The organism is Actinoplanes sp. CA-252034, assembly GCF_050956125.1.
Classification (GTDB): Bacteria; Actinomycetota; Actinomycetes; order Mycobacteriales; family Micromonosporaceae; genus Actinoplanes.
On record NZ_CP191846.1, the window covers coordinates 10,116,925 to 10,228,592 of the forward strand.

Sequence of the window (111,668 nt, forward strand, 5' to 3'; positions counted from 1 at the left end):
CGGGGGATCAACGTATTTGACGAAGACGATCCGTTCGGTCAGGAGTCCTCGCCGCCGAGGCGGGCCAGCTCCTCGTCCACAACGGACGGATCGAGCTTGCGGAAGACCGGCTTGGGGGCGGCCAGCGGGGTGCCGGCGACCAGCGGCACCGACTCCCAGCGGGCGCCGACGGTGTAGTCACCGGTCAGGATCGGATAGGACGGACCGCCGTCGAGGTCCTCGACCTCCTCGATCCGCGGCATCGGCGCGTGCACGCCCACACCGCCGAGCAGCTCGAACACCTTCTGTGCGGAGTGCGGCAGGAACGGGGTCAACAGTGTGTTCGCGTCGCTGACCACCTGAAGCGCCACGTGCAGGACGGTGGCCTGGCGTGGCTTGTCCTCATCGGACTTGAGCTTCCACGGGGCCTGCTCGGAGAGGTACTTGTTGGCCTCGGCGACGACCCGCATCGCCTCGCCGATCGCCGCCTTCTGCCGGTGCTTGCCGATCAGGTCGCCGACCGCGGTGAAGCCGGCCTCGGCCACCGCCAGCACCGCGCGGTCCTCCTCGGTCAGCTCGCCGGCGGCCGGGATCTCGCCGAAGTTCTTCGCGGCCATCGAGACCGACCGGTTGACCAGGTTGCCCCAGCCGGCGACCAGCTCGTCGTTGTTGCGCCGGACGAACTCGGCCCAGGTGAAGTCGGTGTCGTTGGACTCGGGGCCGGCAGCCGCGATGAAGTAGCGCAGGGCGTCGGCGTCATACCGCTCGAGGAAGTCGCGCACGTAGATGACGACCCGGCGGGAGGAGGAGAACTTCTTGCCCTCCATCGTCAGGTACTCACTGGACACGACCTCGGTGGGCAGGTTGAGCCTGCCCAGGTCACCGGGGACGCCGGCCTTGTCGCCCGCACCGGAGTAGCCGAGCAGCAGGGCCGGCCAGATCACCGAGTGGAAGACGATGTTGTCCTTGCCCATGAAGTAGTAGCCGAGCGCGTCCTTGCCCTGCGCGTCGGCCGACCACCACTGCCGCCAGGCCTCCGGGTCACCGGTGCGCCGTGCCCACTCGATGGACGCCGACAGGTAGCCGATGACCGCGTCGAACCAGACGTAGATGCGCTTGTCGTTGCGGTCACGCCAGCCGTCGAGCGGGATCGGGACACCCCACTCCAGGTCACGGGTGATGGCCCGGGGCTGGAGGTCGTCGAGCAGGTTGCGGGAGAACTTCAGCACGTTGGGCCGCCAGTTCTCCCGGTGGTCCAGCCAGCTCCCGATCGCCTCGGCGAACGCCGGCAGGTCGAGGAAGAAGTGCTCGGTCTCGACGAACTGCGGGGTCTCGCCGTTGATCCGGGAGCGCGGGTCGACCAGCTGCTCGGGGTCGAGCTGGTTGCCGCAGTTGTCGCACTGGTCGCCGCGGGCGCCGTCGTAGCCGCAGATCGGGCAGGTGCCCTCGATGTAGCGGTCGGGCAGGGTGCGGCCGGTGGACGGGGAGATCGCGCCGAGCGTGGTGCGCGCGACGATGTAGCCGTTGCGGTGCAGCCCCTCGAACAGCTCCTGGACGACCGCGTAGTGGTTGCGCGTGGTCGTGCGGGTGAACAGGTCGTAGGAGAGGCCCAGCCCGTGCAGGTCCTCCACGATCACCCGGTTGTAGCGGTCGGCGAGCTGCCGCGGGGTCACCCCGTCGGCGTCGGCCTGGACCTGGATCGGGGTGCCGTGCTCGTCGGTGCCGGAGACCATGAGCACGTCGTGGCCGGCCATCCGCATGTACCGGCTGAAAACGTCGGAGGGCACCCCGAAGCCGGAGACATGACCGATGTGGCGCGGGCCGTTGGCGTAGGGCCAGGCGACCGCGGCGAGAACGTGACTCATGACGTACAAGCGTAGTGACCGCCCGCGGCGGCCCGCGAACGGATAACCACCTCCCGCGCTGAGCTGCCGATTTGTCCCGACACGCCCGATCAGTGACGTGCTCCGCGCACGACCGCGGCGTTAGATGGGCAGGTGACCGGAAACCCACCGCAGCCAGGGGAAACACCTCACGGACAGGGCGGCCCGTGGGCGCTGCCGGGCACCGGGGAGGCCTGGTGGCGTGAACCGGGCGCCGAACCGGCTCAGGCCACCGCCGAGCTCCCGTCGCCGTGGCCGGCCGACCGGCCCGCCACGACCGGCGAGCTGATGATCATCGAGCCGGCCGCCCGCCCCGTCGGAGGCCCGCACGCGGAGGTACGGGCCGCGCCCGAGGTGGAGGAGCGGCTGGCCAACTCGCCGTTCTGGATGAGCGAGGAGGAGCGGGCCGCCGCCGAGGTGGACGACCCGGCGGACGAGCCGGTCGTGCGACCGCGCCGGCCGGCCGGCAACCCGATCTCCGCGCTTCTCTGGCTGGTCGTGCTGAGCCTGGTGGCGGCGTTCTTCGGCTGGGTCAGCGCGGAGCCGTTCTGGCTCGCGGTCGGGCACGGCGACCGGGGGTACGCGATCACCACGAGCTGTCACGGGAGCGGGCTGACCCAGCGATGTGTCGGGCAGTTCGCCGCCGAGGAGTTCGCCGTCGCCCCGGTCACGCTGCTCGGCGTCGCCGGGGACGGCCGGCGGCCGGGAGCGATCTCCCCGGCCCGGATGGTCAGCTCCGGGAGCGACCAGGCATACGCCGCCTCGACCGGGGCGCTCGTGCATCTGCGGTGGGCGCTCGGGTTCCTGCTGGTGCTCGCCTGCGGCTACGGCATCGCCGAGGCGACCGGGGTACGGCGGCTGCCGTCGCGCCCGGCCCGGCGCGGAGCGATGATCGCCAGCTTCCTCGGGCCGGTGCTGATGCTGGGTGGGTTCCTGATCGCCGCCTATTGAGCGCGGACGGGCGCGCGTGGCCCGTACGTCCTCAGCGGTTTTCGTGGACCAGGGCATAGACCGCGCGTTTGCGCAGGCCGTGAGCGTCGGCCACCTGTTGGATCGCGTCGCGGCGCGAAGCGCCCGCCGCCTCCCGCTCGGCCACCTCGGCCCGCAACTCGTCGTCGTCCGGTGCGGCCGCCGGCCCGGCCGGCGCGCCCGCCACCACCAGGGTGATCTCGCCGCGCGGCGGATCCGCGGCGGCGCCGGCCGCCAGCGCGCCGAGGGTGTCGCGGCGGATCTCCTCGTAGGTCTTGGTCAGCTCGCGGCAGATCGCGGCCTGACGGTCGGCGCCGAAGATCGCCACGAGATCCTCACACGCGCCGACGATCCGGTGCGTGGCCTCGAAGAAGACCAGGGTGCGCGGCTCGGCGGCCAGTTCGCGCAGCCGGGCGCGGCGCCCGGAGCCGGAACGCGGCAGGAAGCCCTCGAAGACGAACCGGTCGCTGGGCAGGCCGGAGAGCGCCAGGGCGGTGGTCACCGCACTCGGCCCGGGCGCGGCGGTGACCGGGAATCCCGCGTCGAGCGCGGCGCGGACCAGCCGGTATCCGGGATCGGAGACACTCGGCATGCCACCGTCGGTCACCACGGCGACGACGGCGCCGGACCGCAGGGCGTCGACCAGATCGGGGGTACGCCGTTCCTCGTTGCCCTCGAAGTAGGAGACGATCCGCCCGCCGACGGTGATGCCGAGGTCACGGGCGAGCCTCGCCAGCCGCCGGGTGTCTTCCGCCGCGACGACGTCCGCCGAGGCCAGGACGTCGCGCAGGCGTGCCGAGGCGTCGCCGGTGTTACCCAGCGGGGCGCCGACGAGCACGACCCGTCCGCCGGCTTCTTCTCCATGTGGCATGGCGAAAAGTCCATCACATGACAGGACGCGCCGACGGCGGGCCTACGTTCTCAGCGACGGGGCCTACGATCGCGGGGTGACGACGGCGGCCACAGCTGAGACAGAACTCACCACCGCGGACTCCGGAGTTGAGACGGAGCCGTACCGGGGTGGGCGAGCCATCCCAGAGATCGTCCGGCGGCGCCTGTCGACGCTGGACCGGAGCTTCGACCCGTATTCGTGGCTGGTCACCGTGGTGATCACGGTGATCGCCGGGATCCTGCGTTTCGCCGGGGTCGACAAGCCCAAGGGTTACATCTTCGACGAGGTGTACTACCCGACCGACGCGGCCGACATGCTCCAGCACGGCATCGAGTGGGACGAGAAGAACAACACCGCCGCGTACGTGGTGCATCCCCCGCTCGGGAAGTGGCTGATCGCGCTCGGTGAGATCCCCTTCGGCACCGATACCGAGCTGGGCTGGCGGTTCTCCACTGCGGTCGCCGGCACCCTGATGGTGCTGATCTTCATCCGGGTCGCCTACCGGCTGTTCCACTCGATCGTGCTGGCCGGGATCGCCGGCCTGCTGATGGCGCTGGACGGCTTCCAGATGGTGCTGTCACGCACCTCCCTGCTGGACATCTTCATCGGCCTGTTCATCCTGATGACGTTCGCCGCCCTGGTGCTCGACCGCGACCACTACCGGCGCAGCTGGCAGCGGGCCCTGGAGAACGGGTACGACCCGTCGGCGACGCCGCACCTCCCGCGATTCATCCCGTGGTGGCTGCTCGCCTCCGGGGTCGCCTTCGGCATGGCCTGCAGTGTCAAGTGGAGCGCGCTGTTCTTCGCCCCGTTCTTCGCCGCGCTGGTGTTCGTCTGGCGGGCTCAGGCGCGGCGCTCAGCCGGCGTGCGCGGCCCGATCATCGCCGGGATCCTCGGTGACATCGGTTGGCTGGCGCTCACCTTCGGGCTGGTCTTCGCGGTGTATCTGGCCAGCTGGACCGGTTGGTTCGTGACCGACAACGGCTACTTCCGGCACTACCGGGCCGACAACGGGTGGAGCGAGCCGCCGATCATCGGGGCGCTGCAGAACCTGGCCCACTACCACGACGAAGCGTTCCGCTTCCACACCGGACTGACGCAGAAGCACACCTACCAGTCGTGGCCGTGGCAGTGGCTGCTGCTGGGCCGCCCGGTGGCGTTTTACTGGAGCTCGGCCGGCGGCTGTGGCGCGGCCAGTTGCGCCGCCGAGATCCTGCTGGTCGGCACGCCGATCCTGTGGTGGTCGTTCCTGCCGGCGCTCGGCGTGATGGCGTGGTTCGGGGTGGCCCGGCGCGACTGGCGGGCCTACGCGATCATGACCGGCGTGGTGGCCGGGCTGCTGCCGTGGTTCTACTTCGCGGTCAAGGACGGCCGGACCATGTTCGCCTTCTACGCCATGCCGGCGCTGCCGTTCCTGATCCTGGCGGTGGTCTACGTCCTCGGGGCGATCATGACGCCGACGAGCGGGATGACATCAGGCGCTGCGCGGACCGACCGGCAACTGGTGGGGACCGTCGTGGTGAGCACCTACGTCATCCTGGTGGCGCTCTGTTTCGCCTACTTCCACCCGATCTTCGTGGGCACGGTCATGCCGTACGACGACTGGTCGGTGCGGATGTGGTTGGGCGGTCGCTGGATCTAGCGGAGCCTCGCCCTCGAGCCCGGTCTCTCGGAGGCCGGGCTCGTTTTCTCGTGCCGGCTCGTTTTCTCGGCACCGGGACGACAGGGCCTGCCACGAAAGGGCGCGCCCCGATCGCCTGCCACGGGGGAAGCGGGCGATTGGGGCGCGCAAGGAGAGCTTAACGAGCGGAGATGTCCCGCACAACGGGTGGTCCAGCGTGATTGTCGCGTCGATCCCATCATCGCAGGGATTCGGACATTAAGCCTTTATGCTGACGTAAGTATTATTTCATTTTGCGAGAAATGCTCGATAAATGAGTCAGGAATACGACAGTAATTGCCGGGCGTGGTGACGTAACCTCCTTTCCCCGCGCGCCGCGCCACAGCTCAGGGAATGGTCGCGCTGCGCGGACGCACCGGTCCCCACCGGGCCAAAGACCATTCGTCCCATTTCATGTGATCAGTCGGCGGTCCCCCTTAGGGGTGATTCGTGCCAAGATCGCAATAAATGTTCTTAGGCTTCGCCGGGTGACATCGCAGGAAGCCCACACCCCGCCCGACACCGACATCGCCGCGGCCGAGACGGAAGTCATCGCCGTCCCGGAACCCGCGCCGGTGTTCGTGGACTCCACGGGCCGGCGCAGCCGTCTCCTCCGGCGGGTCGCGCTGGCCTTCGGTGTCCTTCTCGTCGCCTACGGCGGGCTGGTCGGCATCAGCCTCGCCGGCGGGCCGCTGAGCTCCAGTGCCGTGCTGCCACTGCCCGGGCTCGACGACGACGAGGACGTGGACACGGCGGAGCCACAGCCGCGTCCCACGCAGGCCCCGGCACCGACGCCGTCGGTCTCACCAGCACGCCGGACCGAGTCGGCGGTCCGCGACGGCGGGGAGCAGCGCCGGCCGGTCACCTCCGCATCGGCCACGGCGTCGGCCCGGTCGGCCCGGTCGGCGAAGCCCAGCCCCACGCCGTCGGCCAGCTCGGGCAGCCCGACCCCCCGACCGATCGAGTCCACGTCCGCGACCCAGCAGCCCACCGTCGAGCCGAACCCGACCACGACCGGGCCGGTCACCCCCGTCACGCCGCCGAACAAGCCGCTGCCGTGAGCGGCCGGCGACCCCGCGGCCGGATCCTGCCCCGCCCACGGGTGCTGCTCGGCTCGATGCTGGCCGGGTTCTTCGTGGCGGTGCTGATCGTGCAGGCCTACGTCAACGCCGAGTTCACCGGCGACCACATCCAGGACGAGGTCGGCGACCAGGCCGGGGTGCCGTCGGCGATCCTGCGCGGCGGCCCGATCATCAACACCACCGGCGGCCAGGAGAGCACCACCCGGCTGCCCGAGCGCACCATCGCGCTCACCTTCGACGACGGCCCCGATCCGGTGTGGACGCCGAAGGTCCTGGAGGTGCTGCGCCGGCACGACGCGCACGCCACCTTCTTCGTGGTCGGCTCGCAGGTGGCCCGTAACCCCGAGCTGACCAAGCGGATCGTGGACGACGGCAACGAGCTGGGCCTGCACACCTTCACCCACCCCAACATGCAGCGGCTGGCGCCGTGGCGGCGCGAGCTCGAGCTGTCCCAGACCCGGATGGCGATCGCCCGGGCCACCGGGGTGCGCACCCATCTGGCCCGGTTCCCCTACTCGTCGAAGAACGCCGCGATCGACGAGGTGAACTGGAAGCTGATCAAGGAGGCGGGCGCGCTCGGCTACCTGGTCGTGGTCAACGACACCGACAGCAACGACTGGCAGCGTCCCGGCCCCGACCGGATCGTGGCCGACGCCACCCCGGCCGGCGACCAGTCGGCGGTCATCCTGTTCCACGACGCCGGCGGCGACCGCTCACAGACCGTCGCGGCCCTCGACCGGTTCATCCCGCTGATGAAGGCTCGCGGCTACCGGTTCACCACCGTCACCGAAGGCCTCAACCTGGGCATCACCGCGCAGGCCGGCTCGCTCCCGGCACTGCCGCTCAACCCGGAGGCGCAGTCCGGCGACACCTGGCGGGGCGCCGCGGTGGTGTGGACCGTGGCGATCGCCGACGGCCTGGTCACGGCGATCGCCGTGCTGTTCGTGGTGGTCGGGGTGCTGACCATCGGGCGTACCCTGCTGCTTCTCCTGCTCGCCACCCGGCATGCCCGGCAGCGCCGCAGACCCGGGTGGCGGTGGGGTCCACCGGTCACCGAGCCGGTGTCGGTGATCGTGCCCGCCTACAACGAGAAGGAGGGCATCGAGGCCGCGGTCCGGTCACTGGCGTGCGGCGACCACCCGGACATCGAGGTGGTCGTGGTCGACGACGGCTCCACCGACGGCACCGCCGACCTGGTCGACCGGATGGGCCTGCCGAACGTGCGGGTGGTCCGGGTGCCCAACGGCGGCAAGCCGAACGCCCTCAACACCGGCGTCGCGATGGCCCGGCACGACCTGATCGTCATGGTCGACGGCGACACGGTCTTCGAGCCCGAGTCGCTGCGGCTGCTGGTCCAGCCGTTCGCCGACCCGTCGGTGGGTGCGGTCGCCGGCAACGTCAAGGTCGGCAACCGGGAGACCACCGTCGCCCTCTGGCAGCACATCGAGTACGTGATCGGCTTCAACCTGGACCGCCGCCTCTACGAGGTGATGAACTGCATGCCGACCGTGCCCGGCGCGATCGGCGCGTTCCGCCGGCAGGCCCTGGCGCAGGTCGGCGGCGTGAGTGACGAGACCCTGGCCGAGGACACCGACGTGACCATGGCGCTGTGCCGGGCCGGGTGGCGGGTCGTCTACGAGGAGAACGCCCGCGCCTGGACCGAGGCGCCGACCACGATGGAGCAGCTCTACCGGCAGCGGTACCGGTGGAGCTACGGGACCATGCAGGCGATGTGGAAGCACCGGAAGGCGCTGTCCGACTCCGGGACGTCCGGGCGGTTCGGCCGGGTCGGCCTGCCGTTCCTCGCCCTCTTCGGGCTGGCGCTGCCGATGCTCGCCCCGGTCGTCGACGTCATGCTCGTCTACGGCCTGGTCTTCTGGGAGCTCAGGGAGACCGCGATCGCCTGGCTCGGCATGCTGGCGTTGCAACTGCTCACGGCGGCGGTCGCGTTCCGGATGGACCGGGAGTCCTGGAGACCGCTGGTCAAGCTTCCCCTTCAGCAGTTCGCCTACCGGCAACTGATGTACCTCGTGCTGCTCCAGTCGGCGACCACCGCGCTGACCGGCGGGCGCCTGCGCTGGCACAAACTCGACCGCTCCGGGCTGGCGTCACCACCGGCCGCGGTCGCCGTGCGGGTGCCGGCCCAGAAGCGACCCGTGAGCCCGTCCCCGGTCGAACTGCAGCCGATCGGGGACGGGCGGGCGCCGGGCTCAGGCGATCGCCAGGTCCCGGATCAGATCGGCCGGATCCATCGACGCGTACGGGAACACGACGTGCAGTGAGGTGCCGTCCCCCGGCCGGTCGGAGAGGGCCACCGTGGCGTGGTGGGCGTCCAGGATCCGCTTCGCCACGGCCAGTCCCCGATCCGGGCCGGGCACGTCCGCGGCGTTGGCGATCGCGCCGTAGTACAGGTGCGGGAACAGGTCGGGTCGCAACCCGTCGGGCAGGTCCATGTCGTCCAGCCGTACCGTCGGGCCGGACTCCATCTCCGTGCCCACCCGGACCCGGCCGCCCTCCGGCGTGTATTTGACCGCCGCGAAGAGAAGGTGCGTCAGCACCTGCTCCAGACGGACCGGGTCGGCGATGATCGGCAGCGACGGGCCGCCCGCCTGGTTGAGGATCCAGATGTGCTTGCTGGCCGCGATCGGCCGGATCGCCTCCACCGCCCGCTGGGTGACCCGGGTCAGGTCGCACTGCCGCATGTGCAGGCTCTCCCCGCCGAGCCCGGCATCGGCCATCGTGGTCAGGTGGTCGATCAGCTCCCGGAAGCCGCGGCAGTGCGCCGCCGTGGCCCGCGCGACCAGATCGCCCATCTCGGCGTCGTGGTATCCGGTGTCGCCGAGCCGTTCCAGGTACGCCGACATGAGCCGCAGCGACGACCGCAGCTCCCCGCCGACCAGTCCGGCCAGGTCGTCCTTGCGGCGCTCCAGCTCCTGCAGCCGCGCCGTCGTGTTGGCCAGCGCGAACGCGTACCGCCGCAGCTCCAGCTGGGCGGTGACCTGGCGGGCCAGCGCGCGCAGAGCCTGCTGCTGCTCCACGTCCAGCCGCCGGGGCTTGGTGTCCATCACGCAGAGCGTGCCGAGCGCGAACCCGTCGGTGGTCAGCAGCGGCGCGCCGGCGTAGAAGCGGATCCCGTCCTCGGCCGTCACCAGCGGGTTGCCGGCGAACCGGTCGTCCTCGCGGGCGTCCGGCACCAGCATCAGGTCGCGGCCCAGGATGGCGTGGGCGCAGAACGATACGTCCCGCGAAGTCTCCGCGACCTCGATGCCGGTCTGTGCCTTCGCCCACTGCCGGTCCGCGTCGACCAGGCTGACCGCTGCCATCGGGGCCTCACACACTCCTGCGGCGAGCGCGACGATGTCGTCGAAGTCCTTCTCCGGTGGGCTGTCGAGTATGTCGAGCGAGTAGAGGGCGGCCAACCGCTCGATCTCGTTGTCGGGCAGTGGTGCTTTCATGGGGCGTCACCTCCGAGACTTGTCTCAGAGGTACCACTCAAAAGTAGCAATTTACGCATTTCTCCCGGAACTGGCGCTGCCCGCAGGCTCCTGACAAGCGGATATGCTTCGCGGCCATGAGCACCGAGCAGTTCGCCTGCGGCACGTGCGGCGCCTTGCACGACGGCCCGCCGCTCGACTTCTCCGCCCCTGCGCCGGAGTACTGGCAGCCGGAGATGGCCGGCCAGGAGGGCTGCCTGCTGGACTCCGACATCTGCGTCATCAGCGGCGAGCAGTTCTTCGTCCGCGGCTTGATCGAGCTGCCCGTGTGGGACACCGGCGACGTCTTCACGTACAGCATGTGGGTGTCCCTGAGCCGCCCGAGCTTCACCCGCGCCGTCGACGTCTGGGAGCAGCCGGGCCGCGAGACGGAGCCGCCCTACTTCGGCTGGCTTTCCAACATCATCGCGGGGTACGAGCCGTCGACGCTCAACCTGCGGACCAACGTGCACACCCGGGCCGTGGGCCAGCTGCCGTACATCGAGCTCGAGCCCACCGGGCACCCGCTCGCCGTCGAACAGCTCGCCGGCATCACCCGCTCCCGGGTGGAGGAGATCGCCTCCTTCCACCTGCACCGCTAGCCTGCCCGTCCGCCCCGCTAGCCTGCCCTGATGGAACTGCGGTCGATCGACCCCCGCAACTACGAGGCGGCCCTCAAGATCGAGGTGCGCCCCGACCAGGCCGACCTCGTCGCGCCCGTCGTCAAGTCCCTGGCCGAGGCGTACGTCTTCGGCGCGGAAGCCTGGCCGCGCCTCGTCTACGACGGTGACGAGCTGGTCGGCTTCGTGATGGCGTTCCTCGACATCCCCTGGAGCGACCCGGACGACACGGACCGCCGCTCCGGCCTGTGGCGCCTCAACATCGCCGCCGGCCACCAGGGCAAGGGCTACGGCTCGTTCGCCGTCGAGGCCGTCTGCGCCGAGATCCGCGCCCGCGGCGGCACGCGGGCCTACGTCACCTATCACGCCCGCGAGGGCGGCCCGGCCCCGTTCTACGCCCGCCTCGGCTTCCGCACCACCGGCGAGCTGGTCGACGGGGAGACCGTGGCCGTCCGCGACCTGTCACAGCCCTAGCAGGGCGGCCATCGCCTCGTTCTCGGCAGACTGCTCGTTGATCACGTGCTTGGCCATGCCGCGGATGTACGCGTTACCGCCACCGGCGTCGAGCAGTGACCGGGACATGGTGATGGCGCCGCGGTGGTGCTCGATCATCAGCCGCAGATAGACGGACGGCGCCGCCTCCGCGTCGGCCCGGTCCAGCTCGGCCAGCTGGGCGGCGGTCAGCATGCCGTGCTCCGCGCCGGCCTCGGTCGGGCCGGTCGCCGGGCGGCCCCACGCCGTCAGCCACTCGTCGGTCACGTCGATCTCACGCTGCTGGTCCCGCTCGATGAACTCGGCGATCAGGCGGACCCGCTCCGGGACGTCGCCCTTGGCGATCAGCGTGCGGCTCATCGCGACCGCCTGCTCGTGATGCGCGACCATCATCCGCGCGAAATGCTCGTCGACGGCGCGGGGCGTCTCCTGCGACACCGGTTGGCGCACCGGCTCGACGGCGCCGGCGTCACGCAGCAGGAAAACGGTCAGACCGGTGGCCGCGATGCTGAGCACCGCGGCGAAACGGCGGATCATCGAAGACTCCCTCCGGACGGCGCGGCCGGCCCGGCCGTCGGGGCCGGGCCGGCCGCGGTTCAGCCGCCCACGCCCGACGGCGAGGGCCGCGGGGACGAGGACTGCGGTGACGAGGGCTGCGGGCCCGAGGGCTCAGGCTCGGGCTCGGGCTCGGGCTGCGGGTCGCCGTTCTGGCCCGTACGCTCGTCCGGCGTCAGCTGGTTCATCGCGGTGAAGTCGCGCGGCACCAGGTCGAAACCCTGCCAGTGCATCGGCATCGGGCTCTGGTCCTCGTCACGCGGCACGTGGTGGAAACCCACCCGCACCCACATCACCGGGTCGGTCAGCTTCTGCTTGTCCTTGACGAAATCCAGGACGGTACGCAGATCCGGCGGGCACTCCGGGTCGGAGGCGTTACCGCTCGCGTACTTCTCGCACGGGCTCTTCTGGCTGAAGGTGACATCCGGTTTCGTCTCCGGGTGCCCCTCGTAACGGTCGTCGCCGCCGGTGACCAGCTCGTACGAGCGCAGGTGCCCGTCGGTGTTCTTGCTGGACTGGCTGGTCATCCGCCACCACCGCTGGTTCACCTTGGAGAGCGTGCCCTCCTTGGCGATCGCGGTGCGCGTGGTCTTCAACTTGGCGGTCACCTCACCACGGCCGTCGAGCGCCGTGTCGTACTGGTCGACCCGCTCGCCGCCCTTGCCCCCGATGTTGAAGTCCACCCGCCAGAACGCGTTGTGGTAGTGCATCGTCGCCTTGTAATCGCCGCCCTTGCCGATCGGCCAGCCACGGGCGGCGTCCGCCTCCGTGCTCGGAGCCAGGTCACCGGTGGCGCCGAGACGAGCCGAGATCTGACCGTCGTCGTGCAGGCGGTACTCGGTCACGTACTCGTACCAGGACAGCTTGCTGATCGTGCGCAGCACCAGGTCGTGACCCTGCCGGGAGGAGAGTACGTTCGTCTCCCCGTCCCAGGACTCCTCACGCCCGCGGTAGGCCAGGCCGGAGGGCTCGGCGCTGACGCAGAGCACCTTGCGCTGCTTCGGCGCCCCGGAGCCGTCCGACCCGAGCCGGGCCGAACCGCCCTTGCAGTCGTCGCCGTCGAGCGTCTCCAGGTAGTACCCACCCATGCCCAGATCGGTCAGATCGTCGAACTCCATGTCGCCGGTGTCGTACGGCACGTGCAACTGGGCGAGCCGGATCGAGTCGAGCACCTGCACCGGCTCCGGGTTGCGCTTCGTGGAGACGAAGACCTTCTCCAGGATCAGCCCCGCCTTGTCGTGGATCCGCCAGCACATCTGCCAGGTGGTGCCGTTCGGCAGCGTCTCCTTGACCGTCGAGGCCGTGCTGCACGGCAACACCGGCGCGGCGGCCTGCGCGGCGGACGGTACGGCGGCGCCCAGCAGGGCCACGGTCAGAAGCGCCGACGCGCCCACGAACTTGCGGTACGACATGCTGGCCCTCACTTGAGGCGGGCGACCGTGCGCCCGGAGAGGTCGACGACGAACTCGCTGACGCTGAGGAACTGCCCGTCCTCGGTCTGCACGATGAGCTGCACACAACGGCTCCGGCCGCACTGGCTCGCCCCCTGGTCGGCGGGCTTCGCCGTGTAGATGTGGGCGGTGGGCACGAGGCCGTCCGTACCGTTGAGCGCCTTTCCGGTCGCCTTCCGGTACTCCTCCTTGAAACCGCTGCCGAGCGGGTCGGCGACCAGCAGCTCCAACGCGGTCCTGGTCTCCTGCGCGGACGCGGGCGGCTGCATCCCGCCGGCCGAGAAGGACCTCGCAAGCTTGCCCGTGGTCAGGTCGACGACCTGCTTGAACAGCTTCTCCGTCCGGTAGTCGTAGTAGTACAGCTCGGCCTGCCGTCCGCCGGCCTCGGCGTCCACCTCGGCCGACAGGTACTCCGGCCCGGCCTTGCCGGTGACGTCCTCGGCACCGGAGGCGAGCTGCGGCGTGAGCGCCACGGCCCGGGCCTTCTCGACCTCGCCGCTGGTCAGCGCATCACTTCCGCTGCCGGTGGCGGCCTCGGGAAGCGGGCTGGGATCGGAGACGTGCGGCTGCTCGGCGGCCACCGTCGGGGTGGGCGGGGTCGGCGCGGCGTTCGCCTGCCATGCGGCGACCCCGAAGGCCGTCACGGCCGAGGCCGTCGCGATGCTCAGCCCCCAGGCCCACTGTCTGAATCGAACCACTCTTCTGTTCCCTCCCGTCGCGTCCGCATGGACATTTACGGAAGGAGAGTGAGATTCACGTGAAGCAAAATGCGAAGTTCATCTAATCAACAATGTGCGGATCAACGATCGCCCTGCTCATCGAGCCATTTGCGTACGCGCAGCTCAGCTCGGTTAATTTATTGGTAACGGTATTTGTCTACCACATTCGTGCCATCTCCTCCGGCGGTGGCATTCACGACGCCGCCCGCCCGGCAGCCTGCCGGCGGCGGGCCCGGATCTCGACCCCCGCCGTCCTGCCGTCACCCTTTCCGGCGCACCGCGTACGCGACGGCACCGCTCGCGTCGTCGATCGCGGTCACCTCCACCGAATGCCCCGCGCTGTCCGCGGAGACCTCGAGGTCCATGGCGCCGAACCCGCCCGCCGGCTGACAGATCCGCAGATCCTGCTCCGCGAGCGTCGCGCCGATCCGGAACCCCACCCGGAGAACACCGTTGCCGGAGCAGGACACGATGAGCCGGTACCGGCCGGCCTCCCACTCGGACTTCGGGTCCTCACGACGCAACGGATTCTCCCGATCGAGCACCTGCGCATCCGCGACGATGTTCTGAGCGGCCGCGGTGGCCGCGGTCTCCTCCGGAGACAACATGACGGGCGAGGCGGTCGGCACGGCCATCTGCTCCGCGGACGGCCCACAGGCGGTCAACAGAAGCAAAGCCACCAGGGGTACGGCACTCACGCGCACGATCGCCAGCGTAGGACCACCCGTGACGACATCACGGACGTTTCCCCGGACCGGCTCGTGACGCCGCCGGCACCGTGCGGACGCGTCCTCCCTCCACCGCGCCCAGCGCCCGGCCGGCGCCCCGTGCCACCCTCCCGTTTCATGGCCGATGGCCCGGCCCGGCCACCGATGATCGGTGGCCGGACCGGGCCATTGGTGAACGCGATTACTGGGTGACGGTGTCGTTGCCGGCCCCACCGACCAGCTTGTCCTTGCCGGCGCCACCCGCGAGGTTGTCGTTGCCGGCGCCGCCGTACAGGGTGTCGTTGCCGTATCCACCGAGCAGGAAGTCACTGCCGGTGCCGCCGTAGATGGTGTCGCCGCTGTCGGACAGCTCGCCGTCGAGGTCGCCGCCGATCAGGTCGTCGTTGCCGGCCTGGCCGTAGATCCTGTCCTTGCCCGGGCCGCCCTCGACATGGTCGTCACCGGTGCCGCCGTACAGGGTGTCGTTGCCGGAACCACCCTGCACATCGTCGATCCCGGTACCGCCGCGGAGGGTGTCCTTCCCGGTTCCACCGAAGACGGTGTCGTTGCCGGAACCACCGTCCGCGGTCAGCGCGACTGCGGTGTCGTTGTCGACGAAGTCACTCTTGTCACCGAGGCTTACGTCGATTCCCGTCGGCTTCCTCGCGGTGGTGCACTTGACCTTGGTCTTGTCACCCTTGACCGCTTTGCAGCCCTTGCCGGCCCTGATGGCGACCGTGTCGTTCAGGGTGATCGTGCGGCCGGAGATCGTGATGACGAGCGAATTGGCCTGACCGGCAGCCGCGGTGAACCGTACGACGGTGCCGCTCTTCCCCACGACCTCGGCTTTGGCAGCCGAGGCGGCCTGCGCCGGCGAAGCGAAGAAGGCAGTCGTGGCGGCAGCCGCGATGCCGATCGCGGCCAGCTTCCTACGGTTGAGACTGAACATCGGAACCCCGTCCCTAGCTGCTGATACACAGATCCTATGAGGACACGAGCCCCACTCATCTCCCGTTTTCGAGCCAAGCCGGCGGAGACATAGTCACGGCGGCTTCAGCGATCCGGCGTCATCCGAGGCCAACGAGCCGCGGCCCGCCTGGCGAATGCACGACGGCGAGAGTGCCCCGGCATCGCGTCCGCAACCGATCTGACGGTCAAACGATGAACGGGCCGGTCGCCTCGATCGGCTACCAGCCCGTTAACAGGTACTTCTTGGTGGAGCTGTGGGGATTTGAACCCCAGACCCCCTCGATGCGAACGAGGTGCGCTACCAGACTGCGCCACAGCCCCCCGGTCCACCGGTGACTGGGTCACCTTGGAACCGTTGAAAGGCTAACAGGTCATCTCGACCCTTCGCGAACCACCCCTCCTCAAGAGCGCTTCGGAGTCCGGTGACGGTTGATTCGGGGCAGCGGAGTAGACGCGCGGGAGGGCAACAGCCCGGATGGAGCGCTGACGGCCGGGACTGCCGCCTCCGTCGCCGCGGGAGCTACGGGACGGCGCGGAAAGGACGGTGACGGCTCGGACCGTACCCCCTAGGAAGCGTTGTTCCGACGCCCACCGGCCTCGTAGGGGCGGCCTCGCAGACCGCCTCGCCGCCGGTAGGAGACCGAGCCGCCGTTGGCGGCGGCCGGCAGGGGCAGGTCGGAGGGTTCCCGGTCGAGGCCCATCGCGGCACGCCGGACGGCCTCCTTCTGGGCGGCGAGGCGCCGCTGGGCCTCGCGGCGGGCGGCGGCGCGGCGGGCCTGTTCGCGGCGGACCTCGGCCTGGCGGGCGGCGAGCCAGGCGGCCTCACGGGCCTGGACGCGACGGCGGCGGCGGTCGGCGACGGCGCGGTTGCGCAGGTGTACGAGGTACAGCCCGAGCAGGCTGCCGGTGACCGCGAAGCTGATCCAGAAGCCGGGGCCGACCGCGACGACGCCGACGAGCTCGATGGCGTTGAGCAGGATGAGTGCGGCGAAGACGCGGCGGCGCCGGACGACGGCGGGGGTGCCCCGGCGCTGGGGTGCGCGGCGGGGTGAGCGTCTGCCGGTGACGAGGCGGAGGCGGCGCTCGGGAGGACCGGTGGGATCACTCGTTGGGGAGGGGACCGTAACCGTGACCTGGCGGGCGGGGTTGATCGGTCGGCGTCCGGGCACGGTGCGGAGACGACGCCGGCGCTGCAGCACCCGCGCCGTCGAGGACGCCCGTTCCGCGGCGAGGCGCTCGGTGGCGTCGTACCGGCGGACCAGCGCCGGGGCGAGGGCGAGCAGACCCGCCGCGGCGAGGACGGCGAGGAGCACCGAGGTCGGCACCGTCACCGCTCCGATCCGCCACGACGAATGACACGTGGAATGACACGACGAATGCGAGGTTACGGGCGGTAGCCGTGTTATTTCGCGCGCCGCGCCGGTAGCGTTGCGACGTTACCGATCATGAACTGGCGCGGACGCGGCGCCAGCGTGCCAGCAGGCCACCCTCGCCGGCGACCTCTTCGCTGGTCATCGCGTAGCCGAGGTGATCACGCCAACCGCCGTCGATGTGCATGTAGCGCTGGTGGTACGCCTCCTCGCGGAATCCCAGCTTTTCGACGACGCGGCGGCTCGGCCCGTTCTCCGGGCGGATGTTGACCTCGATCCGGTGCAGGCCGCCGGGGCCGAAGGCGTGGTCGACGGCGAGCGCCAGCGCGGTCGGGATGACGCCGCGGCCGGCCGCCCGGTGGTCGACCCAGTATCCGGCGTAGGCCGACGCGAAGGCCCGCCGCACGATGTTGCCGAGGTTGACGTGCCCGACGAGGCGTTCCCGGCCGTTCTCGACGAGGCAGACGGCGAACGGCATGCTGTCGCCGTTGCGGGCGGCCCGTTTCATGTCGCGGTAGACGTATCCGAAGGCGCGCGGCGAGTTCATCTCCGACCACGGGCCGGGCGGCGCCGACTCCCACGGGGCCAGCCAGGCCTGGTTGGCGACCCGCACCTCGGACCAGGCTCGCGCGTCGCCACGCTTGTACGGCCGCAGGAGCACAGCCCCGTCCGCCAGCACAGCGGGCCATCCGGGCGTGGTGGCCCCCAGCATCTATCGCCTCCGGTCGAGCAGCAGAACGTCGACGGTCGAGCCGGCGGCTGCTGTGGTGACCCGTTCGCCGAGCACCAGCAGGCCGTTCGCCTCGGCCAAACCGGACAGAGTGTACGGCCCACCGGCGAGCGGCTGCACCGTGTAACCGCCACCGCGCCGTTCCGCGACGTAGGCGGGCCGGAACTCGCGTAGCCCGCCGGGTGAGGAGACCGTCTCCAGCAGGTGCGCCTTGATCCCGGGGCGGAAGACCGGTTCGGCCCCGGCGAGCAGCTGGATCACCGGCCGGGCCAGCACCTCGAACCCGATGAGCGCGGCACCGGGCTCGCCGGGCAGGCACACCACGGGCACCTCCTCGCCGCCGACGGTGCCGAAGCCGAGGGCGGTTCCGGGGCAGAGGGCGACGTTCGTGAACTCGACGTTCCCACGGCCGGGCCCGGGCCGGGACAGCACCCGGCGCAGCATGTCGCCGGGTCCGGTGCCGGTGCCGCCGGTGGTGATGATCAGGTCGGCGCGCAGCGTCTGGTCCTCCAGGAGGCCGCGCAGCCCTTCCGGGTCGTCGTCGCAGATGCCGATCCGGTACGCCATCGCGCCGGCCTCCACGGCGGCCGCTGTGAGGGCGTGCGAGTTGGCGTCGACGACCTGGCCGGGCTGGCTGGGCCGGCCCACGTCGACGAGCTCGTCACCGGTGGCCACGACCACCACCCGCGGGCTGGGCCGGACCATGACGTGCCCGATCCCGGCGGCGGCGAACAGGGCCACGGTGGGCGGGGTGACGTAGGAGCCGGCGGCGGCGAGGAGCTGCCCGACGGCGACCTCCTCACCGGCCCGCCGGACTCCGGAGCCGCGTTTCGGGGCGTGCAGGATCTCCACGGCGGCCATGCCCTGGTCGGTCCAGTGGACCGGGACGACCACGTCGGCGCCGATCGGCAGCGGCGCGCCGGCCGCCACCGAGAAGCAGGTGCCCGGGGTGAGCCGGACGGGCCGCCAGTGTGCCGCCCCCATGTCGCCGACCACGTTCAGCCGGACCGTGCGGGCGGTGTTCTCGAACTGCCCGAACGACGGGTGCGAGCCGATGCGCCCGGCACCGGCCAGGTCTTCCCATCGGGCCGCATACCCGTCGATCGCGGCCTGGTCGAATGCCGGGTACGCGTGTGGGGCGACCACATCGGCCGCCAGCACGTTCCCGTGGGCCTGGGTGAGGTCGAGGTCGAGCGGAGGCAGCGCACGGAGCCTGCGCAGCACGCTGCCCAGGTACTCGGCGAGAGGCATCAGCTCGTTGGAAGCGGCCGCCTCGCGATCGGCCGTGGCGGTCATCCCTTCCAGCCGCCGACGAACTCGGTGAGCCAGGCCCGGAACTCCTCGCCCAGGTCCTCACGCTGCACCGCGAGCTGGACGACGGCCTGCAGGTAGCCGAGCGGCATGCCGGTGTCGTAGCGGTGGCCGCGGTAGACGATGCCGTGCACCGGGACACCGTCGGCGAGCATCGTGGCCATCGCGTCGGTGAGCTGGATCTCGCCGCCGTTGCCGGGCTTGGTGTCGGCGATGACGCCGAAGATCGAGCCGGGCAGCACGTAGCGGCCGAGCACCGCCAGGTTGCTGGGGGCCTCCTCCGGGGACGGCTTCTCGACCAGGCCGGTCACCTCGACGACGTCCGGGTCGTCGGTGGTCCGGACGGAGGCGATGCCGTAGCGGGAGGTCTCGTGCGGCGCGACCTCCATGAACGCGAGGACGATGCCGCCGGTCTTCTCCTGCAGGTCCAGCATCGCCGGGAGCAGCGGCTTGTCCTCCTCGACGAACTCGTCGCCGAGCAGCACAGCGAACGCGTTGTCGCCGACGTGGGAGGCGGCGGTGCCGACCGCGTGACCCAGCCCGAGCGCCTCACCCTGGCGAACCGTGTAGATGTCGGCGAGTTCGCTCGAACGGCGTACGGCGGCAAGGCGCTTGTGGTCGCCCTTCTCCTCGAGCCGCGCCTCGACGTCGGGACGCCGGTCGAAGTGGTCCACCATCGCGGTCTTGCCGCGTCCGGTCACCAGCAGGACGTCGGTGATGCCGGCGGCCGCAGCCTCCTCGACGATGTACTGCAGGACCGGCCGGTCCACCACCGGCAGCAACTCCTTGGGCACGGCCTTGGTCGCCGGCAGGAAGCGGGTCGCGAGCCCCGCCGCCGGGATCACCGCCTTGACGGCGCGCTTCGTCGTCATTCAGTCACTTCACCTTCGCTGGTTGGAGGACATGCCGCGAGACTATCGGCCACGGCCGTGTCGCGGCGGCTGTGGCCCACCAGTGGTGGCCGTCGCCGCATCCAGATGCCCCTCCGACACGCCCGGGGAAACCCGTTCAGCGAGACGGTACGTGTCGCGGCCCGCGTTCTTCGCCGCATACAGCGCCTCGTCTGCCGCATCGAGCACCTCCTGGGCCGTGGCGCCGTGCTCCGGGAAGACCGCGATCCCGATCGACACACTGATCGAGATCCGGTCGTCGAGGCCGGGGCGGCGCGGATCGACCGGCACCGGCCACTCCCGTACCGCGGCGCCCAGCCGCTCGGCGACTATCACTCCGCCGTACGCGTCCGTCTCCGGAAGCAGCACCACGAACTCCTCCCCGCCCTGCCGGAACGCCACGTCGACCTCACGGAGCCCGATCCGGATCCGCCGCGCGAACTCGCCCAGCACCTGATCACCCGCCGTGTGCCCGTACGTGTCGTTCACCTCCTTGAAGTGGTCCAGATCCAGGACCAGGACGGTGAGCATCCGCCCGAACCGGCTGGCCCGCTCCACCTCACGGCGCAGCACCTCGCGCAGATAACGGTAGTTCCAGAGTCCGGTCAGCGGGTCGGTCAAAGAGAGACGTTGTGCCTCCTCGTGGACACGTACGTTGTGCACGGCCACCCCGGCCTGCCCGGCGAAGGTGCGCAGCGTACGCAGGTCGGCGTCCTCGAAGGAGGGCTCACCGAGCCGGTCGTAGAGCGCCAGCACACCGAGCACCGACGGCTCCGGCCCGACCTCCTCGTCCGGTGGGGCGCAGATCGGCACGGCGAGATACGAGTCACACGCCGGCTCGTCCGGGGCGCGGCCCTCCTCCTGAGCACGGCCCCGCAGCGGCGTCCCGGTCGCCGCGACCCGGCCGAGCACCCCGCGGCCGGGCGACAGGCGCCGCTGCGACAGCTCGGCCGGCGACAGGTCCCACGCGCCGGTCAGTCCCGCGCCGCAGCGGGCCGCCAGCCGCCCGTCGGCCGGGTCGAGGAGCAGGATCAGCCCGGCCCGAGCGCCGGTCGCGGTCATCGCGGTGCGCAGGATGACCGGCAGGATCCGGTCCAGGTCGTGGGTGCTGGACAGGGTGTCGCCGAGGATCGCCAGATGCCGTCGCAGCTGGTCCCGGCTCGCGGTCAGCGCCTGCACGTAGGACTGCAGCTCACGGGTCATCCGGTTGAAGGTGCCGGCCAGCCGGCCCAGCTCATCCGGCCGCGGGATCGGGACGCGGGTGTCGAGGTCGCCGTTCGCCACCCGGTCGGCGGCCCACGCGAGATCACCGAGCGGACGGGTGGTCGACCGGGCCAGCCAGCGGGCGGCGATCACCGCCACGAGCGCGGTGACCAGCACGATCAGCAGCAGGATCAGGTAGCGGCCGGTGGGCTCGCCGGTCGGGACGGTCACGGTGAGGGCCATCGGCCGTCCCGGTTCGGCGGGCAGGTCCCGGTGGGCGGTCCCGGCTGCCGCGGGCAGGCCCGCGCCGAGCGCCACGGTGACACCGGCGGCCGCGCCCAGCCGGTCCAGCAGTGCGGCGTCGACCCGCTGTCCGGCGATCACCGTGACCTCTTGGTCGTACGCGGACGCGGCCAGCGTGGCGACATGAGGCGTCGTCGCCGTACCGGGTGTCGCGCAGTCCTGGCGGCCACTCTCCGCGGGGTCGCCGGTCACCGCCGAACGGGCCAGCCCCGAATGTTCTGGATCGGTCACGGAGATCTCGGTGGCCAGTCCTCGCCGGACCAGCTGGTCGGCGACCGCCCTTCGCTCCCCGGCCGGCACCACGGCGACAGCGTCCGCCGAAGCCTGCAGCTGGCGGCAGATGGCGCCGACCGCCACACTGACGGTCGTCGCAGCGTGGTCGAGGCGTTCGGTGGTCCGCTCCCGGCTCACGGCGCCGACGGTCACCGCGACGAAGATGGACCCGAGCAGGACCGGACCGAGCACGACCACCAGGAAAGCACTGGTCAGCCGGCCACGTAGTGTCACACATCCTCCCGGGGTGGCCCTCTTTGGAGCGATGCTGACATAGTGTGCACCGTTTGCCGGTTTTCAAAAGGGGGTGTTGCATGCCGGATTTAACCCCTGATGCGGAAAAATCACACCAAATCAAGATCTCGCTGCGTGCGCGACTGCTCACGGCCCGTCGATCATTTCCGGTCACGGATCGATTGAGTGCGGCCCGCCAACTTCAAGATCAAATTCTTTCTCTGGTACGGCGTACCGGCGCTCGCTCGATCGCCGCCTACGTGCCCGTCGGGTCCGAGCCGGGCGGGCCAGACCTTCCGGACCGCCTCCTGTCGGCCCTGCCCGCCGGCGGCCGCCTCCTGCTCCCGGTCCTGCTCCCCGACAACGACCTCACCTGGGCCGAGCCGACCCCACCCGCCGCCGCGCCGCCCACCTCCACCCCCGCCGCCTCCGCGCCGCCCGCTTCGGTTGTGCCTGCCGGCGGGCCCTCCGCCTCGCTTGTGGCCGGGCCTCGGGGCCTGCGTGAGCCCGGAGGGCCGCGGCTCGGCGTGGAGGCGGTGTGCTCGGTCGACCTCCTCCTGGTGCCGGCGCTCGCGGTCGGGAACGACGGGACCCGGATGGGCCGGGGCGGCGGCTCCTACGATCGGGTGCTGGCCCGCCTGCCGGAGCCCGGGCCGCTGGTCGTGGCCCTGCTGCACGACGGCGAGGACATCGTGTCGGTGCCGGCCGAGCCCCACGATCGCCGGGTTCACGCCGTGATCACGCCCACCGGCGGTCTCTCGCGCCGGCCGTGCCCCTGATCGCGGAGGTTTCTCGCGCCGGCCGTACTCCTGATCGCGGAGTATCGATTCCCCGACATGTCGGCGACGCGACGCGCGTGCCGTCTGCCGACCCCGGCGCCGACCGCGGGCAGCTCAAGGCATGCGCGGTGTGACATCACCCACGTTCCACTCTTCCCTCAGGCCGAGCGCCGAGTGGACGAATTGACCTCCGATGCCGCAACATTGGCACTCGGAGTTGGCGAGTGCCAGCAGCCGATTGATCCGGAGGAGCCGTGCCTACCTACCAGTACGCCTGCACCGAGTGCGGTGAGCAGCTTGAAGCAGTGCAGTCCTTCTCCGACCCGGCGCTCACCGAGTGCCCGAACTGCCAGGGCAAGCTCCGCAAGGTGTTCAACTCGGTCGGCATCGTCTTCAAGGGCTCGGGCTTCTACCGCAACGACTCGCGTGCGGGCGCCGTGAGCTCGGAGAAGCCGGCCGCCGGAGACTCGGCCACCAAGACGGCCGACTCGTCGAGTCCGTCGTCGACCACCCCGGCGACCACGCCGTCCACCCCTTCGACGAGCAGCAGCACGTCGTCGGGCAGCAGCACGTCGTCGTCGGGCGGCAGCGGCACGAAGGCCGCCGCGGCACCCTGACCCGCACCGACGAGCGTCATCTACGCGCCGAGCCGGATCACCGGCTCGGCGCGTACTCGTTTCCGGACGCCGGCCCACGGCTGCCACTAGCAAGATCCACAGGTCAGCGGCAGGTTCTCCACAGAGCCGGGTTGTCCACAGCGCTTCCACGCCGGATCCGGTACGGCTCCTAACGTCGGTCGCAGCCGTCGGCGGGCACTTGAACACGCCGTTCCGCACAGGGCCGAACGGCCGTCTTTCCGACCGCCCGAGGTGCCCGTCGACGGCCACCAGACTCCGCCCTCCGGGGATTGCCGATGACTGGAGGTCCGATGTCCCGTACGAGGCCGGCTTCGCCAGACGAGCGTCTGGACCCGGTGCGCTGGCGGCGGCCGGGCCGTGGCACTCTGCTGCGCCTGGTCTCGGTCACCGTGTTGTTGATCACAGCCGCTGCGGTGCTCTGGCTCAAGCCGACCGGCTGCGTCCCGATCGAGGCCGGCCCGTCGTCGGAGCCGTCCGTCCGGCCCTCGTCGTCACCAGCAGCCGGGCCGACCGGCGCGGCGCGGCCGATTCCACCCGGCAACGTCGGTGTTCCGGTGCGACTGGCCGACCCCACCGCGCTGTCCGTCGTGCGCCCCGGCCACCGGGTGGATCTGCTCCGCATCGAGGGCGAGCGTGACCGCACCACCGCGGTGGCGAGCGCCGCCTTGGTCCTGGAGGTGACCGGCGCCGACGACCCGGTCACCGGCGGGCTACTCCTGGCCCTCGAGCCGGACGAGGCACGACAGGCGATATCCACCCCAGGCCGCGGTTTCGCCATAGTGATCCGCCCAGACTGAGCCGCGAGCCCTGCCGTGATCCGCTGCGCTCTCCTCAAGCCTTGCCGTGATCCGCCGCGGTCTCCTTGAGCCCGACGTGACCCCGCTCTTGATTCGAGTCCCGGCGTGACGGCTCGGCGTGGCGGGGGTGCCTGCTAGCCCCAGTGCGGCGGGCGGTCCTCGAGCAGGCGGTCGTCGTTGGAGTGGGAATGCTCGCCCCAACCTCGCTCGGTGTCGTCACGGGTCTGCTCGGGCAGCACCGGAGCCTCTTCGGACTCGAAATCGACCTCACGCTCGGCGTCGTTGTCACGCTCAGGGTCGTCCAGGATGTCCACGCCTAGAAGGGTAAGCCGACAGCGGCGCGGTCGTCGTCCCCCTCCGGTTGTACCGTCGGTGAACGTGAGTTCCCCCACCAGCGTCCCGGACGACGACGCGTACTGGAAGCGCCCCGATCCGGAGGCCGAGTCGCTCGGCCGGCCCGAGGTCGCCCCACCGGTTCGGCCCGCCGACTATCAGGGCCCGCCGCGCGCCGACCCGCCCCCGGCCGACTGGCGTCCGCCGACATTCGCGCACCCGCCGTCACCGCGGCAGATGCCGCCACAGAACTTCGAGGCCCTCGACGACGCGGAGGGCTCGGCCCGGACCGTCACCTACGGCATCGGCCTGGTCGCGGGCGCCATCGGCCTCATCATCGTCTGCCTGCTCTGCGCTCGCCTCGTCTTCTGAGAACGGCCTACCGTCACCTCCATGCCATCGGTCAGCAGTCCCGTACGCGCGGCAAGGGGCCGGTCCTTCTCGCCGGCCCAGCCGGCCGCCGGAGACTGATCGCGTCCTGACCGGCGGGGTCCCCGGCCGGCCGACGGTGATCGCGCGTTTGCGACCCTCAGGCCGCGTCCACGCCATCACCATCGCCGGATCGCCGGGCCGTCGCCCCCGCAAGTGCAGGGGCGGACGGTTCGATGCGGACCTCGACCGGGAGCCGCCGGCTGACGGCGACCGTCAGTAGGTTCCCCACACGGCGGTCGCTCCCGAGTCGCCGGTCTGGTAGAGGTACCAGGCACTCAACCCGCCCAGGACCAGCAGCACCACGGCGAAGGCCAGGTCGGCGATCTTCGGCAGGGCGCGGGGGTTGCGAGCGGTGAGCACGACCAGGATCAGGCTGAGAACGCCGAGCGCCAGGGTCAGCCAGAACGTGGTGGTGCCGTTCTCCATGTGACCGTCGAGGATCACCTTGCCGGGCGGGGAGACGCGATCCGCGCTGAGCAGGCGGTTGTAGAACTCCGTCCCGGACAGCTTGGTGATCAGCGCGGCGATCGGCGCGACGACGGCCAGCAGCGCCACTGCCCAGCCGATCTTGGGGCGCAGGGCGGCGACGAACCCGTAGACGATCGCGCCCAGCGCCAGCAGAGGTACGAATATGACGGCGGCGTGGAGCACGAGAACGTGTACCGGCAAACCGTTGACCTGGTCTAACACCATTCCTCCTCGTTCCCGGCGGTGGTCCGGGCGATGGCGATCCGGGGTGAAGGCCAGCTTAGGAGTTATCTGACTGCGCAAACATCCCCCTGCGACCAAGTCGTGATCGAACCGCATCCGCGGCCCTTCCGCCACCTCCGGATTCAGCCGGCGATCACGGGCTCGCCGCGGACGACGCTCGCGGGCCCGCATCCGGGGCGCAACGACGACTCAGGACCGGCGGAAGACGATCACCGCACAGTTGGTGATTCCGTGCCGGCGTGTTGTCATGGACGCATGTCGACCGGTGAGGAACTGCTGCGTGAGCACGGGTTGCGGGTCACCCGGCCCCGGCTCGCGGTGCTCGATGTTCTGACCGGCGGCGGACACCTCGAGGTCGACGAGATCGCCCAGCGGGTGCGTACCCGCCTCGACTCGGTGTCGACCCAGGCGGTGTATGACGTGCTCGGTGCGCTGTCCCGCGCGGGCCTGGCCCGGCGGATCGAGCCGGCCGGAAGCCCGGCCCGCTACGAGGCTCGCGCCGGCGACAACCACCACCACATGGTCTGCCGAGGCTGCGGCACGGTCACCGACGTCGACTGCGTGGTGGGCGAGCGGCCCTGCCTGATGCCGGCCGAGCTGCACGGCTTCGACCTGGACGAAGCCGAGATCACCTTCTGGGGCCTGTGCCCCTCCTGCCGAGCCCGCCGAGACGCCGACAGAGTCTCCTGAGCGCCACGGTCCCGGCGGCCGTTCGTCCCGCCGCGCCCCACCCTGCGGCCGTTCGTCCCGCTGCGCCCACCCCGGCACAACCGAGCCGTCGAGGCCTCCCGTGTCGCAGGTCCCGTGAACCACCTTCCCTCCGCCGGAGTCGGCTGATGGCGGATGATCCCGGCCGGGCGTGGCACGCTGGATGCATGTCAGGAGACGTGGGCCTGTTCGGACCGGACTCGGTCACCTGGAAGCTGCATCGGGAGCCGATCTTCCTACTCGGCGGTCTGCGGTCGCTCTACCTGCAGGCTCTGCATCCCCGGGCGGTGGCCGGGGTCGCTCAGAACTCGGGATATCGCGCCGACCCGTGGGCCCGGATGATCCGCACGTCCGACTACGTCGGCACGGTGATCTTCGGCAGCACCGATGAGGTGACACACACCGCGAGCCGGCTGCGGCAGCTGCATGCCGGGATGACGGCGATTGATCCGCGCACCGGTGAGCGGTTCCGGATCGACGAGCCCGACCTGCTGCGCTGGGTGCACGTGGCCGAGGTGGAGTCGTTCCTGACGACGGCGGTCCGGGCCGGGGTGCGGCTGACTCCCGACGAGGTGGACGGCTATTACACCGAGCAGCTGCGTGCGGCCGAGCTGGTCGGCCTGGATCCGGCGACGGTCCCGTCGACGGCGGCCGAGGTGGAGGCCTATTTCACGGCGATCCGACCGGAGCTCGAGCTGACGCGCGACGGTGCGGAGGCGGCCCTGTTCCTGACGGTGCCACCGGTGCCCGAGCATTGGGGCGGGCTTCCGCTGCGCCTGGGGCTGACACTCGGCCCGGCACGGTGGGCCCATCTCGGGGTCGTCAGCACGGCGATCGGCCTGCTGCCGCCATGGGCCCGCAAGATCTACGGCGGCCTCGGCTGGCCGACGACCGACCTCGCCGCCGGCCTCTCGGCCCGCGGTCTGCGCGCTCTCATCACCGGCGTCCTGGCCGCCCTGCCCGACCAGTACCGGATGTCGCCCCTCCACCGCGCAGCCCTGGAAAGAGCGGCGGCGAGCGCACCGGAAAGAGCGGAGGAAGCCGCCCTGGAAAGAGCGGAGGCAGCCGCGCTGGAAAGAGCGGAGGCAGCCGCGCTGCAAAGAGCGGAGGCAGCCGCCCTGGAGAGAGCGGCGGCGGGCGCACCGAACCCAACGGCGGCAGCCGCCCTGGAGAGAGCGGCGGCGGGCGCACCGAACCCAACGGCGGCAGCCGCCGTGGAAAGAGCGGCGGCAGCGGCCCCGGAAAGAATGGCCTCGGCCGCACCGGAAACACCGACCCGGCCGAGGCCGGCCTGAGATCAGCCGGCCGGTAGCGAGCCGGCCTCGCCATCGGTCGCGCCGGACGGGCCCGGCAGACGAAGGACCGCCACCAGCACCGAGCCGGAGCGAGCCGACAGACCTCAGGTGCTGAGCCGGCAGACCTCAGGTGCCGAGCCGGCAGACCTCAGGCGCTCAGGTGCTCCACGGCCGTCCACGGGTCCTTCGGAGCCACCGACGCGCCGGCCGGGCACACCTTGCGGAAGTCGCACCACCCGCACAACGCGCCCGGGTTGACCGGGAACTCCGCATCGGGATCGGCGCCGCCGGCCACCGCCTTCTCCGCCGCCATGATGTCCTGGGCCGTCTCCTCGGCCCGGCGCACCTGCCGGGCCAGTGACTCCTCGGTGTGCTCGTGGGTCACCACCGTCCCGGTGGGCAGGTGGTGCAGCTCGACCCGCCGGCATGGTCGCCGGAACATCCGCTCGGCGGCGAACGCGTAGAGCGCCAGCGCCTGGGAGCCGCGGGCGTCGTCGGGTGAGAGCCCGGACCGGCCGGTCTTGTAGTCGACGATGACGGCCTCGGGCCCGGCCGGACCGACCCGGGTGTCGATCCGGTCGGCGCGCCCGTTGAGCGCGAGAACACTGGTCTTGGCGGCCACGACCCGCTCGACGCCGAGTGGCTCGTCCTCCGGGTCGAGGGTGGCGACGTAGCTCTCGAGCCAGTCGAGAGCCCGCTGATACGTGGTCCGCTCCTGCTCGACGTCGCGATAGCCCTCACGCACCCAGGTGGCCTTGAGCAGCGTCGGCAGCGACTCGGGGACCCGCCGCTCGACGGGCGCCATATACCAGTTCTTCAGGGCGGTGTGCACGCTGGCGCCGAGTGAGTTGTGCGCCCACGGTGGGCCCTTGGGTGGGCTGGGCCGATCGACATACGAATACCGGTATCGCCGGGGGCAGTCGGTGTAGGCCCCGAGCTTGCTCGGCGTGCAGACGAAGAGTCGCTCGGGCATGCCGGCGAAACCGAGCTGCTCAGGAACCGCGGGCTTGGTGACACGTCGCGTGGGGGGCACGAAACCATCCTGCCAGCACCCCCCGACAGTTCCGGTCAGGGCAGAGCGGCGTACGACTTCACGAAGGCGTTGATCGCGTCGGCGATGAGCTGGACCGCGATGGCCGCCAGCAGCAGGCCGGCGATGCGGGTGAGGACCTCGATGCCGGCCGGGCGCAGCAGCCGGACGATGACGCCGGAGAAGCGCAGCACCAGCCAGACGCAGGCCATCACGGCGAGGATCGCGGCGGCGAGGATGAGGTACTCGTCGGCGCTCTCGACCCGCTGCACGTACAGCATGGTGGCGACGATGGCGCCGGGCCCGGCGAGCAGCGGGGTGCCGATCGGGACGAGGGCTACGTTGCTGGTGCCGCCCTGTTCGGCGGGTTCGTCGGTCTTGCCGGTGAGCAGCTGCAACGCCACCAGGACGAGCAGCAGGCCGCCGGCCGCCTGGAGCGCGGGCAGCTGGACGTGCAGGTAGTCGAGAAGGGTCTGTCCGGCGACGGCGAACCCGACGATGACACCGAGGGCGAGCAGCACCGCCTGGGTGGCCGCCCGGTTGCGGGCCTTCGCCGGCATGGATCCGGTGAGGCCGAGGAAGACCGGGACCATGCCGGGCGGGTCGACGATCACCAGGAGCGTCACGAAGAACTCGCCGAACAGCTTGACATTCACCCGTGCAGGCTATGGGCCGTCACCCGTCGGCGCAGTCGGGTGCGGCGAGCGTCACCCGAGGACCGTCACCCCGGAGGCTGCGGCGACGATCTTCTCGTACATCTCGAGGTCGGTTTTGAACGCGCCGAGTCGGACGGTCTTGTGTGTGCCATGGAAGTCGGAGGACCCGGTGACCACGAGGCCGAGCCGTTCGGCGAGTGCTCTGACCTGCGCCCGCTCGGTGGGCGAGTGGTCCTCGTGGTCGGCCTCCAGGCCGAAGAGGCCGGCCTCGGCCAAGGCGGCGATCAGCTCGTCGGGCACCACCCGGCCGCGTTTGGTCGCCCGCGGATGGGCGAAGACCGCGACCCCGCCGGCTTCCCGAACGGCCCGGACCGCATCGAAAACATCAAGATCAGACTTCGGTACGAAGTACCGGGCGCCCAGCCACGCGGACTCGAAGGCCTCGTTGGTGGTCTTGACCAGGCCGGCCCGGATCAGCGCCTGTGCGATGTGTGGTCGTCCCACCGAGCCGCCGGCCGCATATCCCCACACCTCGTCCCAGGTGATCGGCACGCCGTCGGCCCGCAGTTTGGCGACGATCCGCTCACCGCGCTGCTCCCGGTCGTCGCGCAGCCGAGTCAGCTCGGCCGCGAGCACCGGCTCGGCCGGATCGAACAGGTAGGCCAGCAGGTGCAGCGGGATGGCGGGATCGGCGCCGTGCCAGCGGCAGGACAGCTCGGCGCCACGGACCAACCGCAGCCCCTCGGGCCGGGCCGCGGCCGCCTCGTCCCAGCCGCCGGTGGTGTCGTGGTCGGTGATCGCCATGACGTCGAGCCCGGCGGCGGCCCCGGCTCTGACCAGTTCGGCCGGGGTGAGCGTGCCGTCGCTGGCGGTGGAGTGACAGTGCAGGTCGATACTGGTCATCACCGTCAGGTTACCGCTGGACGCCACCGTGGGCGGCGCCCAGGTCAGGCGTCGTCGCCCTCGTCGTCCTTGCCGAGCCGTGCCTCGACCGCCTGCGGCTCGTACATCTCCTCGACCACGCGCAGGTAGAGCTCGTTGGGGTTGGGCAGGTGCTTGACCTCGCGCAACGCCTGGTCCTGGCCGGCTGACTCCAGGACGAACGTGCCGTAGCTGAGCATGCGACCGAGAGCGGACTGCTCGTACTTCATGTCGGTCACCCGGAGGAGGGGCATCATCGCCACCTTGCGGGTGATGATCCCGTTGACCACCATCACGCGCTTGTTGGTGAGGATGAACCTGTCGAAATACCAGTCGAAGACCTCCCATGCCACCCAGCTGATCACGCCGAGCCAGATCAGCACGGCCACGGTGACCAGGCCGTTGATGTTCTGCTTGGTCAGGAAGCCGGCGAGGTAGCCGAGGACGAGCGTGGCGGCGGCGCCGATGCCGATCGGCTTGGCCAGGTGGATCCAGTGCCGTTTCCACTCACCGCGATAGCGCTCGGTGGGGAACAGGTATCGCGCGACGAGCGTGGTCGGCTCGTCCTCCAACGGCAGGAAGCGGCGCGGGCCACCACCGCGGTCGAGCCCCTCGAGCTCCTCAGCGGTGAAGCTGGGCGCCTGGTACTCGTCCGTCTCGTCGAAGACGTCGTCGGCTGAGCGGCGGCGCCGCCCGTACGCCGGATCGTCCTCAAAGGGCTCGCCGTCCGGGTAATCAGGATCGTCGGCCAGCGAGGGGTCACGCCACCCGTAGCTGTCGTCATCGTCCTGAGGGCGACGTGCACCCTCACCTCGCAAGTCGCGCGGCTCACCAGGATCCATGTAGAGATGCTATGCGACGAGGTCGGTGAAGAACGTGCCGAAGCCCTCGGCGATGTCCGCGATCGTGCCTCCGAGTGACTCGAACACCGACGCCGCGGCGGTCGGGTTGAAGGCGATGAAGAAGATCAAGAATGCAATACCAAGCCAGGTGAGGACCTTCTTGACCATGGGGGCCTTCTCCTCCGGTGCGGGTTACGTTCAGCGCCGCGGCAATACCGACGGTATCAGCTTCGTCGCTTCGTGTGAACAAAGTGGCCAGAAAGTCGATTGCCAAGGGGCAGGTCACACCCGAGGGATCAGGCACGACCGTGCAGGTAGGGCGACGGCGCCCCGAAGACGAGCTCGGGCGGCACTCCCTCGGAGAGATCGTGCAGGACGACGTGCTCCGCGAGAAGATAGCCCGCACTCGCGGGCCACGCTACCGCATACAGCCACATTCCTTTTGCCTCACTCACGTACGCACTGCGATCCTCCGGCGACTTGACACACCACAGTGGAGTGGGGTGCCCGGCCGCCTTGATCTTCGCATGTGGACCGGCATGGGAGCCACGATCGGCGAGCGCCTCGGAGAGCAGGTGCCCGGGGTCCAGCCCGGGAATGCCGGCGAAGCGCGTGCCCAGTCCGACACCGGGTTGCTCGGCGATCAGGATCAGGTCCGCGGGCCCACCACCGAGCGGCTCCGGGCCGCTGCAGGCGAGCACCGTGGCCCGAACCCCGAACCGGTCGTCGCCTGACCAGCCCACCCCGGTGACCATCCACCCGGAGGGCAGCGGCCAGGGACACCAGAGCGGCATCCGCTCCGCGCTCGACGCCGACTCCCGCAGCACCGTTCCGACTATCTCCGCGCTGATGTGCTCGGCGACGTGGAACGGCGGAACGTCGCCACAGTCGTCGCAACGCCAGTTGCTGTGCATCAGATCCGGCTTGCGGACCTGAGCAGCGCACCTAGGGCAACTCACCGTGACACCCACACTCCATACCGTGCTGGTCGCGCGGCGCGCCGTCAAGCGAATCGGCCGAAGACGGGCCGATCCAGGTCACTCCGGGGGCGGCCCGCCGTGCGCCCGGATCCACGCGTGCATGGCGATTCCGCTGGCCACACCGGCGTTGATCGAGCGCGTGGAGCCGTACTGGGCGATCGAGAAGAGCTGGGCGCAGGCCGCACGGGCCGCATCGGAGAGCCCCGGGCCCTCCTGGCCGAAGAGGAGCACACAGCGCCGGGGCAGCGTGGTCGTCTCCATCGGGCGTGAGCCGGGGAGGTTGTCGATGCCGATCACCGGCAGGTCCTCAGCCGCCGCCCAGGCCACGAAGTCCTCGATCGCCGGGTGGTGCCGCACGTGCTGGTACCGGTCGGTGACCATGGCGCCACGGCGGTTCCAGCGGCGGCGGCCCACGATGTGCACCTCGGCGGCGAGGAAGGCGTTGGCGTTGCGTACCACCGTGCCGATGTTGAAGTCGTGCTGCCAGTTCTCGATCGCGACGTGGAATCCGTGCCGGCGCGTGTCGAGGTCGGCCACCACGGCCTCACGGGTCCAGTAGCGGTACCGGTCCACCACGTTGCGCCGGTCACCGTGCTCCAGCAACTCGGGATCCCAGTGGTCGCCGGCCGGCCGCTCACCCGCCCACGGGCCCACGCCGACCTCGGTGAAATGGTCCTCGCCCACGGTCATGGGGCGTTAGGCTACCGATTCGGTTGCGAGCCACCGGCGGGTGATCACGGAGGAGACGCCTGGCCGGATGAGACGCACGGCCGGAATAGACGAGTGAGAATGCCGGATCAAACGGCAGGAGACGCAATGAGCGGCGGGGCCCTCCCCGGCACCCGCCGCCCACGCTCTGTTGGGAAAGAGTTTGCCTCACCGTCCGTATCCATGTGAAGGACTTTCGTTTGTGAGCCAGCTCACATTTAGGTTAGTTAACTATTTCCACGTCAACTCGGGATCGCTCCCATCCGCGCGGCACAGCCTGGGCAAATCGCCTAGATCATAAGATCCTGCGCTGAAGCACCTACCCGAACGTGTCAGCAACCAGACACCAGGCGCCTACTTTCAGTTACCATGAGGCGCCCGTGTCGTTTGCGGGTGTGAAACCCGGAACGTGCCGCACACCACGTGTCGCGGCGCTCAGTACGGGAATGAGTAACGGGTACCCGGAGTTTCACCCGACGAAAGCGATTCCCGCAGACGGAGGCATCATGGCGACGGTTACGCTGACCACAGCGAACTTCGACGAGGTCACCAGCAAGGACGGCATCGTCCTTGTCGACTTCTGGGCCAGCTGGTGCGGGCCCTGCGTCCGCTTCGCGCCGACCTACGAGCGCTCCTCGGAGAAGCACCCGGAGATCACCTTCGGAAAGGTCGACACCGAGGCCGAGCAGTTGCTCGCGGCCAAGTTCGACATCAGGTCGATCCCGACGATCATGGCGATCCGCGACGGGGTCGTCGTCTTCGCCCAGCCCGGAGCGCTTCCGGAGACGTCCCTGGAGAGCCTGATCGAAAAGGTCGAGGAGCTCGACATGGACGAGGTGCGCGAGCAGATGGCCGCACACCGCAAGGGCGCGCACGGCGAGACCGCCGAGGCCACCCCCGCGGAGAAGGCGCCCGCGGCGCCGGCCAAGGAGGAAGCCGCGGCAGGCCGCAGCTGACACAGCACTGAACCGAAGGCCCGTGGATCGCCCGATCCGCGGGCCTTTCGGCGTACGCTCCGTTGTGTACACCTGTTCGAGGACAGCCGTGTGCGCGGAGTCGAACGTGTGTTCTAATACTCGCCATGCGATGGTCCCATCTGTCGGCTCAGCCCGGTGACGCCACGCTCCTGGACAGGGCGGCGCCGGCGGCTCCACCCCTGCCGCTGGCGCTGCCCGGCGCGACCGTCCGCACCTTCGACACGCCGGGGTTCGCGGGCATGACCTTCTACGAGGTGCGAGCGAAATCCCTGATCAACCGGGTTCCGGGGCGATCGCGGGTGCCGTTCGAGTGGACCGTCAACCCCTATCGCGGCTGCTCCCACGCCTGCACCTACTGCCTGGCCGGAGACACGCCGATCCTGCTCGCCGACGGCTCCACCAGGCCGCTGGCGCAGATCCGCCCCGGCGACGCGGTGATGGGCACCATGGGCGCCGGGGCGCACCGCCGTTACGTGCCGACCACGGTGCTCGACCACTGGGAGACGAGCAAGCCCGCCTTCCGGGTCACCCTGGCCGACGGCACGCGGCTGGTCGGCAGCGGCGACCACAGGTTCCTCACCGACCGGGGCTGGCGGCACATCAGCCCCGCCGAGCCACACCAGCCGGCCCTCGCGATCGGCGACCTGATGCTCGGGGTCGGCCGCTTCGCCGACCCGCCCAAGGAGTCGCCCGACTATCAGGCCGGTTTCGTCTGCGGGCTGGTCCGGGGTGATGCGGCCGACGGCGGCACGGCGGTGGAGAGCGACGCCTGGGTCCGCGCCGACGGCTATCTCGACGACGTCTCGCTGACCGAGGCGGTCCGTTGGCCCGAGACGCCGACGAGCGACTGGTTCCGGGGCTTCCTCGCCGGGGCCTTCGGCGCGGTGGGCCACACCGACCGGCTGACCGTCACCTTCTCCTGCGGCGACGCGCCCTACCTGCGACGGGTGGCCGAGGCGCTGACCCACCTCGGCCTGATCGCCCGGGGCCCCGGCCCGATCCGGCCCGGTACGGCCGGCCGGGTGGAGACCGAGCGGCACCTCGACGCCGCCCTGCGCTTCCGGCATCTGACCGGCGCATCGATGGAGCCGCTGGACGCCTCCGGAGTGGGCGTGCGCCAGGAGCGCCGGCTCGCCGTGGTCGACATCGAGGACCTCGGCCTCACGCTGCCGCTGTTCGACATCTCCACCGGCACCGGCGACTTCATCGCCGACGGTGTGGTCAGCCACAACTGCTTCGCCCGCAACACGCACACCTACCTCGATCTGGACGCCGGCCACGACTTCGACACCCGCGTGGTGGTGAAGGTGAATGCGGGCGAGCTGATCCGCCGGGAGTTGCGCGATCCGAAGTGGTCCGGCGCGCCGATCGCGATGGGCACCAACGTCGACGTCTACCAGCGGGCCGAGGGGCGTTACCGGTTGATGCCGGAGATCCTGGCGGCGCTGCGCGACCACGCCAACCCGTTCTCGATCCTGACCAAGGGCACGCTGATCCTGCGCGACCTCGACCTGCTCCGGCAGGCCGCCGAGGTGACCAGGGTGGGGCTGTCGTTCTCGGTCGGCTTCGTCGACGAGACGGTCTGGCGCACCGCCGAGCCCGGCACCCCCAGCCCACGCCGCCGCCTGGACGCGGTGCGCCGGCTCACCGACGCCGGGTTCCGGGTCGGCGTGCTGATGGCGCCGATCCTGCCCGGGCTCACCGACACCGAGGAGTCGATCGACGAGACGGTGGCGGAGATCGCCGCGGCCGGAGCCACCGGCGTCACCCCGCTCGCGCTGCACCTGCGCCCCGGCGCCCGCGAGTGGTATGCGTCGTGGATCGGCCGGGAGCACCCGCATCTGCGGTCACGCTATCGGGAGCTGTTCGGCAACGGCTCCTACCTGCCACGGGCCTACCAGGAGGAGATCGGCGCCCGAGTCCGGATGGCAGCGCGCCGGCACGGCCTGCACAATGCCACCCCGACCACAGCCCGCGAGATGCCCACCCCGCCGGCCACCTCCGACCAGCTCACCCTCCTGTAACGGCCTCCCGACCCGGCGAACCCGGGCTCACGAGCCGGCGACAGTCACCTCCCGATCACCCCGACCACAGGCCGGCGACGGCGGCCTCCAGCCCGGGCACCACGGCTCACGAGCCGGCGGCAGCAGGCCCTCCCATCTCGTCGAGACGCGCGCCGCCGGTGGGCGCTCGCCATGGCGGGTCCGCGGCGGATCCGGGGTTGACGCGAAGAGGGATGGGTCGTCGGCTGTGGCGGCGGGTCGAGGGCTGGCCGGGGTGAGGTTGAGAGTGGGCAGGTCGACGGCCGTGGCGGAGGCACCTGCGGGTGGGTCGGCTGTGATGGAGGACGCGAGCGGCTCGATCGGCTGTGGCGGATGTGCGGCATAGAGTTGACGTATGCGGAGTGCCCAGCAGATCCTGGCGGAGGCGAAGGTCATCGCGGTGGTGGGGGCGTCCCGCGATGCCTACAAGCCGTCCCACACCGTGCCGTTGCAGATGATCCGGCACGGCTGGCGGATTCTGCCGGTCAACCCGTTCGTCGACGAGATCTTCGGTGTCCGGGCGGTGCCCACACTCGCCGATCTGGGTGAGCCCGTCGATCTGGTCAATGTGTTCCGCCCCGCCCGTGACGCCGTGGACATCGTGCGGCAGGCCATCGCCGTCAACGCGCCCGCGGTGTGGCTGCAGAGCGGCATCGTCTCGGCCGAGGCACGCCGGCTCGCCGAGGAGGCCGGCATCGACTACATCGAGGACCGGTGCATCGCCGTCGAGCGCGCGGTCGGCCGCCTCAGCCGGGCAGCCTGACCCGACCTGGCCGGCCGTCGACCCCGCCGGAGCGAAACGGCTCGGCGGGTCGACTCAGGTGGTCAGGCTGAGCGGACCCGGTCTGCCGGCACGGCCCGCCCGATATAGGCCGAGTGCTGGGGGCAGAGTCGGCCCGAGAGGGGCTGCTTGGCGGCCCGCATGGTCGGCATGAGGCTACGAGGCTGCGTGATCGATGCGAGGCGGCGTGGCCAAGTGCCAGCGGCGTTGTCGGTGTGGGGTCGGGCGGTGGGGTGGCTCACGGGGTTTGCCGGAGAGGAAAAGGCTGGTGACACGCGCTCGTAGGCTGTCCGAGTCCCTCACCCGCGGCGCGGTGCGAGGACTCGAGGAGGACGTTCCATGAGTTACCCACCGGATCCTTATCAACAACCGGACCCCTACCGGCCGGTGGGTCCGTTTGAGCCGCCTCCGCTGGATCGGACGATGCCGGATCCGACGATGCCGGAGCCGACGATGCCGTATCCGCCGGTGAGTCCGCCCCCGTATGGCGGATCGGGGCACACGCTTCCCGCGCCGTACGGTGGTGGAGGCTACGGTCCGCCGCCGGGACATCATCCCCCTCCGCCGGTGGACAAGTCGCCGTTCGGGCCGTCCGGGTACGGCGCCCCGTACGGGCCGTCGCAGAACACCAACGTGCTCGCCATCGCGTCGCTGGTGTGTTCGGTTCTCGGTCCTTTGACCTGTGTGAGCGCACCGGCCGGCATCGTGCTGGGCCACCTGGCGAAGAAGCAGATCCGGCAGACCCGTGAGGCCGGCGAGGGGCTGGCGGTGGCGGGGCTGTGGGTCGGCTACATCGTCACGGTGGTCAGCCTGCTGGTGGTGATCTTCTACGCCGTCGGGTTCTTCTGGGTCTTCACGCGGGGCACGTTCCTCTGGTTCTGAGCGGACCGTCCGCGGGGATCTGACAATTCGGTCCCCAAGGCACGCCATCCGCAAGGCACGCCATCCGCAAGGCACGCCATCCGTGAGGCACGCCATCCGTGAGGCACGCCGTCCGTGAGGCACGCATCCGCAAGGCACGCCGTCCGTGAGGATCTGATGAACCGGCCCCGGGCGGCACGCTTGTGGGCGCGCCACCGGGGCCGGATGTTCCGATCCTCCCGGGGACGGTCAGCGGAACTGGGCCTCGCGCACGCTGTTGCCGCCGTCGACGACGAGCATCTGGCCGGTGATGTACGACGCGGCCGGCGAGCAGAGGAACGCCACCGCGGCGGCGACCTCGTCAGGGGTGCCGGGACGGCCGATCGGCGTACCCAGGCCCTGCTTGATCTCGGTCACCGTGGACGCGGCGGTGTAGATCGTGCCGGGCGCCACGCAGTTGACGTTGATGCCGTCGGCGACCAACTCCATGGCCAGCGCTCGGGTCAGGCCGACCACACCGGCTTTCGCCGCGGCGTAGGCGGCTTCGGTGGGGAGCGCGTTGACCGGGCCGGCGGTGGCGGCGAGGTTCACGATCCGGCCCCAGCCCTGCTCCGACATGCTGCCGCAGAACGCGCGGCTGCACAGGAACGCGGTGCTCAGGTTGCGGTCGATCTCCGCCTTCCACTCGTCGTAGGTCAGCTGGGCGACCGGCCGGAGCACCTCGGGGCTGGCCCGGCTCGCCAGGCCGGCGTTGTTGACCAGCACCTCGACTTCGCCGAGTTGGTCGGCGATGGCGTCGGCGAGGGCGCCGACCTCGGACTCGTCGGTGAGATCGGCCACGAAGCCGGTCACGCCGAGCTCGGTGGCCCGGTCGTGGATGCGGCGGGTGGTGGACACGATCGCCACCCGGGCGCCGAGGTCACGGAGGCGACGGGCCGTCGCATAGCCGATCCCGTCGGGGCTGCCGGCACCGGTGACCAGGGCGACCTTCCCGTCGAGGCGGAGCGTGACGGGCGCGTCGCCGGACACCTCGACGAGCTCGGCCTCGACCAGGTCCTGCATGTCGGAGCCGGAGGGGCGATCAGCGTCCGTGCCGGGCGTGCCGGATCGGGGTGGCCGGCCGGCGGTGGGGCGTGTGGTGTCGCGCCGGGACGGGCTGCCCCCGGTGGAACGGGCGTCGAAGACCATGCGGCGATCCTGCCTGCTCCGGCAGGCCGGGGCAAACATCGTGTCACTGTGGCGTTCTCGGCGACCGCAATCCGACAGCGCTACAGCCGGCTAGGAACCGGTGCTGAGCGGACGCACGGGACCCTCCTCCACCAGCACGAACGGGGCTTCCTCACCGTATCGGGCGTGGAGGGCGCGGCGTGTCGCCTCCAGATCCGTGGTGCCGATCTCGAGGCCCACACCATCGTGCCGACTACCCACCGTGGTTATCCGGATGCCCTGTGCCGACCAGTACGGAAGGTCGGCCACCACCCGGTCGTGCCACACGGTGAGCTCGGCGACGGCGTGGGCGGCGTCACGAACCACGATGCAGGTGTCCTCGGCGGTGCTCCTGATGAAGGCGTCGAAGGCCACTGACGGAACCCGGTACACGATCGCCCGTACCCTCGCCTGATCGACCTCCAGGCCCGCGAAGCTGTCGGCGAACCGCTCACGCCCGCCCCGGTCGATCCGCTCCATCGCGGCGGCGAGCCGCGGCGGCGTCGCCGGGAGCCGCCGGGCGCCGACCGTCGTGAACTGGGGTGGGCGGTCGAACTCACAGCCCGCCGTCCGCCAGCCGCCGGTCGGGCCGGGTGGCTGCGCCGAATCGGCGTCGTCGTCGGAGGCACAGCCGGGCGCCGTCATGACGAGAGCCCCGGCGAGGAGCAGCCGGACCACTCGTTCGCGATGCATCGCATCCCCCTTCAATACCCGCCCGGCACAACGAGCGGCAACTGTCGACGTTCCGCCATCGACAGGGAGGATCCGTTACATCAGCGACGAATTAGCTTGAAAGAGGCCTGCCCGAGAATGACCACCGCGACCCCCGCCACCAGCAGGAACAGCCCCGGCAACGACTCCGCACGCGGCGTCTGGCCCAGCCACCACCACGCGAGGAAGGCCGCGCCGGGCACCTCCAGCAGGATCAGCACGCTGACGGTGGTCGCCGAGGTGCGCTGCAGCGCGTAGTTGAACATCGAGTGCCCGAGCAGCTGTGCGCCGGCCACCAGGGCCAGGATCGCCGCCCAGGTCCGCCCGTCGTAGCCGGTCAGGTTCACCCCGAAGGCCAGACAGCCGGCGAGCAGCAGCACCGCGCACGTGCCGTAACAGACCCAGGTGTACGTGGTGGTGCTCAACTCGGCACGGGCCCGCTCGCCGAGCGCCGTGTACACGGCCGCCGCGAGCGCCCCGAGCAGCGCCAGCACGTCGGCGAGGACGGCCTGCGAGGACACTCCGAGGTCGACGCCGGTCGCCCAGGCCGCGCCCGCCACCGCCAGCCCGATGCCCAGCCACTGGGCCGTCGACGGGCGCCGCCCCTGTGCCGCGGCGATCAGGCCCTGCCACACCGGCTGGGTCGCGACCAGCGCGGTCGCCGTGGCCACCGAGCCGAGCTGCACGCTGGGCATCCAGGTCGCGAAGTGTGCGGCCAGCGCGATGCCGGCCAGCACGCAGAACAATCCGGCCGAGCCGCGGGCCGCCTTGCGCACCTCCGCCCGGCGCGGGCCCAGCGCGATCGGGGTCAGCACCAGGGTGGCGAGGCTGTTGCGCCAGAACGCGATCGCCAGCGCCGGGGCGGCCGCGAACGCGATGAGCGGCGCGGAGGAGGAGACGGCGAGCACCGCGACGGTCAGGGCGACGGCCGTCGGAGCGGCCACTTGAGCCGATGAACGCACATTCATCCCCGGCCATCGCTTCTTGCGTGGCCGCCCAGTGCACTTGGTAACTGTCTATTGGCCGACAGTGACGGACTCGCTACAGTCACCGACGGCTTACCGCCCGTTTCCATCCCTCGATGTCCGGGAGGACGATTTACATGCCCGCGTACCGTGCGGTCGTGTTTGACTTTTTCGGCACTTTGACCCGGTCTGTCCAGCGTGGCCCCCAGCACGCGGCGATCGCCCGGTCTCTCGGCGCCGATCCCGAGGCCGTCACCGGCGTCCTCGACCGAACCTTCCGGGCCCGCGCCTGCGGTCGTTACGGCTCTGCCGAGGCGACCCTCCGCTGGGTCATCGAACAGGCCGGCGGCCGACCGCGCCCCGGGGCGATCCGTGCCGCGATGCCGGCCCGGATCGACGCGCTGCGCGCCGACACACAACTGCGACCGGAAGCGGTCAGCGCCCTGACCGCCATCCGAAGCCGTGGCGTGCGCACCGCGGTGGTCAGTGACTGCACCCACGAGCTCCCCGCCTTTCTGCCCGGTCTCGCCGTGGCCCCGCTGCTGGACGCTCAGATCTACTCGGTCGAGCTGGGTGTCTGCAAACCGGACCCGGAGATCTACCTGGCCGCGTGCGACCGGCTGGGCGTCGCCCCACAGGACTGCCTCTACGTCGGCGACGGGGGCAGCCACGAGCTGACCGGGGCCGCGGCCGTCGGCATGACCCCGGTCCGGCTGGCCGCTCCTGATCTCGCCAACCATCTCGTCTTCGACGCCGACACCAACTTCGCGGGGCGGACGGTGCGTTCCCTCACCGACGTCCTGGCCCTCCTGGACCCGGTCCCGGCGCTTCTCTAGACCATCGGGGGTACGGCCATGGGCCGGACGACCGCAGTCCACCGCGTACCGGGGCCACCGCGCGAGGTGGCTGCCCGGTCCGGCTCCCAGCGCGACCGCCGGGCCGGTTGCCCGGCTCCGGAGCCGTGGGAGGATGGCGCGGTGAGCTCTGGGGTGCTGGATGAGGCGATCAAGAAGGCGGCCGTCGCCTGGGTCTCCGTCGGGGACGGGCCGGCCTACGCGCTCTGGTGCATGCCGTTCGAGACGTCGCTGGTCGTGGTGAGCGGGCCGGGTGAGCAGTTCGCTCCCGGGCTGGCCGAGGCCGAACGCGCCGTCGTCCGCCTGCGCGGTGATCACGGCGGTCTGATCGTGCAGTCCGAGGCCGTGGCGGCACGGCTCGTCCCGGGCTCCGACGAGTGGACCGAGATCGCGCCGCAGCTCGCCGGCAAGCGACTCAACGCCAGCGGCACGGCCGAGGAGTTGGTCGCTCGCTGGGTGGCCGACGGCTGTGCCCTGGTCCGGCTCACCCCGGTTACCGAGACCACGGTCGGTTCGGCCGATCTGCCGTCCGAGTCGCACGCGGCACCGCCCCGGGAGACGCCGGCACGTGTCGAGACCCGTCGCCCGTTCCGTCTGCACCGGGTCACCAAGCGCTGACCGTCTCGGTCACCCGATGAACGGCGGGACCGCGATCGTGCCGGTGGCGACCGGCTGCACGTGGCCGGTGACCGTGGTGGAGACGGCTGCGCCGGCCGAGGCCGTCACCGTGCAGTCGAGGCGGGACGGGCGTTTCATCTCGGCACCCTGGTGGATGCGATAGGTGGAGACACCCTCGGGCGGGAGCAGGCCGGCGGCGACCAGCCAGACACCCAGGGCCAGCGCGGCCGATCCGGTGGCCGGGTCCTCGTCGACGGTCCAGGTGGACGAGAAGACTCTGGCGTGGGCCTCGGTTCCGGACCAGGCGAACACGCTCAGGTCGGCACAGCCCGCCTCCTCGGCGGCCCGCGGATCGACCCGCACTCTGGCGAGCGCCTCACGGCGTACCGGAAGAAAGACCCAGTCGAGACCACAGCCCGCGGTGCGTGGGGCAGCCCCGTCCGCGAGATCGGCGGCCGTCAGGCCCGCCGCGGCGAGCAGGGGCGCCGGGTCGAGCGGATCGCCGAGCGTCGGGGAGGCGCCGGTCAGGGTGGCCGCGCCCGTGGCGGTCACGGTGATCGGCAGCAGCCCGGCTCCGCACTCCTGGACCACCTCGCCGGGTTCGAGGAGGCCGCGGCGCACCGCGGTGACCGCCGAGCCGACGCTGGGATGCCCGGCGAACGGCAGCTCGGACGTCGGCGTGAAGATCCGGACCCGATGGGTCGCCCCGGCCGTCACCGGTGGGAGCAGGAAGACCGTCTCCGAAAGGTTGAACTCCCGGGCCAGCGCCTGCATCTGATCGGTGCCCAGGTCGGCGCCGCCGAACACCACGGCCAGCGGATTGCCGGCGAAGGGCCGGTCCGTGAACACGTCGACGATCTCGTACGCCACGGTGGACATGTCCGGACCCTAACCTAATCTGAGGTCGTGACCATGGGGACGAGGGTTTACCTGGCTCGCCTCGCCGACCTTCCGGTGTTCGACCCGAACGGCGATCGTGTCGGGCGGGTTCGTGACGCCGTCGTCCGGCTGCGCACCACGAACCGCCCGCCGCAGGTGGTCGGTCTGGTCGCCGAGATGGCGCTGCGCCGCCGCATCTTCCTGCCGATCGGGCGGATCACCAGCATGGATGCGGAGGCCGTCGTGCTAGGCACCGGTTCGCTGAACCTGCGGCGGTTCGAGAAGCGGCAGAACGAGCTGCTGGTGCTGGAGGATCTGCTGGACCGCCGGGTGACGGTCGAGCACGGCGACGAGCCGGACCACCCCGGCACGGTGCTGGACATCGGCATGGAGCTGAACCGGAACACCGAGTGGATCATCACGCGGGTGGCGGTCCGCGAGCACACCGGCCGGCTGGCCCGCCGCGGGCACGTCTACCAGGCCGAATACGACCGGGTGCGCGGCCTGATCGGGCCCACCGACACGCAGGGCACCGCGAACCTGATCGCCCTGCTCGACCAGATGCGCCCGGCCGACATGGCGAACGCGCTGCAGGACCTCCCGGACGCCCGGCGCAACGAGGTGGCCGCCGCTCTCGACGACAGGCGTCTCGCCGACGTGCTGGAGGAGCTGCCCGAGCACGACCAGGTGGAGATCCTGGTCAACCTGGACCGGGAGCGCGCCGCCGACGTGCTGGAGCGGATGGACCCGGACGACGCCGCCGACCTGCTGGCCGAGCTGCCGATGACCGAGCAGGCGGTGCTGCTGGACCTGATGGAGCCGGAGGAGGCGGCCCCGGTGCGCCAGCTGATGAACTACCGGCCGGGCACCGCGGGCAGTGTGATGACCTCGGAGCCGGTGATCCTCACCCCGGACACCACGGTCGCCGAGGCACTGGCCCGGATCCGCAACCCGGAGCTGTCGCCGGTGGTCGCCGCGCAGGTCTTCGTGGCCCGTGCTCCGGCCGCCACGCCGACGGGTAAGTACCTGGGCATGGTGCACTTCCAGCGGCTGTTGCGGGAGCCACCGGCGTCGATCGTGGGCGGGCTGGTGGACAGCGGGATCGACCCGCTGCGGACCGAGACGGGGCTGCTCGAGATCACCCGGCGGATGGCGACGTACGACCTGGTGGCGATGCCGGTGGTGGACTCGACGAACCGGCTGCTGGGCGCGGTCACCGTCGACGACGTGCTGGACCACTCGCTGCCGCGGGACTGGCGTGATCGGGACGCGCACGACGAGGGGGCGGCGTGAGCGAGCGCAGGGATCGACTCGACCAGCCGCGCGAGCCGGGGCGGATGCAGCTGCCGAAATTCGATCCGGAGGCGTTCGGCCGCTGGTCGGAGAGCATCGCGCGGTACATGGGCACGGCGAAGTTCATCGTCTACATGACGGTGGTGATCGCCGGCTGGTTCGCGTACAACTCCCTGGCACCGGCTGGGCTCAAGCGCTTCGACCCGTATCCGCATCAGTTCCTCACCCTGATCCTGTCGCTGCAGGCGTCGTACGCCGCGCCGCTGATCCTGTTGGCGCAGAACCGGCAGGCCGACCGGGACCGGCTGGCCATGGAGGAGGATCGACGCCGCGCCGCGATGCAGAAGGCCGACACGGAGTTCCTGGCCCGGGAGATCGCGGCGCTGCGGATCGCCTTGGGGGAGGTCGCCACCAGGGATTTCCTACGCTCGGAGCTCTCCCGGCTGGCTGACGAGTTGGATGAGGCGGCGTCGAGGCGGGAGAAGCGGGCCCGTATGGACTGGGACGAGGAGCACACCTGACCTCGACGTAGCATGGGCTGCATGTCCGCTCCTGCATCCACGCTCGAGGACGCCATCCAGGCCGCTCTGGCGACCGTGGACGACCCCGAGATCCGCCGCCCGATCACCGACCTCGGCATGGTCTCGGGCTTCACCGTGAGCGCCGGCCTGGTCAAGGTCGATCTGCTGCTCACCGTCGCCGGCTGCCCGCTGCGGGACAAGCTGACCAACGACATCACCGCCGCCGTCACGAAGATCCCCGGCATCGACCGGGTCGAGATCAACTTCGGTGTGATGACCGAGGAACAGCGCAAGGCGCTGCAGACCACCCTGCGCGGTGGCGGCGAGTCCGCCGAGCCGGTCATCCCCTTCGCTCAGCCCGGTTCCAGGACCAGGGTGTATGCGGTGGCGAGTGGCAAGGGCGGCGTCGGCAAGTCGAGCGTCACCGTGAACCTGGCCGCGGCGCTCGCCAAGCGGGGCCTGTCGGTCGGCGTGATCGACGCGGACATCTACGGCCACTCGGTGCCGCGGATGCTCGGTGTCGAGGGCAAGCCGACCCGCGTCGAGGAAATGATCATGCCGCCGCAGTCGCACGGTGTGAAGGTGATCTCGATCGGCATGTTCACCGCCGGCAACGCCGCGGTGGTCTGGCGTGGCCCGATGCTGCACCGCGCGCTGCAGCAGTTCCTCGCCGACGTCTACTGGGGCGACCTGGACGTGCTGCTCCTCGACCTGCCGCCGGGCACCGGCGACGTGGCCATCTCCCTGGCCCAGCTCCTGCCCAACGCGGAGATCCTGGTCGTCACCACCCCGCAGATGGCAGCCGCCGAGGTCGCCGAGCGGGCCGGTGCGATCGCCCTGCAGACCCACCAGCGCCTGGTCGGCGTGGTGGAGAACATGTCGTGGCTGGAGCTGCCGGACGGTTCGCGCATGGAGGTCTTCGGCGCGGGCGGCGGTGAGACGGTCGCCGACTCACTCTCCAAGACGATCGGCGCCCGGGTGCCGCTGCTGGGTCAGATCCCGCTGGACACCCGTGTCCGTGAGGCCGGCGACGACGGCATCCCGATCGTGCTGGCCGACCCGGAGGCCCCGGCCGCCAAGGCGCTCGACGGTGTCGCCGACAAGCTGGCAGTCCGCCGGGAGTCCCTCGTCGGCAAGCCGCTGGGCCTCATGGTCAACGCCAAACGGGGCTGACCACAGAAGCCGTCACGCCGCGAAACGACGCGGAGTGGTCCTACGTCGCGTCGAGGTCGTAACGCTGCGCCGGTCGAGGAGCCTCGGCCGGCGCTGCCGTCTGCGAGGAGCCGCTCTTGCGGATGTCGACGGCCGCCGCGACGTCGTTCAGCTCCGACTTGACCCCGTTGAGGTCCTGTTTCACGTCGTCGAAGAGGTTTTGCAGGGGCTTGCGCAGCGCCTGCTCGTCCTCCTCGCTGAGCAGGTGCTTACGGATGAACGCCTTCGGGTGCAGGTCTTCCAGCTGGATGTCGGTGCCCAGCTCACGGCTCAGGTCGGCGGTCGCGCCCTGGGCCATGTTGCGTAGCCCGCGCAGCATCCGCAGCCCGTCGCCGATCACCTTGGGCAGCCGCTCCCCGAAGATCAGAAGCGCGAGCATGAGCAGCGCGCCGATCTCCCACCAGTTCAGATTCTCGAACACGTCCGGCCCTCCCAGGCTTCCCGCGCCAAGACTACGCACGCTCCCTGTGTGAACGCAGCCCACCCGGACCCATCAGTTGGTGTCCGCGGCGAGCGTCACCGAGGCTGACGCCGTCTTGCTGCCACGCCGGTATTCGACGGCGACGACCGAGCCCGGAGCGTACTTACGGACCATGGCGATCAGGCCGATCCCGTCGTCCAGGGGGTGCCCGTCGAGCTTGGTGATCACGTCACCGGCCTTGAGACCGGCGCCCGCGGCCGGGCCGGCCTGCTGCACCGACTGCAACCGGGCGCCGCCGATGGACTCCTGGGTCATCACCTCGGCGCCGATCACGGTGCGCCGGGCCTTGCCGGTGTCGATGATGTCCTCGGCGATCCGCTTGGCCTGGTTGATCGGGATGGCGAAGGCGAGGCCGATGTTGCCCGCCTCGGCGGTGGTGCCGCCGACCGAGCGGATCACCGAGTTGACCCCGACGACCCGGCCCGCGCCGTCGACCAGCGGGCCACCGGAGTTGCCCTGGTTGACGGCGGCGTCGGTCTGGATGGCCGCGTAGTAGCGCCGGGTGCCGGTCTCCTCGCCGGCCTGGATGGTGCGGTCCAAGGCGCTCACGATACCGGCGGTCACGGTGTTGACCAGCGCCAGCGGTGAACCGAAAGCGAGCACCGGGTCACCGACGGCGATGTCGTCGGAGTTTCCGAGCGCGACCGGGACCAGGCCCTGTTTTGCGACTTTGATCACTGCGAGGTCGGATTCGGGATCGCGCCCGACCAGTGTCGCGGCGGCGGTCGAGCCGTCATGGAAGGAGACCGACATGGTGTCGTCGGCGCCCTCGACCACGTGGTCGTTGGTGATCACATAGCCCTCGGTGGAGACCACGAAGCCGGACCCGATCGCCCCGCTGACCCGGACCGTCACGACGCTCGGCTGGACCCGCTCGACGATCCCGCCGTTGGACTCGGGGGCCCGCTGAGCGGACTCCGGGGCGCCCTGACCGGACGCGCCGAGCTGGGTGCGGCCCCCGTCGACATACCCGCCCTTGACCGCGAAGACGAAGCCGAGAGTGCCGCCGACACCGCCCGCGAGCAGGGCGGTGACCAGGCAGATCATCAGAATCGGCGTGAACGAGCGGCGTGGCGCGTCGGGGTTGGGCGGCGTCTCCAACGGTGTGCCACCGGTGGACTGCGGGGTAGGCAGGACCACCGCCGACGGGGCGTAGGGATCACGCCACGGATCGGCCTGTCCACCCGACCACCACGGCGACGGCTGCTGCGGCTCACCGGGCGCCGGGTGCGCAGAGGACGTCGGTGGCCGGCTCCAGTTCCAGCCGTCGGTCACGTCGGTGCCTCCACTCCGTTAGCCCGGCTCCGCGCATCCAGGATGACACGGATTCACCGGTTCACACCTTGCCACGGCTCCGCACCTGCGCCGAGTGGGCTGTTTATCCATCGACGGCGCGGTGCATCACCAGAGAACATCGCTCTACTCTCTTATCCGATGTGCGCGGTTCCGCCGCGGGCATCCATTGCCGTACGGAGGTCGTCATCATCGGTCCTGCTCGTTCATTCGGTCAGCCGGCGGCGCAGTCAATGCCGTTCGCCGAGACCTTCGCCACCGAGGACCCGGTCCTGCAGACCGCGCGTGCTCTCGCGCACGAGCTCGGCCTGCCCTGTGTCTCCCCCGGCGCCGGCTCGGTGCTGAGCCTGCTGGCCGCCGCGGGCCGCGCCAAGGCGGTCGTCGAGATCGGCACCGGGACCGGCGTGAGCGGCATCTGGCTGCTCCGGGGCATGCGCCCGGACGGGGTCCTCACCACCATCGACGTCGAGCACGAGCACCAGCGGATCGCCCGGCGGATCTTCCTGGAGGCGGGGTACGCGTCCTCGCGGACCCGGATCATCAGTGGCCGTGCCCTGAACGTGCTGCCCCGGCTCTCCGACGGCGCCTACGACCTGATCTTCGTGGACGCCGACACCACCGAGTTCGCGGCATGCACCGAGGCCGCCCTGCGCCTGCTGCGGCCGGGTGGGGTGCTGATCGTGAACGGCGCGCACGCGAACGGCCGGATCAGCGACCCGGCCGCACGTGACGTGGACACCCTCACCGTCCGGGCGACGGTGAAGGCGATCCGCGAGTCCGAGGACTGGATCCCGGCGGTGATCCCGTCAGGCGCCGGGCTGCTCATCGCGGTCAAGCGCTGACAGGTAACGGAGCAGAGTCCGTGCGCCCCAGCCGGTCGCGCCCTTGGTCAGCTCCCGGTCGTGCGCCTCGGCCCAGCTCGGGGCGGACATGTCGAGGTGGGCCCAGCGCATGTCGCCGAAGAAGTCGCGCAGGAACAGGGCGGCCATCACCGAGCCCGGCCCGGCCGGCGCGCTGACCCGGTCGGCGACGTCACTGCGCATGTTGTCCAGGTAGTCGTCGGAGAGCGGGAGCCGCCACATCAGCTCGCCGGCCGCCGCTCCGGCCGCGGTCAGTGATGCGGCGAGCTCGTCGTCCGGGCTGAACAGGGCGGCCGTGCGCTTGCCGAGGGCGACCGCGTTCGCCCCGGTCAGGGTGGCCAGGTTGATCACCAGGTCGGGGTGGAGCACGTCGGCCGCGTAGCCGAGCGCGTCGGCCAGCACGATCCGGCCCTCTGCGTCGGAGTTCGTGTTCTCGCTGGTGGAGCCGTCGTAGTGGGTGATCACGTCACCGGGGCGGAACGCGGATCCGCTCACCGCGTTCTCGGCCAGCGGGGTCAGCGCGGTCACCCGTACCGGAAGGTTCAGATCGGCGGCGCCGAGTGTCGCGGCGATCACCGCGGCCGCTCCGCCCATGTCCTTCTTCATCAGCTTCATGGCGTCGCGCGGCTTGATCGAGATGCCGCCCGTGTCGAAGGTGATGCCCTTGCCGACCAGGACCACGTGGGTGGTCGCACCGGGCGGCTGCCAGGACATCTCGACGAAGCGGGGCGGGGACGCCGAGCCGCCGCCGACCGCCAGCAGGCCACCGAACCGGGCCAGCTCGTCACCGGCGCGGACCGTCACGGTCAGGCCCGGGCGTGTCGCGGCCTCGGCGACGATCTGGGCGGCCAGCCACTCCGGGCTCTTCACCGACGACGGTGTGTTGGTCAGGTCACGCGCCAGCCAGGCGGCCCGTGCCGTGACCCGCGCGTCGGCGAGGCTCTCGGGGTGGGCGGCGCCATGGATGCGGACCTCCCGGGCACGAGGCTTCCGGGGCGCGTCACGATATCGGTACCCGCCGAGCCAGAGGCCCTCCGCCAGGCCGCGCACCGATGCGGCGCCGACACCGGCGGGCAGGTGGATCTCGAGGTCCTCGTCGTCGGCGGTCTCCCGGATCGCCGCGGCGCCGGCCGCCCGCCAGTCCGCCTCGCCGCCGTCGCCGATCCCGGCCAGCAGCATGCGGGACGGGTTGCGCAGCGGGCGCGGGAAGACCGTGATCCGCCCGGCCGTGGCGGCCCCCTCGGTGGCGGCGGCCAGCGCGGACGCCTCGGCGTCCAGCTCCGGGCCGACCGGGACCACACGGGTCGCCGTCTCGTCGGGAACGTCCGTCAATCGGATGTCGAACACGGGAGGATGACCTTTCCTTAAGACGTGGAAAGCCCGCCGGTACGGGCGGTACCGTACCGGCGGGCTCGCGTGAAACGTCAGCCGGCGATCTGCTTCAACGCGTCACCCAGCGCGTTGGCCTCGTCCGGGGTCATCTCCACGACGAGACGGCCACCACCCTCCAGCGGGACGCGCATCACGATGCCACGACCCTCCTTGGTGACCTCCAGCGGACCATCGCCCGTCCGCGGCTTCATCGCCGCCATCTTGTCTCCCCTCAGACCTACGTCAGGGTCGGTGGGTTGCCCCACAGCCACTTGCTCCTGGAATGCCAGCAGCCTCGTCACGTGCTCAGCCCCACGTGACGCGGTGCTCGTTTCCGACCGGCGGCCCGCTCAGGCCGTTTTCACGTCTTCACGCGTTGCGGCCCACCGTGCCGATCAAACATTTTCCCTGATGAACACCGGCGAACCCAAACCCAGCCCGGGCGGATGTGACAGCGTCTAGCATATCCTCTTTCGGGCTGTCACAATGTGCGGTCATGCAGGCGCGGTCCGCACTCTTCGACCTGTACGGCGACTACCTGCGTGCTCGCGGTTCCCGAGCCCCGGTAGCGGCCCTCGTGAGGCTGCTGGCCCCGCTCGACATCGCGGCGCCGGCGGTCCGTACCGCGGTGTCGCGAATGGTGCGACAGGGATGGCTGCATCCGCTACGCATGGCCTCCGGACCGGGCTATCTGCTGACCCCGAAGGCCGCCCGCCGGCTCGACGAGGCGGCCGCCCGGGTGTACCGGACCGGTCGCGGCGGCTGGGACGGCCGCTTCGACATGATCCTGCTGGACGAGCCGATCGGGCGGCAGGACGCGCTGCGGCTCACCTATCTGGGCTACGGACCGCTCAGCGAACAGGTGTGGGTGGCGCCCCGGGCCTCCGACGAGGTGGAGTCGGCGCTCGGCGACGTCGGCCACGCCCGGTTCAGCGCCGCCCACACCGGCGGCTCGGACATCGTCGGTCGCGCCTGGGACCTCGCCCGCATCGGACGGTCGTACGAGGAGTTCGTCACCGTGCTGGCCCCCGTCGTCAAGGCGGTCACCTTGCGCAGCACCGACGAGGAGGCGTACGCCGCCCGGTTCCGCCTGGTCCACGCCTGGCGCTCGTTCCTCTTCCAGGACCCTCAACTCCCCGCCCCGCTGCTGCCGGCGGGCTGGCCGGGTGTGAAGGCCGCGCTCTTCTTCGACAAGCACGCCGCACGGCTGCGCCCGGCCGCCGACCGGCACGTGGAACGTTGCCTGCAATCGGCCACTCGTGGTGGACGTGTGGGATTCTCAGATGCATGACCGCCATCCGACCGCCCCACCCGCCACCCATGAACGGACTCAAGGCGGAATCGCTGCTCGTCGACCGCACTGACGCGGTCGTCACCCTGACCCTGAACCGCCCCGAGGCGATGAACTCGTTCACCGTCGACCTCAAGGAAGCGCTGCGGGACACCCTCGCCCAGCTGGAGAGCGACCGGTCGTGCCGGGCCGTCGTGCTGACCGGCGCCGGCGGCAACTTCAGCGGTGGCCAGGACCTCAAGGAGCACGCGACGCTGCTGGCGGCCGGCTCCACCGACCTGAACACCGTCCAGGTGCACTACAACCCGATCGCGCAGCGGCTGGCCAGCATGCCGAAACCGGTGATCGCGGCGGTCCGCGGGATGGCCGCCGGTGCGGGCGCCTCGCTGTCGCTGCTGGCCGACTTCCGGATCGGCGGGCCGAAGACCAGCTTCCTGATGGCGTTCGCCAACGTGGGCCTGGCCGGCGACAGCGGCATCTCCTGGTCGCTGCCGCGGATCGTGGGGCACGCCCGGGCGGTCGAGCTGCTGCTGCTGGCACGGCCGGTGAAGGCCGAGGAGGCGTCCCGCATCGGCATGCTCACCGAGCTGCTGGAGGACGACGAGCAGGTGCTGCCCCGGGCGCAGGAGCTGGCCGCCCGGCTGGCCGCGGGCCCGACGATCGCCTACGGCGCGATCAAACGGGAGCTGTCCATCGGTGACGCGGGCACGCTGTCGGACGCGCTGGCAGCCGAGGCGCAGGCCCAGGCGATCTGCGGCGCGACCGCGGACCACTCGGCCGCGGTCAACGCCTTCCTCAACAAGCAGAGACCCGAATACCAGGGGCGCTGACGTTACTCGTCCTCGTCCTCTTCCTCGGGGTCCTGGTTCGCCTCGGCCCCGAGGACGAAGGCCTGCATGGCCAGCTCGTCACCGGACGGCCAGACGTAGGTGGGCAGCTCGGAGGGGCCCAGCTCGAGCACGTGCGACCAGAACTGGCGCACCGCCTCCGCCGGGTTGGCCGCCTCGATCGGCATGGCCACGCTGACCAGCCACGGCCTCTTGTCGGCGGGCGGGCCGAGGCGCCGGGCATACCGTTGGAAGGTGTCCTCGTCGATCGCGCCGGCCGGCCCCGCGAAGGGGATCGCCTCGTCGAAGGCGCGCCGCAAATACCACAACGTGAGCTCGCCGTCCGATTTCTCCACCCGCGCCAGGGCCACGACCTGCTCCTCGGCGACCAGCAGCACCTCGTCACCGACGGCGGCGCCGTGGGCGGAAGCCACCGTCACCGTGTCGTGCTGGAACAACCGCTCGGTCGCCCACTGCCCTTCCGGAATGATCACCACGAACTGAGCCATGGTGTCATCTCATCACGGGCACCCAGCAGTCCGTGAGGTGGTCGTCGACCATGCCGGTGGCCTGCATCAACGCGTACGCCGTGGTGGGCCCGACGAATGTGAGGCCCCGCTTCTTGAGCGCCTTGGCCATGGCGGTGGACTCGGGGGTGACCGCCGGGACGTCGGCGCGGGTGCGTGGCCGGTCCCGTCCCGCGGGGGCGAACGACCAGAGCAGCCCGGTCAGGTCCAACTCGGCCGCCACCCGGGCGTTGTGCAGGGCCGCGTCGATCTTCATCCGGTTGCGGACGATGCCCGGGTCGGCCATCAGCCGGGCGGCGTCGGCCTCGGTGAACTCGGCGACCTTCGCGATCGAGAAATCGGCGAACGCGGCCCGGAACGCCGGGCGTTTGCGCAGGATCGTGATCCACGACAGGCCGGACTGGAAGGCCTCCAGCGTGAGCCGCTCGAACAGGGCGTCGTCGCCGCGGACCGGCCTGCCCCACTCCTCGTCGTGGTAGATCGCGTAGTCCGGCGTGCTGCCGCCCCAGGAGCAGCGGGGGCGGCCGTCGGCACCGATCACGATGCCGGTCTCGGTCTCGGTCACGGGAGGCGGCCCTGCTCGACGAGGCGGGCGAACCGCTTGAGCGCGCCGGTGAAGCCCAGTTTCGACCCGGGCCACAGCACCGGCCAGGCGATCCTGCCGACCGCGCCGGCGGGCAGCTGGAACCACTCGTGCAGGACCACCTGGGTACGGTCGCCGGACATCGCGGTGCAGCGCATCGCGCCGGGGCCCTTGAGGACCTTGCCGCAGTGCACGACGCGCACCTCGTACGGCGCGTTGACCTTGACCACGCGCAGCTCGTCGCGGAGGGTCGCCGGGCCGAGCGTCGTGACCGCCTCGACGAGGCTGCCCTCGCCGCCGTCACCCTCGACCACCCGGACGCGGGTGAACGGGATCCACTCGGACTGCTTCTCCCAGTCCATGAACGCGGAGAAGACCTTGGGCGCGGGCGCGTTGACGATCACCGTGGCGGTGAACTCACCTGGGCCCGCCTCCGAGTCGTTGCTCATCTCTTCTCCACCGGCTCCTGGGCCTGGTCCTCGTCGACGGACGGCTCCATCGGGATGACCGGAGAATCCGGAGCGGGCGGGACGGCGGCGGCCGGGGCGAGTGCCGCCTCGCGGGCCCTGCGCAGCGCGTCGGCGTCGTCGGTCCGGCCCTCGCGCAACGCGGCGACCTCGGCCTCGAGCACACCGATCAGCTCGCCCTTGTAGCCGATGTCGTACGCCGCGCGCTGCAGGGCCTGGTCGACCTGCGCCATCCGGTATCCCCGCCAGACGGTGTCGAACCTGGTCCGGGAGATGTCCTCCTCGCCGAGGGGACGGTCACCGGGCAGCGGGACCGCGCGACCGTCGGGCTCGACCGGGGTCAGTCCGGGGTCGCCCCCGCTCAGCAACACGGTCACGCCGAAAACGATCGTCGCCACGACCAGAGCCACGACGATGAAGAGCAGAAGCTGACCCATGCGCACGATGTTGACATGTCCGCTTTCCGGAGGCGAGACCGCCACCCGTCTGGTTCAGGTCCAGCTGAGGATCTTCTTGCGCCAGGCGTAGAGGATGCCCAGGGCGAGCACGGCGACGAAGATGCCCATCTCCGCGATGGACAGGCCACCGAAACCGGGACGATCGAAGATCACCGCCCAGGGGAAGAGAAATACGGCCTCAACTGCGAAAAGCACATAAAGGTATGCATAGACGTAATACCGGATCTGCGCCTGAGCCCAGTCGCCCTCGACCGGGTCGATGCCACTCTCGTAGGAGATCCGCTTGCCCACCGGTTCCGCCGGTCGGCCCGGCCGGAGCAGCCTGTTCGCGCCGAACGCCGCGACGAACAGCAGGACACCGGCGGCCAGGACGAGACCGAGAACCGCATACGAGCCCAGATATCCCTCCACGATCGTGCAGCCTACCGAAGAGCACTAGCTCGCCGTGGCGACCGCTGGCTACTGTGGGCAACGGTCCGCGGCCCCTTCGTAAGGAGCGGCGACGTAGTGTGGAAGTGACGATCAGCGGGCCGGCTCATCGACAGACTTCAAGCCGCCGGACCGCGCCTTTGGGAGGTTGAATCGTGGCCGCTCCAGCGAAGCGAGTCGAGCAACTGGACCGCGTGGTCATCCGATTCGCCGGCGACTCCGGCGACGGCATGCAGCTCACCGGGGACCGGTTCACGTCGGAGACCGCGCAACTCGGCAACGACATCTCGACGCTTCCGAACTTCCCCGCGGAGATCCGCGCACCAGCCGGGACCCTGCCGGGGGTCTCCAGCTTCCAGGTGCACTTCGCCGACTACGACATCCTGACCCCCGGCGACGCGCCCAACGTGCTGGTGGCGATGAATCCGGCGGCACTCAAGGCCAACCTGGCCGACCTGCCCGCCGGGGCCGACATCATCGTCAACACCGACGAGTTCACCCGCCGCAACCTGACCAAGGTCGGCTACACCGTCAGTCCCCTGGAGGACGGCTCGCTCGACGAGTTCGCGGTGCACCCGGTGGCCCTCACCTCCCTGACCCTAGGCGCGCTGGCCGAGAGCGGCGTCTCGAAGAAGGACGGCGAGCGCGCCAAGAACATGTTCGCGCTGGGGCTGCTCAGCTGGATGTACTCGCGGCCGTACGAGTCGACGCTACGGTTCCTGGAGCGCAAGTTCGCCAAGCGGCCCGACCTGGTCGTGGCCAACAAGGAGGCGTTCCGGGCCGGGTGGAACTACGGCGAGACCACCGAGGCGTTCTCGGTGCGCTACGAGATCAAGCCGGCCAAGATGCCGCCCGGGACGTATCGCAACATCACCGGCAACCAGGCGCTCGCGCTCGGGCTGGTGGCCGCCGCGGTCCGGTCGAGACTGCCGCTCTTCCTCGGCGCCTACCCGATCACTCCGGCCTCCGACATCCTGCACGAGCTCTCCAAGCACAAGCGGTTCGGCATCACCACGATGCAGGCCGAGGACGAGATCGCGGCGATCGGGGCGGCGCTCGGGGCCGCCTACGGCGGGGCGCTCGGCGTCACCACCACCTCCGGGCCCGGCGTGGCCCTCAAGGGCGAGACCATCTCGCTGGCCATCGCCCTGGAGTTGCCGCTGGTGGTCGTCGACGTGCAGCGGGCCGGGCCGTCGACCGGCATGCCGACCAAGACCGAGCAGGCCGACCTCAACATGGCGCTGTTCGGCCGGCACGGCGAGGCACCACTCGCGGTGATCGCGCCCAGGTCGCCGTCCGACTGCTTCCACGCGGCGCTGGAGGCGGCCCGGATCGCGCTGACCTACCGGACCCCGGTGATCCTGCTGTCCGACAACTACGTGGCCAACGGGTCCGAGCCGTGGCTGCTGCCGTCCGTGGACGAGCTGCCCGACCTGCGGGTCTCGTTCGCCACGGCGGCCAACACCGAGGACGGGCGCTTCCTGCCGTACCTCCGCGATCCGGAGACGATGGCGCGGCCGTGGGCCGTGCCCGGAACGCCCGGCCTGGAGCACCGCATCGGTGGTCTGGAGAAGGCCGACAAGACCGGGGACATCTCCTACGACCCGGCGAACCACGAGTTCATGGTCCGCACCCGGCAGGCCCGCATCGACGCGATCCCCGTGCCCGATGTGGACGTCGAGGACCCGTCCGAGGCCGCGAGAGTGCTCGTGCTCGGCTGGGGCTCGACCTACGGGCCGATCGGGGCGGCCTGTCGCGCGCTGCGCCAACGCGGTCTCACCATCGCGCAGGCGCACCTGCGGCATCTGTCGCCGCTCCCGGCGAACCTCGGCGAGGTGCTCGCCGGCTACGACAAGGTGGTGATCCCCGAGATGAACCTGGGTCAGCTGGCCGCGGTGATCCGGTCCCGCTATCTTGTCGACGCGGTTCCGTTCAACCAGGTCAGCGGCCTGCCGTTCACCGCGGCGACGCTGGAGAGCATGCTGGAGGACGTGGTCAAGAATGGCTGAGACGATCGCTCTGAAACTGACCGCCAAGGACTTCAAGTCCGATCAGGAGGTCCGCTGGTGCCCCGGCTGCGGGGACTACTCGATCCTCGCGGCCATGCAGCGGTTCATGCCGGAGCTGGGCATCCCGCGCGAGAAGATCGTCTTCGTCTCCGGCATCGGCTGCTCGTCCCGGTTCCCGTATTACATGAACACGTACGGGATGCACTCGATCCACGGGCGTGCCCCGGCGATCGCGACCGGTCTCTCCACCTCCCGCCCCGACCTGAACGTCTGGGTGGTGACCGGTGACGGCGACGCCCTGTCGATCGGCGGCAACCACCTGATCCACGCGCTGCGACGCAACGTGAACCTGAAGATCCTGCTCTTCAACAACCGGATCTACGGCCTCACCAAGGGTCAGTATTCTCCGACGTCGGAACTCGGCAAGATCACCAAGTCGACGCCGACCGGCTCGGCGGACACGCCGTTCAACCCGCTCTCGCTGGCCCTGGGCGCCGAGGCGACCTTCGTGGCCCGGACCATCGACTCGGACGCCAAGCACCTGCAGTCGGTGCTGCGGGCGGCCGCCGAGCACCAGGGCTCCGCATTCGTCGAGATCTACCAGAACTGCAACATCTTCAACGACGGCGCCTTCGACCTGATCAAGGACTCCGACACCCGGGACGCCCACCTGATCCGGCTGGAGCAGGGTGAGCCGATCACCGTCGGCAACCTCAACGTGGTCCACCCCGAGGGCAGTTTCGGCCTCAAGGTGCAGGAGGGCGGCATCCCGATCGTCCACGACGCGACGGTGGACGACCCGGCGTACGCGTTCGCGCTCAGCCGGCTCTCCGGCTCCGATCTCAACACCACGCCGATCGGGATCTTCCGCAACGTGCAGCGGCCGTCCTACGACGAGATCGTCCGCAAGCAGGTGCTCGACGCCCAGGCGCAGGCCACCGGCACTCCGGAGGAGATGTTCGACGGCCTGCTGAACTCGGGCGACACCTGGACGATCGTCTAGACCCGTATTCCGCGGGTCGATGATCGTGGTGGGTTTCGGCGTGGTGGGTTGGTGCCGGGAAGTGCCGGTGGCAGCGTGCCGGGCTGTGAGAGAGCGTGCGCGGTACGGCCCGGTGCCGTCGGTGGAGAAGGCGTTGGGGTCGTTGCCGGTGGTCGCGGCGTTCGCTTCCCGGCTGCGGATTCGGGATGTCATCGATGGGTTGTGTCCGGTCGACGACCGGTCGGAACTGACTCACGGCCAGGTTGTCGAGGCGTTGGTCGCGAATAGGTTGACCTCGCCGGAACCGTTGGTCCGGGTTCGGGACTGGGCGGGCGGGTACGCGGTCGAGGAAGTCTTCGGGTTGCGTGCCGGCCAGCTCAACGATGACCGGGTCGGTCGGGCTCTGGATGCGATCGCGCCGCAGGTCGACTCGATCTCCGGGTCGGTCGGGGCGGCCGCGATCGAGGTGTTCGGCATCGATGTGTCTCGCCTGCATTGGGATATGACCTCGATCTCGCTGCACGGGGAGTACGAGCAGGCCGATGAGGACTATCCGGCGCCGAAGTACGGCCATCCCAAGGACCGGCGGGCGGACTTGAGGCAGGTTCAGACCGGGATCGCGGTGACCGGTGACGGCGGGGTGCCGGTATTTCACCGGGCGTATGACGGTGGTGCCGGTGAGGTCGCCCAGGTGGTACCGATGATGAAGGCGTTGCAGCAGATCGCCACCGCTCGGCGGCTGTTGATCGTCGGGGACTCGAAACTGGTGTCGTACGACAATCTGACGAAGATGCACGCTGACGATGTCACGTTCGTGGCTCCGGCGTCGAAGGCGTACGTCAAAGCCGAGCGGTTGGCCGGCCTGGATCTGGACCGGGCTACCCCGGTCGACTACGTCGCCGGTCGTGACCAGGGCAAAGACCCCGATCGGTGGGGGACGTGGCATGTGTTCGAGGACGCCATGATCCTGGCCGGTCCCCGCAAGCGCGATCCGGTGCTCACCCTGCGTCGGGTGTTCGTGCACTCCAGCGCCCGGGCCGGTGCCGCGGTCACGGCGCGGGCCCAGAAACTCGACCGGGCCCGCGACGACCTGGCCCGGCTTGAGCGTGGGCTGGGCTCGCGGCACTACCCGGACGTCGCCGCGGTCGAGGCCCGGCTGGCGGTGATCGGCAGGACCCGCCGCGTCGCCGGTTATCTGCAAACGGCGACCGGCACCGACACTGCGACTGGGAAACCTACCCTCACCTGGTCTTTCGATCAGAGTGTGATCGACGCCGAAGCGGCGACCGACGGCTGGTACGCGCTGCTGACGAACCTGGACACGGCCGACGCTGACGCCACTCAGGTCCTGCTGCATTACAAGGGCCAGGAAGCCGTTGAACGTCGTTACTCGGCGTTCAAGGGCCCCCTGGCCGTCGCCGCGATCTATCTGAAGAACAACCGTCGGATCACTGCCATGATCACCGTGGTCTGCCTCGCGCTGCTCGTCTTCAGCCTGATCGAACGCCAGATCAGGGCCGCGTTACGCGCCCAAGGTCGGACGACCGTCGCCGGCCTCTACGCCGGCCGGCCCGCCGTCCCGACGACCCGGCTGATCTTCCAGGCCCTTACCGGGCTGAGACTCATTCCCGCGACCAGCGGGAACCTGCACACCATCCCTCAACCCACACCTCTGCAACTCGAAATCCTCGACCTGCTCGACGTCAACCCGTTGGAATGGTGCTGACGATCGCCGACGTGCGGAATACGGGTCTAGACGCTGACCCCGCCGGGCACGGACTCGTCGTCACGGATGTAGACGAGCAGGTCGCCGGTCTCGATCGTGACGATCTGCTCGCCACCGAGCGGCAGCACCTTGCCCCGGCGGATCAGCGCCACCACCAGGGTCGGCAGCTCGCGCGGGTTACGGCCGACCTCGGCCCGCTCCGCCGACCGCATCGCCAGCGCCATGCCCTGCCCCGGAGTCAGCAGATCCTCCACCACGTCGATCAGCGGCGGCGCGGTGGTGGTCAGGCCCAGTAGCCGGCCCGCCGTCGACGACGACACGATCACGTGGTGGGCGCCGCTCTGCTTGAGCAGGGCGGCGTTCTCCTGCTCGCGGACGGCCGCGATGATCCGCACCTGGCCGGCCGTCAGCTGGCGCACGGTCAGCGTGATCAGCACCGACGCCTCGTCCCGGTCGGTGGCGATGATGACCGACTTGGCGTTCTTCACATCCGCGTCGTTCAGCACCGACGACCGGGTCGCATCGCCCTCGATGACGACGAATCCGCTGGCCGCGGCCTGCCGGACGCCGGCCTCCCGGTTCTCCACGATGACGATCCGAGACTTGTCGTACCCCGTCTCCAGCAGTGCGGCGACCGCGGCCCGGCCCTTCGTGCCGTAACCGCAGATGATCACGTGGTCCTTCAACTTGCGCCTCCACCGGCTGACCCGAAGGCCTTTGCGGTACTGGTCGGTCAGCACCTCCAGTGTGGTGCCGACCAGGATGATCAGGAAGAGGACCCGGGCAGGCGTGATGAACAGGACGTTCACCAGCCGGGCCGACTGGGTCGACGGCGTGATGTCGCCGTAGCCGGTGGTGGAGAGCGAGACGACCGCGTAGTAGAAGCAGTCGAGCAGGGTCAGTCCGTCCTCGTTGACGTCCCGGTATCCCTCGCGATCGGCGTAGATCACCGCGACCGCGAACAGCACCAGGGAACACGCCATCAACAACCGGAACCCGAGAGCCCTCAGCGGCCCCTGCCGGACCATAGGTAGATGAATCATGGAACCGCCCGCACGCGATCACCTTAACGGTCAAGCTGAAGGACGTATCCCAGCACATCACATCAGTCACCGGCCGCGCGCGTCGGAGGTCCCACATGCGCCACCTGGCGGTAACCGCGCTCGTCGTCGCCGCGCTGCTCCCCGGCATGCCCGCGACCGCGGCATCGACGAGCCGCGAGGAGATCCTGGCGAGTTGGACCCAGCCGACCCCGGAGAGCACGGCCGCCTGGAAGGCCGCCCGCCAGGACCGGGCCCGCTGGGCCGTCTACCGTTTCGACTGGTCGAGCGACGTGTGCTCACGCGCGCCGGACACCCCGATCGGCTTCGACTTCGCCGACGCCTGCCGGCACCACGACTTCGGCTACCGCAACTACCGCGACGACCTGGCCGGTCACAAGGACCGCATCGACGAGGTCTTCCGCGCCGACCTGCGCCGCGTCTGCGATGCCCGGCACCAACTCGCGCAGCCGTTCTGCAACAGCATCGCGTTCACCTACTACGAGGCGGTCCGGTTCCTGCCCAGGACATAGATCATGCGGTACGCCCGGAGACGTCGGCAGACGCCGTCCACGCCGTCCCGTTCGTACACCGCGACGCCGGCGGCCGGTCCCGGCCGACAGCGCGACCGCCGGGCGGATGCGGTGGCCGAGATCGCGAGCCGTCGCGTACGCCCCATGACCGGTCCGGGCGACGGCTCACGGTCCTGGTCATCTGACTATCTGCGGCTCACGGTCCTGATCATCTGACTATTTGCGCGAACCGGGCGGCGCCATTTTCCAGGTCGGGGTGTTCCACCGCGAGAGCCATGGCCACTATCCGGTCGAACCCGATGCCCGCACCGTCGGCATAGGCCGCGTCGAAGGCGGCGTCGCCGAGCGCGGCCCGCAACGACGCCTGCCGCAGCGACCAGAAGGCGCCGAACGACGCGGTCCGGCGGGCACCACGGGCCGCCTCCGCGCCACCGAACAGCACCGCCGCGGTCGCCGGGTCGCCGCCGAGGGCGCAGCGGACCGCGATCGCCGCCACCGCGTCGGCTGCCCCGCCCCGGAATCCGTGCCGCAACCGGGAACGCAGCGCCACCACCAGGTGATCATGGGCGGCCACCAGATCGCCGCGGCGGAGCGCGACCATGCCGAGGAGCCAGTCGACGGTACGGCGGCCGCGATCCTCGGGACGTGCGGTCTCCAGATGACGGGCGGCGCCCAGCAGCTCGGCCGCCTCGGTCAGCGCGTCGCGTCGCCAGAGCAACTCGGCCAGGCCGAGCACGGCGGGGAAGGCGGCGTTCGGGGCACCGGCGCGTTCGGCCACGGCGATCGCCTCACGGCAGTCCCGCTCGGCCGCGCCCGGATCGTCACCGCCCAGGATCAGCCGGGCGATCCGGACACGGGTCACCAGCCCGGTCTCCTCCCCCGGCACCGCACCGGCTGCCGTTTCGGCGAGCCGCAGGTAGTGGTCCTGCTCGCCACGGTCGGGCGTGAGACCGGCGTGCACCAGATAGGTCGCGGCCAGCTCGGGCGCGGGGACGTCGGCGGGCAACCGCTGGTACAGGGCGGTCAGTAGTTCCCGGCCCTCCCGGGTGTCGTCGTGCTCCCGCCACCACGGGTCCAGGGCCGCCGCCAACCGGAGCCCGGCCGCCACGTCACCGGTCTGGGTCGCCCATCGCAGCGCCGCCTGCCACTCGGCCACGTACGGGCTCAGCTCGGTCAACGACAGCGTGCGCACCTGATCGCCGGTGTCCGGGGCGACCCGGTCCAGCATGTGCAGCGACCAGGTGAGATGCCGGTCGCGGGCGGCCGCTTCGTCCCCTGTCGCGGCGAGCCGGCGCAAGGCGTAGGCGCGGACCTGCTCGGACAGCCGGTACCGGGGACCGGGCGTCACCTCGACCAGCGACTTGTCGGCCAGCTCGGAGAGGGCGCTGAGCGCGTCCGGGTCGTACCACTCGACGGTCGCGAGGTCGACCGGCCCGGCGAAGACGGCGAGGCGCCGCAGCAGCTCGGCGGCACGACTGCCCAGCGTCCGGTAGGACCAGGTGAGGTTGTTGGCCAGACTGGCGTGCCGGCCGTCGCCCGCGGTGTCGTTGTCCAGCGCGCCCAGCGGATCGTCGAGGCGCCGGGCCAGCTGCTCGGCCGGGAGCAGTCGCAGCCGGGCCGCGGCCAACTGGATCGCCAGCGGCGAGCCCTCCAGCCGGGCCGCCAGCCGGGCCAGCTGCGGGTCACCATCACCGGGACGCCCGCCCTGCGCGGCCGCCGCCCGGTCCCGGAGCAGCGCGAACGCGTCCGCCGGCACGAGCGGCGGAATCCGCCACACGGTCTCCCCGGCGAGCGCGAGCGGCGCCCGGGCCGTCGCCACCACGTCCAGCCGGCGGCAGCGGCTGAGCAGCCGGTGCGCCAGGGTCGCGGTCAGCGCGGGCGCGGCGTCACACGTCTGCAGCACCACCAGCATGCGGCGCTCGGCGCACTCCTCCACCAGCGTGTCGATCAACGGCCGGCCCGGTTCGGGACGCAGGCCGAGAGCCGCGGCCAGGGCGTGCGGCAGGCCTTTCGCCGCGGCGGCGGCATCGATCGTCCAAACACCGCCGGGGTACGCCGGAAGCAGCTGCTCGGCGACGGCATGGGTGAGTCGCGTCTTGCCCGAGCCACCGGGACCGACGACCGTGACCAGGCGGTGATGGCTGATCAGCCCGGCCAGCTCGGCCAGCTCGGCCCGGCGCCCCACGAACGGGGCGTGCTCCGCCGGAAGGTTGTGCCGGGGCGCCTCGGCGGTCCGGGGACGCGGGAAGTCCCGCTCCAGACCGGGCGCCATCACCTGGAACAGCCGCTCGTCGTCGTCGAACCCGCGCAACCGGAACGCCCCGAGGTCGAGCAGGTCCACGGTGGCCAGCGTGGCGGCGGCCGCGGCACCGGTCGAGCCGCCGGTCGTGGCCGCGTACGTGGCGGTCACCGCCAGGGCCGTCGCCTCCGAGCAGAGCACCTGTCCGCCGTGGGCTGCCGCGGACACCCGCGCGGCCCGGTGCACCTCGGCGCTGGCGTACTCCTGGCCGACCGGAACAGCCCGGCCGGTGTGTAGGCCCATCCGCACCCGGGGCACCGCGTCGTGCCGTGGCCAGCCGTGGGCGGACAGTCGGCGCTGCGCCTCGACGCACGCCGCGACAGCCGCGTCAGCGTTCGAGAAGGCCACGAAAAAGGAGTCACCCTCCGTCAAGAGCTCGACACCCCCGAAGTCGTCGAACACTCCGCGTAGCACAGCTCGATGCGCTCCGAGAACACTTCGATATGTCTCACCGAGCATCCGAGCGAGCCGCGTCGAGCCCTCGATGTCGGTGAACATAAAGGTCACCAGGCCACTGGGTAGCTCGATACGTCCCGACACGGTGGAACCTCCGCCCCCTTTTGGGAAGTCGCGAATCATGCTGCCGTATCTCTGCGTCACCGCCCATCGTAGAAACGGACGGTAATCAAGTCCCCGCCATTGCCGACCCCTCACGGAGGACGTCCTGATCGCGCATCGACCGGAGGCATACGGGACTACGCGTCTCGTAACGAAAGAGATCGAACGCGGAAACGCCGCGTGCGGCCAAAACCGCGAGGGCGGCCGGGTGTACCCGTACGGGGCAACGAATCGCCACCGGGCGCAAGGAGAGGGTCACCGGCCGAAGTCGACAGCCGCGCGGCCGGCCGGGAGCGGCCGCGCGACGCGATCGCCGATCAGCAGCCGCAACCACCGCCGCAACAGCCGCCACCGCCACCGCCGGACGGCGCCGGGCGGGCCGCGCCACCACGGCCGGTCACGGCGACTGTGGACAACAGCTTGACGGTGTCGGCGTGCCCCTGCGGACAGGCCGCCGGGTCGGCGGCCGCACGCATCGGACGACTGACCTCGAAGGTGGCGCCACACGCGCGGCACCGGAACTCATAGCGCGGCATCCGACCAGCGTAGAGCCCGTGCGGTGGGCCACGCACGGCGAGTTCGGCGAGGTGTTGCCGGACCGTTGCGCGGTCACGTCCGCAGGCGTTGTCCACAGGCGGCCCGCGTCCCTCCCGAGGATGGTTTCCGGCGGGTAGGGTCGACGCGTGGTGGAGGCGTCTAACAACTCAGCAGAGCGGCCGGAGCTGCGATCCGCGGCGCCGCATCAGCGTGGGCCGCTGGCCAGCTCAGGAGCGGCTCCGAGCGATGACGCGACCTCCGAGACCCCGCCCGATCGCGCCGCCTCCGGCACTTCTGCCGCCGCCTCTGACGCCGCCGCCCCTGGTGCCGCCGCCTCTGACGCCGCCGCCCCTGACGCTGCCTCGCCTGGTGCCGCCTCGTCAGGTGCGGTGCTGAGTAGTGCCTCGTCGGTGCGCTCTGGGGCCGCCGGCCCGACGGCGGGTGTCGACAACGACGCAATCGGGACGAAATCGGCACCGCCGGTCGCCGTCCCCGAGGTGCGTAGCGAGGTCCCACCGGTCGAGGCGAAGACGACCGGAGCCAAGTCGGCGCCGACGCCCGAGAGCACGGCACCGTCCGGCGGTCCGGGGAAGGCCGCTGTCGAGGGCAAGACCTCCGGAGCCGAGCCGGTCACGGCGGATGACGGCAAGGCCGCCTCAACCGGCAACGGGGCGGGCGATGTCGCCAAGAACAGCGGAGACGTCGGCCCAGGCACGGCTGTCAAGGCCGGCGGAGACGCCGAGAGCCCTGAAAACACCAAGCCCGGCGGAGATACCAAGCCCGGCGGAGAAGCCCAGGCCGCTGGAGACGCCAAGCCCGACGGGGCCACCAAGACCGGCGGAGACGCCAAGGCCGCTGGAGACGCCAAGGCCGGCGGGGACACCAAGGCCGACGGGGATGCCAAGACGGGTGCTGACGGGAAACCGGCGGTAGGCGCCAAGACGGGCACGGACGGGAAACCGGCGGCGGACGCCAAGGCCGACGGGGTGCCGGGGAAGACGCGGCGGCGTATACGGCCTCTGCGGGCCACCGGCCGGGCCGCCCGCGGGTTCGCCACCTGGGTTCGGGGACCGGTCGGCCGGGTCGTGGTGCCGGGTGTTCTGGTGGCGACGCTGGTGGTGCTGGCCGGCTCGTTCGGGGCCTATCTGGTGCCGCGGGCGCTGGAGGCCACGGCCGCGCCCAGTGCCACTCCGACGTTCGGTGGGGGGCCGGAGGGCTCGGCTCCGCCGGTGGGGGCGCTGCCGGGCGCCGGGACGCTGCCGGGCGTTCCGGTTCCCGGGGGGACAAATGGACTACCCGGGGGACCAACGGTCTACCAGGGGGGACCAACGGACTGCCCGGGGGACCAACGGACTGCCGGGGGTGGGCACCGGACTGCCGGGTGTGCCCCCGACCCAGCCCGCGGTGAACGCGGCCCGGCCCGCCGACGCCCTCGCGGCCTGGGCGCAGCAGAACGGCACCCGGGTGGGCATCCCGGTGGTGGCGGTGCAGGCCTACGGCTACGCCGAGCTGGTGCTGGCACAGACCAACCCGGGCTGCCACCTGGAGTGGACCACGCTCGCGGCGATCGGCAAGGTGGAGTCGTCGCACGGCAGCTTCAACGGGGCGGTGCTCGGCGCGGACGGGGTCGCGCAGCCGACGATCCTGGGGCTGCCACTGGACGGGCAGGGCGGCCGGCAGTTGATCGCCGACACCGACCGGGGCGCGCTGGACCAGGACACCACCTTCGACCGGGCGATCGGGCCGATGCAGTTCATCCCGTCGACCTGGAAGGAGACGGCGATCGACGCGGACCGGGACGGCGTGGCGAACCCGAACGACATCGACGACGCGGCGCTGACCGCGGCGGTCTATCTGTGCAAGGGCAGCCGCGACCTGTCCAAGACCGACACGTGGTGGGACGCGATCCTGTCGTACAACGCGGTCCGGCCCTATGCGCAGAAGGTCTTCACGACCGCTCAGGACTACGGGCGGCGCAGCAAGGCCTGACCTTCCGGGCCGCGAGACATCGGTGACCATGGCGACGCTGAGTGAGCGCTGAGGTACTTTTGCGTGGTCAGCACTTCCCTGGAGGTCTCACAAACGGCACGATGTACGAGTGAGGGTGCGTGAATGGGATCCCCGCTCCGCGTCCGCGGCCGAGGTCAACTCGCTCGTGGAGGCGGTGAACGCGGTCCTGGCGATCGATCTCCCGGATGATCCACCCTGGCGGGACGTGCAGGTCAGGGAATATCTGGCCGAGACCATGCCCGGCGAGCGCCGGATCACGTGGATCGCCGAGGACGACCGCATCCCGGAGGGCGAGGGAAAGATCTTCGGGCATGTGAACATCCTGTTGCTCGGCGACATCGGTGTGCTCGAGGTGCTCGTCCGTCCCGAGTTGCGTCGCCGTGGGCTGGGCCGGCAGTTGCTGGCGGTGGCGGTCCGCCGTGCCTATCTGGAGGGTTTCTCCTCGATCGGCGTGGAGGCGATCGGCGGCACGTCGGCGATCCCGTTCTACGAGTCGCTCGGGTTCGAGCGGGAGTATGTGGAGACCCGCAGTGTCCTCAACCTGGACACGGTGGACTGGCTCGCGCTCGGCGGGATGGCCAACGGGATCAGTTCGGGGTACCGGGTCGAGTACCACCCGGGCGGCCCGCCGGATCATCTGCTCGCCGCTTACGCCCAGGCCAAGGCCGAGGCGCAACGCGACGACGACGATCTGGACCTGGCGCCGCGCTCGTCGGATCCGCAGCGGCTGCGTGACTCGCTGGAGACGCTGCACAAGCGCGGGCTGAAACCTTACATCGTGCTGGCGATCCACGAGGCCACCGGACACGTGGCCGGCCTGACCGAGGTGGTCGTCCCGGCACAGCACCCGGAGCGCGCCGATCAGTACGACACGATCGTGGTCCGGGAGCATCGTGGCTACGGCATCGACCGGGCGATCAAGGCGCGGATGCTGTTCGAGTTGCGGGCCGCCGAGCCGACACTGGGCCAGGTGCAGACGTGGAACGCGCAGCACAACGAGTCGATGCTGAAGGTGAACGCCGAGCTGGGCTACCAGTCCGACCGTGACTGGTTCGAGTACATCGCCGACGTCACCCAGCTGATCCAGCGTTTCGAGCCGAGTTGAGTGTGGTGACTCGGGGGCGATCCGCACCGCGAGTCACCACGCGGAGGCCACCGCATCGGCCCGGCGGGCGCGTTTCGGCCGGGACCCTCGCCTGCCTCGCGTGGATGCCACGGGAGGTGTGGTTCGGCGAGGGGCGGCCGACGGCGTACCCCTAGTGGTGGTTGATGAGGTTTGCGGCCTCGGTGGCCCAGTACGTCAGGGTGATCTGGGCGCCGGCACGCTTGAGTGAGGTCAGCGTCTCGAGGATGACCCGTTCGCGGTCGAGCCAGCCGTTCGCGGCGGCGGCCTCGACCATCGCGTACTCGCCGGAGACCTGGTAGGCGGCGACCGGCACGCTGACGTGGTCGCGGAGTGCGGCGATGATGTCCAGGTAGGGCAGTCCCGGCTTGACCATCACGATGTCGGTGCCCTCGGCGATGTCCAGGTCGACCTCGCGCAGAGCCTCGCGGGCGTTCGACGGGTCCATCTGGTACTGACGGCGGTCGCCCTTCAGTGACGAGTCGACGGCCTCCCGGAACGGGCCGTAGAAGGCGCCGGCGTATTTGACCGAGTAGGCGAGGACCGCGACGTCCTGGTGACCGGCCGCGTCGAGGGCCTTGCGGACCACGCCGATCTGGCCGTCCATCATGCCGGACGGGCCGACCATGTGGGCGCCGGCCTCGGCCTGGGCGACCGCCATCTCGGCGTAGAGCTTCAGGGTGGCGTCGTTGTCGACCGAGCCGTCGGCGGCCAGCACGCCGCAGTGGCCGTGCGAGGTGAACTCGTCCAGGCACAGGTCGCCCATGATCACCGAGGAGTCGCCCACCTCGGCCTTGAGGTCGCGCAGGCCGACGTTGAGGATGCCGTCCGGGTCGATGCCGGAAGATCCGGTCTCGTCCTTGTTGGCGTCGGCCGGCACGCCGAACAGCATCAGGCCGCCGACGCCCGCCGCGACCGCCTCGGCGGCGGCCTTGCGCAGCGAATCACGGGTGTGCTGAAGGACTCCGGGCATCGAGCTGATCGGTTTCGGCTCGGTCAGTCCCTCCTTCAGGAAGAGGGGCAGGACCAGATCCGACGGGGAGAGATGGGTCTCCTGGACCAGGCGCCGGATGGCGGGCGTGCGCCGCAGGCGGCGCGGACGGATGTCGGGGAAGGACATCGGGCGCTCCTTAGAAGGGCCCCGGAAGAAGGGCCTCGGAAATGGCGAAGCGCGCCGATCCGGAATCGGCGCGCTTCATCTTCGGATCAGCGGAAACGGAGGGCCGTCGGGCCCTGGACCTTCGAGCCGCGGCGCTGCTTGGCCGGCATCGCGGCCAGCTTCTCGCGGAGCTCCAGAGCGTACTCGGCGAGCGCCTCGACCAGGTCGGGCACCGAGGCGTTCTGCGGCTGGGTGTCGACCCGGAGGCCGAACTCGACGGCGGTCTCGGCGGTCTTCGGGCCGATCACCGCGACGACCGTGCGGGCGTGCGGCTTGCCGGCGATGCCGACCAGGTTGCGGACGGTCGAGGACGAGGTGAAGAGCACCGCGTCGAAGCCGCCGGACTTGATGGCGTCGCGGATCTCGGCGGGCGGCGGGGCGGCGCGGACCGTCCGGTACGCCGTGACGTCGTCCACCTCCCAGCCACGCTCGATGAGCCCGGCCGCCAGGGTCTCGGTCGCGATGTCGGCCCGCGGCAGCAGCACCCGGCCGACCGGGTCGAGGATCTCGTCGTGCGGCGAGAACTCGGCCAGCAGGCCGTCGGAGGACTGCTCCCCGGCCGGGATGAGCTCCGGCTGGATGCCGAACGCGCGCACCGCGTCGGCGGTCGCCTCACCGATGCACGCGATCTTCACGCCACCGAAGTGACGGGCGTCGAGGCCGTGCTCGCCGAACTTCTCCCAGACCGCGCGAACCGCGTTGACCGAGGTGAAGATGACCCACGCGTACCGGCCGTCGACCAGGCCCTTGACGGCCCGCTCCATCTGCGCCGGGGTGCGCGGCGGCTCGACCGCGATGGTCGGCACCTCGCACGGGATCGCGCCGTAGGCACGGAGCCGGGCGGACATCGCGCCGGCCTGCTCCTTGGTCCGCGGGACGAGGACCTTCCAGCCGTACAGCGGGCGGTTCTCCCACCAGCTGAGGCTGTCGCGCTCGGCCACGTCGGAGCCGACGGTGAGGACGACCCGGCCGGTGAAGCCGAGCGCCGCCGCGACGAAGCTGTCCACGGTCGAGGTGGTGGTGTACTGCGTCTCGCCGGTGCCGTCGCCGGTCACGCCGACCGGGACACCCGGCTCGACACCGGCGGCGAGCAGCCCGTCGCGGACGGCGGCGAGGTCGCCGGCGTCCACGGCGACGGCGAAGGAGCCCTTCTGGGCGGCCGTGGCGAGCGCGTCGAAGTCGAGGTTGGTGACGTCGTCGACATCGGCGGCGACCCGGACACCGGGCAGCGGCACACCGGCGTAGGCGGCGACGCCCTCGGCCTGGCCGATGCCGGGGATCACCTCGAAGTGCACGGCGGTACGCGCGACCGCCTGCACCTCCTTGACCACCGAGTCGTGGCCGAACGGGTCTCCGGCGACCAGGTGCACGGCGGACAGGCCGGACTTGGCCGCGGAGAGCAGCACCTTGGCGACGTCGCCGGGGGCGCCCTCGGCCGGGCTGAACTGCGCGTCCTGCTTGGCGTCCGAACGGATCGCGCTGAGCAGGGAATCAGGCACGCCGCGGTCGTAGACCACCTGGTCGGCATCGGTCAGCGCCGCATACGCGCGGCGGGTCAGCAGCTCCGGGTCGCCGGGTCCGGCGCCGATGAACGCGATGCGTCCGGCTGGCTTACGGGCGGTGCGGGTGGTCATTCTGTGCTCCCCATCAGGGTATCGGCTCCGGCGTCGAGGAGATCGATGGCAAGTGCCTTGCCGATCTCCGCCGCGCCGGCGGGCGTTCCGGTGCGCGACAGTCGGACGGCTCGGACGCCATCCAAGCTGATCACCGCACCGCGCAGGTAGATCTCGTCACCGTCGTCGCCCTCGGCGATCTCGGCGTGTGCCGCGACCGGGGCGGAGCACCCGGCCTCGAGCGTGGCGAGCATCGACCGCTCCGCCACCACGGCGGCGCGGGTCGGTGCGTGATCGAGAACGGACAGCAACTCGATCAGATCGGTATCGTCGGCCCGGCACTCCACGGCCAGCGCACCCTGAGCCGGGGCGGGCAGCATGAGCATCGGGTCGAGCGTCTCGGTGATCTCCGCGAATCGACCGAGTCGTGCCACTCCGGCCCGGGCGAGAACGACGGCGTCGAGATCTGCCTCGGGTCCGAGTACTCGGGCGATACGCGAGTCGACATTCCCTCGGATCGGCGTGACCTGCAACTCTAGGCCCAAAGCATGCAATTGCGCGATTCGGCGCACCGCACCGGTGCCGATGGTGGAACCCGGCGGCAGCTCGGCGAGGGTCAGACCGTCGCGGGCGATCAGGGCGTCGCGAGGGTCCTCACGCACCGGGACGGCGGCGATGTGCAGGCTCGGCGGCTCGGCGGTGGGCAGGTCCTTGTACGAATGGACCGCGAAGTCGATCTCCCCGGCCAGCAGCGCGTCACGCAGTGCGGAGACGAACACGCCCACACCGAGCTGGGCGACCGGAGCCGACGAGCGATCACCGGGGGTGACGATCCGGACCAGCTCGACCGGACGGCCGGTGGCAGCGGTCAGCGCGTCGGCGACCATCTGCGACTGGGTGAGCGCCAGCGCGCTACCCCGCGTGCCGAGACGCAGCGTCATGCTTTACCCCCGATCTCAGGTACCGCGTCGGCCTGGGTGGCGAGCGGGACGTCCAGGTCGAACAGTTCGCGGAGCAGGGCCGCGTACTGATCGCCGCCGGGCTCGGCGGCGAGTTGGCGGACCCGCACGGTAGGCGAGTGCAGCAACTGCTGCACGACCCGGTGCAGGGTACGGGAAACATCCGCCCGCTGCTCCTCGGTGAATTCCGGCCGTCGGGACATCAGTTTGCGCATCTCGGCGGACACGACGTCCTCGGCACGGGTCCGCAGCGCCGCCACCGTGGGTGCGACCTCCGCGCCGCGCAGCCAGCCGAGGAAGTTGTCGACCTCGCCGGCGACGATCTGCTCGACGGCCGCGGTCTCGGCCGCCGCCGGGTTGGTGCGGCGGCTGTTGGCCAGGCTGTCGATGTCGATCACGGTCAGACCCGGCAGGCCGACGGCGTCGGGCGCCACGTCACGCGGGACGGCCAGGTCGAGGACGATCAGGTCGCGGCCGACCCGTTCCAGGCGCTCGCGGGTCAGCACCGGCTCGGTGGAGGCGGTGGCGCACACCACGATGTCGACCTCCCGCAGAACCGCGTCGAGCTGGTCGAACGGGACCGCGGACGCGCCGTAGGCCTCGGCCAGGCGGTCGGCGCGCTCGTAGCTGCGGTTGGTGATCTGTAGCGGCCCCACACCGGTACGGGTGAGCGTGGCCACGGACAGCGAGCCCATCGCCCCCGCCCCGATGATCAGGGCGGACCGGCCGGTCAGGTCACCGCCGAGGTGCTCAGCGGCCACGTCGAGCGCGGCCGTGACGACGCTCTGCCCGGCCTTGTCGATGCCGGTCTCGGCGTGTGCCCGCTTGCCGACGCGCAGCGTCTGCTGCATCAGCTCGTGCAGCAGCCGGCCGGCCGAGTCGACCTCGGTGGCGGAGTGGTAGGCGTCGCGGAGCTGGCCGAGGATCTGGGCCTCGCCGACGACCATCGAGTCGAGCCCGGACGACACCCGGAACGAGTGCCGGACGGCCGCCTCGCCGTAGTGCACGTAGAGGTGGCCGGCCAGCTCGGTGGCGGGGATGCCGGAGTGCTCGGACAGCACGTTGCAGATGTCGCCGAGGCCGCCGTGGAAGCCGCTGACCGCCGCATACACCTCGACCCGGTTGCAGGTGGAGACGACGACGGCCTCCCCCACATACGGCTGGGCGACCAGGCGCTGGAGCAGCTCGGGGACGGACGACTCGGGGATGACCAGGCGCTCGAGGACCGCGACGTCGGCCGTACGGTACGAGGCGCCGATGCTCAACAGATTCACGACCCGACCGCCTCCTGATCGCCGCTCGCGGGTGGGGCGGATCGACCACCGGGCAGCGCGGTCAGAGACGCCTTGCGGTGCTCGTGGAACGAAAGGATCTGCAGCTCGATGGCGAGATCCACTTTACGGACGTCAACATTGGACGGCACCGACAGAACCCCCGGGGCGAAATTGAGGATGCTTGTCACTCCCGCGGCGACCAGCGCGTCGGCGACCGCCTGGGCGGTGCCGGGCGGGGTGGCGATGACTCCGATCGCGATCGACTCCTCGGCGGCGATCCGCTCCAGGTCGTCGGTGTGCTGCACGGTGAGGCCGTTGATCTGCTCGCCGACCTTCTTCGGGTCGGCGTCGAAGAGCGCCACCACCCGGAAGCCGCGGCTCGCGAACCCGGCGTAGCCGGCCAGGGCGTGCCCGAGGTTGCCGACGCCGACCAGGCAGACCGCGCGGTTCTTGTCGAGGCCCAGGATGTACTCGATCTGGTCGACGAGCAGGGTCACGTCGTAGCCGACGCCACGGGTGCCGTAGGAGCCGAGGTGCGACAGATCCTTGCGGAGTTTCGCCGAGTTGACCCCGGCGGCCGCGGCGAGACCCTCGCTCGACACCGTCTCCGCGCCGGTCTCGGCGAGGTGGTGAAGGGCACGAAGGTACTCAGGCAGTCGCGCGATGGTCGCCTCCGGCAGATCCGGGAAGGCCGGGACGCCACCGGCTTCGCCGGGCGTGCTTCCGTGACGTTGCTGACTCATCTGACTCCGTGCCGACGAGGCGGACCTGCGGTGAGCCCCGTCTGTGCGATACCGGTTGAACCCTCTTGGGGTGGCTGTGGTAGCGGGGCTCGTCGGAGTCACAGCGTAGGCGCTTGTGAAGGCGTGCACAAATCGCGATCTTGTCGGGACAATTGGACAAGATCGGCCCGGCTGTGTTAGTCGGACCGACCTGTCGAGTATTACCTTCCGAACCCCGCCAGGGCCACTCAGCTCAGAGTGACATGGCCATCTTCACCGCATCTACCAGCGTGTCGGCGACCGGACGCCCGGATTCACGCAACCGGGCCGGATCGGTGAATCCACCGGTGTAGAGCACGGCGTGCCCGCCGACCGACTCGGCCGCGTCGGCGTCGTCGAGCGAGTCGCCGATCATCACCACGTTGCGGCCGTCGACACCGAGCTCGGCCAGGTGAGCGGCAAGATGTGCGGCCTTGAAACCGCCGCCGAGCTCGGCCCGCAAACCGTCGATCCGGGCGAAGATCCCGGCCAGGCCGTAGCCCTCGACCGCCGGAACCAGCTCGTGGTGGAACCACATGGACAGCAGGGACTGGCTGCCCGGCCAGCTCTTGATCGCGGCCTGCGCGTCGGCGGCCAGCACGACGTCGGTCAGCCCGAGCCGGTACGCGTCGTGGAAGATCCGGTCCAGCCGGCCGAACTCCTCCTCGTCGATCGCGCGGCCGAGCATCTCGGCGTAGAAGTCGGCGACCGGCCGCCGGAAGGCCCGCCGGTGCTCGTCGGCGCCGACGTCCCGCCCGCCCGCGGTGGCGAAGGCGACATTGGTCGACGACACGACCAGGTGAAGATCGTCGAGAAGGGTGCCGTTCCAGTCCCAGACCAGGTGCTTAGCAGTCACCCGAAGAATTTACAGTCGGGGCTCACCCGGCTGTCGAGCCAGATCCCGCAGGAGCCGGTCCTCCTCGATCCGCCAGTACCCGTGCTCCTTGCCGTCCAGCAGCAGCACCGGCACCCGGTCGCCGTAGTCGCGCTCCAGCTCGATGTCGGAGTCCACGTCGACCTTGATCCACTGGCCGGGCGCGATCCGGTCCAGCGTCTCCTCGGCGACCGCGCACAGGTGGCAGCCCTCGCGGCTGATCAGGGTCAGTCTCACAGGTCCCTCTTCCGTACCTTGCCGATCACCGTTCGCGGCAGCTCGGCCACCAGCTCGACACCGGGCAGCTTGAACCGGGCCAGCCGGGCCGCGCAGTGCACCTGCAACTCGGTCGGGGTGGGTGGCGGGTCGCCGGTCACCGTGACGTACGCGTACGGCCGCTGCCCGGTCGTCGGGTCCGCCACCCCGACCACGGCCACGCCGGTGACCCGTGGATGCGCCGCCAGCACCCGCTCGATCTCGGCCGGGTAGACGTTGAAGCCGTTGACCAGGATGAGCTCGCCGATCCGGTCGACCAGCACCAGGTCACCGTCGCCGTCGGCGTAGGCGATGTCCCCGGTCGGCCACCAGCCGTCCGGGTCGGGACCGTCCCGCCCGTCCGGCCAGTACCCGGCGAACAGGTTGGGCCCGCGCACCACGATCTCGCCCGGGTCGGTGCCGGCCGACTCGGCGACCGTCAGCTCCTCGTCGACAACGTCCTCGTCGACCGAGGCGGTGCCGTCCCGCCACAGCTCGGCTCCGCCGGGGGTGCGCAACAGCAGCTCGACGCCGGGCAGCGGCCGGCCGATCGAGCCGCTCTTGTCCCGGTCGCTGACCGCCGTCGTGGTCAGGACCGGGGCGGTCTCGGTCAGGCCGTACCCGATCAGGATCGCCCGGCCGGTCAGAGTCCGGAAGCGCGCCGCGACGCCGGGGGCCAGCGGCGCCGCGCCGCACACCGCGGTCCGCACGCCGCTCAGCGCCTCGCCGGCCGACGGGACCGCGGTCCAGGCCTGGTACATCCCGGGCACGCCGACCGTGACGGTCACCCCGTGCCGGGCGATCAGGTCGAGCGACGCCGCCGGGTCGAAACGCTCGGTCAGCACGCCGGTCGCTGCGTGGTGCGCGACGCTGCCGAGCCCGGTGTTCAGCCCGTAGGCGTGGAAGAACGGCACGGCCAGCAGCACCACGTCGTCCGGCCCCACGACGGGCGGCTCGATCCGGTCCAGCTGGTCATGGTTGGCGGCGAGCGCGGCGTGGGTGAGCATGGCGCCCTTGGGGCGCCCGCTGGTGCCCGAGGTGTAGAGCAGAACCGCAAGATCAGAGCTTCGTGGTACGGCCGGAGCGGCGCCGTCCTCCGCGGAGCCGGGCGGTCCGTCCACCACCAGCGAGGCGCCCGAGTCGGTGATCGCGTGGTCGCGCTCGTCGGCGGTGTAGCCGGGGTTCAGCGGGACCGCGACCCGGCCGGACCGCAGCACGCCGAAATAGGCGACCGCGAAATCGACGGTGTTGCCGAGGACCAGCGCCACCCGATCACCGGGCGCGGTGCGCGACGCGATCCAGCGGGCCGCCGAGGAGACCCGGGTGTCCAGTTCGGCCCATGTCACGACGGTGTCCCCGGCGATCAGCGCGGGGTGGCCTGGGCGCCGGCCGGCAGCCTCGGCGACCGCGTCGCGAGCGGTTTCCTCCACGAGGCCCGAGTCTGGCACAAACAGGCCGTCACCGGGACGGCGGACAGCCCGTCCGTCCTGAAAGCGGCTTCTTCCGTCAAGGTGACCTTGACGTGTCTTGCGGCGTTGGCGTGATTCGCGGCTTTGCGCGGAGCGCACACAATGTGCGACTCGGCGTGTCCGATGTCGGCAATACTTCCGCACTGTGTAACGGAATACACACCAACGGGTGAGGTTGACCGGTCTATACGCCGGTAACTCACCCATTTTGTTGTGATTGACCACTTTTGTTAGAAGTGACCGACCCTCATCCCGAGGAGGCCGCTGTGCCCCACAAAGCACGGAAACACGGTGAATTCACGTCTGGCGGGACGGATTCGCTGTCGCCGGAGGCCCGCCGGGCTGAGGAGGCGCAGTGACTCATGTGTACGCGGAGGGTCCGTACCACCGCGACGTTCTGAACGCTTTGCGCGACACGGCTGGGGGAATGATCGTCAACGCCATCCGGGGTGAGAGCCCCAAACAGACCGGCAGCCGCCGCACGCCCAACGCCCCACCCGCGGTCGCCTCGCCGAACACCGCGAACGGGAAGTTCGGTGGCGGCCGCCCCGGTGCACCACGCCCGCCGGCGCAGCCCACCGCGGGACAGCGCTCCAACCTCGGCGAGGGCGACACCGCCCCGCCCGGCGAGCACACCGTGGTCCTGCCGACACAGAGCACCACCGGCCCACCCACCGAGTCCGCCCCGCCGAAGGCCCGGCCGGACCGCGGCGACCCGGCCGCCGAGGTGTGGGCGCTGGTCGAGCGGGCCCAGGCCGGCGAGGCCGAGGCGTTCGGCCTGATCTACGACCGGTACGTGGACACCGTCTTCCGTTTCGTCTACTTCCGCGTCGGCAACCGCCAGCTGGCCGAGGATCTCACCTCGGACACGTTCCTGCGGGCTCTCAAGCGCATCGGAAGCTTCACCTGGCAGGGCCGTGACCTCGGCGCCTGGCTCGTCACCATCGCCCGGAACCTGGTCGCCGACCACTTCAAGTCCGGCCGCTACCGCCTTGAGGTGACCACCGGGGACGTGCTCGACGCCGACCGCGAGGACCGCGGCCCGGAGGGCAGCCCGGAGTCGGCCGTCGTCGACCACATCACGAACGTCGCGCTACTCACCGCGGTCAAGCAGCTCAACCCGGAGCAGCAGGAGTGCATCGTGCTCCGGTTCCTGCAGGGCTTCTCGGTCGCCGAGACCGCACAGACCATGGGCAAGAACGAGGGCGCCATCAAGGCCCTGCAGTACCGAGCCGTGCGCGCACTCAACCGGCTCCTGCCCGATGGGTTCCAATCTTGATCGAAAGTACCGATTTGTCGATCTCTGATACCCGACGGCGCCGCCCGGCACCCGTAACCGGGGCCGCGTGTCGCGCGTTTGTCCGGATGCGACCCGGGACCGTCTTCAGCGGTCCGGTCGCCGACGTCGGCCTTCAGGCCGGCGAGACAGTCACGAGCGAGGGGAGGTGCCCACGGTGAAGTTCGCGTTCCCGAACTCCCGGAGTGCCGAGCGCTTCGCGGAACTTCTCGACGACGCCGGTGGCGCCCGTCGGCCCCACAGTCGTGGGCAGGCCGACGAGGAGATGAACCGGCTGGTCGCCATCAGCAACCGGCTCTCCACGGCCCGGCCCGGCGCACCGGTCGACTCCGAGTTCCGCGTCGGCCTGCGCGCCATGCTGGTCGCCACAGCCGAGCGGGACGGCATCGGGCGGGCCGCCGCCGAGGCCGATCCCGAGCCCGTCGCCGAGCCGGTCGTCCGGCGGCCGCTGTTCGGGCGCCGGATACGCGCCCGGGGAGCGATCGTGATCGGCGTGGCCGCCGGCGCGATGGCCGTCTCCGGGATCTCCGCCGCAAGCGAGAGCGCGTCACCGGGCGAGATGCTTTACAGCGTCAAGCGCCAGACCGAGCGGGCCCAACTGGCGATCGCCGGCTCTGATGTGACCCGTGGCCAGCTGTCGCTGGACTTCGCGCGTACCCGTCTCTCCGAGGCGATGGCGATGAACGGCGACGAGCCCGGCCTCGCACTGGTGCTGGACGACATGGACGCCGACACCCGCAAGGGCGTCCGGCTGCTGACCACGTCGGCGGTGTCCCAGCAGGACACCAAGCCACTGGCCACCCTGGACGACTTCGTCGACGACCAGCGCACCACGTTCACGCCGGCGCTGGAGCGGCTCTCGGCTCCCAACCGCAACCGGGCGACCGTGTCGCTCGGCCTGCTGGAGGACGTCGTCAAACGGGCCGCGGACCTGCGGTCCGGACTCGGCTGTGACAAGGTCACCCCGGCCGGCTCCGACGCGCTCGGCCCGAAGCTCCGCGACTGCACGGCCGAGGACGACAGCGACGCCGAGCCGCGCGGGACGTCACCGCAGAACGGCTCCGGCAACAAGGCCGGGAACCGGCAGAACGGCCAGGCCACCACGCCGAAGCCGGCCAAGTCGAGCGCCTCCGCCGACCCGGCAGCCACCGGTCAGGTCGTGACGCCGCAGCGGTCGGCCGCTCCGGCCGTGACGCCGACCGTCACCGGCGGGGTCACGCCGATGGTCGACGAGGAGCCGATCGATCCGCAGTTCGAGCCGTACTACGAAGAGGACGGTGGGCTGGGCGGTCTGCTCGGCGACATCTTCTGACCAGCGGTTCTCGACCGGAAAGCATGGCGAGGGGCGGTGCCGGAGCTCATCACTCCGGGGCCGCCCCTCAACCGTCACTATAGGACGGTCCGGTGGGCCGCTCCAGAAGATTGGCACTCTCGCAGGTCACGGGCCGAACGGGTCGGGCCGCTTCTCCAGGAGCTCGTGCAGGGAGGCCTGGATCGTCTCGCGCACCTGGTCGGCCAGGTTGTAGACGACCAGCGGATCGTCGGCGAACTCGGTGAGGTGCGCGGTCGGGATCGGCGGGCAGAACTGAATCAGCCACTTGCTCGGCAGCGGCACCATGCCCAGCGGCCCCAGCCAGGGGAAGGTCGGCGTGATCGGGAAATACGGGATCCCGAGCAGCCGGGCCAGCGGCTTCAGATCGGCCAGGATCGGATAGATCTCCTCGGCCCCCACGATTGCGACCGGGACGATCGGCGTGCCGGTACGCAGGGCCGCCGAGACGAACCCACCCCGGCCGAAGCGCTGGAGCTTGTAGCGCTCGGAGAACTTCTTCCCGATGCCCTTGAAGCCCTCGGGGAAGACGCCGACCAGGTGTCCCGAGGTCATCAGGCGCTCGGCATCCGGGTTGCAGGCCACGGTGGCGCCGGCCGCGCGGGCCAGCTCGCTCATCACTGGCATCCGGAAGACCAGGTCGGCACCGAGCAGCCGTAGGTGGCGCTGCTGCGGGTGCTTGTCGCGCAGGCCGACGGTGAGCATCAGGGCGTCCAGCGCGATCGTGCCGGAGTGGTTGCCCACCACCAGAGCGCTGCCCTCGGCCGGCACGTTCTCGATGCCGAGCACCTCGGTCCGGAACCAGTCCCGGTAGAGGATCTTCATCAGCGGGTGGAAGACCGCCTCGGCCAGCTCGGGGTCGAAACCGAACTCGTCCACCTCGTACGCCCCGGCGAGCCGGCGGCGCAGGAACGCCAGGCCGTCGGCGACCCGGCGGTCCCAGACGTCCAGCGCGTCGGTCGCGGGCGCCGGCTTCTCCGGCATCGGCTCGCCCTTCTCCGGGATCGGACGCCGGCCGTTGACCCTCTGCACCGGCGGCGGCTCGGGCAGCCGGAACTCGGTGTGGCCGGGCAGCATGTCGCGATACTCGTCCTGACTCACGGCGTCTCCCGTCCGGCCGGGGCGGGCTCGGCCGCGGCCGCGGCCGCACGGACCCGGCGGATGCCGTCCAGGATCGCGGTCTCCGCGGCGGCCAGCCGGTCGGCGGTCAGCGTGGAGCCCGCGGCGTGCGCCTGGATGAACTCCTCGAACGCGGCGGCCGTGGTGCGCGGGGTGAAGCCGAACTCACGGACCAGGCGGGTCGTGTCCACCACCCGGCCGTGCACGAAGAGGTCGACCTGGTCCATGCCGATCTGCTCGACGCCGAGGTTGCGGAGCAGGGCGGCGCCGGTGGAGAGGGCCGGCTCGGGCAGCGGTAGGGAGAGGCGCCCGGCCCGGCGGACGGCCTGGGAGAGCATCACGACGCCGGAGCCGGCGACGTTGAAGGTCCCCGGATGGTCCTCGGTCACCGAGCGGTGCAGGATCTCGAGCGCGTCCTCGACGTGCACGAACTGGAGCCGCGCGTCCCGGCCGAGCACGGTGGGCACCACCGGCTGGGCGAAGTAGCGGGTCAGCGACGTCTCGGCGGACGAGCTGATCATCGGGGCGAAGCGCAGGACGGTCGCCGCCACCTCGGGCCGGCGGCGACGGAAGCCGCGGACATACCCCTCGATGTCGAGGATGTCGCGGGCGTACGCCCCGCGCGGCACCGCCCGCGGCTCGGTGTCCTCGGTGAAGACCGCCGGGTCACGGAACGAGGCGCCGTAGGCGGCCGTGGACGAGCGCACCACGAGCTTGCGCAGCCGCGGAGCACCCTGGGCGGCGGCCAGCACCTGCATGGTGCCGATGACGTTGTGTTCCTTCATCGCCGCCCGGCCCCCGTGCCTGCTGTCGGGCACGCTGGTGATCGCCAGGTGCACGACGGCCTCGGCGCCGAGATCGGCGATGGCCTGGGAGGCCGCCCGCGCGTCGGCCCGGATCCGCTCCACCCCGTCCAGCAGGCCCAGAAGGCGTGCGGGCGGGTCTTGCGGATCCAGACCGACGACACGGTCGATACGAGGATCAGCGGCGAGGCGGGCAGCCACCCGAGCGCCGTAATAACGGCTGACTCCGGTGACCACGACAACGCTGGGCGGTGAGGTCACCACGGGGGCACCCTTCGATGCGCGGCCTCGATCAGATGGCAAGTGCCGTCAACGGCCGGACTGTGAGCCCGGCCGACGGTCACTTGCCGAGACGGCGACGCTGGACGCGGGTCTTGCGCAGCAGCTTGCGGTGCTTCTTCTTCGCCATACGCTTGCGGCGCTTCTTGACCACGGAGCCCATACGAAAAGCCTCTCGAGAAACCATGTGGGTGGCCCGGCACACGGCCGGGACCGGACTGGACGGCACCCGGACCAGCGGCGCCAAACTGCAGCGGCGCGCGTGACCCGGGAACCAACCGGTCCAGCGTACCGGCATGCCCCAGCCGGGCCAACACGGCCCCGGTCGTCAGGCGCTCTGTGAGAAGGCGCCACGCAGATACTCGTGTACCGCGTGCTCGGGCACCCGGAACGAACGGCCGACCCGGACGGCGGTGAGATCACCACCATGCACGAGCCGGTAGACGGTCATCTTGGAAACCCGCATGAGCGCGGCCACCTCGGCCACTGTCAGGAACCGTACCTCCGAGAGGCGTTCCTCGGTCTGGGCTGGACCCGTCATCGCGTCGCACCGATCCTTTCGCAATCCTCCGCGGCCGGAGCGGCCGGAGGATCCGGAGACCGCGGGGATGACGTGCGTGTCATCAGAACGGTATCGATACGGCTGTGACCAACGCGATACGTTCCGTGAAATGCCCAGAAAAAGTCAAGCCTGACACGCGGAATCCGTGGTGGTATCGACCGTTATTTCCTAGAAGCTACCGCTCGTGCCAGAAAGCCGACATTCCCGGGACGCTCGGCCAGGCGGCGCATCAGGTGGCCGTACCACTCGCCGCCGTACGGCAGATGGATCCGGACCGTATGACCGCTGCCGGCCAGCCGGGACTGCTCCTCCGGGCGCACCCCGTACTGCATCTGGAACTCGTACTCCGTGGTGGAGCGGTCGAACCAGCGGGCCCGGTCCTCGGCGATCGCGATCAGCCGGGCGTCGTGGGTCGCCACCATCGGGTAGCCCTCCCCCGCCATCAGGATGTTCAGGCAGCGCACGAACGACTTGTCGACGTCCAGCGCGGACTGGAAGGCCACCGACTCCGGCTCCGCGTACGCGCCCTTGCACAGCCGCACCCGCGACCCGGCCGTGGCCAGCTCACGACAGTCGCCCTCGGTCCGCCGCAGGTACGCCTGCAGGGCCGCCCCGGTGGACGGGAATTCACGTCGCAGCTCGGCCAGGGTCTCCAGGGTCGCGTCGGTGGAGTTGTGGTCCTCGGCGGCCAGCGTCACGACGGTGCCCGCCTCGGCCGCCGCGGAACAGATCGCGCGCGCGTGCTCGTACGCCAGTTTCTCGTCGATCCGCTGACCCAGGGCCGAGAGCTTGACGCTGACCTCGGCGGCCGGCGTCAGCCCGGCGCCCTTGAGCCGGCCGAGGACCGAGACGTACTCGTCGCGGGCGGCGACCGCCTGCTCTATCGTCCGGGTGTCCTCGCTGAGATGGTCCAGGCTGACGCACAGGCCGTCGTCGACGAGCTCGCGGCTGACCAGCAGAACCTCGTCGGCGCCCGGCCCGGCGACGAACCGCTGCACGATCCCCCGGCTGACGGGTGCGGACTCGACGAGCCGCCCGAGCCGGGTGGATCCGGCAGCGGCGAGAAACAGGGTACGGAGCATGCGCCGAGCGTAACGTCCGGACCTGGCACGGACCCCGGGCAACACATACGTGCCCCATGAGGTCAGGTGCGGCTACCGTTGTCGGGTGAACTTCGATGCGTACGCCCGTACGGCGATAGACCTCGTCAACGCAGGTCTGGATGATCTCGCCGGATTGCGGGCCCTGTTCAGCAGCGAGCAGGAATACATGCGCGACCAGGTCACCGAGAAGGACCTGGCCCCGTTCCGCCGCGCGCAGCGGCGACTGCGGGAGGTCTTCGAGTTCGGCACCTCCGGGCAGGACAACGAGGCGGTGCGCGAGCTGAACGGGCTGCTCGAGGCCTACCCCGTGCAGCCACGCATCTCCGGGCACGACGCGAGCGACTGGCACATGCACGTGACCAGCCGCGGCTCGTCGGTCAGCGCCGAGTATCTGGCCGGAGCCGTCTGGGGCCTCTCGGTCTGGCTCTGCGAGTACGGGAGCGCCCGCTTCGGCATCTGCGCCGACGAGCGGTGCGGCAACGTCTACCTGGACACGTCGTCCAACAACTGCCGCCGGTTCTGCTCGGAGCGCTGCGCCACCCGGTCGCACGTCGCCGCGCACCGGGCCCGTAAGCGCGCCGCGGCGGACCTCACCCCTGCGTGACGGCCGGGCTGGTCTCCAGGTGCTTCCGGGCGAACTCGAGGGCCTCGCGGAGATCGGCCTCGCGGGCGGGGCGACTCGCCGCCTTGCGGGTGTTGATCTCCAGCGCCACCGAGCCGGTGAAACCGCGCCCGGCCAGCGACCGCAGCAGCTCGGCACACGGCTGATTGCCGCGGCCGGGCACCAGGTGCTCGTCGCGGCCCTCGCCGGTGCCGTCGCCCAGATGCACGTGCCGCAGGCCGGCGCCCATCCGGTCGGCCATCTCCAGCGCGTCGATGCGTGAGGCCGCACAGTGCGACAGATCCAGCGTGTACGCGTCGAAGCCGGTCTCGGTCGGGTCCCAGCCGGGGTTGTAGGGCACCACCCAGCGACCGGCCATCTTGACCGGGAACATGTTCTCCACCGCGAAGGTCAGGTCGGGGTGCCGGCCGCGGATCCTGGCCAGGCCCTCGGCGAAGTTGCGGGCGTAGTCGCCCTGCCAGCGGAACGGCGGGTGCACCACCACGGTCGGCGCGCCCAGGCTCTCGGCGAGCTGGGCGGCCCGGGTCAGCCGCTCCCACGGGTCGGAGCTCCACACCCGCTGGGTGACCAGCAGGCAGGGGGCGTGCACCGACAGGACCGGCACGTCGTAGTGGTCGGCCAGCCCCTGGAGGGCACCGGCGTCCTGGCTGACGGCGTCGGTCCAGACCATGACCTCGAGGCCGTCGTAGCCGATCGTGGCCGCCATCTCGAACGCCGCCGCCGTCGGCTCCGGGAAGACCGAGGAGCTGGAGAGAAGCACGGGTACGCGGGAAGTCACGCCCTCAAGCGTAGCCGCGCGAGGCAGGGCCGGATATATCAGCTCTAAACGGTCATGATCCACGAGTGGGCGTACGCTGACCCGGATGAGCCGCGCGACACCATCCCGGGAAGTACCGCTCGACTTCCCTCGCGAATGGATCGAGTTCCTCGATCCCGCCGACGAACAGCACCTGGTCCGGGCCGACCTGACCTGGCTGCTCTCCCGCTGGACCTGCGTCTTCGGCTCCGCGTGCCGGGGCATCCTGCCGGGCCGCGCCGAGGACGGCTGCTGCTCACACGGCGCGTTCTTCACCGACGCCGACGACGAGACCCGGGTGAAGGCGGCGGCGGCGAGGCTCACCCCGCAGACCTGGCAGCACTACCGGCGCGGGTTCAAGAACTACACCGAGGTGGACACCGTCGACGGCAGCAAACCCGCTCGGCGTACGGCCACGCGCTCCGCCGACGGCCCGTGCGTCTTCCTGAACGAGGCCGGCTTCCCGGGCGGCGGCGGGTGCGCGCTGCACGGACAGGCCCTGCGCGACGGCGTGCACCCGCTCAAGTACAAGCCGGACGTCTGCTGGCAACTGCCGATCCGCCGGGAGCAGGACTGGATCACCCGACCGGACGGCACGAAAATCCTGCAGTCCACTTTGAGCGAGTTCGACCGCCGCGGCTGGGGGCCGGGCGGCCACGATCTGGCCTGGTGGTGCACCTCGTCGCCGGAGGCCCACGTGGGCGCCGAGCCGATGTACGTCACCTACGCGCCGGAGCTGACCGAGCTGATCGGCGAGGCGGCATACGGCCGGCTCGCCGAGCTCTGCTCTGCCCGTATCAAGGCCGGCCTGATCGCCGTCCATCCGGCGACCAGGGCGGCCGACGCCGGGCGTCGGGTGACCCGAGCACGGGCGGGTCACCCGACACCCCCATAGTCGCACGCTACTTGGTATGCGACAAGGGTGAATCAGGGCTCGAACTTGTAACCCAGACCGCGCACGGTGACGATGTAGCGCGGCGCGGACGGCTCCGGCTCCACCTTGGAGCGCAGCCGTTTGACGTGCACGTCCAGCGTCTTGGTGTCACCGACGTAGTCGGCGCCCCAGACCCGGTCGATCAGCTGGCCCCGGGTGAGCACCCGGCCGGCGTTGCGCAGCAGCAGCTCGAGCAGCTCGAACTCCTTCAGCGGCAACTGCACGCCCGAGCCGTCGACGGTCACGACGTGACGCTCGACGTCCATCCGGACCGGACCGGCGGCCAGCGTCGGCGCCGTCACCTCGGGCGCGTCGGCACCCTGGCGGCGGAGCACGGCACGGATCCGGGCGACCAGCTCACGGGGCGAGTACGGCTTCGTGACGTAGTCGTCCGCTCCGATCTCCAGGCCGACGACCTTGTCGATCTCGCTGTCCCGGGCGGTGACCATGATGATCGGGACTGCGGAGCGCTGTCGCAGCTGACGACAGACCTCGGTACCGGACATCTCGGGGAGCATGAGGTCGAGCAGCACGATGTCGGCACCGGTCCGGTCGAACTGCGTGAGAGCGGAAGTCCCGGTCGCAGCGACCGACACCTCGAAACCCTCTTTGCGCAGCATGTATGACAGGGCGTCGGAGAACGACTCCTCGTCCTCGACCACGAGCACGCGGGCCAATGAAGTTCCTTCCGTCGTCGGCGGCGGGCTCAGCGCCCGGCCACACCGGACTCGATCTCAATCGCCGTCGGTGACGACGAGGGGGACTCGGGGGTCGCGCCGGTAGGCGCAGGGTGAACGTAGAGCCGTCGCCGAGTGAACTGGTCACGTCGACGCGGCCCCCGTGGTTGGTCGCGATGTGCTTGACGATCGCCAGGCCGAGGCCGGTGCCGCCGGTGGACCGGGAACGAGCCTGGTCGGCGCGGTAGAACCGCTCGAAGACCCGCTCCACGTCCTGCGGAGCGATGCCGATGCCCTGATCCGCGACGTCGATCTCGATCCAGTCGCCGCTGTTACGCATGGTGAGCGAGACGACGGTGTTCTCGCCGGAGTACGCGATCGCGTTCTCCACCAGGTTGGTGACCGCCGTGGCGAACTGGCTGTCGTTGCCGTACGCCATGACGCCCTTCGGGCCCTCGTAGGTGACCTCGATGCTCTTCGCCGACGCGGTCGTCCTGGTCCGGTCGATCACTTCGGCGAACACCCAGTCGAGGGAGACCGGCTCCGGGTTCGGCAGCGGCTCCGCCCCTGCAGCCGGGTGAGCTCGAGCAGCTCGTTCACCAGACGGCCCATCCGGGCCGACTCGTGATGGATGCGCTCGGCGAACCGGCGGGCCGCCAGCAGGTCCTCGGACTGCGCCTCGAGCGCCGCCTCGGAGAGCTGGGTGGCGTCGAGCAGCGCCTCGGCCAGGAGCTGCAGCGCCCCGATCGGGGTCTTGAGCTCGTGGCTGACGTTCGCCACGAAGTCACGGCGCACCCGGGCCAGCCGGTGCGACTCGGTCACGTCGGCGGCCTCGACCGCGACGTGTGTCGAGTTCAGCGCGACGGCCCGCAGGTGCAGGCCGAGTGGGGCGTGCCCACCTCCGGCCCGGCCCCGCGGGAGATCGAGCTCGACCTCCCGCCGCACCCCGGTCCGCCGGACCTGGCCGGCCAGCGTACGCAGGATCGGGTGAGCGGCGATGGTGCCCGGAGCCCCGCCGGAGCGGAGCAGTCCCATCGCCCGGGCAGCCGGGTTCACCAACACCGGATGATCGTCGGCGTCGAGGACGACGACTCCCACCCGTAGCGAATCGAGGCTCTTGCGTCCGAGCCCCTTGAGGCCGTGTTTGCCTCCCGGGCGATCGTCGTCCGGTTCGATAGCGGCGCTCCCCTCCGGTGCCCCGGTCCGAGCCTCTCCGCCCGGCCGGCGGATTCGGGCAAGGGCGAGTCCCGCTCCCACACCGACGGCGAGCGCGGCAGCAACCATGCCGACGGCGTATTCCCACTCCACGCTGCGATCGTAGGGTCATTGTTTACCTGAACCACAGGGCCATTACGGCAAATCGGGCGCGCGTCGAATAATGTTCACCACTGCGCCCGCCCTCGTTCACCGGCGTTCATGTTGAGGCCGCTCCACGCCCATAGCCTGGTCAGCGCACCCCCGGCCGTCGCCATCGGCCGTCGCCGTCGAAAGAGGGATCTGAGAAATGCGCGAGGAGTACCAGGCCGATCTGGTCGAGGTGAGCCGCCTGCTCGTGACCATGGCGGAGTCGGTCCGCGCCGCACTCCGCAAGGCGACGTCGGCGCTGCTGACCGCCGACCTGAAAGCCGCACAGTCCGTGATCGAGCGTGACTCCGAGGTCGACGCGATCTACGAGCAGGTCGAGCTCAAGGTCGCCGACACCATCGCCCGGCAGGCGCCGGTCGCGTCGGACCTGCGCCGCGTCATCACCGCGCTGCACATCGGCGCCGACCTGGAGCGGATGGGCGACCTGGCCGAGCACGTGGCGAAGACCGCGGCCCGCCGGCACCCGTCCCCGGCCGTCCCGGCCGAGCTGCGGCCCACCTTCAAGGGCATGGCCGAGGTCGCCGACCACATGGCGGAGAAGATCACCTCGCTGCTCGGCAAGCCCGACGCCGAGCTGGCGGCACAGCTGGAGTCGGACGACGACGCGATCGACGACCTCGAGCGCGAGCTCTTCAAGATCATGCTGGCCGACGACTGGCCGTACGGTGCGGAGACCGCCATCGACGGCGCCCTGCTGGGCCGCTTCTACGAGCGCTACGCCGACCACGCGGTGAACATCGGCGAGCATCTGATCTACCTGATCACCGGTGAGACGGTGGCGCAGATCGAGGACTGATCCGATCTCCGGCGCGCGAGCCGGGAGATCCAGGGGCCGGGACACCACGGGGGTGTCCCGGCCCCTGTCTGCTACTTGCGGCCCTGAGCGGCGACCGCGGCGGCGGCCTCCTTGGCGGCGACCGGGTCGAGATAGGTGCCGCCCGCGGTGATCGGGCGGAGGTTCTCGTCGAGGTCGTAGCGCAGCGGGATGCCGGTCGGGATGTTCAGCCCGGCGATCGCCTCGTCGGAGACGCCGTCGAGGTGCTTGACGATGGCGCGCAGCGAGTTGCCGTGCGCCGCGACCAGCACCGTCTTACCGGCGCGCAGGTCCGGGACGATCGCGTCGTACCAGTACGGCAGGGCCCGCTCGAGCACGTCCTTCAGGCACTCGGCCTTCGGCAGGACCTCCGGGGCCAGCCCGGCGTAGCGCGGGTCGCCGGCCTGGGAGAACTCGGAGCCGTCCTCGATCGGGGGCGGCGGCACGTCGTACGACCGGCGCCAGAGCATGAACTGCTCCTCCCCGTACGTCTCCAGGGTCTGCTTCTTGTCCTTGCCCTGCAGGGCGCCGTAGTGGCGCTCGTTGAGCCGCCAGTGACGCTTCACCGGGATCCAGTGACGGTCGGTGATGTGCAGTGCGATCTCACTGGTCCGGATCGCGCGCCGAAGAAGGCTGGTGTGCACCACGTCGGGCAGCACCCCCTGCTCCTTGAGAAGCTCGCCGCCGCGCCGGGCCTCGTTCTCACCCTTGGCGTCCAGGTCCACGTCGACCCAGCCGGTGAAGAGGTTCTTGGCGTTCCACTCGCTGTTGCCGTGCCGCAGCAGCACCAGGGTTCCAGTCATGACCACATCTTCCCCCGAGGCCCTGCGGTGCGTACGGGCCACCCGGCACGTGTCCGCCACCACACCGAAACCCGCTTGCGCGAAGGTCCCAGATGTAAGGGAATAAACCCCGCCGACTACTTACGGGGAGATGATCGTGCGAGGTTGGTTACGGCAGGCGGCCGGTGGGCTGCCCCGGCAGTTCTGGTTCCTCTGGACCGGCACCCTGATCAACCGGGTCGGCTCGTTCGCCGTGCTCTTCCTGAGCATCTACCTGACCAGCGAGCGCGGGTTCTCGCAGAGTCAGGCCGGCCTGATCCTGGGCCTCTACGGCGTGGGCGGCGCGATCGGCACGGTGTCCGGCGGCGTGCTGGCCGACCGTTGGGGCCGCCGTCCGACCATGCTCGTGGCGCAGTTCGGTGCGGCCGGGCTGATGCTTGCCCTGGGGCTGGCCCGGACATACCCGGAGATCGCCGTCGCGACCTTCCTGCTCGGCCTCTTCGCCGAGGCGGTCCGGCCGGCCTTCTCGGCCATGATGATCGACGTGGTCCCGGAGCCGGACCGGGTGCGGGCGTTCTCCCTGAACTACTGGGCGGTCAACCTCGGCTTCGCGGTCGCGGCGATCCTCGCGGGCTTCGCGGCGAAGGTCGACTACCTGCTGCTCTTCAGCGCCGACGCGGCCACCACCCTGATCACCGCGATCATCACGGCGATCTTCCTGGCCGAGACCAGGCCGGCCCGCCACCCGGGGCGCAAGGCGTCACCGGGCGGCCTCGGCACCGCGTTGCGGGACGGCAACTTCGCCGCCTACCTGCTGCTCAGCTTCGTCTCGGTGCTGGTCATCCTGCAGCACCTGTCGACACTGCCGATCAGCATGCTGGCCGACGGGCACACGGCCGCCACCTACGGCACGGTCATCGCGGTGAACGGGGTGCTGATCGTCTCCGGTCAGCTCTTCGTCCCGAAACTCATCGAGGGACGCGACAGCGCGAAGGTCCTGGCGGTGGCGGCGCTGCTGGTCGGTTCCGGTTTCGGGCTGGTCGCCCTGGCCGAGACCCCGATCGTGTACGCGTTGACGGTGATCATCTGGACTCTCGGCGAGATGCTGCAGTCCCCCAGCAACGCGGCCACCGTGGCGGCGCTCTCCCCGCCCGGCCTGCGTGGTCGTTACCAGGGTCTGAACTCGCTCTCCTGGTCGGCCGGGACGGCGCTGGCCCCGATCCTCGGCGGCCTGGTCCTGCAGCGCGCCGGCGACGCCGTGCTCTGGGGCGGCTGCTTCGTCCTGTGCGCCGTGGTCGCGCTGGGGCAGTTGCTGGCCGGGCCGGCACGTGCGCGGCGGGCGATGCGGCTGCGACTGGCCGAAGAGTCGACGGAGTCGGAACACGCGGCGGCGAGTGCCTGAAAAGCGGATTCGCGTGCCCCGTCATGCCATTAGGCGGGGCCGCATCGATAGAGAATGATCCGGCCGTGTCCAATAAGTGAACAGCAGAAACAAGCCGGAAACAAAAGCGCCGGCGGCGGCGGACGACACCCATCCCCATAGGCGCCGCCCGCACTTACCGCCGGTCTCGGGTCGCGCCGTCCCCCAACGGCTGATGCCACCCGTCCCCAAACGCCGAACCGCGGCGATCATTGCTGATCGACCCGTTCCCCGAACTAACGGCTCGGCGTCCATCGACCACGCTAGTTGGGCCGTGCAAGCCTTACAACCCGATTTCGTGTCGACATCTGTCTCAACCGTCACATTCACCAACAACCAACCGATCGGACGAGCCGCCAATCACTCTTCCGGGTTTCGCAGTGAGGAAGGAATCACGACAACCGCCGTTCGGTAACCCGGTCACGGCAAATGGCACGACGACGTAGACGACCATCGAACCAGTCGTCCACCGCCTCGGGGAATCCTCGGCACATCGCCGGAAGGGTGCCCGTACCCAGGGACGGCACACCTCACACATCGATCAGCGAGAAACCGGCGGACCACAATGGACCATCCGGTACGGATAGGCGACGTCCCCGCCTTCTCGCGATCTTGGAAGCCTGGCAGGTTTCGATCTTGGAAGCCCGCCGGCTCACGATCTCGGGGCCGGCGGCGAATCGACCGGATCCGGGCCGGGCGACTACTCGGGCCGCTCGACGAGGTGTTTGAAGGCCTGGAGGTTGGCCGTCGACTCGCCCCGGCTGACCCGCCACTCCCACTCCCGGCGGATCGACGACCCGAACCCGATCTCCAGCATCGTGTCGAACGACTCGTCGGCATACGTCAGCACGGAGCCGAGCAGACGGTCGAGCTCGTCGGCGTCCAGGCTCTTCAGCGAGACCCGGCCGGTGAGATAGACGTCACCCGCCGTGTCGATCGAGAAGGCGACACCGTACATCCGGGCGTTCCGGCGCAGCAGCCAGGCCCACAGTTCCTCGTGCCGCTCGTCCGGCCGGCGCATCACGAACGCCTCGACCCGCAGCGAGTGCTCGCCGACGATCAGGTTGCAGGCCGTCTTCAACTTGTGCGTGCCGGGCAGCGAGACCACATAGGAGCTGTCGCCGGTGGCCTCCCACTCCAGCTCCCGCTCGGTCAGGATCCGCTCGATCAGCTCGGTCACCATGCTCGGGACGCCCCCATCCATAGGTTGGTCAGTATGCGCAGGACGCACCCTCGACTCGCGCCGCGATGAGCGCCCGATGCGCGCTCACCGCGTCACGGTAGACGCAGAGCAGCGTCTCGGCAGTGCGATCCCAGGAGAACTGCGACGCGTGGGCGACCGCCCCAGCGGCCAGCCGGCGCCGGTGACCGGGCTCGTCGAGCAACCGGTCCAGCACCCGCGCCCAGTCACGCGGATCGTGGCCGTCGACGAGCACGCCGCTCACCCCGTCACGCACCGCGGTGACCAGGCCACCGACCGCGGCGGCGACCACCGGCGTGCCGCAGGCCTGGGCCTCCAGGGCGACCAGGCCGAAGGACTCGTTGTAGGACGGGACGGCGACCACGTCGGCGGCCCGGTAGAGAGCGGCCAGGTCGTCACCGGTCTGCGGTGGAAGGAACACCACCGAGCCGGCCACCCCGAGGCTGCCGGCCAGCTCGATCAGGGCGGTGGGCCGGTCGAGGCCGCTGCCGCTCGGTCCACCGCAGATCACCAGGGTCGCGCCCGCCCGCATCTCGGCCAGGGCGGCGATCAGCACATCGGGCGCCTTGAGCGGCTGGATCCGGCCGACGAACGCGATGATCCGGCCGCGCTCGGGCAGGCCGAACCGGGCCCGGTCGGTCGCGCCGGGCCGGAACCTCCGCAGGTCGACACCCGGCGGCACCACGCTGACCAGCGACGGGTCGGCGTCGTAGTGGCTGATCAGATCCTGCGCCTCGAACTCGGTGTTGGCCACCAGACGGTCCGACGCGGCGACCACCTGCTCCTCGCCGATCACCCGCGCTTTCGGCTCGGGCCGATCGCCGGTCGCGATGAACCTGTTCTTCACCTTGGCCAGGGTGTGCGCGGTGTGCACGTGCGGCACGCCCCAGCGCTCCCGGGCGAGCCAGCCGACCTGCCCGGAGAGCCAGTAGTGCGAGTGGATCAGGTCGTAGTGGCCCGGCGGATGCGCGGCCTCGGCCCGGAGCACGCCGTTGGTGAAGGCGCAGAGCTGGGCGGGCAACTCCTCCTTGGCCAGCCCCTCATAGGGCCCCGCGGTGACGTGGCGCACGAGCACCCCGGGCGACATCTCGACGACCGGCGGCAGGTCGCCGGCGGTGGCCCGGGTGAAGATCTCCACCTCGACACCGCGCTCGGCCAGGCGCTTGGCGATCTCGACGATGTAGACGTTCATACCGCCGGCGTCACCGGTGCCCGGCTGCTCCAGGGGCGAGGTGTGCACGGAGAGGGTCGCGATCCGGCGGGGAGTGGGCCATCGGCCAGCGGCCCGTAGATCAGCCACGCTGACTCCCTCCGTATCGGTTCTGCAACATGCTTGTTGCGCCAAGGTTCATCTTCCCCATCGGCGTGCCGGGAACCACCACTCAGCCGACCCGGGGTGATCCAGGTCATTGATCGCCCGGGACGTTCCTCGTCATGGACCAGAATCGAGCCATGCAGAACATCGCAGTGGTCACTGGCGCGTCCAGCGGGATCGGCGCGGCCACGGCCCGCCGGCTGACCGCGGAGGGATTCCACGTCGTCGCCGCGGCACGGCGTGCCGACCGGCTGGAGGCGCTGGTCAAGGAGCTCGGGGCGAACGCCACGGCGGTCGAGTGCGACATCACGTCGGACGACTCGGTGGCCGGCCTGGCGGCGGCGGTGGCCGCGCTCGGCGGCCCGGTCACGCTGCTGGTCAACAACGCCGGCGGAGCGCGTGGGGTGGATCCGGTCGCCACCGGCTCGGTCGACGACTGGCAGTGGATGTACGACGTGAACGTGCTCGGCACGCTGCGGGTGACCAAGGCGCTGCTCCCCGCCCTGGAGGCGAGCGGCCGCGGCACGATCGTGACGGTCGGGTCCACCGCGGCCTTCACGCCCTACGAGGGTGGCGGCGGCTATGTGGCGGCCAAGCACGCCGAGACCGCCCTGGTCGGGACACTGCGGCTGGAGCTGGCCGGCAAGCCGGTCCGGGTCGTCGAGATCGATCCCGGCATGGTGCGGACCGACGAGTTCGCGGTCAACCGGTTCGGCGGCGACCAGGCCGAGGCCGACTCGGTCTACGCCGGGGTGAAGGAGCCACTGGTGGCCGACGACATCGCCGACTGCATCGCGTGGACCGCCACCCGCCCGCACCACGTCAACGTCGACCGGCTGGTGGTGCGCCCGATCGCCCAGGCCGCCCAGCACAAGGTCCACCGCGAGCTCTAGGTTCTGAGGGCATGAGACCGGTCGGCGCGATCACCCGGGGGACGACCAATCCCAACCGGCTCCGTCGCGTCGACAACTTCATCGCGTACCGCTGCGAGGGGCTCTTGAAAGAAGCGGCGCGGCCGCTGGTGGTCGACCTGGGCTACGGCGCCACGCCGGTGACGGCGGTGGAGTTGCGGGGCCGCCTCGCGGCCTCGGTCCGCGCCGACGTCGCGGTGGTCGGTCTGGAGATCGACCCGGTCCGGGTGAGCGACGCGCAGCCGTTCGCGGACCCGCCGTGGCTGGAGTTCCGGCGCGGCGGGTTCGAGCTGGCCGGGCTGGCGCCGGTGGTGGTGCGCGCGTTCAACGTGCTGCGGCAGTATGCCGAGGACGAGGTGGCCGCGGCCTGGCGGGCGATGACCGCGACCGGCGCGCTGCTGGTCGAGGGCACCTGTGACGAGCTGGGCCGGATCGCCACGTGGACGGTCGTCGAGGGCGGTGTGCCGTCGACGCTGACCCTGTCGGCCCGGCTCCCCACCCTCACCCATCCGGCGGTCTTCGCCGAGCGGCTACCGAAGGCGCTGATCCACCACAACGTGCCCGGTCATCCGGTGCACGAGCTGCTGCGGGCGCTCGGCCGCGCGTGGGAGACCGAGACGACGCCGTTCGGGCCCCGGCAGCGCTGGCCGGCCACGATCCGGCGGATGCGCGACGAGGGCTGGCCGGTGCTCGACGGCCCGGCCCGATGGCGGCTCGGCGAGCTGACCCTGCCCTGGCCGGGCTAGCGGCCGGCCCCGCGCCCTCTCACCCCTGGTCCTTGCGCTCGAGAGCCTCCTTCACCGCGGCCAGCAGGGCGTCGGCGGTGAACGGCTTCTTCACCAGGATGTCGTCCTCGGTGATCTCGCCCTTGGCGACGGCGTGATCCTTGGGCAGCCCGGAGACGAAGACCACGCCGATCCCGGGCCGCACGCTGCGGATCGTCCGGGCCAGCTCACCGCCGGAGGCGCCCGGCAGGGTCAGGTCGGTGATCAGCACATCGATCTTGCCGGGGTGGTCCCGGGCGATCGAGAGGGCCTCGTCCGGCTCGCCGGTGGCCAGCGTCGCGTACGCCCCGCGGCGCTCCAGCATCCGGCGCATGATGTCGCGCAGATCCTCCTCGTCGTCGACGACCAGGATTGTCGGCCTCTCGGCGACCGGCGCCTCGGACATCTCGGTCCTCCTCGGGCTGGGGTCGCTCTCACGCTATCCGCCTCACGGGCCCGGCGTACGGCTCACCGTCAAAAACAGGCCGGCTCTCAGTGCCGTCTCCTAGAGCGTGAGACAGCGCTGGGAGCCGGCCGGAAGCTCAGAGCAGGTGACCGGTGTAGAGCAGCCGGTTCGGCGAGCCCTTGCCCGGGTCCTTGACCAGGTTGACCCCGGCGTTGGCGACCAGGTCGTCACGCACCTGGCGGGGCGTCCAGTCCGGGTGCGCGGCCAGCACCAGGGCGGCCGCTCCGGCCACGTGCGGCGCCGCCATCGAGGTGCCGCTCATCTTCTGGGTGGCGGTGTCCGAGCCCTTCGCGGAGGACTTGATGTCCACGCCCGGGGCGAAGATGTCGAGGCAGTTGCCCCAGTTGGAGAAGTCGGCACGCCGGTCGGCGGAGTCGACGGCACCGACGGTGATCGCATCCGGCGTGGAGGCCGGCGAGCTCTTGCAGCCGTTCTGGTCCTCGTTGCCGGCGGCGATCGCGTAGGTCACGCCCTTGTCGATGGAGCGCTTGACGGCGGCGTCGAGGGCCTTGCTGCGAGGACCGCCCAGGCTCATGTTGGCCACGGCCGGCAGCTTGGCGTTCGCGGTCACCCAGTCGACGGCGGCGATGAAGTCGGAGAACGCGCCGGAGCCGTCACAGCCGAGCACCCGCAGGGCGACCAGCTTGACGTCCTTGGCCACGCCGTGGGTGCGGCCGCCGATGGTGCCGGCGACGTGCGTGCCGTGGCCGTGGCAGTCGTTCGCGGTGGCGTCGCCGTCGACGAAGTCCCAGCCGCTGGTGGCCCGGCCGCCGAACTCCTTGTGACTGGTGCGGACACCGGTGTCGATCACGTAGGCGGTGATCGCGGAGGCGGACTTGTAGGAGTAGGACTTCGACAGCGGCAGCGCGCGCTGGTCGATCCGGTCCAGGCCCCAGGCCAGCTTCTTCGACTGGGTGTACGACGAAGCGGGCGCCTGCAGGGTCTTGCCGTCGACCACGGCGTCCTGCTCGACGTACTCCACCGACGGGTCGGCGGCCAGGCGGGCGGCCTCATCGGCGCCGGCTTGCAGGTGGAAGCCGCGGACCGTGGCGAGGTAGTTGCCGGCGACCGTGCCGCCGTACTTGCGGACCAGCTCCTGCGACGCGGTGGTGACCCGGCCGGCGGCGGGAGTGCCCGGCTTCAGAACCACGATGTAGCTGCCCGGGATGGCGCCCTCCACGCCGGTCCCCGAGATGGATCCCAGCACGGGCGCGGCCGGAGCGGCGACGGCCGTACCGGTCAGGCCCGCGAAGGTGGCGGTGGCGGCGCTCGCGGCGACGGTCAGTCGGATGGCCAGGCGGCGGGCGTCGTTACCGAACATATGTGGTGGGTCCTCTCGGTTGTGTTCTCAGGTCGTCGTGAAATTCCGGCCCGGGGGCATGCCGAAAGCAGCTGAGGGAAAGATTGGAGGGGGCGGGTTGTGCTCCCGGGTTCCTCCGGGTTGTGACCGGGTAGCACGATCCGGGCTGCCAGAGTCACAGCGCGAACCCCTAAGCCGCCCGGGAGGCGGGCCGAATCTCTCGCTGTCAGGACCCCTGCACCGCCACCGAAGCACCGCCACCGAGCAACAAGGAGAGCGATATGACCGCACTGCTGTCGCCCGAGATCGACACCGTCGGCGAACTGACCGAGCGCTGCGATCGTTGTGGGGCGGCCGCCAAGCTGGAGGTCGTCCTGACCAGCGGCGGAGACCTGGCCTTCTGCGGGCACCACGCCAACCGCCACCGGAGCGACATCGCCAAGGTGGCGAGCAGGATCCGCCTCGAGGACGGCTTCGACTGGGCGGGCAAGTAACCCTCCGCTCACCCTGGGTAGCCCGCGTTATGCTCTTTCCCTCACGTCTTGGGGGTATTTGTGCAGATCGCGGCGCATGACGTGGGCAGGTTGTCCCGGCTGGTCGCCGGGTGCGCCGGAGCAACAGCTGCCGCTTTCGGCGCCCTGCACGCGCTCGACCCCGGGCCGGCTCCAGCCCTGATCCCGGCCGGAGTCGCCCTTCTGCTTCAGGTCGTCCCGGCCACGGGTGTCCGGGCCGGCCGGCTCCGTGCCGGGGCGGCGGTGCTCCTCGCGCTCGCCGCCACCGGCCTGGGCGTCGCCCATCTGGGCTCCCACCCGGCCGCGGCGGTCGCCACCGCCCTCTCCGGACTGGCCCTGGCCTGCCTCGACCTGCGAGTGACCCGGCGCAGCGGCGGAATCGCCTTCCGGGTCGCCGACCCGCTCCTGCTCGGCGCCGCGATCATCGCGCTGGTCACCCTGGTGCCACGTCTCTTCGACGCCGTCGCCTCAGCCGGCGACGGGCCGGAGAGCGTCCTGCCCGCCTATCTGGCCGGGGCACTGCTCTGTCTCGCCACCGGCACCATCCTGGCCCGCCCCGAGGCGGGGCCGGCACGTGTCCTCGACGACTCCGGTCCGCGGGCGGCCGTACGCCGTGTGGCCCCCGCCCTGATCGCCGCTCCCATCGTCGCCGCCCTGGTCAGCGCTTTCGCCCAGCAGTCCGGCGTGAGCCGGGTGACCGCCGCGGTGAGCACCGGCGTGATCCTCGCCGCCCTCGCGCTGCTCACCCTGCTCGGCTATCTGGTCCGCACCCTCGACGACGCCGACCAGCGGCAGAAGCACCTGGCGGCCGAGCTGGAGGAACGGCAGGACTTCGCCCAGACGCTGCTCCAGTCGATGAACGAGGCCGTGATGGTCCTCGACGCCAACTACCGGGTGATCGACGTGAACCGCCGCTGGCGGGAGCTCACCGGCCACGACGGCCTCCCCGCCGAATCGCCGCCGCTGCCGCCACCGGGCACCGGCGGCGATTGGCTTCTGCCCCGCGCGGACGGCACCGACGTGCCGGTGCTCGCGACCATGGCGGCCATCCCGGACGCGGCCGGCGCGACCCGGGGGTACGTGGCCACCTACATCGACATCGCCGAGCGCAAGCAGGCCGAGGTGGCGCTCACCGAGCACGCCGCCGAGCTGGAGCGCGGCAACGCCGACCTGGCCGCGGCCCTGGCCTTCAAGAACGACCTGACCTCGATGCTGACCCACGACGTGGCGCAGCCGATCAGCTCGATCGCCAGCCTCGCCGAGCTGCTCTGTGCCGACTGGGCCGATCTGCCCGAGGACATCCGGCTCGAGCTGGCCACGAAGATCGACAAGAACACCCGGCGGCTGATCAAGATGATGAACGATCTCCAGCTGCTCTTCCGGCTGGACACCGGGACGGTCACCGCCCGCCGGGTGCCGGTGCCGCTGCTCGAGGTGGTCGAGGCGGCCTGCGGCACGGCCATCGGCACCGGCGACATCGAGATCGCCATCGACGAGGAGCTGTCGGCGCTGGCCGACCGCGGGCATCTCAGCGTGGTGGTGGAGAACCTGCTGAAGAACGCGCTCGCCCACGGGGCGCCGCCGATCCACGTCCGGGCCGACCGGGGCGGTGACGGGACGGTACGCCTGACCGTGCAGGACAGCGGCGCCGGCATCCCCTCCGCCTTGCTGCCCAACCTGTTCGGCCGGTTCATCCACGGCTCCGGGCTCGGGCTGTTCATCGTCCGGCACCTGGTCGAGGCGAACGGCGGGACGGTCCGCTACGAGCCCGCCGAGCCCCGCGGCGCGCGGCTGCTGGTCACCCTCGAGGCGGCGCCGGCCAGCGCGTAGCGGCGGCGGACACATGCAAAAGGGCCCGGAGGCGTACGCCCCGGGCCCCGAACGGAAGCGGCTAGCCGCGCTCCTCCTCGTTGATCATGCCGTTGCCCCACATGTCGGCGCCGGAGGTGCGGCCGCCCATCCGGGCGGTGCCGGCGACACCGGTGTCCCAGCCGGCGCCCGGGCTCGGCGCGGGGGTGTTGCGATTGCGGATGCGCGCGGCCACCGCGGCCGGCGACGGGGTGTCGGCGCCGGGCAGCAGGCTGTGCGACCGCACGCCCATCGGCGGGGAGCCGACGCCGCTGTGCGGGATCGGCCGGCCGCCGAGAACACCGCTCTCCACCAGGCCCTTGAACGTGGTCAGGTCGGCCTTGAGCCGACGGTTCAGTGACTCCTGGCCGTGCCGGTCGCTGGGCATCAGGAAGGCTATGTCGGCTTCCAGCTGGGCGACGATCTGGGTCTTCGTCTCCCCCATCGGGCGCAGTGTGATCGTCTCCGCCAGCAGCGGGCCCTCCATGGTCGACCAGGAGACCCGCTCGTCCGGCGACCGCTCGATGATCTGGGCGTCGAACTCGCGTCGCTTACCGTCGACGTCCATGATCCAGTGGGTCTGGTCGGCGCCGATCGACGTCACCTGCCGCACACCGGTCATGAAACGGGGGTAGTTCTCGAACGCCGCGAGCTGTTCGTACACCGTGTGGACCGGTGCACTGACCTCGATAGCCTGCTGAACCATGCTCATCGCAACTCTCCCATACTGAAGTGCTGGCATGACAGAGAGTACGGAGGCGAGTGCGCATCGTGTTCGGTTTTGCTGTTCTCCTCAGACACGTCGCAGGTACTGCCAGCGCCCCACCTCGGCGGCGTACCGGGCGTCACTCGCCGGCGCCACCGTCACAGCCGACTCCAGGAGCATCTGCACCACGCGCGGCGATGGGCTGCGCCATGCCTCACTCACCTCGACGACCGCCCCGGTGGTCCGGCAGGCGAAGGCCAGGTCGGCGATCAGCTCCGGCGTCACACAGGAGTCGTCCAGCCCGGCCTGACCGAGCAGCGCCAGCGGTCGGGCGAGCTGTGCCGGCACGTACCGGGAGGCCCGTTCCAGGCCCTTGACGGTCGCCACCACCAGCAGCTCGGTCACCTGACCGGCGGTCAACAGGCCGAGGTCGAGCCGGGCGCGCACCTCGCGCGGGGTGAGCAGCTCGCCGTCGACGGGCAGATCGGAGACCGCAACCGAGAGCGCATCCAGCGGCGCCAGGTCCGGCGGCAGGGCCAGCCAGCCGTCCGGGCGGACCACCTCCACCTCGGCCGCCACCCGCAGCGTCATCTCGGTGCGGTGCCGGGCGCGGCGCACCGCGTCGGCGTACGCCGTGAGCCAGGTGGTGTCCGGGCCGGCCTGGTCGGCGAAGGTGAGCGCGGACAGGCCGGCCTGATCGGCGGCCGAGACCACCACACCCACGGCATCCCGGCCGGCCGCGAACCCGGTGTGCACATGCGCGTCCACCGCCAGGTCCAGCGCGCAGGCGGTGCCCACCGCACCGCCACCGATGACTGAATCGCGCTCTGCGCCCACGCTCGCTCCCCGGCTGAAAGGGGCGGGTTTCTCCCGCCCGATGATGAGAGTGAGGCCCCGATGTTGTCTCCGGGGTCAGTGCCCGGTGCAGGACAGGAGCGCGCTACGGGCCGAGACGCAAGAACGCCCGTCGCCGGCGGCGACGGGCGTCACTCGTGCTCATTCAGCCGTGTTGTCCGGCTTCTCCAACATCCTGGCGACCGCATGGACCGCATCCTCGGTCGGCGAGGCGGCAGCCCGGTTCGCCTCCTGCAGCTCCCGGTAGACCTCCTCGCGGTGCACCTGCACATCCCGCGGGGCCTGGATACCCAGCCGGATGACGTCACCACGGGCCTCGAGCACGGTGATCACGACATCGTCGCCGATCATCACGCTCTCTCCGGCTCGCCGCGTCAGGACCAGCATCAGCGACCCTCCATCCCTCGAACGAACAGCAAAGGCGCGGTCGCGTTGCGACCGCGCCCGCTTGTGGAGGGTCAGAAGTTCCGGTTCATGATCGCCCGAACCGGGTAGCCCGACCCGGAGAGGACGACCTGCATGGCGCGCATGCTGTCGCGGTCCACCACGATCGGCGCGAGCAGGTTCGCGGTGGTCTCGTGCTCGCTGGCGGTGATGACCGTGAGCAGGAGAAGCCGGTCCGGGTCCTTGGTGTTCAGCGCCGCGAAGACCGCATTCTCGATCTCCGGGGCGTAGTCCGGGAAGAAGGGCTCCGGCGGGGCCACCAGGAAACGGAGTTCGGGGTTCTCGATCGACGTGAACGCGTAGAGCAGACCGTCGTCGTTGAGACGCACCAAGACGAAATCCCGATGGGACGGGAACCCGGGCATGGGCACCGCCATCGTGATGGTCGGCAACCCGAGCGACGGGTCGGTCATGGTGGCCTCAATCGGTCGGGATGCGGTGCGAGTAGTCATGGTCACCTCAGGAAATCGATGAGCGAGGGCTGGATCACCTTGGCCGTGGCGGCCAGGGCGGCCTGATACGAGGTCTGCTGGAGTTGCAATTCCATGATCGCCTTGGGCAGGTCGACATCCTCGATATCGGACAGCTGCGACGACACGGACATCAAGCGATCCTCTGCGGACTGCTTCATCTGCGTAACCCGATTGTATCGGGCGCCTACGTCCGAAAGGGTTGAATTCAGGGTTTCTGCTGCTTTATCGAGGTTCTCCAGGCCTGCCTTGATGCCTTCGGGATCACCTGTGCGCATAGCGGAGGAAATGGAGTCGAGGACCCGGAAAAGCTGGGCCTCATTGGGCACCGGATCGCCGTTCCCGTCGACCTGCGGCGTCACGCCGTCGGCCTGCATCGCGCCGTCGGTGCCGAACACCTCCGGCCCGCGCACGTCGACACGAACCCGCGCATTCGGGCCGATCGCCCGGGTGGTCTCACCGTCCGCTTCGCCCACATACGCGCCGGAGGTGGCGTACGCCGTGGAGTCCGGTGTGAAACCGCCGAACACGGGGCGGTTCAGGTACTTGGTGTTGGCGAACTGGACGACCAGACCCTTGATCTGCTCGATCTCGTCGGCGCGGGCCCTGTTCGCCTGCGGGGTGCTTCCACCGCCGGCGCTCACGCCCTCCAGGGTCAGCGTGCGGACCCGTTGGACCTGGTCGTAGACGCTCTTCAGGGTGTCCTGCACGGTGCCGAGGCGGCCCATCGCGTCGTCCGCGTTCGTGGAGTACTTCTTGTTCGCGCGCACCTCGCCGCGCAACTGGAGCGCGGTGACCGTGCCCGTCGGCGAGTCCGACGGGCGGCGCAGTTGCTTGCCACTGGAGATCTGATCCTGCGCGTTCTGCGTACGGCTCAGATTCCGTTGCAGGCTCGCCATGGTTCGAGTGCGTACGGAGCTCTCGGTCACTCGCGGACTGCTGCTCATGAGCGGTGTTCCCCTCTAACTGTCACCTGCCGACCAGACCGGTCCGGTTGATCAGCTGGTCGAGCATCGAGTCGATCGTGGTGAGCACGCGCGATGCCGCCTCGTACCCGCGCTGGTACGTGAGGAGGTTGGTCATCTCCTCGTCGAGGTTGACTCCGGACTCCGCGTCCCGTGCGGCGTCGACCTGGTCGGTCACCGCGTTCTGGATGTCACGCCGGCGGATCGAGGACTGCGACGCCACACCGAGGTCGCCGATCAGCGACTGGTAGCTCGCGTCCGCACCGGTCCGGGAAGTGGCCAGTTCGGATAGATCGTCGGCCACCGAGCCGTTCAGGATCGGGGTCCCGCCCTTCGGGTCGCCGGAGGACACCGCCACTTTGTCCACATCGGCGAGTAGATCGCCGTTGACCCGGATGTTCAGCGCGGTGACCGTCGTCTCGGACGGGTCGTTCGGCACGAACATGTCGAGTCCGTGGCTTCCGTCCACTCCGTACCCACCGCTGTGCAGGGCGTTGACGTCCGCCGCCAGGGTGGAGGCGACCTTGTTCAGCTGTTGCGAGATGTCACGCAGGGTGCCGTCCTTGTCCAGCAGCTCCATCTGCGCGCCCATGGCGCCGCCCACCCCGACCGCGGTGCCGGTGTCCTTCCAGCGCAGGTTCACCTCGATGCCGGGGAGGTCCTGCAGCTTCGTGGCGCTGCCGGTCTCGACCCACATCTCCCGGGTGTTGAACTCGCTGACCAGCGGGGCGCTGCCGACGTAGACACTCAGCGCGCCGTTGGGCAGCTCGGTCGCGGTCGCGCCGGCCAGCTCGGCGAGCTTGAGCATCTGTACGCCGCGCTGGTCCTGCAGCTCGTTGGCCTGGAGACCGGCCTGCGTGGCGAGCACGATCTCGTGGTTCAGCTTGGCGATCGACTCGGCCGCCTTGTTGACCTCACCGACGTACGTGTCCAGACCGGCCCGCGTCGACTTGTACTGGTTGTCCAGCTGCGTGGCGGCGTCGTTGAGCGACGACGCGACGGTGACCGCCTGCTCCAGCATCGCCGACTTCGGCGCCTTCTTGTCCGGGTTCGAGGCGATCGCGTTCCAGCCGTCCCACATGTCCTGAAGACGCGCCTGGAGGGCGGTGTCGCTGGGCTCGCCGAAGACGTCCTCCATCAGCGTGTATCCGCCGGCCCGCTCGTTGTGGTACGAGGAGTTCGCGTGCTCGGTGAAGCTGCGCTGGTCGAGCGCCGTGTTGCGCAGCCGCTCCACCGAGCTGACCGTGACGCCGTTGCCGACCGCGGTCGTGGTGGAGTAGATACCCGGCGTGAGGTTCGCGTTCTGCGCGTGCATCACCACGCGCTGGCGGGTGTAACCCTCGGTGTTGGCGTTCGCGATGTTCTGGCCCGTGACGTCCAGGCCCCGGCGTTGCGCGTAGAGAGACGTGAGCGCCGTGTTGAGTCCGCTGAATGTGCTGCCCATCAGATCGCCTCATCAACCAGAGTGGGGCGCCGCACGGCGCCGCTGACGGTCTGGCCCTGCGGTCCGTACGTTTCCACAGTCTCAGCGAACGCGAGCATGGTTTCGCGAGCCGCGCGCTGACCCGCGGTGAGCAGTTCCCGGTTGACGTCGGCCAGGGCCCGGATCTCCGACGTCAGCATGAGGAACGCCTTGCGGTGCTGGTGGAGCAGTTCCGACCAGGGGTCCGGAGCGGCGTCGGCGAGCTCGCCGAGCGACGCGTCCGCGGACAGGCCGAGCTCCACGGCGACCTCCTGCGAGTAGGCCGCACGGATCACCTCGGTCTGCCGGATCTGATCCAGGACCACTTCCACCTCGCGGGTGGCGTGACTGAGCCATCGGGACCGGTTGGACGCGAGGAGCAACTGCTCCTCCTCAAGCTTGAACAACAGCATCTCCAGCAGCTCACGTGAGCGCCAGAGGACACTGGCCAGGTCGGTCAGGCTCACCCGGTCCTCCGTCGTATGGCTGGTCGGGCCTACCCCCTCGGCGGACCCGCTCATTCGGACAGGTCGGCACATCCGCCGTGCCACTGAGCGCTTTCTCCCGATCGGTACTTCTCCGGTTCGCCCGAAAAGCCCGAAAAAATCTCGGAGAATCCTCATGGCTTCTCGGCGACCCGCCGATGGGAAGTGGCGTAACACCACGGCTCATGGACGGGCCGGCTCAAGACCCCACTCAAGGAGGAATCACCTAATGGGTCTTCGCATCAACCAGAACATCGCCGCACAGAACGCCTACCGGAACCTGTCGGTCACCGACAACCAGATGTCGAAGTCGCTCGAGAAGCTCTCCAGCGGTTTCCGCATCAACCGGGCGGCCGACGACGCGGCGGGCCTCTCGATCTCCGAGGGCCTCCGCGCGCAGACCGGTGGCCTCAAGGTCGCCGTGCGCAACGCGCAGGACGCCATCAGCGTCGTGCAGACCGCTGAGGGTGCGCTCAACGAGGTCACCAGCATGCTCCAGCGCATGCGCGACCTCTCGGTCCAGTCGAACAACGCGTCGCTCGACGACGAGGCCAAGCAGGCCGCGAACGGCGAGTTCCAGCAGCTGTCCGCCGAGATCGACCGGATCGCCGAGACCACCTCGTTCGGCAAGTCGAAGCTGCTCGACGGCACCTTCGGCAACACCAACAGCACCGCGAGCACCGCGGCGATCGCGGCGGCCGCGGCGCCCACGACGACCACGGTGAACCTCGCCAGCCTGGGCGGCACGGCTCAGACCCCGCCGATCACCACCGGCGCGATCGACCTGACCGACGGCGCCACGCCGCCCACCACGCTGCCTGCACACGAGGCGGTTCAGAAGATCAACGACGCGGTCTCCACCGCCCTCAAGGCGGCCGGCAAGCACGGCGACGAGGTGACGTTCAGCGCTGAGGTGGACAACGCCGGTGCCATCACCTTCAAGGCACAGGGTCCGTCGGCCTTCAACGTCGAGGCCACCTCGCTCAACATCGCCGCCGTCGACGCCGGTAAGACCACGGGCGCCACTCCGGGCTCGTTCCAGATCGGCGCCAACGCCGGCGAGACGCTGGACGTCGCGATCAACGCGGTCAGCTCGAAGACGCTCGGTCTCAACAACCTCGACCTGACCACCGCCGCCGACCCCGACGCCGTCGGCGGCCCGCAGGCGTCCGGCGCCGCCAAGGCGATGGACGCGCTCGACGTGGCACTCAAGTCGGTCTCGGACACCCGGGCCAAGCTGGGTGCCCACCAGAACCGCTTCGAGCACACCATCAACAACCTCAACGTCGCGGTCGAGAACCTGTCCGCGTCGGAGTCCCGCATAAGGGATACCGACATGGCGCAGGAGATGGTCTCGTTCACCCGCAACCAGATCCTCACCCAGGCCGGCACCTCGATGCTCTCGCAGGCCAACCAGTCCTCGCAGAACGTCCTGTCGCTGCTCCGCTGACGCACCGAATGACAACCGGATAACCACCGGCGACAACTGAATCCGGTCCGCGAACGACCGAACAGTGGGGGTAGCCGGCAAGCCCAGCCGGCTACCCCCGCTCCGCTCTCGTCCTCGGTACGCGAAAGGCAGGCTCCCGTGACCAGCTCCGTTGACGGCCTCGTCAGTGGCCTCAGCACTTCCTCGATGATCAACCAGATGATGCAGGTCGAGGCGGCGGGACAGACCAAGCTCAAGACCAAGGTCGAGAAGGCCGAGACCGCGATCACCTCGTACCAGTCGGTGAACACGAAGCTCAAGGCGGTGAAGACGGCCGCCGACGCGATGGGCAACCTGGCCTCGTGGCGTTCGATGAAGGCCACCTCCAGCGCGACGAGCGTGACCGCCACCGCCACCGGCGGACTGTCCGGCATGACCGGCAACCTGAAGTTCGACGTCACGTCGGTGGCCCGCTCGCAGACCTCGATCCTCGAGGTCGCCGACACCACGGCCGAGGCCGCCCTGCCGGCGACGATCACGATCCAGCCGGGCAAGTGGAGCCCGGACAACGACAACGACGGCATCGACGAGTTCACCGCGGTCGGCGACCCGGTCGAGGTGACCATTCCCGAGCCTCGGACGATGGCCAAGATGACCACCGCCGTCAACTCGGCGACCACCGCGGACGGCACCAGCCTCGGCATTCGCGCCTACACCGTGAACACCTCCGGCAACGAGGGTGTCGTGCAGTTCAGCGGGATGAAGAGCGGCGCCGCCAACGGCTTCCAGATCAGCGGCCTCGAGGGGTACGGCAAGGGCGGCGCCAACCCGAAGACGACCTCCGCCCGGGACGCGGTGCTCACCGTGAACCCCGGCAGCGACGCCCAGTACGAGGTCAGCAGCACGACGAACACGTTCGGCACACTGATGCCGGGTGTGACGATCTCGGTCACCAAGGAGGAGCAGGGCGTCGTCGTCGACGCGACCGCCGACTCCACCGCGATCGCCGACAAGATCCAGGCCATGGTGGCCGCGGCCAACGAGGCGCTCAGCGAGATCTCGTCGCAGACCAAATACGACGTGGACACCCGCAAGGGCTCGCCGCTGACCGGTGACTTCACCGTCCGGCAGATGAACCAGTCCCTGCTGAGCCAGATCAGCAACGGGCTGACCTACACCAAGACGCTGAGCACCGACGCGGACAACGACAACGTGAAGGACACCGCCACGGTCGAGTTCGGCTCGCTCAAGCAGCTCGGCATCACGCTCAGCAAGGACGGCAGCCAGTTCGAGTTCTCGGCGTCCGCCTTCAACGATGCGTACGTCAAGGACCCGGTGGGCATCCAGGAGGCCGGCATGGCCTTCGGTTCCCAGCTGCGGACCCTCGCCGACAAGCAGACGAGCACGATCACCAACGTCGTGCTGGGCCGCAAGACCGAGATCAAGTCGCTCAACGACCAGATCGACAACTGGGACGTCCGGCTGGCCACCCGCCGGCAGGCGCTGCAGCGCCAGTACGCGTCCCTGGAGTCCTCGCTCGGCACCCTCAAGAACCAGTCGAGCTGGCTCTCCGGACAGCTGGCGGGCCTGGGCTGACGATCGTCGATCACGGACTCCAGCCGACCGCCCCTGACCGAGGGAGACTCATGAGCGCGCCCCACCTTCGCGACCGTTACCTGCAGGACTCGATCAACACGGCCTCGCCGGCCCGGCTGCTGATCATGCTGTACGACCGGCTGATCCTCGACCTCATGCACGGCGAGGAGGCGCTCCGCAACGACGACCGCGTCCTGGCCTACGAGAAGATCACGCACGCTCAGGAGATCGTCCTGGAGCTGCGGGTCACCCTCGACGTGGAAGCCTGGGACGGCGCGCCCGGCCTGGCCAACCTGTACGGTTTCGTGCTCACCGAGCTGATCGGGGCGAACATCAAGCGGGACGCCGACCGGGTCGCCTCCTGCCGCTCGCTGCTGGAGCCGCTGCGCGACGCGTGGCGCGACGCCGCCTCGGCCTCGACATGAGCGCCCCCACGTCGAACGCCGTGGACTGGCGGTCCGCGTGGACCGCGGCGCTCGACGACCTCGAGATGGACGTGCTCGCGGTCGAGACCATGCTGGCCGACGAGCGGCGGATCGCCGAGACCCCGCCGTCGGACCTGTGGCGGCCGCCGACCGAGCTCGGGGCGCTGCCGCTGGAGCTCAAGCCGCGCGCCGACGAGATCCTGACCCGTCAGCTGGCCGCGGCGGAGGAGATCGCCCGCCGGCTCACGGCGAACCGCCAGCAGATGGCGATGACGTCCCGCATCGAGACCGGCGAGGCGGTCAAACGCCCGGTCTACCTGGATTGCGCGATGTAGTGCCGAGACGCGAAGGTCCCGGACCCCCACGGGGTCCGGGACCTTTTCGTGTGCAACCTTCCGGCAACCGCTTGGAACTCAGCGGATCGGCGAGCACGCCGAACTGCAGGGTACGAGCACGGATTGCTCAGCCGAAAAGCCAAGGACGGGCTACCTCGAACGACTGAGGAGCAACCTTGTTCGACGACCGTTCGTCATCCGCCCTGAGGGTCGCCGTCGCCGGCCTCTCAGCGCGGCAGCAGGCCATCGCCAACAACATCGCCAACATCGAGACCCCCGGCTACCGGGCCCGTAAGGTCAAGTTCGAGGAGGCGCTGCAGGGCGCCGTCGCCCGCGGTGACTCACCGGCCGGGGTGTCCCCGAGTGTGCTGACTTCGCTGGAGCCGACACGGCTCAACGGCAACAACGTCAATCTCGACCAGGAGACGTTGTCGCACATCGACACCACGATGCGCTACCAGCTCGCCATCAGGGCGCTGGACGGCAAGTACAGCCTGCTGCGCGAAGCCATCAAGGGGGCCTGACGATGAGTACTTTCAACGCCATCGGAATCGCGGGTAGCGGCGTCACGGTCTACCGGAAGTGGCTGGACGCGGTGGCCGACAACCTCGCGAACATCAACACCACCACGCGGACCAGCGAGAACGCCTTCCAGGCGCGGTACGTCGCGGCCCGCTCCGCGCAGGACGGCAACGGCGCCGAGATCGCCGGCGTCCAGTTCGGCAGCGCCGAGGGCATCCTGGCCTACGAGCCGGAGAACCCCCTCGCCGACGCCGAGGGCTACGTCCGCCGCCCGGACATCGACATGGGCAACCAGATGGCCCAGCTCATGATGGCCCAGCGTTCCTACCAGGCGAACCTCGCCGTGGTGGACCGGGCCCGCGACTCGTACACCGCCGCCATCAACCTCGGGAAGTGATCTCCTTGACCTCACCGATCAGTCCTATCGGAGGCTTCTCCGCCATCGGCGGGCTCAGCGACCGCGGCGTCGGCCTCGGCGGCCTCAACGGTCTCGGCAGCATGCTCGGCTCGTCCGAGCCGCAGGCGCCGCAGGGCCCGAACAACGACTTCGCCGGGATGCTGGCCAAGGGCATCGAGAACGTCCAGGCCAACCAGACCAAGGCTGCCGACCTGGCAGTTCAGGTCGCCGACGGCCGGCTGGCCGACCCGGCGCAGTACACGATGGCCTCCACCGAGGCGGCCCTCGGACTGCAGCTGACCATGGCCATCCGCAACAAGGCCGTCGAAGCCTTCCAAGAGATCATGAGGATGCAGGCCTGACATGACCGACCGCCTTCCCGCTCCGGTACGCCGCATCACGGACACCTTCAAGTCCTTCACACCGGGACAGAAGGCTGTCACCGTTTTCGCGGTTCTCGCGCTCGCCGTCGGCGGCTACTTCTTCGCCACCTGGGCGGCGAAGCCGTCGTATCAGATCCTCTTCAACAACCTGGCCACCAAGGACGCCAGCGCGATCGTGGAGTCGCTGGAGAAGTCCGGCACCCCGTACGAGCTGGCAAACGACGGTCAGACGATCATGGTGCCGCGCGACCAGGTGAACCAGCTGCGCCTCCAGCTCTCCGGCGAGGGCCTGCCCAACGACGAGGGCACCGGCTACTCGCTGCTGGACCAGCAGGGCATCACCACCAGCGACTTCATGCAGCACGCCAACTACCAGCGGGCGCTCGAGGGCGAACTGGCGAACACCATCAAGTCGATCGACGGCGTCGAGGCGGCGACGGTCCACCTGGTGATGCCGAAAGAGGACATCTTCACCGAGGACCAGTCCCGGCCGACCGCATCGGTGCTGGTCGCGTCCAAGGCGACCAACCCGCTCGACCAGCAGCAGGTGCAGTCGATCGTGCACCTCGTCGCGTCGAGCGTCGAGGGCCTCGACCCGACCCAGGTCACGGTCGCCGGCTCGGACGGGCGGATGCTCTCCACCGGCGGCGGCAACTCGATCGGCGCCACCGGCGCGGACGGCGGCACCGAGCAGCAGACCGTGGCGTTCCAGAACCGTCTGAACAGCTCACTGCAGCGGATGCTCGACAGCCTGGTCGGCCCCGGCCACTCGGTGGTCACCACGACGCCGATCCTGGACTTCGACCAGACCGAGACGCGGAGCAAGAAGTACAGCACCGACCCGTCGATGCCGGCCGAGTCGGAGAACCTCAAGAGCGAGACCTACACCGGGACCGGGACAGGCAACGGCGGTGTGCTCGGGCCGGACAACATCCAGGGGCCCAATGGCGTCGGGAACGGGCAGTACCAGCAGAAGGACGAGACCCGCACCCGCCGCTTCAACGAGGTGGAGGAGGTCCGGCGCAACGCTCCGGGCAGCATCGAGCGGCTCAGTGTCTCGGTCCTGCTGGACAGCACGGTGGCGGGCCAGATCAAGCCGGACATGGTGCAGCAGGCGCTCAGCGCCGCGGCCGGTATCGACCCGAACCGGGGCGACACCATCTCGGTCGCCTCGATGCCGTTCGACAACACCCAGGCCCAGGCCGCTCAGACGGAGCTCGCCCAGGCGGCAGCCGCGGAGAAGTCGGCCAAGCAGACCAAGCTGATCCAGACCGGCGCCCTGCTGTTCGTGGTGCTGATGCTGATCATGCTGGCCTGGCGGGCGAACCGGCGCGCCAAGAAGCGCCAGCAGCAGCTCACCGAGGAGGAGCGGCGGCACCTGGAGGAGATGCAGGCGGCGCTGGAGGCTCAGCGCGCGGCTGAGATCGACGTCACCACCGCGCACATGCTCGAGCTTCCGGAAATCGCCGATAAGACGGACGAAGCGCGGGAGGAGCGTCATCGTGAGATCGAGGACCTGGTCCGGGAGAAGCCGGACGAGACGGCGTCCCTGATCCGCAGCTGGATCTCGGCCGACGAGAGCAACCGCTGAACCACAGGAGCAACAGTTGACAACACCGGCGCTCAGCACGCTCTCCATGACCGGAGTGCGCAAGGCCGCGATCATGCTGGTCCAGTTCGGCCGGGAACACGCGGCGTCCGTCATGGCCAACATGACCGACAAAGAGGTCGAGCAGGTCTCCGCCGAGGTGGCTCGGCTGGGCAAGCTCGACCCGGTCCAGGTCGACGACGTGATGGACGAGTTCTACGCCATGGCCACCACCCGATACGCCGGGTCGGGTGGCATGGACTACGCCAGGGAGCTGCTGGAGGCTTCGCTCGGCAAGGAACGCGCGGCGCTCATCCTGGAGCGGCTCGAAGCGTCGATGAACGACATCCCCTTCAACTTCCTGAGCCACGCCGACCCCCGGCAGTTGCTCTCCTACGTGCAGTACGAGCACCCGCAGACGATCGCGCTGGTCCTGGCCCACATCCCGTCCGGGCTGGCGTCGTCGATCCTGGCCGGCCTGCCGCTGGAGGTGCAGACCGAGGTCGCGCACCGGATCGCGATCATGGACCGGACCTCGCCGGACATCATCCGCCAGGTGGAGAGCGCCCTGCAGCGCAAGCTGTCCAGTGTGCTGCAGCCGGACGAGCTCTCCACGGTCGGCGGTCTGCAGCCTCTCGTCGACATCATCAACCGGGCCGACCGCACCACCGAGCGGCTCATCCTGGAGGCCCTCGACGCGCGCAGCCCCGAGCTGGCCGAGGAGATCCGCCGCCGGATGTTCATGTTCGAGGACGTCATCAACCTCGAGGACCGTGCGGTGCAGCTCATCCTGCGCCAGGTGGAGCCGGCCGATCTGGCCACCGCGCTCAAGGGTGTGCCCGAGGGCGTGCGCGACAAGGTCACCAAGAACCTCTCCGAGCGCGGCCGGGAGAACCTGCTGGAGGAGATGGACCTGCTCGGGCCGGTCAAGGTCAAGATGGTCGAGGAGGCCCAGGCCAAGATCGTCAGTGTCATCCGTACGCTCGAGGACTCCGGTCAGATCGAGATCCAGCGCGGCGGCGAGGCCGATGAGCTCATCGCGTGACCGTGTGATCCGCGGGGTGGCGGCGGAGAACGCCGCCGCAGCGCGGTTCGGCATCGACCTCCGGCAGGACGCACCGATCGAGAACGAGGCCGTGGATCGGGCGCTCCAGCAGGCCCGGACCACCGGATACGCCGAGGGCTGGGCGCAGGGCAAGCGCGACGCCGCGGCCGCCAACGAGGCTGCCGCGGCACGTGCCGTCGCGGCCGAGGAGGCCTTCGATCACCGCCGTGCCGCCGCCCTGGCCAGCGCCGTGAACGCCCTCGGGCGCGCGGTGACCGGCCTGGAGGACCAGCTCATGCCGACCTTCACCGAGTTGCAGGAGGTCGTGCTCGCCAGCGCGTGGGAACTGGCCGAGGCGATCATCGGCCGCAACCTGCGCGATGACCCGGAACGTGGTGCGGACGCGCTGCGCCGGGCGATGACCGCCGCCCCCGACCACGGTGACGTGATCGTCAACCTGCACCCCGACGACTACCGCAACCTCGTCGGGGAGGGCTCCGGCGAGGACTTCGACTTCCAGGGCCGCCGCATCACGCTGCGCCCGGACCCGGCCCTACAACCCGGAGACGCGGTCGCCGAGACCGGCACCGCCACCGTCGACGCGACCATCGCGGCCGCGGTGGCCCGGACCCGTGAGGCGCTGCGCCTGTGACCGACCTCTTCCAGCACCGCATCCGGAGCGCGATCGAGGCGGCCCGTCCGGTCGTCAGCGGCCGGGTCACCGGCGCGGTCGGTCTGCGCGTGACGGTGAGCGGGCTGGAGGCCAACGTCGGCGACCTGCTGCGCATCGGCACCGGCTCCCATCAGGTCCTGGCCGAGGTGGCCGCCCTCGACGGCGAACGGCTCTCCTGCATGCCGCTCGGCCCGATCGCCGGCCTCGGCACCGGCACCCCGGCGATCAGCACCGGCGGGCCGCTGCGCGTCGCGGTCGGCCCGGACCTGCGCGGCCGCATCCTCGACGGGCTGGGCCGGCCGATGGACGGCGGGCCGCCACTGCGCGGCACCCTGGTCCCGATCGACGCGGCGCCGCCGTCGGCGATGGAACGGCAGCTGGTCGG

The 111,668-nt window shown here is 70.4% G+C and carries 115 protein-coding genes, 1 tRNA gene and 2 pseudogenes (1 of these 118 running past the window's edge); 51 read left to right on the forward strand and 67 right to left on the reverse strand.

The window, feature by feature from the left end; genetic code table 11:
• Positions 1 to 38 precede the first annotated feature (38 nt).
• Positions 39 to 1,844 (reverse strand): methionine--tRNA ligase, encoded by a 1,806-nt coding sequence (metG, locus tag ACQPZW_RS45705; RefSeq protein WP_433792231.1) that lies wholly within the window; start codon positions 1,842 to 1,844, stop codon positions 39 to 41.
• A gap of 132 nt (positions 1,845 to 1,976) precedes the next feature.
• Between metG and ACQPZW_RS45710 the strand changes: the two genes are divergently transcribed.
• On the forward strand, positions 1,977 to 2,813 hold the full coding sequence (locus tag ACQPZW_RS45710; RefSeq protein WP_433792232.1) for a hypothetical protein: 837 nt from the start codon (positions 1,977 to 1,979) through the stop codon (positions 2,811 to 2,813).
• Positions 2,814 to 2,844: 31 nt separating this feature from the next.
• Here the strand turns inward: ACQPZW_RS45710 and rsmI are convergent, their stop codons facing one another.
• Positions 2,845 to 3,702, reverse strand: coding sequence for a 16S rRNA (cytidine(1402)-2'-O)-methyltransferase (gene rsmI / locus ACQPZW_RS45715; protein WP_433792233.1), 858 nt, complete (start codon positions 3,700 to 3,702; stop codon positions 2,845 to 2,847).
• 76 nt (positions 3,703 to 3,778) lie between these two features.
• Here rsmI and ACQPZW_RS45720 point away from each other — a divergent pair, with 76 nt between their 5' ends.
• From ACQPZW_RS45720 to ACQPZW_RS45730, 3 genes are all read left to right on the forward strand, one after another.
• On the forward strand, positions 3,779 to 5,365 hold the full coding sequence (locus ACQPZW_RS45720) for a dolichyl-phosphate-mannose--protein mannosyltransferase (protein WP_433792234.1): 1,587 nt from the start codon (positions 3,779 to 3,781) through the stop codon (positions 5,363 to 5,365).
• Between the two features lie 506 nt (positions 5,366 to 5,871).
• Positions 5,872 to 6,444, forward strand: coding sequence for a hypothetical protein (locus ACQPZW_RS45725; protein WP_433792235.1), 573 nt, complete (start codon positions 5,872 to 5,874; stop codon positions 6,442 to 6,444).
• Positions 6,445 to 6,500: 56 nt separating this feature from the next.
• On the forward strand, positions 6,501 to 8,747 hold the full coding sequence (locus ACQPZW_RS45730) for a bifunctional polysaccharide deacetylase/glycosyltransferase family 2 protein (protein WP_433797831.1): 2,247 nt from the start codon (positions 6,501 to 6,503) through the stop codon (positions 8,745 to 8,747).
• Here ACQPZW_RS45730 and ACQPZW_RS45735 read toward each other — a convergent pair.
• Positions 8,676 to 9,920, reverse strand: a complete 1,245-nt coding sequence (locus ACQPZW_RS45735) for a GAF domain-containing sensor histidine kinase (RefSeq protein ID WP_433792236.1) — start codon at positions 9,918 to 9,920, stop codon at positions 8,676 to 8,678. The genes ACQPZW_RS45730 and ACQPZW_RS45735 overlap by 72 nt on opposite strands.
• A gap of 116 nt (positions 9,921 to 10,036) precedes the next feature.
• Between ACQPZW_RS45735 and ACQPZW_RS45740 the strand changes: the two genes are divergently transcribed.
• Both ACQPZW_RS45740 and ACQPZW_RS45745 read left to right on the forward strand, forming a co-directional pair.
• On the forward strand, positions 10,037 to 10,540 hold the full coding sequence (locus tag ACQPZW_RS45740) for a DUF2199 domain-containing protein (RefSeq protein WP_433792237.1): 504 nt from the start codon (positions 10,037 to 10,039) through the stop codon (positions 10,538 to 10,540).
• Positions 10,541 to 10,570: 30 nt separating this feature from the next.
• Entirely contained in the window at positions 10,571 to 11,032 is a 462-nt protein-coding gene (locus ACQPZW_RS45745) for a GNAT family N-acetyltransferase (RefSeq protein WP_433792238.1), read from the forward strand.
• Here ACQPZW_RS45745 and ACQPZW_RS45750 read toward each other — a convergent pair.
• From ACQPZW_RS45750 to ACQPZW_RS45800, 11 genes are all read right to left on the reverse strand, one after another.
• On the reverse strand, positions 11,021 to 11,587 hold the full coding sequence (locus ACQPZW_RS45750) for a DUF305 domain-containing protein (protein WP_433792239.1): 567 nt from the start codon (positions 11,585 to 11,587) through the stop codon (positions 11,021 to 11,023). The two genes, ACQPZW_RS45745 and ACQPZW_RS45750, sit on opposite strands and share 12 nt — an antisense overlap.
• Before the next feature lie 59 nt (positions 11,588 to 11,646).
• Positions 11,647 to 13,017: a primary-amine oxidase gene (locus tag ACQPZW_RS45755; protein WP_433792240.1), complete on the reverse strand. Its 1,371-nt coding sequence runs from the start codon at positions 13,015 to 13,017 to the stop codon at positions 11,647 to 11,649.
• Positions 13,018 to 13,025: 8 nt separating this feature from the next.
• Entirely contained in the window at positions 13,026 to 13,754 is a 729-nt protein-coding gene (locus ACQPZW_RS45760; protein ID WP_433792241.1) for a hypothetical protein, read from the reverse strand.
• Between the two features lie 281 nt (positions 13,755 to 14,035).
• Positions 14,036 to 14,455 carry a hypothetical protein gene (locus tag ACQPZW_RS45765; RefSeq protein ID WP_433792242.1) on the reverse strand — a complete coding sequence of 140 codons (420 nt, stop codon included), beginning with the start codon at positions 14,453 to 14,455 and terminating at the stop codon, positions 14,036 to 14,038.
• 229 nt (positions 14,456 to 14,684) lie between these two features.
• The gene (locus ACQPZW_RS45770) at positions 14,685 to 15,431 is read right to left on the reverse strand and encodes a calcium-binding protein (protein ID WP_433792243.1); all 747 of its coding nucleotides are present in this window, start codon (positions 15,429 to 15,431) and stop codon (positions 14,685 to 14,687) included.
• Between the two features lie 264 nt (positions 15,432 to 15,695).
• Positions 15,696 to 15,772, reverse strand: a tRNA-Ala gene (locus ACQPZW_RS45775).
• A gap of 245 nt (positions 15,773 to 16,017) precedes the next feature.
• Positions 16,018 to 16,776, reverse strand: a complete 759-nt coding sequence (gene sepX, locus ACQPZW_RS45780) for a divisome protein SepX/GlpR (RefSeq protein WP_433797832.1) — start codon at positions 16,774 to 16,776, stop codon at positions 16,018 to 16,020.
• Between the two features lie 118 nt (positions 16,777 to 16,894).
• Positions 16,895 to 17,533 carry a GNAT family N-acetyltransferase gene (locus ACQPZW_RS45785; RefSeq protein WP_433792244.1) on the reverse strand — a complete coding sequence of 213 codons (639 nt, stop codon included), beginning with the start codon at positions 17,531 to 17,533 and terminating at the stop codon, positions 16,895 to 16,897.
• The gene (locus ACQPZW_RS45790; protein WP_433792245.1) at positions 17,534 to 18,847 is read right to left on the reverse strand and encodes a molybdopterin molybdotransferase MoeA; all 1,314 of its coding nucleotides are present in this window, start codon (positions 18,845 to 18,847) and stop codon (positions 17,534 to 17,536) included.
• Entirely contained in the window at positions 18,844 to 19,734 is an 891-nt protein-coding gene (locus tag ACQPZW_RS45795; protein ID WP_433792246.1) for a UTP--glucose-1-phosphate uridylyltransferase, read from the reverse strand. The genes ACQPZW_RS45790 and ACQPZW_RS45795 overlap by 4 nt, the downstream gene beginning before the upstream one ends.
• 42 nt (positions 19,735 to 19,776) lie before the next feature.
• The gene (locus ACQPZW_RS45800; protein WP_433792247.1) at positions 19,777 to 21,765 is read right to left on the reverse strand and encodes a diguanylate cyclase; all 1,989 of its coding nucleotides are present in this window, start codon (positions 21,763 to 21,765) and stop codon (positions 19,777 to 19,779) included.
• Between the two features lie 80 nt (positions 21,766 to 21,845).
• Between ACQPZW_RS45800 and ACQPZW_RS45805 the strand changes: the two genes are divergently transcribed.
• From ACQPZW_RS45805 to ACQPZW_RS45815, 3 genes are all read left to right on the forward strand, one after another.
• The gene (locus ACQPZW_RS45805) at positions 21,846 to 22,544 is read left to right on the forward strand and encodes a 5-formyltetrahydrofolate cyclo-ligase (RefSeq protein ID WP_433792248.1); all 699 of its coding nucleotides are present in this window, start codon (positions 21,846 to 21,848) and stop codon (positions 22,542 to 22,544) included.
• Between the two features lie 254 nt (positions 22,545 to 22,798).
• Entirely contained in the window at positions 22,799 to 23,161 is a 363-nt protein-coding gene (locus ACQPZW_RS45810; protein WP_433792249.1) for an FmdB family zinc ribbon protein, read from the forward strand.
• A gap of 311 nt (positions 23,162 to 23,472) precedes the next feature.
• Entirely contained in the window at positions 23,473 to 23,979 is a 507-nt protein-coding gene (locus ACQPZW_RS45815) for a hypothetical protein (RefSeq protein WP_433792250.1), read from the forward strand.
• Positions 23,980 to 24,113: 134 nt separating this feature from the next.
• Here ACQPZW_RS45815 and ACQPZW_RS45820 read toward each other — a convergent pair whose 3' ends face one another.
• Positions 24,114 to 24,293, reverse strand: a complete 180-nt coding sequence (locus ACQPZW_RS45820; RefSeq protein WP_433792251.1) for a hypothetical protein — start codon at positions 24,291 to 24,293, stop codon at positions 24,114 to 24,116.
• 64 nt (positions 24,294 to 24,357) lie between these two features.
• Here ACQPZW_RS45820 and ACQPZW_RS45825 point away from each other — a divergent pair, with 64 nt between their 5' ends.
• Entirely contained in the window at positions 24,358 to 24,684 is a 327-nt protein-coding gene (locus ACQPZW_RS45825; RefSeq protein ID WP_433792252.1) for a translation initiation factor 2, read from the forward strand.
• A gap of 273 nt (positions 24,685 to 24,957) precedes the next feature.
• Here the strand turns inward: ACQPZW_RS45825 and ACQPZW_RS45830 are convergent, their stop codons facing one another.
• Positions 24,958 to 25,413 carry a DUF2231 domain-containing protein gene (locus ACQPZW_RS45830; RefSeq protein WP_433792253.1) on the reverse strand — a complete coding sequence of 152 codons (456 nt, stop codon included), beginning with the start codon at positions 25,411 to 25,413 and terminating at the stop codon, positions 24,958 to 24,960.
• 297 nt (positions 25,414 to 25,710) lie between these two features.
• Between ACQPZW_RS45830 and ACQPZW_RS45835 the strand changes: the two genes are divergently transcribed.
• Entirely contained in the window at positions 25,711 to 26,145 is a 435-nt protein-coding gene (locus tag ACQPZW_RS45835) for a Fur family transcriptional regulator (RefSeq protein WP_433792254.1), read from the forward strand.
• A 185-nt stretch (positions 26,146 to 26,330) separates the two neighbouring features.
• Positions 26,331 to 27,176, forward strand: a pseudogene (locus tag ACQPZW_RS45840) (oxygenase MpaB family protein); the annotation flags it as partial.
• 430 nt (positions 27,177 to 27,606) lie between these two features.
• Here ACQPZW_RS45840 and ACQPZW_RS45845 read toward each other — a convergent pair.
• From ACQPZW_RS45845 to ACQPZW_RS45875, 7 genes are all read right to left on the reverse strand, one after another.
• The gene (locus ACQPZW_RS45845) at positions 27,607 to 28,431 is read right to left on the reverse strand and encodes a RecB family exonuclease (protein WP_433797833.1); all 825 of its coding nucleotides are present in this window, start codon (positions 28,429 to 28,431) and stop codon (positions 27,607 to 27,609) included.
• Between the two features lie 95 nt (positions 28,432 to 28,526).
• Positions 28,527 to 29,144, reverse strand: a complete 618-nt coding sequence (locus ACQPZW_RS45850; protein WP_433792255.1) for a MarC family protein — start codon at positions 29,142 to 29,144, stop codon at positions 28,527 to 28,529.
• Positions 29,145 to 29,195: 51 nt separating this feature from the next.
• Positions 29,196 to 30,047: a PHP domain-containing protein gene (locus tag ACQPZW_RS45855; RefSeq protein ID WP_433792256.1), complete on the reverse strand. Its 852-nt coding sequence runs from the start codon at positions 30,045 to 30,047 to the stop codon at positions 29,196 to 29,198.
• A gap of 44 nt (positions 30,048 to 30,091) precedes the next feature.
• Positions 30,092 to 30,907 carry a PH domain-containing protein gene (locus ACQPZW_RS45860; RefSeq protein ID WP_433792257.1) on the reverse strand — a complete coding sequence of 272 codons (816 nt, stop codon included), beginning with the start codon at positions 30,905 to 30,907 and terminating at the stop codon, positions 30,092 to 30,094.
• 9 nt (positions 30,908 to 30,916) lie between these two features.
• Complete coding sequence (locus tag ACQPZW_RS45865) at positions 30,917 to 31,075, reverse strand: hypothetical protein (RefSeq protein WP_170167336.1); 159 nt, start codon at positions 31,073 to 31,075, stop codon at positions 30,917 to 30,919.
• Between the two features lie 128 nt (positions 31,076 to 31,203).
• Positions 31,204 to 31,821, reverse strand: coding sequence for a DUF6758 family protein (locus ACQPZW_RS45870; protein ID WP_433792258.1), 618 nt, complete (start codon positions 31,819 to 31,821; stop codon positions 31,204 to 31,206).
• A 123-nt stretch (positions 31,822 to 31,944) separates the two neighbouring features.
• Positions 31,945 to 32,577 (reverse strand): TrmH family RNA methyltransferase, encoded by a 633-nt coding sequence (locus ACQPZW_RS45875; RefSeq protein ID WP_433792259.1) that lies wholly within the window; start codon positions 32,575 to 32,577, stop codon positions 31,945 to 31,947.
• Between the two features lie 524 nt (positions 32,578 to 33,101).
• On the opposite strand from ACQPZW_RS45875, the gene trxA reads away from it, so the two are divergent.
• The 4 genes from trxA (at position 33,102) to ACQPZW_RS45895 (ending at position 37,277) form a co-directional block, all read left to right on the forward strand.
• The gene (gene trxA, locus ACQPZW_RS45880; protein ID WP_433792260.1) at positions 33,102 to 33,551 is read left to right on the forward strand and encodes a thioredoxin; all 450 of its coding nucleotides are present in this window, start codon (positions 33,102 to 33,104) and stop codon (positions 33,549 to 33,551) included.
• Positions 33,552 to 33,676: 125 nt separating this feature from the next.
• Positions 33,677 to 35,596 carry an intein-containing Rv2578c family radical SAM protein gene (locus tag ACQPZW_RS45885; RefSeq protein WP_433792261.1) on the forward strand — a complete coding sequence of 640 codons (1,920 nt, stop codon included), beginning with the start codon at positions 33,677 to 33,679 and terminating at the stop codon, positions 35,594 to 35,596.
• Between the two features lie 373 nt (positions 35,597 to 35,969).
• Positions 35,970 to 36,377: a CoA-binding protein gene (locus ACQPZW_RS45890; RefSeq protein ID WP_433792262.1), complete on the forward strand. Its 408-nt coding sequence runs from the start codon at positions 35,970 to 35,972 to the stop codon at positions 36,375 to 36,377.
• Positions 36,378 to 36,962: 585 nt separating this feature from the next.
• A complete protein-coding gene (locus ACQPZW_RS45895; RefSeq protein ID WP_433792263.1) occupies positions 36,963 to 37,277 on the forward strand; it encodes a DUF4190 domain-containing protein in 315 nt (104 codons plus the stop codon).
• A gap of 228 nt (positions 37,278 to 37,505) precedes the next feature.
• On the opposite strand, the gene ACQPZW_RS45900 is transcribed toward ACQPZW_RS45895, so the two are convergent.
• From ACQPZW_RS45900 to ACQPZW_RS45910, 3 genes are all read right to left on the reverse strand, one after another.
• On the reverse strand, positions 37,506 to 38,444 hold the full coding sequence (locus tag ACQPZW_RS45900) for an SDR family NAD(P)-dependent oxidoreductase (protein ID WP_433792264.1): 939 nt from the start codon (positions 38,442 to 38,444) through the stop codon (positions 37,506 to 37,508).
• Positions 38,445 to 38,534: 90 nt separating this feature from the next.
• The gene (locus ACQPZW_RS45905) at positions 38,535 to 39,155 is read right to left on the reverse strand and encodes a hypothetical protein (RefSeq protein WP_433792265.1); all 621 of its coding nucleotides are present in this window, start codon (positions 39,153 to 39,155) and stop codon (positions 38,535 to 38,537) included.
• An 80-nt stretch (positions 39,156 to 39,235) separates the two neighbouring features.
• Entirely contained in the window at positions 39,236 to 40,141 is a 906-nt protein-coding gene (locus ACQPZW_RS45910) for a DMT family transporter (protein WP_433792266.1), read from the reverse strand.
• Positions 40,142 to 40,275: 134 nt separating this feature from the next.
• On the opposite strand from ACQPZW_RS45910, the gene ACQPZW_RS45915 reads away from it, so the two are divergent.
• Together ACQPZW_RS45915 and ACQPZW_RS45920 are read left to right on the forward strand one after the other, a co-directional pair.
• Positions 40,276 to 40,974, forward strand: a complete 699-nt coding sequence (locus ACQPZW_RS45915; protein WP_433792267.1) for an HAD family hydrolase — start codon at positions 40,276 to 40,278, stop codon at positions 40,972 to 40,974.
• A gap of 141 nt (positions 40,975 to 41,115) precedes the next feature.
• Positions 41,116 to 41,610, forward strand: coding sequence for a hypothetical protein (locus ACQPZW_RS45920; RefSeq protein ID WP_433792268.1), 495 nt, complete (start codon positions 41,116 to 41,118; stop codon positions 41,608 to 41,610).
• 9 nt (positions 41,611 to 41,619) lie between these two features.
• Here ACQPZW_RS45920 and ACQPZW_RS45925 read toward each other — a convergent pair whose 3' ends face one another.
• Complete coding sequence (locus ACQPZW_RS45925; RefSeq protein WP_433792269.1) at positions 41,620 to 42,489, reverse strand: PhzF family phenazine biosynthesis protein; 870 nt, start codon at positions 42,487 to 42,489, stop codon at positions 41,620 to 41,622.
• Between the two features lie 27 nt (positions 42,490 to 42,516).
• Between ACQPZW_RS45925 and ACQPZW_RS45930 the strand changes: the two genes are divergently transcribed.
• Genes ACQPZW_RS45930 through ACQPZW_RS45940 form a run of 3 tightly spaced genes read left to right on the forward strand, consistent with a single transcriptional unit; the run spans position 42,517 to position 45,476 of the window.
• Positions 42,517 to 43,782: a magnesium transporter MgtE N-terminal domain-containing protein gene (locus tag ACQPZW_RS45930; RefSeq protein WP_433792270.1), complete on the forward strand. Its 1,266-nt coding sequence runs from the start codon at positions 42,517 to 42,519 to the stop codon at positions 43,780 to 43,782.
• Positions 43,779 to 44,303, forward strand: coding sequence for a DUF1003 domain-containing protein (locus ACQPZW_RS45935; RefSeq protein WP_433792271.1), 525 nt, complete (start codon positions 43,779 to 43,781; stop codon positions 44,301 to 44,303). The genes ACQPZW_RS45930 and ACQPZW_RS45935 overlap by 4 nt, the downstream gene beginning before the upstream one ends.
• A gap of 21 nt (positions 44,304 to 44,324) precedes the next feature.
• Positions 44,325 to 45,476, forward strand: a complete 1,152-nt coding sequence (locus tag ACQPZW_RS45940; protein WP_433792272.1) for an Mrp/NBP35 family ATP-binding protein — start codon at positions 44,325 to 44,327, stop codon at positions 45,474 to 45,476.
• Positions 45,477 to 45,516: 40 nt separating this feature from the next.
• On the opposite strand, the gene ACQPZW_RS45945 is transcribed toward ACQPZW_RS45940, so the two are convergent.
• Positions 45,517 to 45,936, reverse strand: a complete 420-nt coding sequence (locus ACQPZW_RS45945; RefSeq protein ID WP_433792273.1) for a preprotein translocase subunit TatB — start codon at positions 45,934 to 45,936, stop codon at positions 45,517 to 45,519.
• A 72-nt stretch (positions 45,937 to 46,008) separates the two neighbouring features.
• Positions 46,009 to 47,271 (reverse strand): S1C family serine protease, encoded by a 1,263-nt coding sequence (locus ACQPZW_RS45950; RefSeq protein WP_433792274.1) that lies wholly within the window; start codon positions 47,269 to 47,271, stop codon positions 46,009 to 46,011.
• A gap of 251 nt (positions 47,272 to 47,522) precedes the next feature.
• On the opposite strand from ACQPZW_RS45950, the gene ACQPZW_RS45955 reads away from it, so the two are divergent.
• The gene (locus ACQPZW_RS45955; RefSeq protein WP_433792275.1) at positions 47,523 to 48,131 is read left to right on the forward strand and encodes an O-methyltransferase; all 609 of its coding nucleotides are present in this window, start codon (positions 47,523 to 47,525) and stop codon (positions 48,129 to 48,131) included.
• On the opposite strand, the gene ACQPZW_RS45960 is transcribed toward ACQPZW_RS45955, so the two are convergent.
• Positions 48,096 to 49,496 (reverse strand): leucyl aminopeptidase family protein, encoded by a 1,401-nt coding sequence (locus ACQPZW_RS45960; protein ID WP_433792276.1) that lies wholly within the window; start codon positions 49,494 to 49,496, stop codon positions 48,096 to 48,098. The genes ACQPZW_RS45955 and ACQPZW_RS45960 overlap by 36 nt on opposite strands.
• A 77-nt stretch (positions 49,497 to 49,573) precedes the next feature.
• Complete coding sequence (locus ACQPZW_RS45965) at positions 49,574 to 49,741, reverse strand: DUF3117 domain-containing protein (protein ID WP_317790010.1); 168 nt, start codon at positions 49,739 to 49,741, stop codon at positions 49,574 to 49,576.
• Between the two features lie 275 nt (positions 49,742 to 50,016).
• On the opposite strand from ACQPZW_RS45965, the gene ACQPZW_RS45970 reads away from it, so the two are divergent.
• Complete coding sequence (locus ACQPZW_RS45970) at positions 50,017 to 50,811, forward strand: PaaX family transcriptional regulator (RefSeq protein ID WP_433792277.1); 795 nt, start codon at positions 50,017 to 50,019, stop codon at positions 50,809 to 50,811.
• 29 nt (positions 50,812 to 50,840) lie between these two features.
• Positions 50,841 to 51,641: an enoyl-CoA hydratase-related protein gene (locus ACQPZW_RS45975; protein WP_433792278.1), complete on the forward strand. Its 801-nt coding sequence runs from the start codon at positions 50,841 to 50,843 to the stop codon at positions 51,639 to 51,641.
• Between the two features lie 2 nt (positions 51,642 to 51,643).
• On the opposite strand, the gene ACQPZW_RS45980 is transcribed toward ACQPZW_RS45975, so the two are convergent.
• Genes ACQPZW_RS45980 through ndhC form a run of 5 tightly spaced genes read right to left on the reverse strand, consistent with a single transcriptional unit; the run spans position 51,644 to position 54,084 of the window.
• A complete protein-coding gene (locus ACQPZW_RS45980; RefSeq protein ID WP_433792279.1) occupies positions 51,644 to 52,147 on the reverse strand; it encodes a hypothetical protein in 504 nt (167 codons plus the stop codon).
• Positions 52,148 to 52,151: 4 nt separating this feature from the next.
• A complete protein-coding gene (locus tag ACQPZW_RS45985; RefSeq protein WP_433792280.1) occupies positions 52,152 to 52,730 on the reverse strand; it encodes a DNA-3-methyladenine glycosylase I in 579 nt (192 codons plus the stop codon).
• Positions 52,727 to 53,197 carry an SRPBCC family protein gene (locus ACQPZW_RS45990; RefSeq protein ID WP_433792281.1) on the reverse strand — a complete coding sequence of 157 codons (471 nt, stop codon included), beginning with the start codon at positions 53,195 to 53,197 and terminating at the stop codon, positions 52,727 to 52,729. Before ACQPZW_RS45990 ends, ACQPZW_RS45985 begins: the two co-directional genes overlap by 4 nt.
• The gene (locus ACQPZW_RS45995; RefSeq protein WP_433792282.1) at positions 53,194 to 53,652 is read right to left on the reverse strand and encodes a DivIVA domain-containing protein; all 459 of its coding nucleotides are present in this window, start codon (positions 53,650 to 53,652) and stop codon (positions 53,194 to 53,196) included. The genes ACQPZW_RS45990 and ACQPZW_RS45995 overlap by 4 nt, the downstream gene beginning before the upstream one ends.
• 54 nt (positions 53,653 to 53,706) lie before the next feature.
• The gene (ndhC, locus tag ACQPZW_RS46000; RefSeq protein ID WP_433792283.1) at positions 53,707 to 54,084 is read right to left on the reverse strand and encodes an NADH-quinone oxidoreductase subunit A; all 378 of its coding nucleotides are present in this window, start codon (positions 54,082 to 54,084) and stop codon (positions 53,707 to 53,709) included.
• 248 nt (positions 54,085 to 54,332) lie between these two features.
• Between ndhC and ACQPZW_RS46005 the strand changes: the two genes are divergently transcribed.
• The 3 genes from ACQPZW_RS46005 (at position 54,333) to ACQPZW_RS46015 (ending at position 58,819) form a co-directional block, all read left to right on the forward strand.
• Entirely contained in the window at positions 54,333 to 56,111 is a 1,779-nt protein-coding gene (locus ACQPZW_RS46005) for a 2-oxoacid:acceptor oxidoreductase subunit alpha (RefSeq protein ID WP_433797835.1), read from the forward strand.
• Positions 56,104 to 57,114 (forward strand): 2-oxoacid:ferredoxin oxidoreductase subunit beta, encoded by a 1,011-nt coding sequence (locus tag ACQPZW_RS46010; RefSeq protein ID WP_433792284.1) that lies wholly within the window; start codon positions 56,104 to 56,106, stop codon positions 57,112 to 57,114. Before ACQPZW_RS46005 ends, ACQPZW_RS46010 begins: the two co-directional genes overlap by 8 nt.
• 121 nt (positions 57,115 to 57,235) lie before the next feature.
• Positions 57,236 to 58,819, forward strand: coding sequence for an IS1634 family transposase (locus tag ACQPZW_RS46015; protein ID WP_433792285.1), 1,584 nt, complete (start codon positions 57,236 to 57,238; stop codon positions 58,817 to 58,819).
• Between the two features lie 26 nt (positions 58,820 to 58,845).
• Here the strand turns inward: ACQPZW_RS46015 and ACQPZW_RS46020 are convergent, their stop codons facing one another.
• On the reverse strand, positions 58,846 to 59,862 hold the full coding sequence (locus tag ACQPZW_RS46020) for a potassium channel family protein (RefSeq protein ID WP_433792286.1): 1,017 nt from the start codon (positions 59,860 to 59,862) through the stop codon (positions 58,846 to 58,848).
• Positions 59,863 to 59,957: 95 nt separating this feature from the next.
• On the opposite strand from ACQPZW_RS46020, the gene ACQPZW_RS46025 reads away from it, so the two are divergent.
• Complete coding sequence (locus ACQPZW_RS46025; protein ID WP_433792287.1) at positions 59,958 to 60,392, forward strand: phospholipase; 435 nt, start codon at positions 59,958 to 59,960, stop codon at positions 60,390 to 60,392.
• 208 nt (positions 60,393 to 60,600) lie between these two features.
• On the opposite strand, the gene ACQPZW_RS46030 is transcribed toward ACQPZW_RS46025, so the two are convergent.
• Positions 60,601 to 63,231, reverse strand: a complete 2,631-nt coding sequence (locus ACQPZW_RS46030; RefSeq protein WP_433792288.1) for an ATP-binding protein — start codon at positions 63,229 to 63,231, stop codon at positions 60,601 to 60,603.
• A 335-nt stretch (positions 63,232 to 63,566) separates the two neighbouring features.
• Positions 63,567 to 63,785, reverse strand: a complete 219-nt coding sequence (locus ACQPZW_RS46035) for an FmdB family zinc ribbon protein (RefSeq protein ID WP_433792289.1) — start codon at positions 63,783 to 63,785, stop codon at positions 63,567 to 63,569.
• Positions 63,786 to 65,148: 1,363 nt separating this feature from the next.
• Between ACQPZW_RS46035 and ACQPZW_RS46040 the strand changes: the two genes are divergently transcribed.
• On the forward strand, positions 65,149 to 65,775 hold the full coding sequence (locus tag ACQPZW_RS46040) for a lytic transglycosylase domain-containing protein (protein WP_433792290.1): 627 nt from the start codon (positions 65,149 to 65,151) through the stop codon (positions 65,773 to 65,775).
• Between the two features lie 109 nt (positions 65,776 to 65,884).
• Positions 65,885 to 66,901, forward strand: a complete 1,017-nt coding sequence (locus ACQPZW_RS46045) for a GNAT family N-acetyltransferase (RefSeq protein ID WP_433792291.1) — start codon at positions 65,885 to 65,887, stop codon at positions 66,899 to 66,901.
• 151 nt (positions 66,902 to 67,052) lie between these two features.
• Here the strand turns inward: ACQPZW_RS46045 and hemB are convergent, their stop codons facing one another.
• The 8 genes from hemB to ACQPZW_RS46085 all read right to left on the reverse strand — a co-directional run bounded on the left by hemB (position 67,053) and on the right by ACQPZW_RS46085 (position 75,244).
• Positions 67,053 to 68,039 carry a porphobilinogen synthase gene (gene hemB, locus ACQPZW_RS46050; RefSeq protein ID WP_433792292.1) on the reverse strand — a complete coding sequence of 329 codons (987 nt, stop codon included), beginning with the start codon at positions 68,037 to 68,039 and terminating at the stop codon, positions 67,053 to 67,055.
• 86 nt (positions 68,040 to 68,125) lie between these two features.
• On the reverse strand, positions 68,126 to 69,712 hold the full coding sequence (locus tag ACQPZW_RS46055; protein WP_433792293.1) for a uroporphyrinogen-III synthase: 1,587 nt from the start codon (positions 69,710 to 69,712) through the stop codon (positions 68,126 to 68,128).
• Entirely contained in the window at positions 69,709 to 70,632 is a 924-nt protein-coding gene (hemC, locus tag ACQPZW_RS46060) for a hydroxymethylbilane synthase (protein WP_433792294.1), read from the reverse strand. Before hemC ends, ACQPZW_RS46055 begins: the two co-directional genes overlap by 4 nt.
• Positions 70,629 to 71,924 (reverse strand): glutamyl-tRNA reductase, encoded by a 1,296-nt coding sequence (locus ACQPZW_RS46065; RefSeq protein WP_433792295.1) that lies wholly within the window; start codon positions 71,922 to 71,924, stop codon positions 70,629 to 70,631. The genes hemC and ACQPZW_RS46065 overlap by 4 nt, the downstream gene beginning before the upstream one ends.
• A complete protein-coding gene (locus tag ACQPZW_RS46070) occupies positions 71,921 to 72,667 on the reverse strand; it encodes a redox-sensing transcriptional repressor Rex (RefSeq protein ID WP_433792296.1) in 747 nt (248 codons plus the stop codon). Before ACQPZW_RS46070 ends, ACQPZW_RS46065 begins: the two co-directional genes overlap by 4 nt.
• Before the next feature lie 232 nt (positions 72,668 to 72,899).
• Positions 72,900 to 73,541 carry an HAD family hydrolase gene (locus ACQPZW_RS46075; protein WP_433792297.1) on the reverse strand — a complete coding sequence of 214 codons (642 nt, stop codon included), beginning with the start codon at positions 73,539 to 73,541 and terminating at the stop codon, positions 72,900 to 72,902.
• A 9-nt stretch (positions 73,542 to 73,550) separates the two neighbouring features.
• Positions 73,551 to 73,796, reverse strand: coding sequence for a glutaredoxin family protein (locus ACQPZW_RS46080; RefSeq protein WP_433792298.1), 246 nt, complete (start codon positions 73,794 to 73,796; stop codon positions 73,551 to 73,553).
• Positions 73,793 to 75,244: a class I adenylate-forming enzyme family protein gene (locus ACQPZW_RS46085; RefSeq protein WP_433792299.1), complete on the reverse strand. Its 1,452-nt coding sequence runs from the start codon at positions 75,242 to 75,244 to the stop codon at positions 73,793 to 73,795. Before ACQPZW_RS46085 ends, ACQPZW_RS46080 begins: the two co-directional genes overlap by 4 nt.
• Positions 75,245 to 75,638: 394 nt before the next feature.
• Between ACQPZW_RS46085 and ACQPZW_RS46090 the strand changes: the two genes are divergently transcribed.
• Together ACQPZW_RS46090 and ACQPZW_RS46095 are read left to right on the forward strand one after the other, a co-directional pair.
• Complete coding sequence (locus ACQPZW_RS46090) at positions 75,639 to 76,562, forward strand: ECF subfamily RNA polymerase sigma factor, BldN family (RefSeq protein ID WP_433792300.1); 924 nt, start codon at positions 75,639 to 75,641, stop codon at positions 76,560 to 76,562.
• Positions 76,563 to 76,737: 175 nt separating this feature from the next.
• The gene (locus tag ACQPZW_RS46095) at positions 76,738 to 77,892 is read left to right on the forward strand and encodes a DUF5667 domain-containing protein (protein WP_433792301.1); all 1,155 of its coding nucleotides are present in this window, start codon (positions 76,738 to 76,740) and stop codon (positions 77,890 to 77,892) included.
• Positions 77,893 to 78,018: 126 nt separating this feature from the next.
• On the opposite strand, the gene ACQPZW_RS46100 is transcribed toward ACQPZW_RS46095, so the two are convergent.
• The 5 genes from ACQPZW_RS46100 to ACQPZW_RS46120 form a co-directional block, all read right to left on the reverse strand.
• Positions 78,019 to 79,011: a lysophospholipid acyltransferase family protein gene (locus ACQPZW_RS46100; protein ID WP_433792302.1), complete on the reverse strand. Its 993-nt coding sequence runs from the start codon at positions 79,009 to 79,011 to the stop codon at positions 78,019 to 78,021.
• Positions 79,008 to 80,096 (reverse strand): NAD-dependent epimerase/dehydratase family protein, encoded by a 1,089-nt coding sequence (locus tag ACQPZW_RS46105; protein WP_433792303.1) that lies wholly within the window; start codon positions 80,094 to 80,096, stop codon positions 79,008 to 79,010. Before ACQPZW_RS46105 ends, ACQPZW_RS46100 begins: the two co-directional genes overlap by 4 nt.
• Positions 80,097 to 80,172: 76 nt before the next feature.
• Positions 80,173 to 80,274, reverse strand: a complete 102-nt coding sequence (locus tag ACQPZW_RS46110; protein WP_007465623.1) for a 30S ribosomal protein bS22 — start codon at positions 80,272 to 80,274, stop codon at positions 80,173 to 80,175.
• A gap of 165 nt (positions 80,275 to 80,439) precedes the next feature.
• The gene (locus ACQPZW_RS46115) at positions 80,440 to 80,652 is read right to left on the reverse strand and encodes a helix-turn-helix domain-containing protein (protein WP_014447695.1); all 213 of its coding nucleotides are present in this window, start codon (positions 80,650 to 80,652) and stop codon (positions 80,440 to 80,442) included.
• A gap of 182 nt (positions 80,653 to 80,834) precedes the next feature.
• Positions 80,835 to 81,755 (reverse strand): proline dehydrogenase family protein, encoded by a 921-nt coding sequence (locus tag ACQPZW_RS46120; RefSeq protein ID WP_433792304.1) that lies wholly within the window; start codon positions 81,753 to 81,755, stop codon positions 80,835 to 80,837.
• Positions 81,756 to 81,840: 85 nt separating this feature from the next.
• Between ACQPZW_RS46120 and ACQPZW_RS46125 the strand changes: the two genes are divergently transcribed.
• Positions 81,841 to 82,380, forward strand: coding sequence for a CGNR zinc finger domain-containing protein (locus tag ACQPZW_RS46125; RefSeq protein WP_433792305.1), 540 nt, complete (start codon positions 81,841 to 81,843; stop codon positions 82,378 to 82,380).
• Here the strand turns inward: ACQPZW_RS46125 and ACQPZW_RS46130 are convergent.
• A complete protein-coding gene (locus tag ACQPZW_RS46130) occupies positions 82,367 to 83,176 on the reverse strand; it encodes a sugar phosphate isomerase/epimerase family protein (protein ID WP_433792306.1) in 810 nt (269 codons plus the stop codon). The genes ACQPZW_RS46125 and ACQPZW_RS46130 overlap by 14 nt on opposite strands.
• A gap of 85 nt (positions 83,177 to 83,261) precedes the next feature.
• Between ACQPZW_RS46130 and ACQPZW_RS46135 the strand changes: the two genes are divergently transcribed.
• The gene (locus tag ACQPZW_RS46135) at positions 83,262 to 84,089 is read left to right on the forward strand and encodes a hypothetical protein (RefSeq protein ID WP_433792307.1); all 828 of its coding nucleotides are present in this window, start codon (positions 83,262 to 83,264) and stop codon (positions 84,087 to 84,089) included.
• A gap of 32 nt (positions 84,090 to 84,121) precedes the next feature.
• Here ACQPZW_RS46135 and ACQPZW_RS46140 read toward each other — a convergent pair whose 3' ends face one another.
• Complete coding sequence (locus ACQPZW_RS46140; protein WP_433792308.1) at positions 84,122 to 84,805, reverse strand: response regulator; 684 nt, start codon at positions 84,803 to 84,805, stop codon at positions 84,122 to 84,124.
• A 29-nt stretch (positions 84,806 to 84,834) separates the two neighbouring features.
• Positions 84,835 to 86,113, reverse strand: a pseudogene (locus tag ACQPZW_RS46145) (sensor histidine kinase).
• Between the two features lie 196 nt (positions 86,114 to 86,309).
• Between ACQPZW_RS46145 and phoU the strand changes: the two are divergent.
• Complete coding sequence (phoU, locus tag ACQPZW_RS46150; protein WP_433792309.1) at positions 86,310 to 86,966, forward strand: phosphate signaling complex protein PhoU; 657 nt, start codon at positions 86,310 to 86,312, stop codon at positions 86,964 to 86,966.
• Positions 86,967 to 87,037: 71 nt separating this feature from the next.
• On the opposite strand, the gene ACQPZW_RS46155 is transcribed toward phoU, so the two are convergent.
• Positions 87,038 to 87,787, reverse strand: a complete 750-nt coding sequence (locus ACQPZW_RS46155) for a phosphoglyceromutase (RefSeq protein ID WP_433792310.1) — start codon at positions 87,785 to 87,787, stop codon at positions 87,038 to 87,040.
• Between the two features lie 136 nt (positions 87,788 to 87,923).
• Here ACQPZW_RS46155 and ACQPZW_RS46160 point away from each other — a divergent pair, with 136 nt between their 5' ends.
• Positions 87,924 to 89,168 (forward strand): MDR family MFS transporter, encoded by a 1,245-nt coding sequence (locus tag ACQPZW_RS46160; protein WP_433792311.1) that lies wholly within the window; start codon positions 87,924 to 87,926, stop codon positions 89,166 to 89,168.
• A 718-nt stretch (positions 89,169 to 89,886) separates the two neighbouring features.
• Here the strand turns inward: ACQPZW_RS46160 and ACQPZW_RS46165 are convergent.
• Together ACQPZW_RS46165 and mshA are read right to left on the reverse strand one after the other, a co-directional pair.
• Complete coding sequence (locus tag ACQPZW_RS46165) at positions 89,887 to 90,369, reverse strand: YbjN domain-containing protein (RefSeq protein WP_433797837.1); 483 nt, start codon at positions 90,367 to 90,369, stop codon at positions 89,887 to 89,889.
• Positions 90,370 to 90,397: 28 nt separating this feature from the next.
• A complete protein-coding gene (gene mshA, locus ACQPZW_RS46170) occupies positions 90,398 to 91,687 on the reverse strand; it encodes a D-inositol-3-phosphate glycosyltransferase (RefSeq protein WP_433792312.1) in 1,290 nt (429 codons plus the stop codon).
• Positions 91,688 to 91,839: 152 nt separating this feature from the next.
• Between mshA and ACQPZW_RS46175 the strand changes: the two genes are divergently transcribed.
• Together ACQPZW_RS46175 and ACQPZW_RS46180 are read left to right on the forward strand one after the other, a co-directional pair.
• Complete coding sequence (locus tag ACQPZW_RS46175; RefSeq protein WP_433792313.1) at positions 91,840 to 92,595, forward strand: SDR family oxidoreductase; 756 nt, start codon at positions 91,840 to 91,842, stop codon at positions 92,593 to 92,595.
• An 11-nt stretch (positions 92,596 to 92,606) separates the two neighbouring features.
• A complete protein-coding gene (locus ACQPZW_RS46180; protein ID WP_433792314.1) occupies positions 92,607 to 93,359 on the forward strand; it encodes a class I SAM-dependent methyltransferase in 753 nt (250 codons plus the stop codon).
• Positions 93,360 to 93,378: 19 nt separating this feature from the next.
• Here the strand turns inward: ACQPZW_RS46180 and ACQPZW_RS46185 are convergent, their stop codons facing one another.
• On the reverse strand, positions 93,379 to 93,783 hold the full coding sequence (locus tag ACQPZW_RS46185; RefSeq protein WP_433792315.1) for a response regulator: 405 nt from the start codon (positions 93,781 to 93,783) through the stop codon (positions 93,379 to 93,381).
• 136 nt (positions 93,784 to 93,919) lie between these two features.
• Positions 93,920 to 95,164 carry a S8 family serine peptidase gene (locus ACQPZW_RS46190; protein ID WP_433792316.1) on the reverse strand — a complete coding sequence of 415 codons (1,245 nt, stop codon included), beginning with the start codon at positions 95,162 to 95,164 and terminating at the stop codon, positions 93,920 to 93,922.
• A gap of 260 nt (positions 95,165 to 95,424) precedes the next feature.
• Between ACQPZW_RS46190 and ACQPZW_RS46195 the strand changes: the two genes are divergently transcribed.
• Positions 95,425 to 95,637 (forward strand): DUF7455 domain-containing protein, encoded by a 213-nt coding sequence (locus ACQPZW_RS46195; RefSeq protein WP_433792317.1) that lies wholly within the window; start codon positions 95,425 to 95,427, stop codon positions 95,635 to 95,637.
• Between the two features lie 48 nt (positions 95,638 to 95,685).
• The gene (locus tag ACQPZW_RS46200; RefSeq protein ID WP_433792318.1) at positions 95,686 to 97,485 is read left to right on the forward strand and encodes a PAS domain-containing sensor histidine kinase; all 1,800 of its coding nucleotides are present in this window, start codon (positions 95,686 to 95,688) and stop codon (positions 97,483 to 97,485) included.
• A 61-nt stretch (positions 97,486 to 97,546) separates the two neighbouring features.
• On the opposite strand, the gene ACQPZW_RS46205 is transcribed toward ACQPZW_RS46200, so the two are convergent.
• The 7 genes from ACQPZW_RS46205 to ACQPZW_RS46235 all read right to left on the reverse strand — a co-directional run bounded on the left by ACQPZW_RS46205 (position 97,547) and on the right by ACQPZW_RS46235 (position 102,872).
• A complete protein-coding gene (locus tag ACQPZW_RS46205) occupies positions 97,547 to 98,215 on the reverse strand; it encodes an SRPBCC family protein (protein ID WP_433792319.1) in 669 nt (222 codons plus the stop codon).
• 81 nt (positions 98,216 to 98,296) lie between these two features.
• A complete protein-coding gene (locus ACQPZW_RS46210; protein ID WP_433792320.1) occupies positions 98,297 to 99,046 on the reverse strand; it encodes a hydrolase in 750 nt (249 codons plus the stop codon).
• Positions 99,047 to 99,205: 159 nt separating this feature from the next.
• Positions 99,206 to 99,451: a carbon storage regulator CsrA gene (gene csrA, locus ACQPZW_RS46215; RefSeq protein WP_433792321.1), complete on the reverse strand. Its 246-nt coding sequence runs from the start codon at positions 99,449 to 99,451 to the stop codon at positions 99,206 to 99,208.
• A gap of 71 nt (positions 99,452 to 99,522) precedes the next feature.
• A complete protein-coding gene (gene fliW, locus ACQPZW_RS46220) occupies positions 99,523 to 99,921 on the reverse strand; it encodes a flagellar assembly protein FliW (protein WP_433792322.1) in 399 nt (132 codons plus the stop codon).
• Between the two features lie 41 nt (positions 99,922 to 99,962).
• On the reverse strand, positions 99,963 to 100,877 hold the full coding sequence (locus ACQPZW_RS46225) for a flagellin (RefSeq protein WP_433792323.1): 915 nt from the start codon (positions 100,875 to 100,877) through the stop codon (positions 99,963 to 99,965).
• Between the two features lie 70 nt (positions 100,878 to 100,947).
• Complete coding sequence (flgK, locus tag ACQPZW_RS46230) at positions 100,948 to 102,387, reverse strand: flagellar hook-associated protein FlgK (protein WP_433792324.1); 1,440 nt, start codon at positions 102,385 to 102,387, stop codon at positions 100,948 to 100,950.
• A complete protein-coding gene (locus tag ACQPZW_RS46235; protein WP_433792325.1) occupies positions 102,387 to 102,872 on the reverse strand; it encodes a flagellar protein FlgN in 486 nt (161 codons plus the stop codon). The genes flgK and ACQPZW_RS46235 overlap by 1 nt, the downstream gene beginning before the upstream one ends.
• A 247-nt stretch (positions 102,873 to 103,119) precedes the next feature.
• On the opposite strand from ACQPZW_RS46235, the gene ACQPZW_RS46240 reads away from it, so the two are divergent.
• From ACQPZW_RS46240 to ACQPZW_RS46290, 11 genes are all read left to right on the forward strand, one after another.
• Positions 103,120 to 104,340, forward strand: coding sequence for a flagellin (locus ACQPZW_RS46240; protein WP_433792326.1), 1,221 nt, complete (start codon positions 103,120 to 103,122; stop codon positions 104,338 to 104,340).
• A 138-nt stretch (positions 104,341 to 104,478) separates the two neighbouring features.
• Positions 104,479 to 105,915 (forward strand): flagellar filament capping protein FliD, encoded by a 1,437-nt coding sequence (gene fliD / locus ACQPZW_RS46245; RefSeq protein WP_433792327.1) that lies wholly within the window; start codon positions 104,479 to 104,481, stop codon positions 105,913 to 105,915.
• A gap of 50 nt (positions 105,916 to 105,965) precedes the next feature.
• Positions 105,966 to 106,340, forward strand: coding sequence for a flagellar export chaperone FliS (gene fliS / locus ACQPZW_RS46250; protein WP_433792328.1), 375 nt, complete (start codon positions 105,966 to 105,968; stop codon positions 106,338 to 106,340).
• On the forward strand, positions 106,310 to 106,675 hold the full coding sequence (locus ACQPZW_RS46255) for a hypothetical protein (protein ID WP_433792329.1): 366 nt from the start codon (positions 106,310 to 106,312) through the stop codon (positions 106,673 to 106,675). The genes fliS and ACQPZW_RS46255 overlap by 31 nt, the downstream gene beginning before the upstream one ends.
• A 176-nt stretch (positions 106,676 to 106,851) precedes the next feature.
• The gene (gene flgB / locus ACQPZW_RS46260; RefSeq protein ID WP_433792330.1) at positions 106,852 to 107,199 is read left to right on the forward strand and encodes a flagellar basal body rod protein FlgB; all 348 of its coding nucleotides are present in this window, start codon (positions 106,852 to 106,854) and stop codon (positions 107,197 to 107,199) included.
• Positions 107,200 to 107,201: 2 nt separating this feature from the next.
• Positions 107,202 to 107,594 carry a flagellar basal body rod protein FlgC gene (locus tag ACQPZW_RS46265; protein ID WP_433792331.1) on the forward strand — a complete coding sequence of 131 codons (393 nt, stop codon included), beginning with the start codon at positions 107,202 to 107,204 and terminating at the stop codon, positions 107,592 to 107,594.
• The gene (locus ACQPZW_RS46270; RefSeq protein ID WP_433792332.1) at positions 107,591 to 107,956 is read left to right on the forward strand and encodes a flagellar hook-basal body complex protein FliE; all 366 of its coding nucleotides are present in this window, start codon (positions 107,591 to 107,593) and stop codon (positions 107,954 to 107,956) included. The genes ACQPZW_RS46265 and ACQPZW_RS46270 overlap by 4 nt, the downstream gene beginning before the upstream one ends.
• Position 107,957: 1 nt before the next feature.
• The gene (gene fliF, locus ACQPZW_RS46275; RefSeq protein WP_433792333.1) at positions 107,958 to 109,568 is read left to right on the forward strand and encodes a flagellar basal-body MS-ring/collar protein FliF; all 1,611 of its coding nucleotides are present in this window, start codon (positions 107,958 to 107,960) and stop codon (positions 109,566 to 109,568) included.
• 16 nt (positions 109,569 to 109,584) lie between these two features.
• Positions 109,585 to 110,610: a flagellar motor switch protein FliG gene (gene fliG / locus ACQPZW_RS46280; RefSeq protein WP_433792334.1), complete on the forward strand. Its 1,026-nt coding sequence runs from the start codon at positions 109,585 to 109,587 to the stop codon at positions 110,608 to 110,610.
• 4 nt (positions 110,611 to 110,614) lie between these two features.
• Positions 110,615 to 111,262, forward strand: a complete 648-nt coding sequence (locus tag ACQPZW_RS46285) for a FliH/SctL family protein (RefSeq protein ID WP_433792335.1) — start codon at positions 110,615 to 110,617, stop codon at positions 111,260 to 111,262.
• Positions 111,259 to 111,668, forward strand: the start of a protein-coding gene (locus ACQPZW_RS46290) for a FliI/YscN family ATPase (protein ID WP_433792336.1). Its footprint extends 898 nt past the window's final position; the window shows 410 of its 1,308 coding nt (coding positions 1–410); the start codon lies at positions 111,259 to 111,261; its stop codon lies beyond the right edge, outside the window. The genes ACQPZW_RS46285 and ACQPZW_RS46290 overlap by 4 nt, the downstream gene beginning before the upstream one ends.

Bases quoted from the DNA above. Each gene is read 5' to 3' on its own strand.
- ACQPZW_RS45955 (WP_433792275.1), top strand. From the start codon at position 47,523: ATGCCGTTCGCCGAGACCTTCGCCACCGAGGACCCGGTCCTGCAGACC.
- ACQPZW_RS45770 (WP_433792243.1), bottom strand. From the start codon at position 15,431: ATGTTCAGTCTCAACCGTAGGAAGCTGGCCGCGATCGGCATCGCGGCT.
- ACQPZW_RS45790 (WP_433792245.1), bottom strand. From the start codon at position 18,847: ATGACCGCCACGGCCGATCGCGAGGCGGCCGCTTCCAACGAGCTGATG.
- ACQPZW_RS45975 (WP_433792278.1), top strand. From the start codon at position 50,841: ATGAACGGACTCAAGGCGGAATCGCTGCTCGTCGACCGCACTGACGCG.
- ACQPZW_RS46180 (WP_433792314.1), top strand. From the start codon at position 92,607: ATGAGACCGGTCGGCGCGATCACCCGGGGGACGACCAATCCCAACCGG.
- rsmI (WP_433792233.1), bottom strand. From the start codon at position 3,702: ATGCCACATGGAGAAGAAGCCGGCGGACGGGTCGTGCTCGTCGGCGCC.
- ACQPZW_RS45870 (WP_433792258.1), bottom strand. From the start codon at position 31,821: ATGCACAGCAACTGGCGTTGCGACGACTGTGGCGACGTTCCGCCGTTC.
- phoU (WP_433792309.1), top strand. From the start codon at position 86,310: ATGCGCGAGGAGTACCAGGCCGATCTGGTCGAGGTGAGCCGCCTGCTC.
- ACQPZW_RS46135 (WP_433792307.1), top strand. From the start codon at position 83,262: ATGAGCCGCGCGACACCATCCCGGGAAGTACCGCTCGACTTCCCTCGC.
- hemB (WP_433792292.1), bottom strand. From the start codon at position 68,039: ATGTCCTTCCCCGACATCCGTCCGCGCCGCCTGCGGCGCACGCCCGCC.
- ACQPZW_RS45940 (WP_433792272.1), top strand. From the start codon at position 44,325: ATGTCCGCTCCTGCATCCACGCTCGAGGACGCCATCCAGGCCGCTCTG.
- ACQPZW_RS46120 (WP_433792304.1), bottom strand. From the start codon at position 81,755: ATGCTCCGTACCCTGTTTCTCGCCGCTGCCGGATCCACCCGGCTCGGG.
- ACQPZW_RS45915 (WP_433792267.1), top strand. From the start codon at position 40,276: ATGCCCGCGTACCGTGCGGTCGTGTTTGACTTTTTCGGCACTTTGACC.
- ACQPZW_RS46195 (WP_433792317.1), top strand. From the start codon at position 95,425: ATGACCGCACTGCTGTCGCCCGAGATCGACACCGTCGGCGAACTGACC.
- ACQPZW_RS45970 (WP_433792277.1), top strand. From the start codon at position 50,017: ATGCAGGCGCGGTCCGCACTCTTCGACCTGTACGGCGACTACCTGCGT.
- ACQPZW_RS45835 (WP_433792254.1), top strand. From the start codon at position 25,711: ATGTCGACCGGTGAGGAACTGCTGCGTGAGCACGGGTTGCGGGTCACC.
- metG (WP_433792231.1), bottom strand. From the start codon at position 1,844: ATGAGTCACGTTCTCGCCGCGGTCGCCTGGCCCTACGCCAACGGCCCG.
- ACQPZW_RS46265 (WP_433792331.1), top strand. From the start codon at position 107,202: ATGAGTACTTTCAACGCCATCGGAATCGCGGGTAGCGGCGTCACGGTC.
- ACQPZW_RS45860 (WP_433792257.1), bottom strand. From the start codon at position 30,907: ATGGATCCTGGTGAGCCGCGCGACTTGCGAGGTGAGGGTGCACGTCGC.
- ACQPZW_RS45785 (WP_433792244.1), bottom strand. From the start codon at position 17,533: ATGCTGGGGGCCACCACGCCCGGATGGCCCGCTGTGCTGGCGGACGGG.
- ACQPZW_RS45995 (WP_433792282.1), bottom strand. From the start codon at position 53,652: ATGGGTCAGCTTCTGCTCTTCATCGTCGTGGCTCTGGTCGTGGCGACG.
- ACQPZW_RS45805 (WP_433792248.1), top strand. From the start codon at position 21,846: ATGCCGGATTTAACCCCTGATGCGGAAAAATCACACCAAATCAAGATC.
- ACQPZW_RS46070 (WP_433792296.1), bottom strand. From the start codon at position 72,667: ATGAGTCAGCAACGTCACGGAAGCACGCCCGGCGAAGCCGGTGGCGTC.
- ACQPZW_RS46240 (WP_433792326.1), top strand. From the start codon at position 103,120: ATGGGTCTTCGCATCAACCAGAACATCGCCGCACAGAACGCCTACCGG.
- ACQPZW_RS45855 (WP_433792256.1), bottom strand. From the start codon at position 30,047: ATGACCAGTATCGACCTGCACTGTCACTCCACCGCCAGCGACGGCACG.
- ACQPZW_RS45795 (WP_433792246.1), bottom strand. From the start codon at position 19,734: ATGACGACGAAGCGCGCCGTCAAGGCGGTGATCCCGGCGGCGGGGCTC.
- flgK (WP_433792324.1), bottom strand. From the start codon at position 102,387: ATGGGCAGCACATTCAGCGGACTCAACACGGCGCTCACGTCTCTCTAC.
- fliW (WP_433792322.1), bottom strand. From the start codon at position 99,921: ATGACCGACCCGTCGCTCGGGTTGCCGACCATCACGATGGCGGTGCCC.
- ACQPZW_RS45990 (WP_433792281.1), bottom strand. From the start codon at position 53,197: ATGAGCAACGACTCGGAGGCGGGCCCAGGTGAGTTCACCGCCACGGTG.
- ACQPZW_RS45815 (WP_433792250.1), top strand. From the start codon at position 23,473: ATGTCCCGTACGAGGCCGGCTTCGCCAGACGAGCGTCTGGACCCGGTG.
- ACQPZW_RS46225 (WP_433792323.1), bottom strand. From the start codon at position 100,877: ATGGCGAGCCTGCAACGGAATCTGAGCCGTACGCAGAACGCGCAGGAT.
- fliS (WP_433792328.1), top strand. From the start codon at position 105,966: ATGAGCGCGCCCCACCTTCGCGACCGTTACCTGCAGGACTCGATCAAC.
- ACQPZW_RS45750 (WP_433792239.1), bottom strand. From the start codon at position 11,587: ATGATCCGCCGTTTCGCCGCGGTGCTCAGCATCGCGGCCACCGGTCTG.
- ACQPZW_RS46185 (WP_433792315.1), bottom strand. From the start codon at position 93,783: ATGTCCGAGGCGCCGGTCGCCGAGAGGCCGACAATCCTGGTCGTCGAC.
- ACQPZW_RS45910 (WP_433792266.1), bottom strand. From the start codon at position 40,141: ATGAATGTGCGTTCATCGGCTCAAGTGGCCGCTCCGACGGCCGTCGCC.
- ACQPZW_RS46115 (WP_014447695.1), bottom strand. From the start codon at position 80,652: ATGACGGGTCCAGCCCAGACCGAGGAACGCCTCTCGGAGGTACGGTTC.
- ACQPZW_RS46205 (WP_433792319.1), bottom strand. From the start codon at position 98,215: ATGAGCATGGTTCAGCAGGCTATCGAGGTCAGTGCACCGGTCCACACG.
- ACQPZW_RS46005 (WP_433797835.1), top strand. From the start codon at position 54,333: ATGCAGCTCACCGGGGACCGGTTCACGTCGGAGACCGCGCAACTCGGC.
- ACQPZW_RS45905 (WP_433792265.1), bottom strand. From the start codon at position 39,155: ATGCATCGCGAACGAGTGGTCCGGCTGCTCCTCGCCGGGGCTCTCGTC.
- ACQPZW_RS46155 (WP_433792310.1), bottom strand. From the start codon at position 87,787: ATGACTGGAACCCTGGTGCTGCTGCGGCACGGCAACAGCGAGTGGAAC.
- ACQPZW_RS45845 (WP_433797833.1), bottom strand. From the start codon at position 28,431: ATGCCCGAGCGACTCTTCGTCTGCACGCCGAGCAAGCTCGGGGCCTAC.
- ACQPZW_RS45745 (WP_433792238.1), top strand. From the start codon at position 10,571: ATGGAACTGCGGTCGATCGACCCCCGCAACTACGAGGCGGCCCTCAAG.
- ACQPZW_RS45900 (WP_433792264.1), bottom strand. From the start codon at position 38,444: ATGGTCTTCGACGCCCGTTCCACCGGGGGCAGCCCGTCCCGGCGCGAC.
- ACQPZW_RS45740 (WP_433792237.1), top strand. From the start codon at position 10,037: ATGAGCACCGAGCAGTTCGCCTGCGGCACGTGCGGCGCCTTGCACGAC.
- ACQPZW_RS46020 (WP_433792286.1), bottom strand. From the start codon at position 59,862: ATGATTCATCTACCTATGGTCCGGCAGGGGCCGCTGAGGGCTCTCGGG.
- ACQPZW_RS45890 (WP_433792262.1), top strand. From the start codon at position 35,970: ATGCGGAGTGCCCAGCAGATCCTGGCGGAGGCGAAGGTCATCGCGGTG.
- csrA (WP_433792321.1), bottom strand. From the start codon at position 99,451: ATGCTGGTCCTGACGCGGCGAGCCGGAGAGAGCGTGATGATCGGCGAC.
- ACQPZW_RS46010 (WP_433792284.1), top strand. From the start codon at position 56,104: ATGGCTGAGACGATCGCTCTGAAACTGACCGCCAAGGACTTCAAGTCC.
- ACQPZW_RS46175 (WP_433792313.1), top strand. From the start codon at position 91,840: ATGCAGAACATCGCAGTGGTCACTGGCGCGTCCAGCGGGATCGGCGCG.
- fliF (WP_433792333.1), top strand. From the start codon at position 107,958: ATGACCGACCGCCTTCCCGCTCCGGTACGCCGCATCACGGACACCTTC.
- ACQPZW_RS45885 (WP_433792261.1), top strand. From the start codon at position 33,677: ATGCGATGGTCCCATCTGTCGGCTCAGCCCGGTGACGCCACGCTCCTG.
- ACQPZW_RS45875 (WP_433792259.1), bottom strand. From the start codon at position 32,577: ATGACCGTGGGCGAGGACCATTTCACCGAGGTCGGCGTGGGCCCGTGG.
- ACQPZW_RS45865 (WP_170167336.1), bottom strand. From the start codon at position 31,075: ATGGTCAAGAAGGTCCTCACCTGGCTTGGTATTGCATTCTTGATCTTC.
- trxA (WP_433792260.1), top strand. From the start codon at position 33,102: ATGGCGACGGTTACGCTGACCACAGCGAACTTCGACGAGGTCACCAGC.
- ACQPZW_RS46110 (WP_007465623.1), bottom strand. From the start codon at position 80,274: ATGGGCTCCGTGGTCAAGAAGCGCCGCAAGCGTATGGCGAAGAAGAAG.
- ACQPZW_RS46190 (WP_433792316.1), bottom strand. From the start codon at position 95,164: ATGTTCGGTAACGACGCCCGCCGCCTGGCCATCCGACTGACCGTCGCC.
- ACQPZW_RS45980 (WP_433792279.1), bottom strand. From the start codon at position 52,147: ATGGCTCAGTTCGTGGTGATCATTCCGGAAGGGCAGTGGGCGACCGAG.
- ACQPZW_RS45735 (WP_433792236.1), bottom strand. From the start codon at position 9,920: ATGAAAGCACCACTGCCCGACAACGAGATCGAGCGGTTGGCCGCCCTC.
- ACQPZW_RS46025 (WP_433792287.1), top strand. From the start codon at position 59,958: ATGCGCCACCTGGCGGTAACCGCGCTCGTCGTCGCCGCGCTGCTCCCC.
- ACQPZW_RS46165 (WP_433797837.1), bottom strand. From the start codon at position 90,369: ATGGTGACCGAGCTGATCGAGCGGATCCTGACCGAGCGGGAGCTGGAG.
- ACQPZW_RS45965 (WP_317790010.1), bottom strand. From the start codon at position 49,741: ATGGCGGCGATGAAGCCGCGGACGGGCGATGGTCCGCTGGAGGTCACC.
- hemC (WP_433792294.1), bottom strand. From the start codon at position 70,632: ATGACGCTGCGTCTCGGCACGCGGGGTAGCGCGCTGGCGCTCACCCAG.
- ACQPZW_RS45755 (WP_433792240.1), bottom strand. From the start codon at position 13,017: ATGTCGTACCGCAAGTTCGTGGGCGCGTCGGCGCTTCTGACCGTGGCC.
- ACQPZW_RS45925 (WP_433792269.1), bottom strand. From the start codon at position 42,489: ATGTCCACCGTGGCGTACGAGATCGTCGACGTGTTCACGGACCGGCCC.
- ACQPZW_RS45730 (WP_433797831.1), top strand. From the start codon at position 6,501: ATGCTGGCCGGGTTCTTCGTGGCGGTGCTGATCGTGCAGGCCTACGTC.
- ACQPZW_RS46055 (WP_433792293.1), bottom strand. From the start codon at position 69,712: ATGACCACCCGCACCGCCCGTAAGCCAGCCGGACGCATCGCGTTCATC.
- ACQPZW_RS46035 (WP_433792289.1), bottom strand. From the start codon at position 63,785: ATGCCGCGCTATGAGTTCCGGTGCCGCGCGTGTGGCGCCACCTTCGAG.